This is a genomic window from Nostoc sp., from assembly GCF_036919575.1.
Taxonomy (GTDB): Bacteria; Cyanobacteriota; Cyanobacteriia; order Cyanobacteriales; family Nostocaceae; genus Nostoc.
Genome location: NZ_JBALBY010000017.1, coordinates 57,672 through 145,461 on the forward strand (window position 1 = coordinate 57,672; position 87,790 = coordinate 145,461).

General features: G+C 41.2%; 72 protein-coding genes, 4 tRNA genes and 1 pseudogene. 34 read left to right on the top strand and 43 right to left on the bottom strand.

The annotated features are described in order from the left end of the window. The first annotated feature begins 86 nt into the window (after positions 1-86). Positions 87-401, top strand: a complete 315-nt coding sequence (locus V7K27_RS05990) for a DUF433 domain-containing protein (protein ID WP_334945253.1) — start codon at positions 87-89, stop codon at positions 399-401. Continuing rightward, the gene (locus V7K27_RS05995) at positions 394-729 is read left to right on the top strand and encodes a DUF5615 family PIN-like protein (RefSeq protein ID WP_334945255.1); all 336 of its coding nucleotides are present in this window, start codon (positions 394-396) and stop codon (positions 727-729) included. The genes V7K27_RS05990 and V7K27_RS05995 overlap by 8 nt, the downstream gene beginning before the upstream one ends. Positions 730-797: 68 nt before the next feature. Here V7K27_RS05995 and V7K27_RS06000 read toward each other — a convergent pair whose 3' ends face one another. Next, on the bottom strand, positions 798-1,037 hold the full coding sequence (locus tag V7K27_RS06000; protein WP_334945257.1) for a hypothetical protein: 240 nt from the start codon (positions 1,035-1,037) through the stop codon (positions 798-800). Between the two features lie 10 nt (positions 1,038-1,047). Here V7K27_RS06000 and V7K27_RS36415 point away from each other — a divergent pair, with 10 nt between their 5' ends. Beyond that, entirely contained in the window at positions 1,048-1,248 is a 201-nt protein-coding gene (locus tag V7K27_RS36415) for a DUF6883 domain-containing protein (RefSeq protein WP_442947595.1), read from the top strand. Further along, complete coding sequence (locus V7K27_RS06005; RefSeq protein ID WP_334945259.1) at positions 1,245-1,586, top strand: DUF4926 domain-containing protein; 342 nt, start codon at positions 1,245-1,247, stop codon at positions 1,584-1,586. The genes V7K27_RS36415 and V7K27_RS06005 overlap by 4 nt, the downstream gene beginning before the upstream one ends. 177 nt (positions 1,587-1,763) lie before the next feature. Here V7K27_RS06005 and V7K27_RS06010 read toward each other — a convergent pair whose 3' ends face one another. After that, complete coding sequence (locus V7K27_RS06010) at positions 1,764-1,991, bottom strand: hypothetical protein (RefSeq protein WP_334945261.1); 228 nt, start codon at positions 1,989-1,991, stop codon at positions 1,764-1,766. A gap of 224 nt (positions 1,992-2,215) precedes the next feature. Here V7K27_RS06010 and V7K27_RS06015 point away from each other — a divergent pair, with 224 nt between their 5' ends. The 3 genes from V7K27_RS06015 to V7K27_RS06025 all read left to right on the top strand — a co-directional run bounded on the left by V7K27_RS06015 (position 2,216) and on the right by V7K27_RS06025 (position 3,327). Beyond that, positions 2,216-2,560: a hypothetical protein gene (locus V7K27_RS06015; RefSeq protein WP_334945263.1), complete on the top strand. Its 345-nt coding sequence runs from the start codon at positions 2,216-2,218 to the stop codon at positions 2,558-2,560. Between the two features lie 132 nt (positions 2,561-2,692). Beyond that, positions 2,693-2,986 (top strand): DUF433 domain-containing protein, encoded by a 294-nt coding sequence (locus tag V7K27_RS06020; protein WP_334945264.1) that lies wholly within the window; start codon positions 2,693-2,695, stop codon positions 2,984-2,986. Then, positions 2,983-3,327 (top strand): DUF5615 family PIN-like protein, encoded by a 345-nt coding sequence (locus V7K27_RS06025; protein ID WP_334945265.1) that lies wholly within the window; start codon positions 2,983-2,985, stop codon positions 3,325-3,327. The genes V7K27_RS06020 and V7K27_RS06025 overlap by 4 nt, the downstream gene beginning before the upstream one ends. Positions 3,328-3,402: 75 nt before the next feature. Here the strand turns inward: V7K27_RS06025 and V7K27_RS06030 are convergent, their stop codons facing one another. Beyond that, the gene (locus V7K27_RS06030) at positions 3,403-4,845 is read right to left on the bottom strand and encodes a RecQ family ATP-dependent DNA helicase (protein ID WP_334945266.1); all 1,443 of its coding nucleotides are present in this window, start codon (positions 4,843-4,845) and stop codon (positions 3,403-3,405) included. A gap of 325 nt (positions 4,846-5,170) precedes the next feature. Here V7K27_RS06030 and V7K27_RS06035 point away from each other — a divergent pair, with 325 nt between their 5' ends. Then, positions 5,171-5,470, top strand: a complete 300-nt coding sequence (locus V7K27_RS06035; RefSeq protein WP_334945267.1) for a GNAT family N-acetyltransferase — start codon at positions 5,171-5,173, stop codon at positions 5,468-5,470. Positions 5,471-5,529: 59 nt separating this feature from the next. Further along, the gene (locus tag V7K27_RS06040) at positions 5,530-5,709 is read left to right on the top strand and encodes a hypothetical protein (RefSeq protein ID WP_334945268.1); all 180 of its coding nucleotides are present in this window, start codon (positions 5,530-5,532) and stop codon (positions 5,707-5,709) included. 340 nt (positions 5,710-6,049) lie between these two features. On the opposite strand, the gene V7K27_RS06045 is transcribed toward V7K27_RS06040, so the two are convergent. Together V7K27_RS06045 and V7K27_RS06050 are read right to left on the bottom strand one after the other, a co-directional pair. Then, positions 6,050-7,654, bottom strand: coding sequence for a 2-isopropylmalate synthase (locus V7K27_RS06045; RefSeq protein ID WP_334945269.1), 1,605 nt, complete (start codon positions 7,652-7,654; stop codon positions 6,050-6,052). 95 nt (positions 7,655-7,749) lie between these two features. Further along, positions 7,750-8,271, bottom strand: coding sequence for a LabA-like NYN domain-containing protein (locus V7K27_RS06050; RefSeq protein ID WP_196517317.1), 522 nt, complete (start codon positions 8,269-8,271; stop codon positions 7,750-7,752). 740 nt (positions 8,272-9,011) lie between these two features. Between V7K27_RS06050 and V7K27_RS06055 the strand changes: the two genes are divergently transcribed. After that, positions 9,012-11,381, top strand: a complete 2,370-nt coding sequence (locus V7K27_RS06055; RefSeq protein WP_334945271.1) for a CHASE2 domain-containing serine/threonine-protein kinase — start codon at positions 9,012-9,014, stop codon at positions 11,379-11,381. Positions 11,382-11,447: 66 nt separating this feature from the next. Here V7K27_RS06055 and gorA read toward each other — a convergent pair whose 3' ends face one another. Next, complete coding sequence (gene gorA / locus V7K27_RS06060; protein WP_334945273.1) at positions 11,448-12,794, bottom strand: glutathione-disulfide reductase; 1,347 nt, start codon at positions 12,792-12,794, stop codon at positions 11,448-11,450. 239 nt (positions 12,795-13,033) lie between these two features. On the opposite strand from gorA, the gene V7K27_RS06065 reads away from it, so the two are divergent. Continuing rightward, positions 13,034-13,168 (top strand): hypothetical protein, encoded by a 135-nt coding sequence (locus V7K27_RS06065; protein ID WP_334945275.1) that lies wholly within the window; start codon positions 13,034-13,036, stop codon positions 13,166-13,168. A gap of 58 nt (positions 13,169-13,226) precedes the next feature. Here the strand turns inward: V7K27_RS06065 and V7K27_RS06070 are convergent, their stop codons facing one another. The 3 genes from V7K27_RS06070 to V7K27_RS06080 all read right to left on the bottom strand — a co-directional run bounded on the left by V7K27_RS06070 (position 13,227) and on the right by V7K27_RS06080 (position 14,756). Beyond that, positions 13,227-13,610, bottom strand: a complete 384-nt coding sequence (locus V7K27_RS06070) for an aspartyl protease (RefSeq protein WP_334884770.1) — start codon at positions 13,608-13,610, stop codon at positions 13,227-13,229. Next, a complete protein-coding gene (locus V7K27_RS06075; RefSeq protein WP_334945276.1) occupies positions 13,607-13,921 on the bottom strand; it encodes a hypothetical protein in 315 nt (104 codons plus the stop codon). Before V7K27_RS06075 ends, V7K27_RS06070 begins: the two co-directional genes overlap by 4 nt. Positions 13,922-14,096: 175 nt before the next feature. Then, complete coding sequence (locus tag V7K27_RS06080) at positions 14,097-14,756, bottom strand: exonuclease (protein WP_334945278.1); 660 nt, start codon at positions 14,754-14,756, stop codon at positions 14,097-14,099. A gap of 152 nt (positions 14,757-14,908) precedes the next feature. Between V7K27_RS06080 and V7K27_RS06085 the strand changes: the two genes are divergently transcribed. Next, positions 14,909-17,770, top strand: coding sequence for an NACHT domain-containing NTPase (locus tag V7K27_RS06085; protein ID WP_334945280.1), 2,862 nt, complete (start codon positions 14,909-14,911; stop codon positions 17,768-17,770). Positions 17,771-17,974: 204 nt separating this feature from the next. Here the strand turns inward: V7K27_RS06085 and V7K27_RS06090 are convergent, their stop codons facing one another. The 4 genes from V7K27_RS06090 to V7K27_RS06105 form a co-directional block, all read right to left on the bottom strand. Next, entirely contained in the window at positions 17,975-19,576 is a 1,602-nt protein-coding gene (locus V7K27_RS06090) for a TROVE domain-containing protein (protein WP_334945281.1), read from the bottom strand. Between the two features lie 36 nt (positions 19,577-19,612). Further along, positions 19,613-19,739 (bottom strand) — tRNA-OTHER (locus V7K27_RS06095). 60 nt (positions 19,740-19,799) lie between these two features. Beyond that, positions 19,800-19,926, bottom strand: a tRNA-OTHER gene (locus V7K27_RS06100). Positions 19,927-19,991: 65 nt separating this feature from the next. After that, positions 19,992-20,117: transfer RNA gene (locus tag V7K27_RS06105), tRNA-OTHER, on the bottom strand. 581 nt (positions 20,118-20,698) lie between these two features. Here V7K27_RS06105 and V7K27_RS06110 point away from each other — a divergent pair. After that, entirely contained in the window at positions 20,699-21,421 is a 723-nt protein-coding gene (locus V7K27_RS06110; RefSeq protein ID WP_334945283.1) for a hypothetical protein, read from the top strand. A 176-nt stretch (positions 21,422-21,597) separates the two neighbouring features. On the opposite strand, the gene V7K27_RS06115 is transcribed toward V7K27_RS06110, so the two are convergent. Next, positions 21,598-22,743: a quinone-dependent dihydroorotate dehydrogenase gene (locus V7K27_RS06115; RefSeq protein ID WP_334945285.1), complete on the bottom strand. Its 1,146-nt coding sequence runs from the start codon at positions 22,741-22,743 to the stop codon at positions 21,598-21,600. 14 nt (positions 22,744-22,757) lie between these two features. Here V7K27_RS06115 and V7K27_RS06120 point away from each other — a divergent pair, with 14 nt between their 5' ends. Then, complete coding sequence (locus V7K27_RS06120) at positions 22,758-23,177, top strand: GNAT family N-acetyltransferase (RefSeq protein WP_334945287.1); 420 nt, start codon at positions 22,758-22,760, stop codon at positions 23,175-23,177. A gap of 122 nt (positions 23,178-23,299) precedes the next feature. On the opposite strand, the gene V7K27_RS06125 is transcribed toward V7K27_RS06120, so the two are convergent. Further along, the gene (locus V7K27_RS06125) at positions 23,300-23,626 is read right to left on the bottom strand and encodes a hypothetical protein (protein WP_334945289.1); all 327 of its coding nucleotides are present in this window, start codon (positions 23,624-23,626) and stop codon (positions 23,300-23,302) included. Positions 23,627-23,877: 251 nt separating this feature from the next. Between V7K27_RS06125 and V7K27_RS06130 the strand changes: the two genes are divergently transcribed. Then, positions 23,878-26,802, top strand: coding sequence for a sensor histidine kinase (locus V7K27_RS06130; protein WP_334945291.1), 2,925 nt, complete (start codon positions 23,878-23,880; stop codon positions 26,800-26,802). Between the two features lie 130 nt (positions 26,803-26,932). Here the strand turns inward: V7K27_RS06130 and V7K27_RS06135 are convergent, their stop codons facing one another. Further along, positions 26,933-27,073 carry a hypothetical protein gene (locus V7K27_RS06135; protein WP_334945293.1) on the bottom strand — a complete coding sequence of 47 codons (141 nt, stop codon included), beginning with the start codon at positions 27,071-27,073 and terminating at the stop codon, positions 26,933-26,935. Between the two features lie 5 nt (positions 27,074-27,078). Between V7K27_RS06135 and V7K27_RS06140 the strand changes: the two genes are divergently transcribed. The 4 genes from V7K27_RS06140 (at position 27,079) to V7K27_RS06155 (ending at position 35,994) form a co-directional block, all read left to right on the top strand. Beyond that, positions 27,079-27,393 carry a hypothetical protein gene (locus V7K27_RS06140; protein ID WP_334945295.1) on the top strand — a complete coding sequence of 105 codons (315 nt, stop codon included), beginning with the start codon at positions 27,079-27,081 and terminating at the stop codon, positions 27,391-27,393. Between the two features lie 748 nt (positions 27,394-28,141). Next, positions 28,142-29,974: a vWA domain-containing protein gene (locus V7K27_RS06145; RefSeq protein ID WP_334945296.1), complete on the top strand. Its 1,833-nt coding sequence runs from the start codon at positions 28,142-28,144 to the stop codon at positions 29,972-29,974. Positions 29,975-29,994: 20 nt separating this feature from the next. Next, complete coding sequence (locus V7K27_RS06150; RefSeq protein ID WP_334945298.1) at positions 29,995-32,742, top strand: tubulin-like doman-containing protein; 2,748 nt, start codon at positions 29,995-29,997, stop codon at positions 32,740-32,742. Positions 32,743-32,937: 195 nt separating this feature from the next. After that, positions 32,938-35,994, top strand: coding sequence for a hypothetical protein (locus V7K27_RS06155; protein WP_334945300.1), 3,057 nt, complete (start codon positions 32,938-32,940; stop codon positions 35,992-35,994). A 721-nt stretch (positions 35,995-36,715) separates the two neighbouring features. On the opposite strand, the gene V7K27_RS06160 is transcribed toward V7K27_RS06155, so the two are convergent. The 3 genes from V7K27_RS06160 to V7K27_RS06170 all read right to left on the bottom strand — a co-directional run bounded on the left by V7K27_RS06160 (position 36,716) and on the right by V7K27_RS06170 (position 41,420). Continuing rightward, a complete protein-coding gene (locus V7K27_RS06160; RefSeq protein ID WP_334945302.1) occupies positions 36,716-38,203 on the bottom strand; it encodes a nickel/cobalt transporter in 1,488 nt (495 codons plus the stop codon). Between the two features lie 398 nt (positions 38,204-38,601). Then, positions 38,602-39,972 (bottom strand): hypothetical protein, encoded by a 1,371-nt coding sequence (locus V7K27_RS06165; RefSeq protein WP_334945304.1) that lies wholly within the window; start codon positions 39,970-39,972, stop codon positions 38,602-38,604. A 170-nt stretch (positions 39,973-40,142) separates the two neighbouring features. Next, complete coding sequence (locus V7K27_RS06170; RefSeq protein ID WP_334945306.1) at positions 40,143-41,420, bottom strand: DUF4331 domain-containing protein; 1,278 nt, start codon at positions 41,418-41,420, stop codon at positions 40,143-40,145. Positions 41,421-42,033: 613 nt separating this feature from the next. Here V7K27_RS06170 and V7K27_RS06175 point away from each other — a divergent pair. Further along, positions 42,034-42,228 (top strand): DUF2256 domain-containing protein, encoded by a 195-nt coding sequence (locus V7K27_RS06175; protein WP_094350216.1) that lies wholly within the window; start codon positions 42,034-42,036, stop codon positions 42,226-42,228. Continuing rightward, on the top strand, positions 42,228-43,181 hold the full coding sequence (locus V7K27_RS06180) for an isoaspartyl peptidase/L-asparaginase (protein ID WP_334945308.1): 954 nt from the start codon (positions 42,228-42,230) through the stop codon (positions 43,179-43,181). Before V7K27_RS06175 ends, V7K27_RS06180 begins: the two co-directional genes overlap by 1 nt. Before the next feature lie 110 nt (positions 43,182-43,291). Here V7K27_RS06180 and V7K27_RS06185 read toward each other — a convergent pair whose 3' ends face one another. Beyond that, a complete protein-coding gene (locus tag V7K27_RS06185; protein ID WP_334783780.1) occupies positions 43,292-43,669 on the bottom strand; it encodes a DUF4258 domain-containing protein in 378 nt (125 codons plus the stop codon). Between the two features lie 473 nt (positions 43,670-44,142). On the opposite strand from V7K27_RS06185, the pseudogene V7K27_RS06190 reads away from it, so the two are divergent. Then, positions 44,143-48,537: pseudogene (locus V7K27_RS06190) on the top strand (NACHT C-terminal alpha/beta 1 domain-containing protein). Between the two features lie 700 nt (positions 48,538-49,237). Here V7K27_RS06190 and V7K27_RS06195 read toward each other — a convergent pair. The 7 genes from V7K27_RS06195 to V7K27_RS06225 all read right to left on the bottom strand — a co-directional run bounded on the left by V7K27_RS06195 (position 49,238) and on the right by V7K27_RS06225 (position 55,564). Continuing rightward, a complete protein-coding gene (locus tag V7K27_RS06195; protein WP_334945312.1) occupies positions 49,238-49,483 on the bottom strand; it encodes an ABC transporter permease subunit in 246 nt (81 codons plus the stop codon). 8 nt (positions 49,484-49,491) lie between these two features. Further along, positions 49,492-50,025, bottom strand: coding sequence for an ABC transporter permease (locus V7K27_RS06200; RefSeq protein ID WP_334945314.1), 534 nt, complete (start codon positions 50,023-50,025; stop codon positions 49,492-49,494). Between the two features lie 572 nt (positions 50,026-50,597). Further along, a complete protein-coding gene (locus V7K27_RS06205) occupies positions 50,598-51,020 on the bottom strand; it encodes a DUF29 family protein (RefSeq protein ID WP_334945316.1) in 423 nt (140 codons plus the stop codon). Positions 51,021-51,168: 148 nt separating this feature from the next. Then, complete coding sequence (locus tag V7K27_RS06210) at positions 51,169-51,399, bottom strand: type II toxin-antitoxin system HicB family antitoxin (RefSeq protein WP_334945318.1); 231 nt, start codon at positions 51,397-51,399, stop codon at positions 51,169-51,171. Positions 51,400-51,446: 47 nt separating this feature from the next. After that, positions 51,447-52,799, bottom strand: a complete 1,353-nt coding sequence (glmU, locus tag V7K27_RS06215; protein ID WP_334945320.1) for a bifunctional UDP-N-acetylglucosamine diphosphorylase/glucosamine-1-phosphate N-acetyltransferase GlmU — start codon at positions 52,797-52,799, stop codon at positions 51,447-51,449. A 222-nt stretch (positions 52,800-53,021) separates the two neighbouring features. Next, entirely contained in the window at positions 53,022-54,170 is a 1,149-nt protein-coding gene (locus V7K27_RS06220; protein ID WP_334945322.1) for a two-component system response regulator, read from the bottom strand. A 485-nt stretch (positions 54,171-54,655) separates the two neighbouring features. Beyond that, on the bottom strand, positions 54,656-55,564 hold the full coding sequence (locus tag V7K27_RS06225) for a tRNA (5-methylaminomethyl-2-thiouridine)(34)-methyltransferase MnmD (protein WP_334945324.1): 909 nt from the start codon (positions 55,562-55,564) through the stop codon (positions 54,656-54,658). Between the two features lie 70 nt (positions 55,565-55,634). On the opposite strand from V7K27_RS06225, the gene V7K27_RS06230 reads away from it, so the two are divergent. The 3 genes from V7K27_RS06230 (at position 55,635) to V7K27_RS06240 (ending at position 59,563) form a co-directional block, all read left to right on the top strand. Beyond that, on the top strand, positions 55,635-56,501 hold the full coding sequence (locus tag V7K27_RS06230) for a sulfurtransferase (protein ID WP_334945379.1): 867 nt from the start codon (positions 55,635-55,637) through the stop codon (positions 56,499-56,501). An 882-nt stretch (positions 56,502-57,383) separates the two neighbouring features. Beyond that, positions 57,384-57,917 carry a hypothetical protein gene (locus V7K27_RS06235; protein ID WP_334945326.1) on the top strand — a complete coding sequence of 178 codons (534 nt, stop codon included), beginning with the start codon at positions 57,384-57,386 and terminating at the stop codon, positions 57,915-57,917. Positions 57,918-57,940: 23 nt separating this feature from the next. After that, positions 57,941-59,563, top strand: a complete 1,623-nt coding sequence (locus V7K27_RS06240) for a sensor histidine kinase (protein ID WP_334945327.1) — start codon at positions 57,941-57,943, stop codon at positions 59,561-59,563. A gap of 9 nt (positions 59,564-59,572) precedes the next feature. Here V7K27_RS06240 and V7K27_RS06245 read toward each other — a convergent pair whose 3' ends face one another. From V7K27_RS06245 to V7K27_RS06265, 5 genes are read right to left on the bottom strand one after another with little or no spacing between them, the layout of a single operon-like run. Then, entirely contained in the window at positions 59,573-59,854 is a 282-nt protein-coding gene (locus V7K27_RS06245) for a hypothetical protein (protein WP_334691509.1), read from the bottom strand. After that, on the bottom strand, positions 59,830-59,979 hold the full coding sequence (locus V7K27_RS06250) for a hypothetical protein (protein ID WP_334945329.1): 150 nt from the start codon (positions 59,977-59,979) through the stop codon (positions 59,830-59,832). Before V7K27_RS06250 ends, V7K27_RS06245 begins: the two co-directional genes overlap by 25 nt. A 4-nt stretch (positions 59,980-59,983) precedes the next feature. Next, a complete protein-coding gene (locus tag V7K27_RS06255; RefSeq protein WP_334945331.1) occupies positions 59,984-61,030 on the bottom strand; it encodes an ABC transporter permease in 1,047 nt (348 codons plus the stop codon). 53 nt (positions 61,031-61,083) lie between these two features. Further along, entirely contained in the window at positions 61,084-61,602 is a 519-nt protein-coding gene (locus V7K27_RS06260; protein ID WP_334945333.1) for an adenine phosphoribosyltransferase, read from the bottom strand. Further along, the gene (locus V7K27_RS06265) at positions 61,593-61,757 is read right to left on the bottom strand and encodes a hypothetical protein (protein WP_334945335.1); all 165 of its coding nucleotides are present in this window, start codon (positions 61,755-61,757) and stop codon (positions 61,593-61,595) included. Before V7K27_RS06265 ends, V7K27_RS06260 begins: the two co-directional genes overlap by 10 nt. Before the next feature lie 308 nt (positions 61,758-62,065). Between V7K27_RS06265 and V7K27_RS06270 the strand changes: the two genes are divergently transcribed. Both V7K27_RS06270 and V7K27_RS06275 read left to right on the top strand, forming a co-directional pair. Then, positions 62,066-62,692: a DUF3038 domain-containing protein gene (locus tag V7K27_RS06270; RefSeq protein ID WP_334945337.1), complete on the top strand. Its 627-nt coding sequence runs from the start codon at positions 62,066-62,068 to the stop codon at positions 62,690-62,692. After that, positions 62,689-64,134 carry a DUF4335 domain-containing protein gene (locus V7K27_RS06275; RefSeq protein ID WP_334945339.1) on the top strand — a complete coding sequence of 482 codons (1,446 nt, stop codon included), beginning with the start codon at positions 62,689-62,691 and terminating at the stop codon, positions 64,132-64,134. The genes V7K27_RS06270 and V7K27_RS06275 overlap by 4 nt, the downstream gene beginning before the upstream one ends. A 199-nt stretch (positions 64,135-64,333) precedes the next feature. Here V7K27_RS06275 and V7K27_RS06280 read toward each other — a convergent pair whose 3' ends face one another. Beyond that, positions 64,334-64,468: a four helix bundle protein gene (locus tag V7K27_RS06280; RefSeq protein WP_334945381.1), complete on the bottom strand. Its 135-nt coding sequence runs from the start codon at positions 64,466-64,468 to the stop codon at positions 64,334-64,336. A gap of 241 nt (positions 64,469-64,709) precedes the next feature. Between V7K27_RS06280 and V7K27_RS06285 the strand changes: the two genes are divergently transcribed. Then, the gene (locus tag V7K27_RS06285; RefSeq protein WP_334945341.1) at positions 64,710-66,113 is read left to right on the top strand and encodes an aromatic ring-hydroxylating dioxygenase subunit alpha; all 1,404 of its coding nucleotides are present in this window, start codon (positions 64,710-64,712) and stop codon (positions 66,111-66,113) included. Positions 66,114-66,167: 54 nt separating this feature from the next. Here the strand turns inward: V7K27_RS06285 and V7K27_RS06290 are convergent, their stop codons facing one another. The 4 genes from V7K27_RS06290 to V7K27_RS06305 all read right to left on the bottom strand — a co-directional run bounded on the left by V7K27_RS06290 (position 66,168) and on the right by V7K27_RS06305 (position 71,308). Continuing rightward, on the bottom strand, positions 66,168-68,435 hold the full coding sequence (locus V7K27_RS06290; protein WP_334945343.1) for a transglycosylase domain-containing protein: 2,268 nt from the start codon (positions 68,433-68,435) through the stop codon (positions 66,168-66,170). A 504-nt stretch (positions 68,436-68,939) separates the two neighbouring features. Next, positions 68,940-69,587, bottom strand: coding sequence for a hypothetical protein (locus V7K27_RS06295; protein WP_334945345.1), 648 nt, complete (start codon positions 69,585-69,587; stop codon positions 68,940-68,942). Positions 69,588-70,149: 562 nt separating this feature from the next. Then, positions 70,150-70,626: a signal peptidase II gene (gene lspA, locus V7K27_RS06300; protein WP_334945347.1), complete on the bottom strand. Its 477-nt coding sequence runs from the start codon at positions 70,624-70,626 to the stop codon at positions 70,150-70,152. 94 nt (positions 70,627-70,720) lie between these two features. Further along, positions 70,721-71,308 (bottom strand): biotin transporter BioY, encoded by a 588-nt coding sequence (locus tag V7K27_RS06305; protein WP_334945349.1) that lies wholly within the window; start codon positions 71,306-71,308, stop codon positions 70,721-70,723. Positions 71,309-72,520: 1,212 nt separating this feature from the next. Between V7K27_RS06305 and pstS the strand changes: the two genes are divergently transcribed. The 4 genes from pstS (at position 72,521) to pstB (ending at position 76,588) form a co-directional block, all read left to right on the top strand. Continuing rightward, positions 72,521-73,702 (top strand): phosphate ABC transporter substrate-binding protein PstS, encoded by a 1,182-nt coding sequence (pstS, locus tag V7K27_RS06310; protein ID WP_334945351.1) that lies wholly within the window; start codon positions 72,521-72,523, stop codon positions 73,700-73,702. A gap of 170 nt (positions 73,703-73,872) precedes the next feature. Then, positions 73,873-74,823 (top strand): phosphate ABC transporter permease subunit PstC, encoded by a 951-nt coding sequence (gene pstC / locus V7K27_RS06315; RefSeq protein WP_334945353.1) that lies wholly within the window; start codon positions 73,873-73,875, stop codon positions 74,821-74,823. 19 nt (positions 74,824-74,842) lie between these two features. Then, positions 74,843-75,724: a phosphate ABC transporter permease PstA gene (gene pstA / locus V7K27_RS06320; RefSeq protein WP_334945355.1), complete on the top strand. Its 882-nt coding sequence runs from the start codon at positions 74,843-74,845 to the stop codon at positions 75,722-75,724. 57 nt (positions 75,725-75,781) lie between these two features. After that, positions 75,782-76,588: a phosphate ABC transporter ATP-binding protein PstB gene (pstB, locus tag V7K27_RS06325; RefSeq protein WP_334945357.1), complete on the top strand. Its 807-nt coding sequence runs from the start codon at positions 75,782-75,784 to the stop codon at positions 76,586-76,588. Here pstB and V7K27_RS06330 read toward each other — a convergent pair. The 4 genes from V7K27_RS06330 to V7K27_RS06345 form a co-directional block, all read right to left on the bottom strand. Continuing rightward, positions 76,542-76,769 (bottom strand): hypothetical protein, encoded by a 228-nt coding sequence (locus V7K27_RS06330; protein WP_334945358.1) that lies wholly within the window; start codon positions 76,767-76,769, stop codon positions 76,542-76,544. The two genes, pstB and V7K27_RS06330, sit on opposite strands and share 47 nt — an antisense overlap. Positions 76,770-77,297: 528 nt before the next feature. Further along, a tRNA-Gly gene (locus V7K27_RS06335) sits at positions 77,298-77,368 on the bottom strand. A 50-nt stretch (positions 77,369-77,418) separates the two neighbouring features. Continuing rightward, on the bottom strand, positions 77,419-78,807 hold the full coding sequence (locus tag V7K27_RS06340) for a hypothetical protein (protein WP_334945360.1): 1,389 nt from the start codon (positions 78,805-78,807) through the stop codon (positions 77,419-77,421). Between the two features lie 68 nt (positions 78,808-78,875). Continuing rightward, a complete protein-coding gene (locus tag V7K27_RS06345; RefSeq protein ID WP_334945362.1) occupies positions 78,876-82,469 on the bottom strand; it encodes a response regulator in 3,594 nt (1,197 codons plus the stop codon). Between the two features lie 1,157 nt (positions 82,470-83,626). Between V7K27_RS06345 and V7K27_RS06350 the strand changes: the two genes are divergently transcribed. Together V7K27_RS06350 and V7K27_RS06355 are read left to right on the top strand one after the other, a co-directional pair. Next, positions 83,627-84,259, top strand: coding sequence for a GNAT family N-acetyltransferase (locus tag V7K27_RS06350; RefSeq protein WP_334945364.1), 633 nt, complete (start codon positions 83,627-83,629; stop codon positions 84,257-84,259). Between the two features lie 712 nt (positions 84,260-84,971). Continuing rightward, entirely contained in the window at positions 84,972-85,526 is a 555-nt protein-coding gene (locus V7K27_RS06355) for a hypothetical protein (RefSeq protein ID WP_334945366.1), read from the top strand. 8 nt (positions 85,527-85,534) lie between these two features. Here V7K27_RS06355 and V7K27_RS06360 read toward each other — a convergent pair whose 3' ends face one another. Both V7K27_RS06360 and V7K27_RS06365 read right to left on the bottom strand, forming a co-directional pair. After that, a complete protein-coding gene (locus tag V7K27_RS06360) occupies positions 85,535-86,680 on the bottom strand; it encodes a histidinol-phosphate transaminase (protein WP_334945383.1) in 1,146 nt (381 codons plus the stop codon). Between the two features lie 104 nt (positions 86,681-86,784). After that, positions 86,785-87,420 carry a YqiA/YcfP family alpha/beta fold hydrolase gene (locus V7K27_RS06365; RefSeq protein WP_334945367.1) on the bottom strand — a complete coding sequence of 212 codons (636 nt, stop codon included), beginning with the start codon at positions 87,418-87,420 and terminating at the stop codon, positions 86,785-86,787. Between the last annotated feature and the right edge of the window lie 370 nt (positions 87,421-87,790).

The following is an 87,790-nucleotide window of genomic DNA, read 5'->3' on the forward strand; positions in this document are numbered from 1 at the left end:
TTTTGCAAGCTGTATAGTTTTTACAGTAAAGACTAGACTCAGCTATAACTTAGAATCAAAATGAGATCGTTGGGCAAAAGTGAATTATGGAAATCGTCTTAAATCAGCATATTGAAATTACTCCAGGAGTGCGGAGCGGTAAACCGCGTATTGCAGGAACGAGAATTACGGTAGCAGATGTGGCTATTATGTATCTCAGAATGGGACAGTCTTTGGAAGAAATTGCTGGAAAATATCAGTTGTCGTTGGCCTCGGTTCATGCAGCGATCGCATTTTACTACGACAATCGCCAAGAAATTGACCAGCGCATTGCCCAAGCAGAAGCCTTTGTCGAAGCCGATCGCCTTAACACTCCTTCGCTGTTGAAGGAAAAGCTTGATGCGATGAGAAACTATGCCTGAACGGATTCGGTTTCACCTGGACGAGAATGTTGATCCTGATATTGCTTTAGCTTTGAGACGATCTGGCATTGACGTGACAACTTCACAGGAGGCGAATCTATTGGCAGTAAGCGATACGATTCAGTTGGACTTCGCTAGAACACAGTCTTGCATACTCGTGACACAGGATGATGATTTTCTGATTCTCAACAGTCAAGGAATCGACCACATCGGCATTGTTTACTGCCAAAAAGATGCAAAGCCAATTGGCTACATCATTCGGATGCTCATTCTGCTCTATGAAGTTGCTGCACCTGAAGAATTGAGAGGCAGAGTGGAATACCTATAAAAAAAGAAGAAGAAACTTTATTTGCAGGAAACACTGCGATCGCTTCTACTATTTTCCCAGATTTACAGCTAACTGTAGAACAAGTACTTAACGCTGGAGAAAACAATATCTCGAACAGGTAGACGACCAGCGTCCCAGAGTAAAATGTAGTCAATAATTCCTACCCAAAATTCATGCCATGAGCCGATGGCCTTTTTACCACAGGATGCAATAATTGCAGAAGAAAAGCTAACCAAGTATCTGCTTGTGCCGTTGCCAAAAAACGATAAATCTAAATTTCTGGCTAGGGCTGGGTACACACTAGACAACTAGCAACAACTGGAACGGGATCTACGCGCTCAAGTTTTAACGCAATCTGCCGAGGCGATCGAAACAACTCGCTATGGTGAAAAGTATGTCATTCGTGCGTGTCTGCGAGGGATTAATGGCGTTGAACTCAATATCTTAAGCATTTGGATGGTTGCAAACGATACAACCAAATTTGTCACCTTAGTGCCAGTTCAAGGAGTAAACTCATGAAGGTACAGCATCCCCTATTCTCCCAAGTTGCCTTAGCACAAGACTTACCAGAATACAACCTGAAGCGAGGGAATGTTGCAACAATTGTGGAACATTACCCCATGCCTGAAGGGGAAGAGGACGGGTATAGTTTGGAAGGGTTTGATCTGCCCCATGTAACGATCGAAGTACCAGCATCTCAAATTATCCCCATTGCCCAGTGGCAGCAAGAAGAAATGATTTTAGCCAAGTTACGCCAGCTATCTGGAGCGAGGCTGTTGCAATTACAAGACTATCTCGATTTTCTCTTGCAAAAAGAAGAGTCTGAGCATCAGAGTAGGTTCAAATCTCCCACCTAAGTATTTGGAGAGAAAGTTTTTTGCGATCGCTTCAACTATCTCTTGACAGAATCTTGGGGTAAGAATTGACGGGAGGGTTTGAAGGAAATTGAGGGGAGAATTGGGAAGAGAATTATGGGGGAGTAAAAAAACCAGGATAAATCCTGGTACATTGATATTTTAGATTTTTATTAAAAGTTATACCATGTTCTCAAGTAATGAAATGTTTATTTCTGTATTTTTGAGGACTAACTCAAGTATACATCTTTCTGCCTCATCACTTGGCAACAGTCTGTTTATTTCATCAGATGCCGCTTTTTTAACTTTTAATAATTTTTGAAAAGTTTTTTTCATAATAGTTAATACAATAAATTGTAAATAATTGGCTACTATGAAAAAGGCTAAACCTTTCAAAACTAATTTCACATAAATTTAAAAATTAAACACCATGATTATTACTGAAGTTTTATACAAAAATATCAAGAGAGTTCAGTAAAAATACTAGCAACCTACGGGGTGGGGAATTAAACATGACGTTTATAAACCACAGAGGAACTCTTTAGTTTCAGTTGTTGTATCTATGAATCGTTCCAAAAGCCAAATTTTATTATTTATGTTATAAATGTAATAATTCAATTGACTATATACTTATGAACGCCATTGAAATAATAAATTTTATTCTAGCAAAATATAAATTAGATCCTAGTAATGAACATTATTTAGTCATAGTAGATGCAATGCAAAAGTATCAGGCTAATCCTCCTAATGACTTGATTAATGATATGAAGGATGCAAACTACATATCAAAGTATGAAAATTTAACAATATATAAACAGTTTTATTTTGAGAAAGATAGATCAATTTTAGATGATTTCTTTTCGAAATTTCTTATGTGTCCTAACGGTGTAACTTCTGACAATTTTAAACAAGCATTAAGAGAATATGAAATTGAATTTGTAAAAAATCCTACAATCATAGATCCATTTGATATTTAGCGATTTTCTAATCTGGCAAAACCGTGTCCTTTATCTCTGTAAAGTACATATTGCACTAGCAAACCAGCCTGCTGCTGACCAAAACTATTGGTAAACTAGAGGTAACGCCAGTTATGCTGAGTGATTCGTTATATGTTTGCTGAAACCTCCTCGCGCTACGTTACCCGTAACCCGGAAATTTTGAGTGGAGAGCCAATTATTATAGGTACTCGCACATCTGTTCGTGCCATTGTCAGTTTGTGGCGGTTGGGGATTATGCCAGAAGAAATCCTGAACCATTTGCCACATTTGACGCTGGCACAAGTGTTTGATGCCTTGAGTTTTTATCTCGATCATCAGGCAGAGATTAATGAATACATTGAGCGAAACCGAGTACCCGATGAATTAATACATCCATCTGTAAAAGCTATATTGGGCACATCGTGACGGTTTTTGCTGCACTTTACAACGATGAGGATATGTCGGCGTTGGTTGCTAGATTGTTGCGATCGCGTGGTCTGAATATCACAACTGTTTCAGAACAAGAAACTCTCGGCAAAACCGACCGTGAACAACTTGAATTCGCAACTTCTGTCGGCAGATGTATTCTGACACATAACCGTGTTGATTTTGAGCGGTTACATCTCCAATATATAGAGGAGAATAGAGAACATTTTGGGATTATTGTTGTGCCTCAGAAAAACGCTTATGAAGTCGCGCAACGGATTGGTATTCTGGTAAGCACACTAACGGCTGATGAAATTAGGAATCAGTTATTGTATGCATGAATCGTTCCAAATTAAAAATATTAAGGTGGTCGTTGAATGACACTAACCACCATTTTGAATTCCCGGCGTGACTTATTAACGGCAATTATCGCAATGTCCGCAACGCCAGTTAGCAGCTTCTTTGTCAAAACCAAAGGCGTTTAATAAAAACTGCCAACGACACTGCTTTGTAGTCAAATATTGATGCATTTGTTTGGCGGCGTGTAATTGCGTTGGTGGCTGATTTGCCGCTTTTTGCCCAATGGTGTAATGGAAAGGGTCAAGCCAGTTTAACTGACCATTGCTGTGGAGTAAAGCTAAAGCGATCGCACCATCAGGAAATTGTCGCATCACTGCATTCACTTCTCCCTGTTTCGGTAATTTTTTCACAAGTTGCTGCGCTATTTGTTGTTGCGATCGCATTTGTTCTTGAAAAAACTCCTGTCTTTGCTTATCCTCTCGATCTAACCACCCCGTAGGTTCACTCACTAATGTCAGCGCCTCGGCTGGTTTCCCATCCCTTCCAGCGCGGCCAATTTCTTGCACATATTCAGATAACAAATGTGGCGCGTGAAAGTGAATTACCCAGCGCACATTCGATTTATTAATCCCCATACCAAAGGCGCAGGTACAAACCACAAATGGTATTTTACCACTTAACCAACTTGCTTCTACTTCACGGCGTTCTGTTGCACCCAATCCCGCATGATAACTAGCTGTGGCATAACCCATGTCTGCTAACCATTCAGCTAAATCTTCACTATCTCGCCTAGTGCGAACATAAACTAATCCCGATTGTTGCGGTCTATTTTGAATAAACTTTAATAATTGTTGTTTCCTCCCTCGTGGTGTCCAAGCAATGCGAATGCTGAGATGCAAGTTAGGACGGTAAGGATTCAAACGGAAAATCTCTGGTTGCTGTAATTGTAAAACTGTTTGAATAATTTTTTGGGCTAAGGGGTCAGCAGTAGCGGTAAAAGCGGCAATGCTGATTTTTGTTCCTGGTGGTTTTGATTTTAGCAATGCAGGACGCACCGCCCCTAATCTGCGATAAGCTGGGCGAAAACTATCACCCCACTGCACTAAACAATGGGCTTCATCTAAAATTAAGGCATTAATTTGCAATTGCGGCTGACATAATCTTTCCCAGACTGGCGCACTTAGCAAAGTTTCTGGCGATAAATAAAGTAATCTTAGCTGTTGACGTTCTAAAGCTTGCAGAGTTGCACGGCGTTGAGATGAAGACAATTCACTATGTAAAAGCGCTGCTTTCTGATGGCTTTGTAGTAGTTCCTGTACTTGATTTTCCATCAACGCCACCAAGGGCGAAACTACCAAAGTTAATCCTGTTTGTAGGAGTGCGGGAAGTTGAAAACAAATCGACTTTCCGCCACCTGTGGGCATAATAATCAGCGCATCTTTTTGCGCCAATAAACTGCTGACAATTTCTCCTTGTGGCGCACGAAAATCCTCATAACCCCAGATTTTTTGAAAAGCTGCACGAACTTCTTGCCAAGATTTTGTTGTAGGCTGATTCATAATCAATAGTAGATGCATTTATATCCTTGAACACTGAATATAGCCTCTGCTATCCGGCTAATGGTTCAGTAATTTCATCATCTTAGGTTGCAACGCACTGACTGCAAGAAGGGAGCATCTCAGTGAAAGCAAATGCACCATAAATCGACTCCCCCTTAATCCTTCCTTGCTAAAGCAGGAAACAAGATTTTTGCTCCCTCTCCTTAGTAAGGAGAGGGTTGGGGTGAGGTTTAAAGAGCTTTCTACGAAAGTGAAATACTCCCCTGCAAGAATGAATTAGAATTAATTATTACGCATCAACCTATTAAATAGAAGATTCAGCCAGATGAACGAAGAATTAAAACATAAATTTTACATCAGCAGCGATAAATCTAAATTAGATATTCAAATGATTCATGATTTTTTACAAACTTCCTATTGGGCTAAAAATATACCATTAGCCGTTGTGGAAAAGTCAATAGAAAATTCTTTATGTTTTGGACTTTATGAAGGCGATCAACAAGTTGGCTTTGCGAGAGTCATCACTGATTATGCAACTTCTGCGTTGTTAAAAGATGTTTTTATTTTGGAGCCTTATCGAGGACAGGGTTTAGGAAAATGGTTTGTAGAATATATTTTAGAATAAGTTGATGTGCAGCTAAATTGTATAACACGAAAACCCAAAAATATTGTAGTGCGGGCAACATGAGCGCGTCCAATATACAAATTAAATACGCAACAGCTTATCCAGAATTGCAAGATGTTCAAAGGTGGATGTTAGGCACAAAAGATGCTCATGGACTTTATGGCCGTTATGGGTTTAAAAATTTGACCGAGCCAGAAAAAATCATGATGCGTCTAAATTCTAATGCTGATCAAGCATAAGGCAATACATTTCAGTTAAGCATTTTTTTCTTCTCTCAGTTTCCTCTGCGTCTGGAGTGGTTCGTTAAAAAAATTGACTTTGACAAAGAGTTTGAGCCTTATAGCGTTTCCTAATCAGATGAGGTACATCATAGCCCCCTCTCGAAGAGCGGGGAGGGGGTTGGGGGTGGGGTTGTTGTACCTCACTCAACCGAGAAGAGCCTTATACCAATTCTGTATGAAGATGCGCTAAAGCATATTAGGACTGAAATACAAGAAATAAAAACGAACCGCAAAGGACGCAAAGGACACAAAGGAAGAAAGAAAGAAAGTTCAACTGCGAATCAAAACAGAGATGTTTTTACACTTTCTGTGCAGATACTTCTTCTTGCTTTTCTTGAGTTTGCAATGCAGAATACAACCTATTCAACGCATTTACATAAGCTTGCGCGGATGCCACAATGATATCTGTGTTCGCCGCATGACCAGAAAATACTCTAGATTCATAACGTAAACGAATCGTCACTTCTCCAAGGGCATCAATACCACCTGTTACTGACTGCACAGAAAACTCAATCAACTCGTTGGGCACATTCACCACACGGTTGATGGCTTTGTAAACTGCATCCACTGGCCCAGTACCGATCGCAGCATCGGTTAATTCTTCACCGTCTGGGGTACGCAGGGTAACTGTAGCAGTAGGACGGGCGTTGCTACCACAGGAAACTTGCACCAACTCTACCCGGAACAAATCGGGTGCTTGTTGGATTTCATCGTTAACGATCGCTTCCAAATCCCAATCAGAAATCTCTTTCTTTTTATCTGCTACATCTTTGAATCTGACGAATGCTTTATTTAATTCCGTATCTGACAGTTCAAAGCCCAATTCTTTCAACCGAGTGCGGAAAGCATTTCTCCCGGAATGTTTACCCAAAACTATTTGATTGTCTGTCAAGCCAATCAATTGGGCATCCATAATTTCGTAGGTGAGCCTGTTTTTTAACACACCATCTTGGTGAATCCCAGACTCATGGGCAAAGGCATTCGCCCCAACGATCGCTTTATTTGCTTGTACTAACATTCCCGTCAAATTAGAAACTAAGCGTGAAGTTTTGTAAATTTGGCGGGTGTCGATATTTGTTAAGGATTCTTGAGAATCTGCTGGTCTTCCCAAGTAGGGGTTAAAATATTGCCGTCGCACATGCAGCGCCATCACCAATTCTTCTAGTGAGGCATTTCCGGCACGTTCGCCAATCCCATTGATTGTACATTCTAGTTGCCGTGCGCCATTTTTGACGGCTTCTAAAAAGTTAGCAACTGCCAAGCCTAAATCATTATGACCGTGAACGGAAATAATCGCTTGGTCGATGTTGGGGACATTTTCGATAATTCCCTTAATGATCGCTCCAAATTCGCTAGGGGTGGTGTAACCCACAGTATCGGGAATGTTAACTGTTGTTGCACCAGCTGCGATCGCTCCCTCTAAAACTTGGTAAAGAAATTCTGGATCGGTACGCGCCGCATCCATCGGCGAAAATTCTACATCTGTCATGAAGGACTTGGCATAAGCTACCATTTCTTTAGCGATCGCTAGCACTTCTGCCCGTGACTTTCGCAGCTGATACTCTAAATGAATATCAGAAGTGGAAATAAATGTGTGAATTCTGGCGTTAACTGCTGGTTTTAAGGCTTCGGCGGCGGCTTCAATATCTGCTTTAATCGCTCTTGCCAAACTGCAAATTACCGGGCCATTTTCTGTGCCGACAATTTGGGAAATCTTCTTAACTGCTTCAAAATCTCCCGGACTAGCAAAGGCAAAGCCTGCTTCAATTACATCTACACCCAGACGCGCCAGTTGCTTGGCAATAACTAGCTTTTCGTCTATATTCAGAGTTGCTCCTGGACATTGCTCTCCATCTCGCAATGTCGTATCAAAAATGATAATTCGATCTGTTTTGTTTGTCATTTGCCGTTTGTTGTTTAGTTTCTACTTGTGGCTTAATATATCTTCAACCTTAGTTTTTCTTTTACTCTTACCTTTGTAAATAATTGCTAAGACTACTAACCTTCGGTTTTTTCTATTTGTTCTCTGATATCATTTAAATCTATATATCTATCAGTAGCATTCCGTAGCTCTCTAGCGATCATCCCTTCTGTTGATACTACCGTGATATGTGTATTTTTGGATCGTAATAGTTCGATTGCTCTTTCAAAATCTCCATCGCCACTGAATAATACTACTCGGTCATACTGATCAACTGTATTAAACATATCTACAACAATTTCAATATCTAAATTCGCTTTTTGCGAGTAACGACCGGACGTATCATCATAATATTCTTTAAGAATTTTAGTTCTGACTGTATATCCCAGACTAATTAGAGCATCTCTAAAACCTCGCTGATCTTGTGGGTCTTTTAAGCCAGTGTACCAGAATGCATTAATTAATGTTGTTTCTGATTGCTCATGTTTGAAGTATTCTAAGACTCGCCGAGGGTCAAAAAACCAGCCATTTTTTTGTTGAGCATAGAACATATTGTTTCCGTCTACAAAAATAGACAGACGATTCATTGGAGAACCCATACAAATTTACACCTAATAATATAAATGAATTTAGACGGAACAATAGATTATAGCAATTCTCAAATGACAAGTTTGCTAATATCTATAAAGTAGCTCTTTATCTATAGCTTTTATCCTACCTCTTTCAAAGCATAAAAACGGCTGCAATATTGGAGTTGAGATATTGGGTGCTAAACCTGATTCACCTCCGGCACTGCAAGAGCCACTCTCTGATCAAAATCTACCAATAAAATTGACTCAGTGGCAGCATTCATCGCTGCATAACACTAAATTTTACTCCTAAAGAGGTATAGCATAGGCTTAGGGTGTGGATATAAGTTAATGCCTATCTAGAGGTAAAGCTTTCAGTATCAGGACACGCTTTGTCAAAAGTACGAATATTGCGCCAGAGACAGAAGACAACTTGGGACAGCTTCTGGTAGACCATCGACTTCAGAGCCTACCTGTTGGTTGGGTTGGGGTAAAATCTCACCGCAACCAAATACACAGGGGGAGTATATCCGGCTCTGATCTGTGGGACAATTACTCTTTTGTAACTCACTCAACAGAAAAAGAATAAGTTAGCCAATGACTGAGTAGGAATCTCTTGGGGCTAGCTCTGGTAATAAAAGTTTGTTGATGAATAGAAGATACTTTACAAATGTATAAGATTGTCATTTAAGTCTGATTTCAATGAGCTTGTACTAAAACGTGGTCTGAATAAATAAAAGTGTTGGACTTAAATCAATCAGTAACACGATATGGCAGAAGAACCTACATCTACCTTAACTAAAAACTATGTCTCTGCTGCCAATAGACTGTCAAGTAAACCGACAAAAGTAACTTTGACAGCATCGGCTCGCCAGTCCAAGTGGATGGTTCGCTTAGGTCATCTCCTCGCTGGTGCTTGGGTAATCGGCGCAGCACTGCTGAGTGCTTCTGGTTGGGAGTTGGTTGAATTGAGCGAAAATCAGGCGCAATCTGATTTTTTTCAACTGCGTGGGCCGATTGTACCTCCTGAAGACATCGTAATTTTAGCAATAGACGATCAATCAATATCAGTTCCCGAACAGTACTATAAAACAGATCCAAAACAATATGCCTACCTAGAAATACTGAAATCTTATCCTTATCAACGTGCTGCTTATGCCCAAGTAATCACAAAGTTAATCAAAGCAGGTGCCCGCTCTGTAGCGGTAGATGTCGTTTTTGACACGCCAAGTAGTTATGGAGTTACTGACGATCGCCAACTCCAGGCAGCATTGCAAAAATATGGCAGCAAAGTTACTTTAGCAGCCGTCTACGAAAATTCCCAGACGCGCCAAGGATCTTTTATGCAACTGATAGATCCTCAACAGATGTTTCGTACCGGATCAGTGTCCATTGGCTCAGTGAATTTCCCCGTGGAGGCGGATGGTAAAGTTCATCGATTGGGGAGTGAGTTTTCTAAGTTGTTACCTGAAGATAATTTGATCGAGAAGCTACCCTCTTTTGATCAAGCAGCGCTCAGGACAGCACAATTAAATTATCCCCGACCAAAGGGCGATCGCATTAATTTTTCGGGGTCTGCGGGGACATTTGAGCAAATACCCTTTTGGCATGTACTCGACCCGCAAAACTGGAACACCTATTTGCAGCAGGGAAAGGTCTTCAAAAACAAGATCGTGCTGATTGGGGCAACAGATAAGTTAAACAATGATTATTATCCGGTCGCTGCTAGCAACAGCGATAAACCCATGTCAGGCGTGGAAATTCACGCCAATGCGATCGCCACTTTGATGCAAGGTAAAGCGATCGCTCCAGGAATTAACAGCCTACCATTGCGGGGTTTGTTTGTGCTAATTCTAGTTGGTAGTACAGCCTTGATGATTAGCCGACGCAAGCGTAGTATCAATAGATTTCTATCTAGCCTCGCCCTCTCTGGCACTTGGGTAGGAATTAGCTATGGGTTATTTGTCTATGGTCAGTTAATTTTTCCCACTACAGTACCAATGATTGCGATCGCAATGATCGGACTTAGCTACCTGGGAACCTCATTAGTCAGAGAAAGCATCAAAAAACGCCAATTAGTAGACATTTTTCAGAAGTATAAAACTTCCACCGTTGTCCAAGAGATTATCAGCCAACAAGATGACTTCCAAGGACTAATCCAGGAACGAGATTTAGCCTTAACAGGGAAAGTACTGGCTCGACGCTACAAAATTGTCAAAGTTCTCGGTTCCGGTGGATTCAGCGAAACCTATATTGCCGAAGATACCCAACGTCCTGGTAATCCGCGATGTGTTGTCAAGCAACTAAAACCAGCCAACACCAAACCCGAAGGATTGCAAATTGCCAGACGTTTTTTTAACTCAGAAGCGCAAACACTAGAAAAATTGGGAACGCACGCTCAAATCCCCCAACTTTTGGCGTATTTTGAAGAAGATGAAGAATTTTATTTAGTACAAGAACAGATAATTGGTCATCCTTTAAATCAGGAACTCTCAGCAGGTAGAGCAATTGATGAAATTGCAGTGATCAAAATTGTCAGGGATTTATTGCAAACATTAACATTTATCCATAAAAACAACGTGATTCATCGGGATATTAAGCCCAGCAATATCATCCGGCGACATTCAGACGGTAAACTGGTACTGATTGACTTTGGAGCAGTCAAAGAAGTTAGCACAAAACAGCTTGATAGTCAAGAGCAAATGCCCTTCACCGTTGGCATTGGTACTCAGGGTTACGCACCAAGCGAGCAATGTTTTGGGCGTCCACACTACAGTAGTGATATCTATGCAGTCGGCATGGTTGGGATTAAAGCCTTGACTGGGATAGCGCCCCGTGACCTAGATAGAGATGCTGATGGAGAGATTAAATGGAGCGATGCCTACGGCGGTAAACTACGCACACAAGTTAGCCACGCCCTAGCGAAGATTCTCAGTAAAATGGTGCTGGATGACTTCAAACAGCGATATCAGTCTGCATCAGAGGCTCTTGAGGCTCTTGAGGAACTTGAAGCTTTTGACGATGTTATAAATTCCCAAAGCATATACCCCATACCACACGATGACTCATTAATGAATACTTTAGACGATTTAGACGCTCCCACAAAATCTTGCTCAGAAAGACAAGGAGGACAAGATTAAGAATTAAGAATTCAAAATTCACGCATTCAAAATTGAAATTACGAATTACGAATTACGAATTACGAATTATTTTAACGACAGGAATTCTTCTCCTACCGTGGGATGAATGCCTATGGTTTCATCCAGGTCTTCCTTAGTAATGCCCTTGCGAATTGCCACGCCGAGACTTTGAATGATATCTGCTGCGTGTTCACCCACCATATGAGCACCCAAAACTTGCCCAGAATCACCATTTAACACTAACTTGATAGTGGTTGGCTCATTCTGTTCGATTAACTGATACAACAGTGGTTGGAACTGGGTGCAGTAGCATTGTACAGATTCACCAAATTTTTCCCGTGCTTTTGCCTCCGTCATCCCCACACTAGCCGCTTCTGGACGGCAAAAAACAGCAGTGGGCACATAATCATAATTCGGTTTTTGCGGCTTGTTGCCAAAAACTGTATCGGCAAAGGCAATACCTTCTGCTTGAGCGACTGGAGACAATTGCACGCGGCTGGTGCAGTCACCCACAGCAAAAATGTTTTCTTGGCTAGTGCGGCTGTATTCATCTACTTTAATTGCACCATGTTCGCCAAGTTCAACATGGGCATTTTCCAAACTAAGATTCTTGGTATTGGGAGCGTAACCTGTGGCAACTAAGATGGTATCTGCTGTAATTATTTCTTGGCTCTCACCAGTAATAGTTAACAACAAACACTCATCTGAGAATTTGATTTCACCAACAGTGCTATTGGTGAATAACTTAATTCCGCGTTTAATCAAACCCTGTTGTACAGCAGAGCGAATGTCATCATCAAACCCCGATAAAATCATCTCGTCTTTTTCAATTACCGTCACCTCGCAACCGAAAGCGTGCATCATGCTGGAAAATTCGACACCAATGTAGCCGCCGCCAATAATTGCTAAACGTTTCGGCAAATAAGGTAGCTGAAACATCTCGCGGGATGTGATGGCATATTCTATACCTGGGATGTTGGGCTTGAGGGGTTGCCCTCCCACAGCAATTAAAATTTTGTCTGCTGTAACTTTGCGCCCATGAATATTGATAGTATGGGCATCGATGAAACTGGCATATTCAGAAATTAGTTCAATTCCAGCTTTTTGCAATTGCTGAAAATAGGATTGGTTAATGCTGCCAATATGCTGATGTACTGACTTAATAAATAATGTCCAGTCAAAGTATGTTTGACAGTCACTCCACCCATAACTGTGTGCTACTTGATTTTGCAGGGCGAAGTCAGCAGCGTAAACAATCAGTTTTTTGGGAACGCAACCGCGATTTACACAAGTTCCACCGACGGATTCTTGTTCAGCAATGGCCACACGTACACCGTAACTAGCTGCTTTTTTAGCTGCTGCCAATCCCCCAGGCCCAGCACCAATGACAAACAAATCGTAATCAAATGTCATAAAAATCTGTTCCTTTTTTACTGTTTGGAAAGCAGAGCTATTTCATCCCTTATACTTATTCACACAAAACTTCATCTACTGTCTTTGGGTGGACAATTTGGGATGAAACCAGGTTGATATGTAGCACATTGCCGCATTAATCGCAATTAGATCCAAAAAGAACAGCGTAGGCGCAGCCCGCCGTAGGCATCGCTCGATTATTGCTAAGTTATATTACATTATGTTGTCAAACAAGCATTTTGTCTATTCTACAAGAGGTAGATGTTTGCGTAGGCGTAGCCCGTCGTAGACATCGCTTGGGGCGGGTATGCGATCGCACTTTTGATCCAAAGCATATAAATAACAGCCTAATCTTCAGTTACAATCTCACCTAATGACTAAAATAGTTATGGAAAAACACTTGATAATTGAGTTAGTAGCTACGAATTACTACTAATCTGCTTCCACTACTTCTAATGTCAAAATCCCTTTTGGTTTATTCACAACCAACTGCATAATATCCAACCACAGTGAACCAAGCAAAATATCAGGTAGTTCTTCTCCTACATGAACAGGAATGATAAATTCTTTGCCAGCAACAATGACTTTTCCTTCATATAAATCAAAATACTCTAATCCTCTGGCAGTTTGCATCTCAATCTTAGGTATAACTATCGGCCAGTCAATAGCTTCCAAGTCTTGAGAATTAATCGCCAGCCACCCAGATGTAAAACCTGTATCAAGTATTGCTTCAACTTCAAATTGCTCACCATTAGCTACAACCAATTGTATTTCAAAGAACAATTCTCCATTGTTACCAAACTTGCCCGCAATCATATCGTGCCGCAGGCTCCAATTTCGTTAAGGCGAAAGATAGTAAGTTTCGCATCTGGATTAGTATATCGCGCGCAAATTTGCTGTAGCAAACCTTCTAGTTTCGCGTCAATCAGGTAGTTTTCGCTTTCTGCATCAATAGCGATAAACCAGTTGTAATGGTTGTCGATGAGTTGGGGACGAAGAGACTCAAAAATAGTACGACACCGCGCACCTAGTTCATGACGTTGTGCTTGACGGAGATTTATTTCTTCAGGCGTGACGTTAGATTTTCTCCATCCCCGATTTCGGCTTGTTTTTGATAATTGAGTCATATTGAATAAAAATAGATTAGAAGCACTATATATATAATACATTCGTGCGATCGCAGCGAAAACAATAGTTCCATTTCTGACCAATTTCTTAACTACGTTATTCTGTATCCAATATTGGTGTTGTACTGCTCAAAAAGTGCGATCGCATACCCGCGCACCGTAAGCGATCGCACTTCTAGGCAGCAACTTCACTGAAGAAAAAATTCAGCCGATTAAGCCATTGATGCCAGACATGAATTAGCCTTGCACGGTCAAATTCAAAAATCTCTGCTTCTTCACCTGGCAAGGCTACGACAATGAGAGCATGGTTAATTTTGCAGTTAAAGAGGCGATCGCTATAATACCGATTTATCGCACCACCATAAGCAGCTACTTGTAAAGGCTTGTCATAAAGCTTATCAAATCTCAGTTTTGGTTCCTCGGCTGTAGTCCATTCAATTAAATGCGGAACACCTTGATAACGAGCAACTAAATCAACTTTCCCGGCGTAAAGTTCCTGATAGTTAGGCACAACTTGCTCAACCAGTTGAACATCGCTAAGTTCGTTTAGCACAGATTGAACGCTATCCCAGTAAGGCTGAATCAGGCTGTTGTCAGGTTTGGGCGAGTAACCTTGCAGGTGTTCTTTAATCAACTGGTGCAAGGCATTTCCTCGGCGACGGCTGTTAGCAGCGATTCGATTTGCTTCTGCATCGCCAACTTTATTACGCCAATAGGAAAGGGCGGCTAGAGACTTTGGTGGCTGTGTCGCTTTTAAAACTGTGGTGACAGCAGGAAGAAGAACGCCACCATTACCTTGATAGTAGCATCGTCCGTTGATGTAAGTAGATTTCATAAGTGTTGTGAATGACTACATCAACTAGCTTCGAGGGTTGGTGTCTGAGATAGCGTCTGAGTCAGCTATCCAGAGTGTCTGACTTGTTGCATGAGTGTGTATGACTTTTAATTAGCTTTAGTTAAGATGATTAAAAGTTGCGTAGTTGAAATATGGCAGAGCGTGGGCTTAAAGCATCTACAGAAGGTATCGCAAAAGCAAATCAAGCTTTGATCCGTAATAGTTTAAATAAGACTGCTTTAGCAAGAGATTTAGGACTATCTCGTGCAACAGTTACCAATTTCTTTCGTGTAATACCAATTGAACGCCTCAATTTTGAAGAGATTTGTAAAAGGCTCGGTCTAAATTGGCAAGAGATAGTTGATATTCCAGTTTGCAAATCTCATATAGAAGAACATCAAAATACAACATCAAAAAATTTTGATTGTTTGGGGCGTGAGGATGCGATCGCAGGCGTTAAGCTACAACATGAAGTCTTTACTATACTGCAACAGGCAACACTATTGCAGATCGCACCGCTTCCAGAAAGTATCAAACAACTAGAAGAAGCTCTTGAAAATATTCCATCCTTAATAAATGAAAAACGAATTCGTAAAGCTGAATTATTAGAATTGAACAAAAAGCAAAAAAAAGAAAAACTCAATGCTAAAGATGACGAGAGATTAAGATTTATTCAAAAAGATATTACTTTACAATACAAACAAGAATTCTTAGCAAGAGATACAAATTTGAGTGTTTTTTACATTAAGCAATTTTTTGATAAAATACCAATAGAAAAGTCAAAGTTTATCAAAATCTGCTTCGTATTAAATATTGATTGGAAAATTTTCACAGATATATATTTTGTAAGAACACTAGTTTTGTTAGTACCGCAGATACGCTTACAATACTCTCAAAGAATTAGATATTTTTGTGGTAGACTCCATGTATTATATCTCTCAAAGTCTCTTGAAATTGATGACCTTTATGTAGATGTGAATATACTAGATAATCCGCCCAGTTACCAATGGTTGGACTTTACGGATATACCTCAAGTTTATAACGCACAGACACATGAATTTGATCGTTTGGGCTTAGGGAAAGTTAGTCAAGCAAGAGTTGCAGGAGTTTTGGCTGTAGAAAAATATCAGAATCTGATGGTACTAGGTAAACCAGGCGCAGGTAAAAGTACTTTTTTGAAACATATAGCAGTTCAATGTAATCAAGGTACATTAGAAGCTGAGAGAGTTCCTATTTTTATTGGAATAAAACAATTTGCTGATGATTCCAGGAAAATAGGAGAATACGATTTATTAAACTATATCCGTAAAGAATTTGAGATTTGTGGTATTACCGAAGCCGCATTAATAGATAACCTCTTAGAATATGGCAGATTGCTCATTCTACTTGATGGATTAGATGAGGTATCACAAGAAAGTAGTGTTCAGACAATACAATGTATTAATAGTTTTTGTAATATTTTTTTTAAGAACAAATTTATTATTACTTGTAGAATTGCTGCTAAAAAATATAAATTTTTTAGCTTTAAAGATATTGAAGTAGCAGATTTTACATTAGAGCAAATTAAGGCTTTTGCTAAAAATTGGTTTATGGCAGTTGACAATAAATCTGAAGAAGATGGAATTTTTAAAGCCTATCAGTTTATAGAACAGCTAAATTATCCAGAAAATCAACAATTACAAGATATAGCCGTAACACCAATTTTGCTAACTTTGCTATGTTTAGCTTTTCAACAAAAAACACAATTTCCTTCTAATAGAGCAACTTTATATAAACGGGGAATAGAAGCTCTGTTAATAAAATGGGATGAAGCGCGAGGAATTAAACGCGATGATGTTTACCGGCAACTATCTCTAGAACATAAAATAGAACTTTTGACTCAAGTAGCAACTAATACTTTTGAAAACAATCGTTATTTTTTTACAAAAGACGAAATCCAGGATGAAATTTATAAATATATTTCTACTTTAAATTTTATCTCAAATGATACAGCTACATTAAAAAATAATAGTAGAGCAGTTCTAGAATCTATTGAGGCTCAACATGGGTTGGTGGTAGAAAGAGCGCAAGAACTGTATTCTTTCTCTCATTTAACATTTCAAGAGTATTTTACAGCGACAAAGTTTAAAGCATTGATTGATAATTCTGATAATAAAGTGCATACTTTACTATTAAATATTTCAGATGAACGCTGGCGTGAAGTATTTTCAATAGCTACTAATATGACCTGGACTTCTGAACAAATAATATTTCTCAAAAGTGTAATTGATAACTTTATTAGCAGCGATGTAGAAGATGAGTTACAAGAATTGTTATTATGGGTAAAGCAAAAATCAAATTCAGTCATAGTAAAATACAAGTTAGCAACTGCTCGATGTTTTTATTTTTCTCTGGCTTTAGATATAATTTACAACTCTAAAAATAGTCTAACTAGTAATATAGATTTTACCTTAGTCTTTGACATAGATGAACAATTTGCAATTGATATTGCGGGAGCTTCTAATTATGTTGATTCTCTTACTCTTGCTAATGCTACAGAATTTGCACTTGACTTGAATCTTATCAATAAAATTAGAGTTACCTCTGCTGCTGCTCCTATAGATACTATTGCTATTTCTCAAAACTGTACCTCTGACTCCCAATTGAAGAAATCACTAATACAACTTGAACATAGATTACCTCAGTGGGATATTACAGGCAATTATCCAGATGATAATAATGAAATTAATGAAATAACAGAGTATGATAACTGGTGGAAAGAAAATGGTGAAGATTTTGTAGAGAAATTAAGAAATATAATAATTACGCATCGCAACATAGGTCATAATTGGGAGTTTATTAATTCTCAAAATTATAAATTATTAAAGCAGTATTACTATGCTAATAAACTTTTGGTTAATTGCCTAAATAATGCTGATAAAGCTAAAACTATTACTTCCAAACTCCGATCGCACATCGAAGACACCATACTCTTACCCATCGCTGAAATAGAAAAACGACCATTCAAAAATTAAATCGCCTTCTTCTTTGCGCCTTCGCGTAAGGTATAAATCAAAAACAAAGGCGGGTGCGGGGGTTGAACCCGCTAATCCCCACAATGGTGGAGACATAACCGATAATCCTAAATTCTGCGTCCCCGAAAGGCAAGTTGCGAACAAGGATAACCCGCCATGAAGTAGGAAGGATAAAGTGTTTCATCCTTTACCCTTCAGCAATATCTACAATTCACCCATAGCCAGCATCTGGATGATCCGAGGCGTACCTGGGTCGAACCCTGCCAAATCCCAAGACAGCGAATCTTCAGGATCTACCAAAGTAATTTGGTAAGGTGTCAAGGTGACATACACCGCCTTGACGTTGGGATTTACCTTTTTGCGGTACTCCTTCAACGCTTGACTTGGATGCTTATTTCCAGACCAGCTTTCCGAGTCAGTCCAAAAGCAAACTACATCAGCTTTGAACTTATTCTTAATCATCCAGTCGTAAGCCACAGATGCATCCGTTCCACCAAAGTTTTGGTTGCTAGCTTTGCGAACCGCAGAACTAAAACTATCTTTAGCAGTGATACCTAATTCCCGGAATTCGGTAGCAAAGCCGCGAATCATGTAGTTTTTCTCTGCTTTTGCTGTCACCAGTGCCATTGTAGTGGCAATTTCACAACAAGTTAGTCCCATATCTGCAACCAAACTACCCATAGAACCAGAAACATCCACGGCGTGCATGAACACTTTACCTGTGGGTTGCACAACATCAAAAGACAGTTCAACCGCCTTTTCTAAGATGTCCACAATCCGAGGAACTGGGTTCCAAGTTTTCTTACTGCGTCCTAATGTTCCACCAGATTCATAAGTCTTGAGTGCTTTCAAAACATCAATCGGATGGATGCGACCTTTCCGCAGATGTTCTCTGCGATTAAGAACTGCTTCCACTTGCAGCAAATTAGCGTTTTCATCAGCTCGTAACACACCTAGTTCAGTTAAAGAACCCAAGTTACGTAACATTGCACCTATTGGCATTTCCTGAAATAGCAGTTGCCAAGCAAGCTTGTCCATTTTGCCCACAGGTGCAGCCATTTCGTGGGTTAAGCGTCCTTGGGAAATAGCTTCATGGGTTTGGGTGGGATTCCGCTTCAGCCACTCATACCACCAAATCTGCGCCAACGCCTCTGAGGGGATATCTGCTGGCAATTCTTCCCAGCCTCTAACTACCCACTCAAATAGTTGACGGTGATTTTCTGTAGGCGGTTTTACATGGAACAACCGCAACGCATCTCGGTGGGAGAAGCCTTGACGCTGTTGATATTTCAACAGTTGATAAGCTAAACCCTTGACATCTTCCCTTGAGAGCCAAGTTTTACCAGCTTCCCGCACTACTTTGCCAAATCCCCGCAGAGATTTGGTGTAGTTCAACCATTCGTAGAAGTGGCTACCAGTGCGGACAACTTGCGGGAAGATTTCACCAAACGCCTGTTTTGCTTCCGGTGCTTCACCCATCGATAGCAACACCAAAGCCAAGATAGGCGCACTGTTATTGATGGCGCGTCCATCGCTAGCATACAAAATTTCTTCCGCTACACGGCTGGGATTTTCGGCAACAGCTTGTCTGACAACTGTCACAAAATCCTCAGTTAATTCCTGTTTCCCAGCGTAGTAAGTGCTTTTTGCTGTGCCAACCAAAAGACAACGGCGCAGCATCTTCCAAATACCAGCGTTGAACATCCAACCGCCGGAACGCCCCTGAACCATTTCTGCTTCTCGTCCGGGGATAGGTTGATTTTGGGGTGTAGTTGTTTTCTTTTTAGTGAAGAAGTTGTAATTCATCGCTTCATCTCCCGTCCCTTGCGGGCAAAATCAAAGGTGGCAGAGCGGGATTTGAACCCGCGACTTCCGGCTTAACAGGCGATAACCCTAATTCGTCGGCCTTTTCAGGCAAGGTGTGAATAAGGATGTTTTTCGGCGCTCTACCAAACTGAGCTACCTGCCACATGGAAATTTTGGATTTTGGATTTTAGATTTTAAATTTAATCTAAAATCTAAAATTATTTGGTGTAGCGGAGCGGGATTTGAACCCGCGACCTCTCGAACCCGATTCGATAACCCTAATTCGTCGGCCTTTTCAGGCAAGGGGTGAACAAGGATGTTTAGCGCTCTACCTCTGAGCTACCCGCCACATGAAATTTGGGATTTGAGATTTTAAATTCAATCCAAAATCTAAAATCTAAAATCTAAAATTAATTGGTGTAGTGGAGCGGGAATCGAACCCGCGAATGCTCGTTTTTAACGATAACCCTCAATTCATCGGCCTTTGCAGGCAAGGGGTGAATAAGGATATTAAGCGCCTTACCACTTGGCTACCCACTACATGAAAATTTAAAACTCAGCACTCAATTTGCTCTAGCGAAGTAGGATTTTTACCTACACTTCCAGAAGTTCGATCAAGGGTGTTTAAGTTATATGCGATAACCCTCAATATGTCGCCCCTTCCTGGCAAGGTGAGCGCTCTGCAATTTGAGCTATTCGCTACTGGTGAAAGCTAACTTCCTAGTGAAAGTTGACTTGTATTATTAATGTAGTATATGTAATATATGTTGTCAAGGGTCTGGCAAGCAAATTTAGAATTATTGCTTTGGAAAGAAAAGTTTAAGCGGCATAAGTAAGCCTCTGATCAGAATTTCGGGGGGATATTATCTGAAGGGTATTACGATCGCTCTCGTTAAAACCCTTTTATTTTCTCTGATAAAAAACTTATGCGCGTAGTTTATCGCCGTAGGCATCGCACACTAATGTCACAGAAGTAGAAGGGTGATCAGGGTATAACACCTACCAAGTAAAGGTTTTGCCGGGAAATTTGCCGGAAATTTGCCAAAAGATACAAAAAAGTACCCAAATTTTTGCCAATATAATAATATATTATTTCCTAAAATTCACTTGGCAAAAATCGGTATGAGTGAAAAACCGATAGAAGGTAACGGTAAAGCTTTTCTCGTTCTACTTTTGCCCATCTCGTTTTTGATTATTTTCCTGGTTGCCACCTGGAGACTTTTACTAGCGCTAATCGTGCTGGGAATTGGCTTCAAGATTTGGCAAGAATATCAATGGCAACAGTGGACTCAGCAAGTTAACCCAATTTTTCATCAGTTGGTTCGGGAAAATCAGGGCAGACTTACGCCAATGGACTTGGCAATCAAGGGCAATTTTCCTGGAACAACGGCAAAACGCTACTTGGATGGTAAAGCTTCGGAGTTTGGTGCAAGTGTACTTAATTCTGAAGATGCAGGGCAGTCTTATTACTTTATAACTGCCAGCATTCTCGGCAATATCCTTGACAGTAGTGAGCCTGTTAAAGAGCTTCCTGCTCAACCAGTTACTAAAATTGCGCGATCGCTCCTAGCACCACCACCAACCCTACAGGAGGAAGAACTAGAAACTGAATCACTCCCACAACCAACCCATGAGTCAGCTAAACGATCGCTGGAAAAACAGTTAATTTTTGGCTCTCTCATTCAATCTGAACTTGCCAAACGGTTAAATGTCTATTCCAGTACGGTTTATAAACGGCGAAATGATCCAGAGTTTCCTGAGTGGAGTCGCAGCAAAGACCCTGATGGTATTGCCTGGTCATACGTGGAAAAAACTAAGGAATTTTTTCCATTGGAAGAAGGTTAAACCAATTCAAAATTCAAAATTCAAAATTCAAAATTAACGCGATGTGCGACTTATTTTTAAAACCCCGCTTCCATTCCTCTCCTCGAAGGGTGGAGAGGCTTTGATTCTTGCTCCCCTTCCCTTGTAGGGAAGGGGTTGGGGGTTAGGTTTGAGAGTACAGTTGCACACGGCGTAAATTAGAATGATTGAATTTTTGTTTGTAACCCAACAGCTTCGCTGATGGTAGCTAATTTGTTTTCTTCTAGTTTGTCTAGCAAACCTTGAAGAATTCGGCGTACCATCAGTGGGCCTTCGTAAATCCAGCCTGTATAAACCTGGATCAGGCTAGCACCAGCAGTAATTTTTTCCCAAGCATCTTCAGGAGAAAAGATGCCACCAACGCCAATAATCGGGATTTGTCCTTGGGTTTGCTGCCAAATAAAACGAATTACCTCAGTGGAGCGATCGCGCAATGGTTCACCGCTAATTCCGCCAGCTTCATCCTGGGGTGATTTGCCAGTTTGGTCAATTACCTGGGTTTTTAGTCCATCACGGCGGATGGTGGTGTTAGTGGCGATAATTCCCGCCAGTTGGTAAGTTTTAGCAAGAGTTATAATATCAGCGATCGCTGACCATTCTAAATCTGGCGCTATCTTGACAAAAATTGGTTTTTGTGTAGTATTTTCTTGTTGCAATAATTCTAAGATGGCACTGAGCATTGAAGCATCTTGGAGCGATCGCAATCCCGGTGTATTGGGAGAAGAGACATTAACAACAAAATAGTCTCCCAAATCCTTGAGTAAACGAAAACTATCAAGATAATCCTGTGCGGCTGCTTCTAGGGGAGTTACCTTAGATTTACCCAAATTTATCCCTATCGGTATTGACTGGCTTAACTCCTGTTTTTCCTGTTCCAAACGTGTCGCCATTGCTGCTGCACCACGATTATTAAAGCCCATCCGATTCAGAGCAGCTTTATCCAACGGCAAGCGAAACAAACGGGGACGCGGATTTCCTGGCTGTGGGTGAAAAGTTACAGTTCCCAATTCTGCAAAGCCAAAACCCAGATTAGACCAAATGCCAGCAGCGACTCCATCCTTATCGAAGCCAGCTGCTAACCCTACAGGATTTGGGAAGTTTAGCCCAAACAAATTTTGTTCTAGGCGGGAATCGTACACACATAAGGACTGCTTTAGGCGTTGGTTTACCCAACTAGCTCTTTGGCGATTGGCTGTTTGCGATAGCCAACTAAAACTGCGAATCGTCTGCTGGTGTAACCACTCGGAATCGGTTTTTACCACATTAAACAAAAGCGGACGAATGGCAAATTTATAAATATCCATTAGCTTTTATCAGAATGATTACAGTTAAGTTAGAACCGGAAGTAACTCAGCAGGATCGGATGACACTCATCCAAATGATTCGCCAGTTCAATCAACATTTTTTTCCGTTGTCGGAGTGGCAACCTATAGCAGTTTTTGCACGAGATGAATCAGGCTTGATTGTTGGTGGAGTTCTGGGTGAAATCGGTTGCGATTGGCTTTATATCAGAGTCTTAGTTGTTCAAGAAGACTTACGCCGCAAAGGGATTGGAAGCAACATCCTTAAAATTGCCGAAAAAGAAGGTCAAAAGCAAAACTGTGTAGGGGTTCATCTTGAAACATTAGAGTTTCAAGCTAAGGAATTTTATGAATCCCAAGGCTACACTGTATTTGCTTTTCAAGAAAATTACCCACTTGGACATAAAAGATACTTCATGCAAAAGTTATTTAACTAATTCTGTGAGTTTAAATCACCGTTACAAAATTTAATTACAAAACTTAATTACGAACGCGAGTGCGTGCCGGAGGCTCTATTACGAATTACGAATTACGAATTATTTGAAGTAGACTGCCGCGCTTACTCTTTAGCTTGTCGGAGTTCTTCTCTAGCTTGTCGGAGTTCATCTTTAGCTTGTCGGAGTTCATCTTTAGCTTGTCGGAGTTCTTCTTTAATTAGCCGCACTTCTTCGGCAGATTTTCTCATTTCTTCAGCAAGCTGCCGGGTTTTTTCGGCAGAATTTCTCATTTCTTCAGCCAGCTGTCGCTGCTCCTCTTGTGAGAGCCTAGTGTCTTCCGCAGACTCTCGCTCGTTTTCTTGTGAGAGCCTGGTATCTTCAGCAGACTCTCGCTTTTCTTCTGAGACTTGTCTCTGCTCCTCTAGAGCATCAGACGAAGTTTCGCCCATTTCCCTAGCACTCCATAATCTAACTTTAACGAACCCGTTAGCTAGAATTTTCAGCAAACACCCGTAGCAATATTACTCAGGATGCTTTTCTGAGCATCTTATATACTACATTAATTATCTGACTTTTCACGGTGTCTAGAAAACCTCACTTCGATTCCTCTCTCCTGCAAGGAAGGTTAGGTTTTGCGTTGACTTTTCCATATAACGTGAAAAGTCAGATATATTACAAGCTATGTTAACCAATAAATCAGATGGGGCAGCCGCAAAAACCTATAGTCGGCGAACAGCACATCATCTCCTTGGGACGTATCCTGCAACGCCTCAGAGACGAAGATAATGTTGACGTTCTGATTGAAACTACTATTTCTTATCTCAAAGAGCAGTTTGACTACAAACTGATTTGGATTGCTCTTTACGATCGCCTGAATCACATATTGTTCGGCAAAGGAGGTATGACACCTGATAATGATACGGTCTTTTTACGGCAAAGAGTTGTTCTCAATCCTGGGGATTTATTAGAGCAAGTAGTGATTCAACAAAATCCCTTGGGTGTAGCTGATTTACAAACTGAAATCCGCGCCGCCGAATGGCGAAAAGTTGCTCAAAAGTTCCACATCAAGGGAACGATTATTTTACCAATTCGCTATAAAGACCGTTGCTTAGGCTTGCTGTTACTAGGTTCAGAACGCTGGGGCTACCTACTCACAGGGGAAGCAAAAGCACGTTTGATGATGGTTCTAGGCGAATTGGGGGCAGTGCTTTATCAAAATGAGATGGATTTGCAGTACAAGCAAACCAAGAGAAGCGACGAGCCATTATTAGAATTGCTGGAAAATTTACGCACCCTCAGTAACCTTAATCAAAGACTTGAAGCAGCAGTCCAAGCAACTCATAAATTTGTCTCCCCCAGCCGGACAAATATTTACTGGTTTGAGCGGGAAGGGCGCTATTTTTGGTGTCGGATGAGCAATCAGCTTGTCAAACTCGATCGCAATTCCAGCAGTCAGCAAGCAGCAGGAATGACTGTACAGGACTTGAGCGACTTTTATTATGCTTTAACAGTTAATCAAATTGTCTCGATTGGTGATGCCCGCAGTTCTTTAAAGAGCCATTTTACGGCAAAATTGCTGCAACGGCTGAAGGTGCGATCGCTCTTGGCAGCTCCAATCATCTGGCAAAAGGACTTAGTAGGTTTTCTGGCGGTAGAAAGCAATGAACCTCGGATATGGATGGAGACAGAAAAAAATTTCGTCCAAGGTGTTGCTGGCTTAATCTCTCTGGTTGCATCTACCGAAAGCATGGAAAGCACTATCAAACAGATTCAAGAAGATGCTCAACTGACTAGCCAAGTTGCCCAAGGTATTTATAGTGAACATGACCTTCAGGAAACTTTACACAGTTGTGCTAAAAGAGTTTTAGCCAGGCTTGGTGCTACACGATTTTTGCTGTTGCAGTATGACCCTGAACAGAATAATTATCAATTCATTTACCAAAATCAACCCCATAATCGCCGACCGTTGACATTTACCCTTGATACTCTCAAAGAATTAGATGGGCAGCTTTTGCAACGTTCAACTCAAGCGGTGGAAATTCAGAACTTAAATGAAGATTTACGCTTTTTTAACTGGCGTCCCCTTTTATTAGAAAATGGTGTGCGATCGCTACTTATTTGTAAATGCACTCACGAGCATATACCAGTAGCGCTTTTGGCGATCACTCACGAAAGTCATCATTCTTGGACAACTCTGGAAAAGGAATTGCTGTGGGCTGTCAGTCAACAGATTGGTGTGATTGTTCGTCAATGGCAATTACATAACCGTACCACCCAACAGCAAAAAATTTCCCAGGCATTTGAGCAATGCCTACGCATCCTGACAGAATCCCAGAACAGCAAAATCGAGGTCAAAAAAAAGCATTTAGAACATACAGCACTCCAACAAATAGCATCAATTTTGGGATGTCCTCTAGCGGTACTGCTATCTTGGTCGCCTAATGAAAGTTGGGCAGAAATTATCTCTGAAGTGGTTGACAATAGTCAATTTGGAGTTTTTTCCGATGCATCTATTCCTATCCAGTCTGAAGCCTTAATTCAGTGGGCACTTCTGACGGAGAGTTACCTGACTTTGAAGGTACATGATTTACCACCAGAAACCCGGAAATGGTTGAATGTTCCAAACAAAGGTCAAATTTTAGTGATGGCATTACGTACCAATGCTGACTATGAAAACACAGGTGTAGTGTTGTTGGCAGACTATCAAGAGCGTCCCTGGTCAGAACAAAGCCTCAGTGCAACAGTAACTCTGATTTCTCAATTAGCTTGGTGGCGTCGTGAAAAGCAAATTACCCGACTTCTAGAATCGACAACAGAGGAATTACGACAACTCAACTGGTACAAACATCGTCGCTTAGAGGAAATCCAAAGAATAACGGCGCTGTCCCTGAAACAAATACATGATTTGGGCATTCCTGCTAATGAACTTACTCAGATGCGCTACCAGCTATTGCTGCGGCAGTTAGACCACACAGCCACCTCTATGAGTGGAATGCTCAAACTAGAGCAGTGGCAGCTACATATTAGTTGGGAAACTATGCCCATAGCTAGTTTATTGAAGCGATCGCTCGAACGCATCGAAAATTTACTTAAACAACAAAAGCTGTGGCTTGGTGTACATGGTTTGGGACAACAAATTGAGGCCCAAGAGTCGCCAAAGAATTCTTCATTAGCCAAAGGTGTTCCTACCTTAAACGCTCAATCTGCAATGGCGATCGCTGGTGATATTGTCAAAATTGAATTAGTGATCCATGAATTATTAGTTACTGCCTGTAACCGTTCTCAAATCGGCGGCAGAATTGATATTTGGTGTCGCCGTTTAGATACTTCTAAAATCCTAGATGCAAATCCTTCTTCTTCAACCGTAGAAGCCGATCATCAGACATCGCTAGAACTATCGATTACATACAACGGTGCGATCGAACCACAGTTACTCACAGAGTTACATGATAATACACCCAAGGATGTGCTTGCTCACTCCAACCTCGACCAACCACCAGGTTTACATCTGGTCATCTGCCAAAACCTCATGCAGGAGTTGGGAGGAGAGTTAAATTTCTATCAATTACCAGATAATCGGGTAGTTAGTCGCTTGCTGTTGCCGTTAATTGGTAATGATTCTTAGAGGATGTTTGAAAAGTATTGGGCCAATAGAATAGAGCCTCCGGCACGCTGACGCGAACGCTACTACACAAACGAAGTCCAGCGACCTGGACTAAGAGAAAATAAAAGGGTTTTAACCGAATGGCACTAAGTTAAGATACAGCCCCTGCCCTGACTGGTTCCCAGCCTCCAGGCTGGGAACCAGTCAGGGAGGCTCCGCCTCCAGTGGCTTGACCAGAGGCAGAGCCTCTCGGAATTCGTTCCCAGCCTGGAGGCTGGGAACGAGGCGACACAAGCCTTGGCGATCGCGTTTGTTATATCGGCGACTCCATTTGCTACATTGGCGATCGCCTTTGCTACATTGGCGATCGCATTTGTTATATCGGCGACTCCATTTGCTATATGGGCGATGGCCTTTGTTACATTGGCGACTCCATTTGTTATATCGGCGACTCCATTTGCTATATGGGCGATGGCCTTTGTTACATTGGCGATCGCCTTTGTTATATTGGCGATCGCCTTTGTTATATTGGCGATGCTTACGGTTGGCTACGCCCAATACGGTTCGGTTAAGATCCCCCCGCCTGCGGCGACCCCCTTAAAAAGTGGGTAAAAGAGGGTTATGAGCAAGCCTTTTTAAGGGGGGTTGGGGGGATCTTCCTGGGCAAAATATCACTAACCGAACGGTATTGTGGCTACGCCTACGCATTTGTTACAAAAACCATCACTTGATATTTATCCAAAAGACTTGCCTGCTCTAACTCCTGCCATTTTTTAACTCGTCGAACTCACCTCATATCAACTACAAGCGTTAACAATTTATCCTTGTCACTGTCAACGCTAATTAAACGCAAATATAAAATTATCTTGACTTGAATATTTACAATAAAACGTGACATTTTTTAAAATAGTAGTTAATATGTAACTTGATAAAACACTGATCAACATCATTCGTTTTTGAATATTAAAATATCTTAGCTAAATATCACCAAGATATTTATGATTTAGCATGAATAATATAGCGCTTATCGGTTGAGTGAAATACAGACCTAACCCCCAACCCCTTCCCTACTAGCGTTGGGGAGTAAGGTTCAAAGCCTCTCTCCTAAAAGGAAAGAGGTTTGGAGAGAGGTCAAAGGGTATTGCATACAAACGAAAAGCGCTATAAAACAAAAATTGATTGTTATAAATACATATCGTATTTACAGATTTAGATAGTTAATTAAATGTTTATATCTATTTTGGTATGAGAATAGCGGCTTAAATCTGCATTTATTAGGTAATAAGATGAAATCAAAACTCTTAAGCCATCGCTTTGAGCAAGACCAATATAAAATTTATCTGCCTGGAGGAATCTATTAATGAGATTTAGATACTTCAAGCATTTGTTGAGATTTAGTTCAATCCAAAGCATTATTGTTTTGGCTCTCATATCAATTCCTAACTTGTGTGGTGCATCTGCTCAGACTACTCCTAAAGGGGGAATTGACTGGATTTTAGTAGTAGATACTTCTGCTTCCATGCGTGGTGTCGGTGGAACGAAAAATATTTTTGAACCAGTAAAGAATTCTGTTAATGAATTTATTAACACGGCCAGATTAGGCGATACCGTTACTATTTATACTTTCGATCAAGATGTCACCTTAAATGCCAATGATGTCAGTATTAATAGTAATGCAGATAGAGGAAAACTCAAGCAAATAATTAGCTCACTTCAAGCTCAGGGTATGCGTACTCATACAGGTAAGGCTGTACAAAAGGCTTTGGAACATTCTGCCCTGTTAAACAAACGTGCTGATGCTCTTGGTCGTACTGTCAGCATAGTTTTTTTGACAGATGGATTAGAAGATGTGCGTGGTATTCCTAATCCTATTTCTATTCCTAGCAATACCCAACTTTTACCCGATCAACAATGCAAGCCCTATATATTTTTTGTGTCTTTAGGATTAAAAGAACACGAAAAGCAGCTGAATGACTTTGCTAGCAATCCAGCGCTTTGTGGGAAGGGGCAAGTATTGCGAGATCCTGGAGGAGTTCAACTCAATAAGCTGGCTGAAAATATCCGACCAGCAATAATTCAACCTAAGCTTGATGTCAATTTACCCACGGCGAATTTGCAGCCAGTATTACCTGGAACAACTACTGAACCGCTTAATATTAATGGTGTTAGTAATGTCAATGGTAAGGTAAGTTTGCAACTAGAAGACCCTCAGCAAAGTGGCATTCGCTTAATTCCACCCGATCGCACCATCGAGTTAGTTGCTAATCAAGCAACAGTCATTCCCGTGCGTTTGCAGATACCAGCAGAGGCAAAAGGGGGCGTTAGTAGCTTGCGCTTGGTGTTGGCGATCGCAGACCAAGGCATTGCACCGATTACAATTGACCTACCTATAACCATTAAGTCAAAACTCCAAATACAACCGACAAAGATAGATTTTGGCTCAATAGAAGCAGGTAAAACCACTGAAAGCCAAAGTTTCCTAGTTAACACCAATATATCTGGAACAGCTAGCTTACAACTGCAAGGCAATTCCAAAGACGTTTCGATAGCAGAACCTTCAGCAGCTATATCCTTACAACCAGGAGAAACTAAAATTCCCGTGCAGTTGCAGGTTACTGATAGCAATTTTGCAGGCGATCGCACTTTCACCTTAGTCCTAACCCCAGATAATTCGGTTGTTAGTCCTGTGAGTGCGGGAGTTCATCTGTATATTTTGATGCCACTGGGACGAAAAATAATCATTTGGTTGCTCTTAGGGCTGTTGGTGTTGTTAATTGCCCTGATTGTAGTTTGTCTGATTCAACGCAAAACCCCCTTGGAATTAGTCGAACATTTCCGCAATCGTAAGTACTTAGAAGGAGCCCTGGTAGTGCTGGAACCACGACCACAATCATCGGAAGACCAAGAGATTAGTCTCACTCACCAGCACAAAAACAAAGTCTGCTTAAGTGAATTAATACCAGTAATAGCTGGTACAAATTCTGATGCCGAGTTAGTCACAGTTTGGCGGGCAGGCAAAAAGAATATAGATTTACATTGTTTGAAAGGTGTAATTTTTGTGAATACTAAAAATATAAATACTGATGAACTCTACGACGAGGACATTATCGAGATTGGCAACGTTAGGCTGCAATTTAACTGGATTGAACACCAAAGACCCTCTGAGTTAAGCAGTGGGCAGACAAACTCTTGAATAATATCACAGGAAAATGAATGTTAAGTCCCACGGTTGTGCGTCCCACGGTTGTTTTTCGTCCTACCGTTGTTATCGGGTTAGGAGGAACGGGTTATGAAGTTGTACTCAAACTCAAAAAGCGATTTATAGATGTTTACGGCTCAGTACCAGAAGTTATTCGTTTTATTTCAATTGATACTACCGAAAATATTCAAGAACGAGAAAAATCACCTGATGGTACCAAGGTGATCTTAGAACCTAATGAACTTTATGCCATCTCTGTAGCAAATCCCCTACCGCTAACACGTAACGACCACATCGCTGAATGGTGGCCTAGGGACATTTCAGCAGCTAGCCTAATCAGTGGTGCCGGACAGATTCGCGCACGGGGACGGCTGGCCTTATTTGCTAAAGTAGCCGATATTGACGCTTTAATTGCTCAAGCAATCAATGCTGTACGGGAAATTCGCACTAGTAAACAAGCATTTTCAGATAACTTTCAAGTTTCCAGTCGGGATGGTGTCGAAGTTTTTATTGTTGGCAGTTTGGCTGGTGGGACGGGCAGTGGTACATTCTTAGATGTGGCATTTTTAACACGAGAACATCTCAATAATTTTTCTAATATTACGGGAGTATTTGTTTTACCGAGAGTGTTTGCCAATATTCCCCAAACTCATTTGGTGAAATCTAATGCTTATGGCGCTCTCAAGGAAATCGAACACTTTTGGGGATTGTCACCATCTAATAGCATTGAGATTGATTATGGGATCAGAAAAGTCAAAGCCGATCGCCCTCCCTTTGATGCGGTATTTTTAATTGACGGGGTTAACAAAAATGGAACTGTAATCAGTCGTCCAGATGATTTGCAAAATTTAGTTGCAGATGGTTTGTATATCCAGATTGGTTCTCAAATCGGTCTAGATGCTGCTAACGTTGCTGATAACATTCGGGCTTATCTGGCAACTGGTGAAAAAATTCGCGGACGCAATATAAATTACTGTAGTTTTGGCTTTGCTACTTTGACTCTGCCAGTACAACAATACGAGCGAATGAAGTTAGAGGACGCTCAAAACTTGTTAAAGAATGAGTTAATGGCATCTACCCCAATAATCGATTTAGAAAACGAAATCACCCGATTTTTAGAAGATTCCAACTTAGCAGAAGCGACTACTGTCCTGAATGCCTTAACTGAAAGCGATCGCGGCGGACAAATGAAACCCGAATTCCGAATTGGCGAAATGCGTTACGATCGCACAGCTTTGCCGACGATCAAAGAACTCTACAAACGGCAGTTAGATCAATTTGAACAACGGACGGCTCAAGAATTGGGATTGAGTTTTTATCGCTTACAGCAGACTACAACTGCTGCGATCGCAACTTTCTGGGAGCGCAGTATCAACCGTCCCAATGGACTAGCTTATGTCTTGCAATTTTTAACCAGACTTTCCCAAAAACTTGATGAATTGCAACAGAGTGTACAACGCAAATCGCAAGAGGCAAAATCTAGCTTCAATGCTTTGAAATTAGAACCACAAGAAGAAAAGATTAAAGAAGCCGCAGAAACTTGGTTTTCCAATAAAAATACGATTCAAATAGCTTGCCAGAAGTACAAAGAACGGGCTGACCAAAAGTGGAAAACTTATTTACATTTAAAGCGGTGTGATAAAGCGGCTGAACTCTATGGTGGGTTGCGGGTCAAGGTAGAGGAAATCCAGGAAAAGTGCCAGTATCTACACAGCAACTTAGATAAAGTTTATCGAGATTTAGAACAGAGTTATCACGATGTCAGCCGTCAAGGAAATAACGATAATCCTTTTATTCACACTATTCAGCGCATCAATCTGCAATCGAAACGCCCCAAAGTCACTGGCGAAGATTTTATCCGTTGGTATCGAGAACAGTCTGAAAGTTTAACGAATTGGTCTGAGAAAAAAGCTGAAGATGTTAAGAACGAAATTCTAAAATTTGTCGATGAAGCTTACTATCCTCTTACCAGTATGACTGTTGAGCAAGTTTTAGCAGATAGTAATCCAGAAGATGCCGGACAAGATTTGCAACAACTTGGCAAACTTGCAGTTCCTCTCTGGCAGTATGAACTAGCGGAAATTCCCATTCAACAGCAACACTTAATCACAGAATTTTATTACTACGGAGTAGAGAGTAACAATACAATTTTTAGCAATCCGCCTCTTTCTAGTCGCTTGCCGAGAGGAAATAATAATCCTTCTTTCGTACCGACAGGTGAACCCCATAAGGTAATGCTGTTTCGAGTGGAAGTCGGTGTCCCCTTATTTGCCTTCAACGGAATGAAGGATCTAGAGTCAGCTTATCTAGATCCGAATAAAGTCTTCAAGCATTTACATCGCAATTGGACAAACTTACCCAATTTAATTCCACAGGAAGATGATGGTGGGGCGTTGCGTTGGTTTGCCTTAGCGTTGGCACCCGATCCGTATAAATTGATTGTCAATCAGAGACGGCAATATTCTGTTTATACAGACCAAGCGAAAAAATTAGAAGATCAAGTTTTGCCATTGGGAGGCGATCGCAAGTCAGCATTTAAAGCTTTCAAAAGTAACTTGCGTTTAATTAAAGAAATTACTGAAAAAATTGAGCGGATTACCCACCAAGACAAAGACAAAGCGAAAGTTGTTCTGGAGAACTACACCAATCACCTCAATCAGGTTTTAAACGGAGGTAAGGTTGATGCCCAGATTAAAGAACAGGTAGAAATGGAAATCCAGGAAATTGAAGCTTACCTCGAAGATTTAGATGTGATTATTTAGCCCTGTATTCTAGGCTCTAAGAGGATGTTTGAAAAGTCCTCTTCACGGTAGCAAAAGGTTTTAGATCCCCCTAAATCCCCCGATAAATTGGGGGACTTTGATTCCGGTTCCCCCCTTTTTAAGGGGGGTTAGGGGGGATCAATAAGTGCAAAGATACAGCAAATCACTTTTCAAACAACCTCTAAGAGTGTTTTTATGCCCAAACCAACTATTTTACTTGCACTCGATCCTCACAGTGCCGCTTTTTGTGCAGCCATTAAACGGCAACTGCAAGAATTTCCAGCCGACCAAAGCTGTTTAATTCAAACTTATACCTTAACTTGGGATGGTCAAACTTTTGGTTTTAGTGCTGAGTTAGATCAGTTTGCTGACACGAGTTTTGATCTCGCTCAAACTCATAGTAAACAAGCTTATGTCTCCAAAATTCGGACTCAGTTCACCGAAGCGACTGGCGAACTGCAAACTGCACTGATCGAATTATTGAAAACGGCTGATCAATCCAAAGAAGCGATCGCAGCTAAACGCCAAGGAGTGGAAATCAGCAGCAGCCATCGAATATATCTCATGTTGTCAGTTAGCAATCAATTTACTAGGGCTGTCGTTTTTGAAATAGTACGCTTGATTCGTTGGCTATTTTCTAAATACTTCACAGATATTCCTTACAGCTTAGAAGCTTTATTGTTACTACCAGGGTTATTTACCCAAGCCACAACTACTGATTACGGTGCTGCTTACGCGCTTGTGAAAGAGTTAGATTACAAAATGACTACTGGAGTTGCGATTACAGGTACTCAAAAAGCACCACCTTTTGATAACTGCTGGCTGATGGATGAGCAAATTGGGGGACTGAGGGATAATTTGCCCAGCTATGCTGATGCTTTGGCAGGTTTTCTCACCGTGGAACCGGAAACCAACGGCTTATTAATTGGCACACAAAAAGTGCGGGGTAAAATACCCGCCTATAGTGCATTTGGCTATGGAGAGCTATTTTTTGCAGGGGAAACAACAATTAACCGTTTGAGTTCCGCCTTAGCTGCCGATATTTTGATGGAGCAGTTTTTACCGAAGCCAGAATTCACTCCAGAGGCAATTCGCAAATGCCTGTTAGATGCCAAAGGATTTGTACTCAGCGAAGATTTCAGCAATGCTTTTCTCGGATTAGAACGAGATAACGGCAAACCCGTTTGGCAAGATTTTAATCCGCGCATTGAGATGCATGCTGGCCAGGCTCAAGAATATGGAATGGAATTGCAGCGTGCTTATCGGCAATTTGAAAATAAAGAGCTACTTTCTTATAAGCGATCGCTGGAAACTTGTTGTAAACAATTACAGGTAACATTAACTACCTTTTTAGACCGCACTATTAATAACTATGCTGATGCTACACCTAGAGGTTTGCATGAAGTAGCTAGGCTATTAAACATATTGACCTTTTTGTATTTGGAACTGCAAACGGATGCCATTGGCGATCAATCTCAGAATCTGGTTACAGAACTGCGTGTGGCTGAAGCATTTCTCGACTCAAGATTGCAGGTAACAATTAATCAAGAAATCACTCAAAAGCTGCTCAACCAAATTCTGTCCTTAAAATCGCGGCAGCAACAATTACAAGATATTTTAGCTGAAAGAAATTCTGAAGAACAACTGCAAGAGCTTCAAACAACTCAGAAACAGCTAGATACGGCAATTGCTGACTATCGCCAAGAGTTAAATGCAGAAATCGAACAAACTCGACAAATTCGTTTTCTAGCGATCGCAGGCGCTCGTGAACAAGCCACAGCTGCGATCGTTGTCGCTCAAAATCACTTAACTGCCATTGAAACTCAACTTGAAACAGCCACAGATCAACTAAATGAACTGTTAACAGAAGAAAACCAATTTCGCTCTCAATATCTGGTCATTTATCCTATTTTGGTTGCGACTGCTTTATTCGGCTTGCTGATTGCGATCGGAATTTTCAATCAATCAACACTATTGCTATTATTGCAAAAGTTTTGGGCTAACTTAGTTAGTTACCTGCTTTGGACTGCGGTAACAATTCTGGCTTACTTGGGTATCCTTTGGCTGAAGTACAGTACTAACATTCGCGGTCGAATTCAAAAGGTTCAGAAACAAATTAAACGACTAGAAAGCACTGTTAAAGCAACCATTGTCGAATTACGTCGCAGTTATAACGAACAATTAAAGTTAGAGTATGATTTATACGCCCAAAATCTCCGCGTCGAGGCATTGAATTATCTGATTAAAACAGTTAAACAAAGGGCTGAGACTTTACGCCAAACTCTGAGCAACTTGTCTGAGATATACAATGATTTGGTTGCTCAACGCGATCGAGCTACGACGAACTTCTCAGAAGTTAGACTCACAGTTCTCACCGATGCAGATATTGATGCTTATTACCAAACTTTCCTGACCACACTAACAACTGAGACATTCACTCAGGAACGAATTAGCCGCTCTCAATCGTGGAAAATTTCTGCTGAAGAATTTCAGAAGCAACTTATCCCCTTTGTTCGCCAGCAGTTTGAGCAATTGGGCAATTTGTCTATTGGGGAAGTATTAAAAAAATCAGATTTAATTGCACAAAACACTGCAAATTTACGTTTGAATCAACTTTATAATAGCGCTAACTTGTTGCTGCGAATTCAGGATATTGACACTAATTTAAACCCAACTTCTCAACGGGAAATTACCCTCTGGGTGGGAGCAAAAGATAAAGAACAAATTTTTGCGCTTTACAGTCGATTTAGTCGCACTTTAACCGCCTTAGTAGCTGAAGATGAGCAGAGGTTGTGTATTTTGACCCGTTCGTTGGGCTTTCCGGCTTATTTTCTCAGTCAAATTGAGTTTTATCGAGACTGCTATGAACGGACTCAGAGTGAACAAATCGACGAAGACGAAAACATTCCCGATTTAATCCCAGAGGAAATTGGCTCTAGTCGGGAATTAAAACTAGCTTATCAAACTTTGCTTTTAGCGATCGCTCTTGGGCTACTATCCCAGAATTCTCAAGGTGATTATCAATTCAACGGTCGGTCACTTGGTAAAGACCGAGAACAAATTGCCTTAGCTTTAGCAACTGAGTTCAATTTTCAGGAACTCTATGGAAACTTAGATGAACGTATCGAAACATTTGAACGTGATTTTATTTACCATAAATTACAGGAATTAGGAACATCTGCGTCATATTTAAATCATTATGAGGTTAAGCTTTTAGATCATCTACTCTCAGAGTATAATCCTCTGAATTAGGCGTTAAAGCGCCCTCTTTATGGTAGAATACGCTTCAGTTAAGACTTAGAGGATGTTTTAAAAGTCCTCTGATCGATATAAAAACGTTTTAGATCCCCCTAAATCCCCCTTAAAAAGGGGGACTTTGATTCTGGTTCCCCCCTTTTTAAGGGGGGTTAGGGGGGATCAACAAGTGCCTAAAATTACAGCCAACCACTTTTAAAACATCCTCTTAACTGTTTACCAAAGTCAATTTTTTTAACGAACCGCAAAGGACGCAAAGAAGAGGCAGCGCGGTCTTGGGGGTTTCCCCCATGAGCGACTGCCGTCGCAAAGGAAGAGAAGGAAGAGAAGGAAGAGAAGGAAGAAATGCTTAACTGAACTGTATTGCTTTATGGTATGGCGAGAAACGCGAACCATCCATTTTGCAGAACTTAAATTAAAAAAATATCCCATCGTCGGGGCATATTGCAATACGCCCCGACGAATGTACTAATCAGCAAAAATTCTGAGTGCAGAGTGCAAAATAATTTAGTGAGCAGGATTTCAAAGACTCAAATTGAGCCAAAAAAGTTTTTCCGCCTGTGACAAGCTAATTTCAAAGTAGCCGATTATGCACAAAGCAGTTATTAAAGAGATGAAGATAAATCGTTTCATATTTTCCTCGAAATAAGATTTTCTGACATCTAGTTGTTCAGGGTTATTTGACAAAACTAAGTGCTTTTATCTTTTGCACTTTCATCTAGTTCCAGGGATGAGCTAGCAAAGCCTGGGAAGTAATACCTAAGCCAATTAGGGTAATACATAAGGCGCTTGCCATTGGTAACATTTTTATCCTGGGTATCTGGAATGGGAAATGCTCAAACCGATCCTTGGCATAGACTAGCATTAACCCGATTCCAGTTAATACTGCTGCTAGACCTAAGCTAAAGGCAGATACCAGCGCTAATCCAAAGCCAATTCGTCCCAGCGCGATCGCACTCAGCAACACTACTAAGGCTGAAGGACAAGGTAACAAGCCACCCGATATTCCCAGCGCTAGTAGGCTAGACCACTTCATGGAACTTACATCACCGTCAGGCGGTAGATGCGAATGCTCATGGTGTACATGGTTGTGGTGATGATGCGAGTCATGGCTGTGTTGATGACTATGTACATGGTTGTATGAATGAGAAACCTGAGTCCCTTGCAATCGACTGATAAACAAATTCAGACCAATTACAGTTACCAGTACCCCAGAGAGTACACTTAACCAAGGGTACAATTGCTCTGTCAAAATAAATTGGGATGTGCCAAGAGTAACCAGCCCTAGAGCAAATATGCCAGCAGTATGGGTAATCGTTATAATCAGCCCCAAAAATAGGGCTTGTTGGGCATTACTACGGGAACCCACCAAATAAGCACCGACTATCGTTTTCCCATGACCAGGGGACAAAGCGTGTAAACCACCCCAGAAAAAGGCGATCGCTAGAGCTATTATAATACTCAAGAAATTATGATTTTCCTGGGTAATCAGGCTAGTAAAGATATCGTTGCTTCTTCCTGTCAAAGCATTATCTAAGCGACTGGATGATTTAACAGACGCTGAAGGCGCTTGTTCAGTCGATGTCACAGACGGATTGAGTTTAAAAGAAATCCGACGCTGGTCGAGAGGACTGCTAAGTAACTCAGTAGGGTAATCTCTCAAACGGTTGGTAATACTCAAAGAGGTGAAATCACCTTGAATAGGAACGCCATTTGCAGCCACAGTAATTTCACGCCAGCCTAAACGCTGGGGATAAAACTGATCTTCAAATATTAACTCATTCGCGCCTACTAACTCCGTTGGCGCCTGAAAGTTACAACTCAGCCGCAGTGTAGATAATCCTCCTACACCTGGAGGAAATTCGACTGTTGATTTGATCAAAGACAGTGCTAAAGGCTGTTTATTGATCAACAGTTCCAGGTGTGAGTTGACTTCCTGGCATTTTTGGTTAGGGTATTGAACCGTCTCTATAGGTTCAGCTTTGCGATCGCGATTAGTATCTAAGTGATTAATTTCCTGAAAAGCAGGAATCTCTGCCATGTCTAGAACATAATCAATCGCCACACCATCGGTTGCTACCTGCACTCCTGCGTAGTGATTGATGGTGAAATTGCCTAAAGGATGGGCATTCGCCCTCGGCATCCAAAAAAAACATATTGCGATGATTGCAGTACTCCAAGCGAAGTAATGTAGTAGCTTTTTCATCTAAACCTCCAGGAGACCTTAGTCTGGCATAAACCTAAAATCCAATACGCTTGGGTTAACGTGAGTTCGACAAGTCTTATTTGACCTCTCAAGAGCAGCCCCTCTCCGACGCACAGAGGGGAGCAAAAAGCTTAATTTTTCGTTGCTCCTCCCTTTCCGTTTCGGAGAGGGAGGCTGTCCGGGAGAGGTTTATCGAACTCACGTTGGGTTAAGGCTTAACTCTTTGTCAAAGTCAATTTTTTTAACGAACCGCGTTCGCGTTAGCGTCTCCCCTTGGGAGAAGGACGCGTTCACGAAGTGTCTCGAAGAGAAGGACGCAAAGGAAGAGAAGAAAGAGAAGGAAGAAATCCTTAACTGAACTGTATTGACCTAAAATCGGCTTTTCTTCAATCTAAAATCTAAAATCCAAAATCCAAAATTGCTTGACGAGCTTCATCAGCATACTTGTGATGAAATTGAGGATTGAGGCTAACAGCTTGAGTTAGTCGCTTTATTGCTTCTTCACGGTTATTGAAGTGAAGTGCAATCATGCCAGCATGGAATTGCAGCAAAGCATCCTCTGTCCCGAAGCGAGTCGCCCGTTGTGCTGCCCTCTGCGCTTCTTGCCATTGCCCATTAGCCGCAGCAGCCCAAGCTAACGTATCCTCTGCATATACATCGTCTCTCACTGCTACTTCACTACGGGCAATCTGTAGAGCCTCTGTTAAATGAATTCGGTGTTCGGTGTAGTAGACTGCTAAAGCGCGATCGTAGATTCCTTTAACTTTGCTCAGGTAAGCTACTACGCCGATCAAATCTTCAGTTTCAGTTGCACCTTTTTGATCTCCCAGAGCTACTTGAGCATCAGCCTTATACCCCAGCGTTTCTACCTGTGGCATCAATTCTATACCCTGGTTTGCGATATTTAGAACATGTTGCCATCGATGCTGTGCCGCATAGAGGCGAGCTAATCCTGTAAACGCAGCTATATGCCGGGGGAAGAGGTCAAAAGCTTCCCGATATCGCTGCTCAGACAGGGCAAAATCCCCGGCTGCAAAAGCCAGATCCCCAGTCCGCACATGAAACCAAGCACGAGTTTCGGCGCTCGTCGTGTAGAAAGAGTCCATCTCCTCCATAGCTTCATCTAGTAGTTGCCGTGCCGAGGCGAGATTGCCAGTTAACTCTAAGTAACGGGCGACAACTGCTTTATGACCAGAGTTCGATTCTTCTTCAGCAAGGTTCTGCAATAGTTGATGAGTTGCTTCATAGTTACCCAACTCCATCTGAATCGATGCCCTCAGTGAGACAATATTGGGATTATCAAGAGATGAATTATTTAACACATCTAAAGCTGCTCGAAACTGATGTTGAGATAGTAAAGCTGATGCTAGGAGCATGGAAGAAACCTGATTATGGCGCGGCTGTAGTGCCAGGGATCTACGTGCCGCTTGTTCTGCTCGTAACACATCTTCCACATCTGCCACTTCTCGAAAGCGCCTCAAATATTGATCGGCCAACAGCCGTAAAAATATTGAGGAATTAGGAGATTGGGCAACTTTCTCCTCATAGACGCTGATAATATGCGATCGCTGTAAATAATCGGGGAAGACTAAATCTGACTGCTGAACTGGTAATATCTGCCTGGAATTAACAGTCAGCAGTTGCACGGTAGAGGAATATATACCTGACTTACCATTGGTGTAGCCTAAACTTAGCGCTTCTGTATCAGAGGGTCTTAGTAAAACCAGTAGGCTAGTCAGCGCTAACACCCATAGTATTTGTAGATGCATAAACCTTATCGAAGAAGAATTCAGAAGTCAAGAGCCAGAATTCAGAATAATTCTGAACGAAAAAGTGAATGAATCGTGGTTTAGAGCAAGCGATTTTAATCGTGGAGATCAGGAAAATTTTTCCTTGCTTGAAACCCACAACGTAGGGCATGGGGTATTCTGACTCCTTTTCATAAAGGATTACCTAAATAAGGGAAGTCAGAAAGAAAGTTAGCATTATTAGGCCCAACATTATCGGTAGTCAGCCCCGGAATTTGGCCTGTAGTAATCCCTGTAACTGCATTACCAAAGACAACAGATGCTGTTACATCAATTACATCATCTTTTGGTCTTCTACCACCAAAGTTGTTGCCTAATTGAGTACCAAAATAACTACCGCTAGGTTTGGAAAGGTCAGCTTGAATAACATCAGGAATCGCCACTGAGATCACTGCATTGGCTATGCCTTGAGGTCTACCGATGGCGTTGACAAAGGTTTGAATGAATTGGGATTGATTGCTAGCGTCTTGCGTTGGTGTCTGAAGATTACTATTATTATGAGCTTTAAAGTCCATAAAAAGTTCATTCAGGGCTGGAACTGCTAACCGCTCAATCTGAGCTAAATTCCGATTTCTGAGTCTAGGAGTATTAACACTAGTTGTGATCCAAACACCAATCTTGCCACTACCAAGCAGTTTCCTGGGTAGCTCGACAATAATTGAGTGAACATTGAATGGGGCTAGGGTGTCTTGTGCTTGTCCAGGTGGTCTAAAGGAAAGAACTTGGAAGGGAGGACTGGGATTAGGCTGAACGCTATAGTTCCGATCCGGGATGATTTTAAAGAACTGTTCTAGATCGAAAAAGAACGGGTCTTTGCGTGTGCCAACAAAGAACTTTATGCCGTTAGATGTGGAGAATGTTTGATTGACTAGCCCTGTCGAACTTACTGGAAGCAAAGCTGAGTCTGTTCCTCCGATGATTGGACGACCTGGGCCGCGGACTGTAACAATTTGTTGGAAGCGTGTGCGATTTATATTGAATTGGAGTACGACATCTTCAATACTGTCGCCAGTGTTATCAATCTTGAACTGATAAAGAACATTTGGATCGAATGGTCTTTGTTCACCAGAAACGATCAGAGGGTCGAAATCCATTATCAGGACAGCATTGTTGGAGTTTGTCGGACTCTCAAATACATACAAATCTGTGAGATCCGCAGCAGTGAGCTTAGTGGCAAGAAAAGTTGTGTCCTGGTGGTCTGAAGCCAAAGCTTTAGGGGTTGGATAAATTAGGACTACGAGCAAAACAGCAACAATTGCCACTAGGGTACGAAAAAAACGAGTAGCTCTAGTCCAATATAGCGATCGCTTGAGCGGAAAAAATGCCGCCATATTTTGCACTAGTTTATCTATAAGTACCCAGACTTCACTTGGTATAAAAGAGGTGATACTCCGAGCATTTATTCTCATAGTTGCCCTCCTTGAGGTATTTTGTCTCTACTATTGTATGTGTGTACGTGGAAATAGCAAGTTTATTTAAATTTCAAAAAAAGACTGCGGTTATTACTGAAGTGCCTCACGGCTGATTGGCTCCTACTACTCACTTACCAGAACAAAACTTGCTCCTTTTTGCTCACTTTTCTAGTTTCAGGTTTTAAGACTTATAAAATACACGTATACTACATAGAATTTGGGTATTTCAGCCGTGTTGCCCACCAATTGCTATTTAGTAGTCCGCATACTACTTTTCTATTACTTACAAGCGAGTGAAACTTACTCCTACCGAGAAACAAGCTTCGCGTCGCATCTGGTAGAGTTGCGATCGCAATGATTTCAGTGAGTTTACATTTCGTTTCATAGTTAGGTTTATCCGTACCTACTTACTTACAAATTTACAGACTTACTTAAGAGTTTAACCATCTGCCCATAGTTTTGTATTCCCAACCAAATAGCGAAAAAGTAAGTCTAAAGATAGATTGACATTACATTTATTCGCCGAAAGTATCCTCCCTTGGTGGCAAACTGGATTATAATTGTGTTCCATCTCTCTCAGAAATAAAATTCTCCTATAGACAGTAATTATATGGGACGTGTTCGTTCTAAATCTGACCTACCGACAAAAATCTGTCCGGTATGTCAACGTCCTTTTACATGGCGTAAAAAGTGGCAAGATTGCTGGGACGATGTGAAATACTGCTCAGAACGTTGTCGTCGTCGCCGTTCTGAAGCTCAAAATGAAACTAACCGCAACACAGACGCAAATAGCGCAAGGGATTAATGGAGTTACAGGTGCAACCTAAATTAATTATTCATGGCGGGGCTGGTAGTTCTCTCCACGGTAAAGGAGGATTGGAATCGGTGCGCCGATCGCTCCATGAAGTAATAGAATTCGTCTATTCTCTGCTATTGTCAGGAGCAACTGCTTCTGAGGCGGTGGTGCAGGGTTGCCAAATGCTCGAAGATAACCCCCGCTTTAATGCTGGTACTGGTTCAGTATTGCAATCTGATGGGCAAATCCGCATGAGTGCTTCCCTGATGGATGGTGCATCAGGGCGGTTTAGTGGTGTGATTAATATCTCGCGGGTGAAAAATCCCATTGATTTAGCGCAATTTTTACAAAGCTCGCCAGATCGAGTGCTATCAGATTTCGGCTCGGCTGAGTTGGCGAGGGAAATGCAACTTCCCAGCTATAACGCTTTAACTGATTTGCGGTTACAAGAGTGGATACAAGAGCGCCAGGATAATTTTAAAAGCACAATGGCTGGCGTGGTCGCAGAACCTGAACTGATAGAAACCAGCAATGCCGGACGCGGCACCATCGGCGTGGTAGCTTTAGATGCCTACGGGAGCCTAGCTGCTGGCACTTCCACTGGTGGGAAGGGATTTGAGCGGATTGGGCGGGTAAGTGATTCGGCAATGCCAGCAGGTAATTATGCGACTAGTAATGCTGGTGTTAGCTGTACTGGGATTGGTGAAGATATCATTGATGAGTGTTTAGCAGCAAAGATTGTAGTGCGTGTTACTGATGGGATGTCGCTGAAAGATGCCATGCAGCGATCGCTTGGGGAAGCGCACCAGAACAAGCGGGATTTGGGAGCGATCGCCTTAGATGTCAGTGGAGCGATCGCTTGGGGGAAAACCAGCGAAATCTTACTCGCCGCCTACCACGACGGCGAAAAAATTGGCGACACCTTGGAATGGAATGATAGTGAATTGATTGGCTATTGTTGATAGGACTTACGCATCAAGTACAAAATGTAGGGGCAATTCATGAATTGCCTCTACGGTAAATCAAGGCTTTCACTGGCTTTTTGCGTAAGTCCTGACGTTGATTTCTTATCCTAAATATTCAAAAATTGATGTGCTGATCTGCGAACTTTTCGTTTTGTTTTGTTGTGCCAGTAAACTGTAATAATTTCTGGGGTAGGAAGTCCTATTTTACATATAACTCGTAAGCCGCGAAGTTCATCTATAAATGGGGCATAAACAGTATTATGCAAATTTTTATCGAGTAGGGTAAACCTAATATCTCGACAATGAAAGTCTTTTTCACCATATAACAGAGCGATGTTCATCATCGTTTCATTAATTGCTCGTTGTTGTTTACGTCTTTCTGTATGGTTATGGTCTTTAGGATTGATTTTGACTTTGAGTGTGCCAAGTTTGTTTTTATTTTCATCACTCTGGAATATCTGATTTAGTTTTTTGTGAGTATTCATAATGCTTTGTCTTTAGGTTGATGATTTTAGGACTTACACTCTCAACTTTCATGCTGGGTGTAAGTGCTAGATTTAAGAATATCGACCTAAAACAGCACCGTACAGGGATAGTTAATGCGGTTAGTTACGTCACTTAACAGCATTTATTTACACTTCCATATAGTCTTACCAATTGGGTAAAGTATAGATGTAACAAACAAAAGATTAGGCTCTTTCGTCCCTTTTGTAGTGATTGAGAATTGGTTATAACAAAACCCTTATGGGGTAAGGGTTATAAAGAATCATCACCTTGTTTTAAATGAAATGGTTACAGGATATAGCGTTTCCTAATCACATAAGGTACATCATAGCCCCCTCCTCGCTTGCGGGGAGGGGTTCTTGTACCTCACTCAACCGAGAACCGCTATAAGGCTTTCAATGATTTTGAACCAAGTTTTCCATAAAAATAACCGAAGAACCAAAGATTAAAAGCCATGACTACAAAAAGCAGCAGAAGACGGGGATTTCTAGCCACTAAGGAAGGTGTAAAGAAACTTGACGAGAGAATGCGTGAAAAAGGTTTAACTCAAGCGAAACTTGCAGAAGCGGCAAAACTCAACTCTGTTGATCAAGTTAAGCGTCTTCTTAATCCACACTGGAACATACGTATTCAAAAGGATGCTATTGAGAAAATTGCTAAAGTTCTGGAGTTAAATCTTACAGATATTGTAGATCCTGAAGAATTGTATCCAACATCTGAAACCAATGTTCACGAAAAAACAAAGGTTAACTGGCCGCAAGTTTGCCACATGATGCTAGAAAATCAGCTAGAACAGCAACGCATCAGACGCAAAGCCTCTGCAATGGGATTTGAAGTAAATGTTCATGTGCCACTGGGTTTATTAGAACGTAAATACCAACAACGACGAAAACAAAATAAGAATGTTGAGAGAGAACAGGTTTATCAGCTAGAAGAGGAATTCATTACCAAAACATACGAACATAATGATTTTCTGGAAGAGGTAATAAGTCAAAGTCCCACGAGGAAAAACAAGCACGTTGCTATAGTTGGGGAACCGGGAGCAGGGAAGACTACTTTACTGAGTGCGATCGCTTCACACATCAAAGACAAAACGCAACACCTACCCATCTTTATATCTCTCGGTAGCTTGCAAGGCATGACCTTAGAGGATTATTTACTCAAAAAATGGCTTCCAGATGCAATGAGATTGGTTAATCCTCAATTTATTCCTAGTCCAGAAATAGAAAATCAGTTAATCACACGCTTTTATCAAAGTGGTGTTTGGTTATTGTTAGATGGTGTAGATGAAATGGGGGAATTTTCACCTGTAGAAGCATTAAATAAAATTTCTAGAGAATTGACAAACTGCTTAGGACAAGCACGGGTGGTTTTGACTTGTCGGTTAAATGTTTGGGATGCCAGTCTAAATAATAATATATTGCCTAGTTTTGATACCTATAAAACCCAGGAATTTCAACCAGAACAAGTTAATGAATTTATTGATAAATGGTTTAAATGCGCTGAGAGTATACAGCAAGGTGAAGAACTAAAAGCAAAATTAATAGAACCTGGAAAAGAGCGGATTCCTGAATTAGTTACCAATCCTTTGAGATTATCTTTATTATGTCAAATTTTTTATCAAAATGAAGAGGGAGAATTACCAGGAACTAAAGCTGAATTTTATGAAATATTCACTCGTTATTTTTATGAATGGAAACCAGAATTAGTGCCTGATGTTATTAATTCATATCAATTAAAGAAGGAATTGCACCAAGCTTTAGGTAAATTAGCTTTAGCTGGAATTAATAGCGATTTAAAATTTAGATTAAAGCGAAGTTTAGCGGTTGAGGAAATGGGTGAGAAGTTATTCAAGTTAGCCTATGATTTAGGTTGGTTGAATCAAGTAGACAGAGATGCTGTAAATGATGAAGATGTTTATGCTTTTTTTCATCCTAACTTTCAGGAATATTTTGCAGCTTTGATAATTGATGATTGGCATTATTTTTTGAATCATGTTCAAAATAATCCAGAAGAGGGTATTTATCGTATTTTTGAACCGCAGTGGAAGGAAGTAATGTTACTGTGGATTGGACGTAAAGATATTAAAATAGAGCAAAAAGAATCTTTTCTCAACACATTGATAGATTTATCGGATAATTGTGATTATTTATACTATAAAAAACCTGATTTTTTTGGAGCTTTACTAATAGTTGAATTTCCTGATTTTAGCCGCAGTTATGAAATAGTTTATAACATAGTTGAATACAGTTTCGGATATTTTGATGCCAACAATCAAAGATGGAAAAAATCGCCTTACTTTATAGTAAAACGTGCAAAAGAGATTCTTAAACTAACTAGTAGTTCTCATGTAGGTAATGCTCTTTTTAATAAAATACGAGTATTGCTAGATGCTAGACAATATATGGATGTGGATGACAACATGTTTGGAGAATTATTTTATGATATATTTTGGACTTTAAATAAATTTGATCCTAACCATAATTTTGTAATTAATGTGCTGATTGGCCGGATAGAAAAAGGTGACTATTGGTATAATCAGGACGATGAGAATTCTAAAATGTTGCCCTATGATGAAATTATGACAAGCAACCCAGATATAATTAATAAATTGTCAGAGATGGTTGTTAAAAGTTACAACTCTATTGTTGATAAACGGAAAAAAGAACAGATTAAAAAACAAATAAAGAAAAATCAAGTTAACCAGCATAATACTGATCATCATAATAAAAATTTTGATGGCCGTTTGACACCCGATAATATAGATGCCATGCTGGAAACATTAGATGCAGAAAACGCAGAAGAAGACAGATTAAATGAGTTAGTTGGATTAGATCAAAATACGTTCCAATTAGCAGGAATATTTAATATATTCACAAGAACATTGACAAGAATTTCTCCTAGTAATCAAAATATACTCAATTTGTTTATCAATATACTCAAACAAGAATGGGATGATATTAATTTTGATCATGATTTTTGTTTGGAATTAGTAACAAGTATAGATAAAATTGAAGCTAATAAACAAAAATTAATCGATTTTTTGAATGAAAAATTGCTTGATAATAATTTTATTGATGATTATCGTCGCTGCTATGTCGCAGAATATTTACTAAAAATTGAATCAGAGAATCATATTGCTATCAATATCTTAAATGAATCGCTACCAAAGATCAAGGATGATAAAATGAGCTTGCGAATAGCCTCAGCATTAGTTGAAACTAACACTGATAATCATGAAATTATAAATACTCTTGTACGGTTAATTGACGATAGGAAAATAAACGAGCCTCAACAAAATATTCGCCTAAATATCGGGAAATCATTTTTCAGCTTACTTCGTAAAGATATTCGTGAAAAAGCAATAAGGTGCTTGGCTAAAATGGCGTATCAATATAATAATGATGCACGTATTGTTTTAGATGATGTTTTTCAAAATAGTCAATATGTTTTTTTACGTGAAAATGTAGCTTGGCGTATTTTAGAACTTGAACCTACTAATGAAGAAGCACTTATTTTTTTACTTGACTGGTATAAACAGCAAGATAATTCAGCCCAATATTTTGCAGAAGAGGCATTCATTGCTTTTCTGCGAAAATACCCAGAAAGCATTAACAATTTTATTAATGTATTGCGTAACTGCCAAGATGTTAATACAAGTAAACTAATAATTCGGCTATTACGAGAAGTAAGCAATGAAAACTATCAATTAGAAATAGTTAAAATATTGAAGGAGATATTAAAGACTACTAATAATGAAGAAATTATCTATGAGGCTGCTATAACTTTAGGTGAAATTAATACGCTTAATATAGTAGACAACGAAAATTATCAATTAGAAATAGTTGAAATATTGAAGGAAATATTAAACACTACTAATAATGAAAAAATTATCTGTGCAGCTGCAACAAGTTTAGGTAAAATAGATCCTGGTAATATAGATGTTATTAATACCCTTCTGAAGTTTGTCAATACTAATCAATCTCATACTATCACTTATTGGTTAGGAGAAAGACTAGGAACAATTGCTTATCAAAATGTAAATGCTATTAATACCTTAATTAATATCATCAATAATACTAATAACATTAATTTTGTAGCTATTGATACTTTAAGCGAAATCGGTGTTGGAAATTTGGATGTTGTAAACACTTTAATTAATCTGATGAATAATCCTAACGAAAGGGAGCATTATTGGTTAATTAGTAAGAGTTTGGTACAAGTTATGCAAGGCAGACTATTTGCAGTAGTAGTAACAGGATTAAAAGACAACTTTATCGGCGAAGATGAAGATGATGAAGATAATGATGATTACTCATATCTTCTTTGGCACTGCGCCCAAAATATGAGTTATCCTGAATTTTATCGCGCTAGGCATGGTGAATCATCCCCACTTCAAAACTTAGAAACCCAATTTATAGATATTCATTCCATCGCTTCTAAACTCCAACCCACAGATAAAACACATCCGCTTGTCATCAACTTAAAATCATTGCAAGATGAAACCGATACAAGCGCAATATGTCAAGAAATTTGTAACCAAATTTATCTCACAGCTTTTACCGAAAATCCAGAAATTCCCGAAGTTAACAACGCACCTCAACTAAAACGAATTATCCCCCAAATTAAAAAGCAACTGCAAACACAAAACATAGCTTGAATTATCAATAACTGCAAACCAAATCAAATAATTATTACCTTCTGCGGTAAATTAATAGATGTTTTACATATTGCCTTTATCACTGACCAACCATTAGACGCACCATTGAGAGGTTTTCCACCTAACCAGCCAAATTTACTCAATGCTATTCAAAGCTGGATTAATGAGACAGCGTTCTTGCGTAAGTAAGTGGGTCAAATTAAATATAAAACCTCACTCTGCCTCCGGCTTCCCTCTCCTTACCAAGGAGAGGGATTGAGGGTGAGGTTTTATCTTATATTTAATTGTGCCTTCCTACTTATTGTTTTTTTTGAATATTCAGTGTTAGCGCAAACAACAAACATGGAAACCCGCAGTTTTCCTATCTTAGGTTTATCCCAAATATCAAACCTGACTTTTCACGTTATGTGGAAAAGCCACGAAAAACCTAACCCCCTAACCCCCAACCCTGCCAGGGTTGGGGGAAAATTCAAAGTCTCTCTCCTTTTAGGAGAGAGATTTAGAGAGAGGTTTTCCAGATACCGTGAAAAGTCAGCGCTCTTTTCAGTGCCACTTGCATTATTGCAGAATATCCATTAATTCTGCCTGATTTAAGTAAAAATCACCGGATTTGCGGCGCTTGTTTATTTTGTTTATTTCACGCACCATAATTTCTATATAAACAAACTACTATTTTTCTATTGATTTATCGTAGTATAAACTTCATTATCTAAAAAAAGCTTTTCTTGACGGTTACAAGCCGTTGAAGGCTGTTTTTGAGCAATCAGTAGTGCATTACAGTTCATTACGAGTAACAACGAGGAAATCCATAGTTTTTCCTTCATTTTGAATTTTGGGGAAAGTCTGAGGGTCTATCAGAACTTTCCAAGACGAATTTTGAATTGTTTAGCTACTTTGTGTACTTGACGCGAGGATCTAATAAACCATAAAGAATATCTGCAACGAGATTAAAAATCACAATCAAAATTGCATATATAAAAGTAATTGCCATGACAACTGGTGTGTCATTCTTATAGATAGAGTCAATTAATAGAGCGCCAATACCCGGAACACGAAAAACTTTTTCTGTAACTAAAGCACCTGTAAAGACACTTGGAATATCCAAGGCTACCAATGTAACTAAGTAGGTAGGCACAAATTAACCTAACTATGTAACAAAATGTAAAACCGCCAAAGTCCTTGTGATTGCTTCGTTACACTCCGTTTCACTCGCAATGACATACTTATAAATTTTCCCACCCACCTACTTACAGGAATTAACGCATTCCGTAAAACATGACGATTGATAACTACAAACTTGGGTAATCCTTTAGCATAAGCAGTACGCACATAGTCTTGATGAATATTTTCTAAAATTTCTGAACGCACAAAGCGCATCAGCATTGCTGTGTGCCAGAGTCCTAATACGCAAATAGGCATAATAGATTGTTTAATTTGAGTGATAAAACTCTGCCAATCTGTCACCTGTAATGTGCTGTTATAGATAAAAGGTAGCCATTTCAGTTGGATACTGAAGATAATAATAAACAGTAAGCCAGTAAAAAATGTTGGTAGAGAAAGCCCAAAAAAAACTAAAGTAGTCAAAATCCTATCGATCAGGGAATGACGTTTGAGAGCCGAAATTACTCCCAAAGGAATAGCCAGCAGTATGCCAAAAAGGTAGGCAGAACCAACCACCCATAGCGTTGTCGGTAAGCGTTGGAGAATTAAACCAATTACTGGACTGCGGCTAGTAAAAACGGGGATTTCAATTAGGCTTCAATTCGTGCTGCCTGTAGAGGCAGGGGAATTAAACTGAACATACTTTGTTAAACACAGGTTTATTTTTCAGTTTAGTAGATCAAAAACTTGGTAGATAGCATCACGGATACAAAAAGGTTTATCGAACAGCAATATTGGCACCAGTCGTCAGAATTCAGAATGAATTTTGACCGAAAAAGCGGATGAATAACCTCTTTTTAGACCTGAAAGGGTCTTCAGCTATTATCTGCAAAATCGAATTACAGTTATCATAAAACGTGAGTTCGATGAACCTCTCCCGGACAGCCTCCCTCTCCGAAACGGAAAGGGAGGAGCAACGAAAAATTAAGCTTTTTACTCCCCTCTCCGCTTCGGAGAGGGGCTGCTCTTGAGAGGTCAAAGAAGATTTGTCGAACTCACGTCATAAACAATCCAGCGATCGCACAATGGCAAGTATAATTAATTACACATTATTCTCCCAGAAAATCATCCAGAGATGGAACTCAGGGTTATTTTTGAATCAATTCTAGCGCCTGAGTTAAGATTTCTTGCTCGTCAACCATTGCGGCTAATTCTTGGGCTTCATAACGCCCCTCAAAAGCTTCTAACGCCGCTCTTTTCAGTGACACTTGATATCCTTGTTGCAGAATATCGATTAATTCTGCTTGATTCAAGTAAAAACCACCGGATTTGCGGCGCTTGTTTATTTTGTTGATTTCACGCACCGTATTTTCTATCGAAACATCCCAAGAGCGAGTAGAACGTTTTTCAGCCTTTTGTTTAATTAAATGGATGAGAAGAATCACACCATAACTATCAATTTTATTGATTTTGTCACTAAGGCTCATTTCTTCTAACTCATCCACCAACAGTAGCGCCTCATGGAGTTTACCTTGTTCTAGAAGTTGCCTAATTTCTAACAGTTCTTCCATACTCAATTTTGTTTGTCTTGCTCTGATGTCAGGGCTATTTCGTTCTAGACATAAACATAGCTAAAGTCCGTTAAAACGGACTATAACCTTTTCTCAGTCGTCTTTAGACGACTTTCGCTATTAGACTCAGAATTCATTCTGAGGCGGGCTAGATGAGAATGAAATAGCCGTACTCTGATGTAAAGACTTCTGTAATTAGCCGATCTTGGACTTCAGAGGGGTCAGCTGTCTCAAAAAATAATTCCAATGCCTCAACCAAATTACTGCGTGCTTCTTCGATGGTGTCACCTTGGCTAGCAATATCTAATTCTGGACAAAGCGACACATAGCCCTTTTCCTCACGCTCAATAATCGCGGTAAATTGTTTTGTTTTCCTCATGTTTTACCTCTAGTTAAATCAGCTAATCTGATGATTTAATTATTGCTTTATTGGCTCTTTCTCCGCCAAGCTGGTTTCACCACTTGACGACTACGGGCAATTACCAAAGAATCATCAGGAACATCTTCTGTAACAGTCGAACCAGCTGCGATGTAGACATCATCACCCAAGGTAATTGGAGCCACTAAAACGCTATTGGCGCCAGTCTTAGTCCGATCGCCTATTTTGGTACGATGTTTCTTCACGCCGTCATAATTGGCAGTAATTGTACCGGCACCAATATTCACCTGATTGCCGACAACGCTATCACCTATATACGACAAATGTGCTGCATTGGTGCGATCGCCTAATTGAGTATTTTTCAATTCCACAAAATTTCCCACACGGCAACCAGCACCCACCTGTACCTGACCGCGTAAATGAGCATAGGGGCCAATTCGGCTGCCAGCTTGCACAGTGCTATTTATTACTACTGAATATTGCACCGTGACATTTTCACTCAACTGGCTATTTTCAATTAAACTTCCCGGGCCAATGTGACTTCCGGTTTTAATCACCGTATTTCCCCGCAGGTGAGTTTGGGGTTCAATAATTACATCCGGCTGTAATTCTACTGTTTCATCAATGGTGATGCTTGTGGGGTCGATGAGGGTGACACCCGCCAACATCCATTTTTCCTTGACTCGTTTTTGCAAAATTTCGGATGCTGTTGCCAGTTGCAGGCGATCGTTAATGCCGAGAATTTCTTGATAATCTTCCACGTCCACTGCCATCACTTGTCCCACCTGAGTCACGGCATCAGTGAGATAGTATTCTTTTTGGGCATTGTTTGCTTGTAAATGGGGCAACACCTTTGCCAAATCTGGCCAGCGAAAGCAGTAAACTCCAGCGTTAATCCGGTGATTTTGTCTTTGAGCAGCAGTACAATCCTTATGTTCGACCATTTGCTGCACAATATTTTCATCGTTACAAAAAACGCGCCCGTAGCCCGTGGGGTCGGGTAAGTGCGAGGTGAGAATAGTGGCGGCGTTTTGATTTTGGGCGTGAGTTTGTAACATCTGCTTAAGGGTTTCGCTGCGTATCAACGGTAAATCGCCGTTAAGTATCAGTAAATTCCCAGTGTAATCTTCCAAGTGAGGAAGTAATTGCTGGATGGCATGACCTGTCCCCAATTGCACAGGCTGTTCGACAAACTCCAAACTGGGAATTAAATGCATGGCGGCTTGCACTTCCTCGGATTGATACCCCACAATCACGATTCGCCGTGAGGGTAAAAGTGGTTCAACACTTTCGAGAACTCTCTCTACTAGCGATCGCCCACCCAAAGAATGTAAAACCTTGGGTAAGTGTGATTTCATCCGTGTGCCGCGTCCCGCCGCGAGAATTGCTACAACTACCATAATTAGCTATCAGCTATCAGTGAAATTGTGATTAATGCTGTTGGTACTTTAAAATCTAGGCTCAAATCATACCAGCTAATCATAGAAGACTGAAAATAAAAGGAGTCAGAATTCAGGAGTCGGGAGAACTTCACTCATCAAAGGCAGAGATTATAATAATACCAATTAGCGTTGATTACAGCAGCTACAAATCATTACTCCCCACTCCCCACTCCCCACTCCCTACTCCCTCTCTTTTTCCTGATAAGAGCGAATAAACTCTGCAAACTGCTGCATTAGTTTAGGATTACGCCAACCGGAATCAGTTTCTTCTTGCATCAGTGAAAGTGCTTCTGCTGAAGTAAAAGCTTCTTTGTAAGGTCGTTCGCTAGTCAGAGCATCGTAAATATCAATTAACTGAAATACTTGCGCCAGGTAGGGAATATCATCCCCCTTAAGTCCATCAGGGTAGCCTGAGCCATCCCAGCGTTCATGGTGATGGCGAATAATCGGAATTACACCCCGCATACTGCGTAGTGGCTGGCAGATTTTTTCGCCAATCAAAACGTGCTGTCGCATGATTTGCCAATCTTCAGGGCTGAGTTTGCCTTTTTTCAGCAGCACTGCATCGGGAATACCCACCTTACCGATATCGTGGAGATAACCACCCCACCTCAAATCTCGAATTTGGTAGCGTGAGAGGTTGAGGTATTCACCAAAAACTTGTCCCCATTTTACCAGGCGTTCACAATGATTACCTGTGTTGGGATCGCGACTTTCAATGGACATGGCAATAGAAAATAGTACTTGTTCGGCATGGTCTAAATCTTCGTTCAGACGCTTCTGCCGCACTAAGGACTTTACACGCGCCGCCAGTTCTACACGATCAAAGGGTTTGGTGAGAAAATCATCAGCTCCAACTTCAATTCCCCGAATGCGCGATCGCCTGTCATTTAACGCCGTCAGAAAAATCACTGGAATTAGCCTAGTCTGCTCATCCTGTTTGAGCAATTGGCACACTTCAAATCCATCCATTCCTGGCATCATCACATCCAGCAAAATCAAATCTGGTTGTTTTTGAGTTACCAATCTAATAACAATGGAACCACTATCCGCCTCAATCACTTCGTATCCTTCTATCCCCAAGAGGGAAACAGCAGTCATGCGACTGGTGGCATGATCGTCAACTACTAAAACCTTTGGCCGATCTAAATCAAACCCATTCACTTTAGAACCTTTGGCTTGTAGTGTTCCAGATAGCAATGAATTATCACCACAATTAACATCAGCTTTTATCCAAGAAGACACTGCTTGGCTATCTTCAAGCATAAGCTCTTTTAAAGAATAACCCTCCGTATTTTCCGATCCTACGGCATGATTTGAACCTTGCATAAGTTAACAGTGTCAGATTTCCAAAAAAATTTAATATTCGACTGTATCTGAGCCAGAGCTTCCATAGGGATTATGCATGATGTCAAGCTGCCTATCTGAGTTTTTCGCAGCATGTATTGTTTATGTGACGAACAAGGTGTATCTTGTTGTCAAACTTTTTGCTTCTAATTCCAGTATGATCAATTGACACAAATATTCAATCAGGTTTTTTACGGAGATTTTTTAACCTAGCGCCCCTAGAAAGCGTTAGCGAGTCTTGTCTACGACACGCTGTTCGCGTCCCTTGCGTCGTAGACATCACAACTGAACTACAAACTAGTGGTCTGTCGCAAAAGTTTTGATAGGTGAATCAGTTTTAAATTTATCTTCTTTACCTCTTAACTTCTCTGCGAGACGCTGCGCGAACGCGCTCTTTGCGTCCTTTGCGGTTCGTTCTCTTATCCATCAAAACTAATGACATAGACTACTAGTTCCCAGAAAATCTGTTAATTAACCCTGCCTTGTGTTCCCAATAGCCACCTTTTTCGCCAACCGGAGGTAGGTTCCAGCCAAGAGGTTTGTTGCTCTTGTTGTCGCCGCATCACTATGATTTCGGTTGGATCGCTCAATTGAGGATCGCGATAAGGAATAGCAGCACGGGTTAGCAAGTGTTCTTTTTCAGCTTGCGAGAGAGAAGGAAGTGCTGAGTAGTTTTTCAACTCAGCACTTGGAGAATGTGCCGCCACAGTACCAGGCGATCGCCTTCCTACAGGTGGGGTAGAACCGATGATCAAGCCAGCAGACAAAAGTGCTGTGCGTACAGCAGCAGAACAAGAATAGGTGGCTAATAAACCATCTGGATGTAAACACAATGATAGTTGTTTAATAAATTCAACAGTCCATAATTGAGGACATTGAGGTGGTGAAAAAGGATCGAGGAAAATTGCATCTGCCCAGAAACCTGACTGATGTACCGGCGTTATCCTAGTTCTAGCATCGCCAATTAGTAGCTTCGCTTTCAGACAAGGTGTTTGCACTTGATGCTCAAAAGCTAGCTCTTTCAAAATTTCAATATAGTTACAGTTCCAATTGTCGAATAAATGATGAGCGATCGCAGCTTGTGGCACAGATGGATTCAGTTCTAAACCGATTACTTCAACACAACAACTAGGATTCACTGCCCAAATTGTTTGCAAAGCAGCAGCTGTGTTATATCCTAGACCATAACAAACATCCAACAGCCGCAAAACTGGTTTTTGCGCGGCTGTCGCCAGTTGAGTCGGTTCTACAAACTTGAAAAAACTCTCCTGTTTAGCTCCAGAATGGCTGTGAAAGGATTCACCAAACTCTTGAGAGACAAAGGTGAAAGAGCCATCTGCCGTTAGCTGAGGTGTAAAATTCTCTAAGTCTGACATTTAAAATAAAACTAAATAATCACCAATGCCCAATACTTCGACAACGCTCAGTACAAGTGCCCCATCCCCCATGCCCAATACTTCGGCTTCTCTACGAGACGCTACGCGAACGCTCAGTACAAGTCCTCAATTTGTTGTTTCCCCAACTTGGCTGTTTGAACATCTAGAAGATCCGCAAGTCGTGATTGTGGATTGTCGCTTTTCTCTAGCCGATCCACAACTAGGACAACAACAGTACCAGACAAGTCATATAGAAGGGTCATATTACCTAGATTTGAATCAGGATCTTTCCAGTCCAGTGGGTAAGCATGGCGGGAGACATCCTTTACCTAACCCTAATGATATAGCTAACAAATTTGCAGCGATTGGGGTAAATTACCAAAAAACTTTAGTTGTAGCTTATGATGATTCGCGCTTTGCCTTTGCAGCTCGTCTATGGTGGCTGTTGCGCTATCTCGGACATGAGCAAGTAGCAGTACTGGATGGAGGCTTTGCTGGATGGCAAAAAGCTGGGTATTCTGTTACAAATGTTATTCCTCACCCCCGATTAGCTAAGTTTGTAGCTCAAGTACAAACAGAAAAGGTGGTAGATATTACAGAGGTGAAAAGCCGGAAAGACAGCCACGAGGTAGTATTGGTAGATTCAAGAGAGAGCGATCGCTACCGAGGTGAACGAGAGCCAATTGATAAAATTGCTGGTCATATTCCCGGTGCAGTCAACTATCCCTGGCAAGAAGTTACAGACTCTTCCGGCTACTTAATCTCTCAAGAGGAACAACGCCGTCACTGGGAAAAGCTAGAAACAGCCGAGGAAATCTTGGTATATTGCGGTTCTGGCGTTACTGCTTGTGTGAATTTACTTTCTTTAGAATTAGCTGGCATTAGCAAGGGTAAACTTTATGCTGGTAGCTGGAGTGATTGGATTTCATATTTATAGTTAGGAGTGAAGAGTTAAGAATTAAAACTTCAAACTCTGCCAATTTTAGATTTGGAATTTTAGATTTGCAATTTTAGAGTATGTTTTAAAAGTATTGGGCAATTAACAACTTGGCGGATTAAATATTCCGTAACTCGTGCGTAAGTAGTAATATCTACATAATAAATGAAGATATTACTACTTACGCACTGTACAAATTCATCGTGATGTGAGTTAACAAAAATAGCTTGTTTCAGGCTTTTCTTAATTATCCTTTGATCGTAAATAGACCATGCTGTAGGGGTTTAGCAATGCGCTTTACCCTTACGGCAATGCGCTTTACCCCTAAGAAAGATGTGGTTTTTCACGTCACACATATTTGGTATTTCTTGTCAATGCGTAAGTCCTAATTACTTTAATTTTAAAAAAAATCTTACTAGATTGAAGTACTAATGCTATATTTGCAAACATTTAATATTTAAACTTTCATTGTTTTTAACGTAATTATAAATTTAAAGAAAGTTAATTGGTGATAATACTGAGACTTTACGATAACTAATTTTTAGCATTCTTTTTATAAAAATAAGAATATTTTTTCAGATAAATATAGCCAAATTAAGAAAAAATAAATATTAATTGATCTATCTATGTTTTCTGTTTTATGAAATTTAACAGTAGCTGCTCATTGCCATGCTTTTGTTATTTACACAATAAAAGCAAATTAATATAGCAATCCGAATTGAATCGTGAGAATATACGGAGATTAAAAGTACCCATTTCTCAGCTTTTCAGCCTTTCAATCTCTCACAAATTATTTAGGATTGTTATCTAAATAGCAAACTCATCAAGGCTAATAATAAAATTTATAAAATTTGGTTTTAAAGAACTTTAGGGAGTAGATAAATGGACTTTGATTTAGATAACACTTTTCAAATAGACGTAGTTAATATTAAGTTAAAAGAAGCATATTCAACAATATTTAGTTTACATAATCCGAAGATTCCCTTTATCATTTGGTTACTAGAGAATCCGAATAGTCCCTTGGCATTACCTGGTAAAATTAGTCTTCATGACCATGATTATATTCACATACTTTTAGGTAGAGGGATTTCTCCTCAAGATGAAGCTTTTGTAATTGGATTTACTATGGGAAACGACTTAAATACTAATAGAATACATTTATTCATCTTTAAGTTTTTTGCTCAATTTATATATCCATATCCATATAAATTTTCTAAATTAGATTTCATAAATTTTGACTTAGGTTTTATTTATGGCAAAAAAATGAAAATAAAACAAATCAATGAGATAAATTTTGAAAAATATCACAATGAGACTATAAATTATCTCAGAAATTATTTTGGTATTAGTGCTGATGAGATCCAACTAATACGACGTATTGAAATTTGGTTGATGCCCGATTCTAATTATATCTAAAACAAGACTATCAAACTATCAAAATGCACTTACCTTATAAACTGAGATTTGTTCCCTCTCAAATAGTAACTATAACAGTACTGCTAACGTTACTTTTATTTATTCCTCAAATTTGGCTTAATTGGCAAGCATATTATCATTTCAATAGTATTACTAAAAATGAATTTCAACTCCAAAAACTGAGTGATAAAATTATCTATTTTGATGAAGTATTAACTATGTCAGCCCGCATGAATGCTGCTACAGGTAACTTTACTTGGGAACAACGGTATCGGCAATTTGAACCTGAACTCGATATGATCATTAAAGAACTTATTAAACTGGCTCCTAAAACATATGAAAATGAGGATGCCAAAAAAATTGATGCTGCTAATCAGCAGTTGGTCAGAATGGAATATCAATCTTTTGATTTAGTCAAGAAGAATCAAAAACAAGCAGCCCAACTACTATTGTTTAGTAACGAATATGAAACTAATAAACACATTTATGCCGATGGTGTTGCTAAAAGAAACCATAATATCTCACTTCAGTTACAACAGACAGTTGCTGAATATCGCAAAAGAATGTTTTGGGCAATTTTAGAATCTATCATAAGTTTAATAATACTTATTCCGGCATGGCTTTTGGTATTAAATTTATTGCAAGAATATTTAAAAGCGAAAAAAATCGCTCAAGCCGCCTTAGAAGAAGCTAATTATATCTTGGAAATGCAAGTTGCGACGAGAACGGAAAAATTAAAACAGAAAAATATTCAACTACAACAGACACTGCAAGAATTGCAAAACACTCAAGTACAACTGATTCAAACTGAAAAGATGTCCTCACTCGGTCAGCTAGTTGCTGGTGTTGCTCATGAAATTAATAACCCTGTTAATTTCATTTATGGCAACTTAATGTACGTTAGAGAATATACTCAGCAATTACTAACTTTAACTAATCTGTACCAGCAACAATATCCTCATGACAACCCAGAAATAACTATTTTAATTGATCAGATAGATTTGGAGTTTATTATTGATGATCTGCCGAAAATCTTATCTTCAATGGCAGTTGGTGCTGATCGTATTTGTGAGATTGTGCTAACCTTACGGAACTTCTCCCGTCTTGATGAAGCGGAAATGAAACCTGTTGATATTCATGAAGGAATTGATAGCACGCTGTTAATTTTGCAGCATCGTCTCAAAGGAAAATCCGAACAGCAAGAAATTACAATTATCAAAGACTATGATAATTTACCTCTTATCGAATGTTATGCAGGAGGATTAAATCAGGTCTTCATGAATATCCTGAGTAATGCTATTGATGCTTTACATCAAGAGCAAATAGAGCGCTTAAAAGAAGAGATTAAACAATACCCCAGTTTGATTACTATTCATACTGAAGTTAAAAATCAAGAGTGCGTAGTTATCAGCATTAAAGATAATGGTTCAGGAATAACTGAGGAAGTTAAGACTAGATTGTTTGACCCCTTCTTTACTACTAAACCTATAGGCAAAGGTACTGGTTTAGGATTATCTATTAGTTACCAGATTGTAGTAGATAAGCATAAGGGAAAAATTAAGTGTGTTTCTGCACCTAAAAAGGGGACAGAATTTGTGATTGAGATTCCTATCAAACAGAGAGAAGCTGCTTTGAGTCTACACTAATTCATAAATTTAACTGTGTTGCAAAAACTCAACTTTAGGTAATAACGGGTCAGTCACAATACCCACACCGCTAAAACCCCAACGTTTTAGCAGGTTTCCCAACTGTGTACGCGCAATAGATTCTACAGCAAAGCGATTTGCTACTTCTGCGGCATGGGTGTTGAGATAGCTAAGGGCATCAAAGTTTTCCTGAAACAGCAATAAATAACCTGATGTTTCGGCGTCAGGACGAGCGATGAGATAATTACCGTCAGTTTTTGAGCGCACTAAGTAATAGACTTCGGACAGCATGGAGATGGGGGGAGTGGGGGAGATGAGGGAGATGAGGGAGATGGGGGAGATGAGGGAGATGAGGGAGATGAGGGAGATGGGGTTAAACCAATGACTAATGACAAATGATTAATGACTAATGACAAATGATTAATTGAGATTTTCTAGGCGAATGCGTGGATCGGCGGCTTTTAACATTAAATCGGCGATTAAATTACCAATTATCAGCAACACTGCGCCCATTATCAAGCTTGCCATTAACAAATATAAATCTTGAGCTTGTAAAGCCTGTAAAGTCAATCTTCCTAAACCAGGCCAGTTGAAGAAAAATTCGGCAATGAAGGCACCGTTTAATAAACCAGCTAATTCAAAACCCAATAAGGTAATTAAGGGATTTATCGCATTGCGGAGTGCATGAACGTAGATGACGCGGTTTTCTGGCAGACCTTTAGCACGAGCTGTTTGGATATAATCTTGACGTAGCACATCCAATAATTCGCCGCGAGTGATGCGTTGTAAACCAGCAAAACTTGTAATTGAGAGGGCGATCGTAGGTAAAATCATGTGCCAGCCGATATCTAAGATTTTGCCAAACCACGACAGTTCCGAGTGATTGATGCTAGTCATACTACCGACTGGGAACAGCGGCGAGGTTCTTTGGGCAAAAACCAGCAGTGCTAAGACAGTGATGAAAATGGGAAAGCCTTGTCCAGCGTAACTAATTACCTGTAAAATTCGGTCTGCTGGCCTATTTTGTTTAACGGCGGCAAAAATCCCTAGAGGGATGGCGATCGCCCATGTGACAATTAAAGATGCGATCGCTAATAGCAAAGTCGCTGGTACCCGTTCCCACAACAGCGATGCCACTGAACGTTGATAAATAAAACTCGTGCCAAAATCCCCTTTTGTCAAGATTCGCCATAGCCACAGCCAAAATTGCTCTGGCCAAGACTTATCCAAACCAAACTGCCGCTTGATTTCCTCAATTCTTTCTGGAGATATCTTCGGGTTTTGCCGCAGCGTATCGACATAATCACCGGGAGCGAGTTGAATAATGAAAAACGACAATGCTGCCGCCAAAAACAAAGTCAGTAGTGCCTGCAATAGCCGCTTTGCCACATAAACAAAAGTTTCGCTCGTGACTAGCCTGATTAGCCAATCCCGACCTGTCTCCAAGGAAATTCTCGTAGATGTCATTTGTCCTTTGTCCTTTGTCCTTTGTCATTTGTCATTTGTCTAATAACCCATGACTAATATTCAATTAGAGAGATAATCGGCACGTCCGGCAAATATTTACGCCCTTGTAAATCCCGTAGCTCGATAATAAACGCAAACCCCACCAGTTCGCAGCCAATCTTCTGTACTAACTTTGCTGTCGCACTCGCAGTTCCACCCGTGGCAATCAAATCGTCCACAATCAAAACTCGATTACCTTGGTGCAAGGCGTCTTGATGCACTTCCAGACAGTCTGTACCATATTCTAGTTCATACTCAATTGAGTAAACTGCTGCTGGTAACTTACCTTTTTTGCGGACGGGAATAAAACCAACTCCTAGTTTATAAGCCAGAGGTGAGCCAAAAATGAATCCCCTCGACTCTATACCGATGACATAATCTGCCGTTATTCCAGCTTCGTTGCATTTTTGTGTTAAAAAGTCAATAGTGTAGCGCAGTCCTTCTGGATCGCGCAGCAGCGTAGTAATATCCCGAAATAAAATTCCGGGTTTGGGGAAATCTGGGATGTCACGAACGAGAGACTTCAAATCCATAAAAAAGGGAGTGGGGAGTGGGGAGTGGGGAATGGGGGAGATGGGGGAGATGGGGGAGATGGGGGAGATGAGGGAGATGAATTAATAACCAATGCCCAATGCCCCATGCCCCATGCCCAATGCCCAATGCCCCATGCCCCATGCCCAATGCCCAATTTCAGATACCTGAAAAATCGTACACTATAATGTCATACGCTGGGAGTCGAGGCTGAAGTTTCGCCCTTGATTGACGATAATTAGAATCTAAACCAAGCTAGAAAAGGTATTGCACTAATAAATGAGGTGAATTAACTGATGTTTTAAAACTTTGATTTCAATATAGGGAAATCTTTGAGTAGAAAGAGTTAACTAATGTATATATCAGGTAGTCATGCTACTGCTACAAGTTTAATGTTCAAGTCTTGGCTACCGATCTTAAATTTGTTTTATCTAGTCTGTTGGAACCGCACAAGGTATTTGTAGAATGAATGTCTCAGCAAGTTTAACGCCGTTCAACAGTCCAACCCAAGACTCACTGCCGACGGTTCTGGACACTTTACCAGATCCTGCGATCGCTTCCAAGACCTGTCCTCGAAGAACGCGGTTGCAAATTGACCTGATTTTACTGGCAATTGAAGCTTTAGAGCTTGGTGGTTCGGAAGCAATCCTGTCTTTTGCTCAAGAGTTGGATCTTAAAGGAATTGTTAAAGACAGGGTGAATTTATGGCGGATGCGTAGCTCTAACCCGCTACGAAGAGCGCACATGCGCCGTCCCTTAACTATTATGGAAGCAAAAGCTCTGGTGGTCATTGCTTGCTACATGGCGCGGCGTTTAACTGTTGTGATCCGCCAGTTACTAATGATATGTCAACAAATGGAAGAAAAACAGATTCCATTAGAACAGAATTTGCGCCTATCTAATTACCTAGAGCGGTTTAGAGCGCATTTTAAGAGCCGGATGAATGCTCGCCGTTCTGGTTTACTAGCATTAAGTTCTGATGAGAAATTAGATGAGCTAGCGATAAATTTGTTAGGACAATTACTATTTTGTACGGGTACAGCTGGAATGCAGAGGTTCTGGATTAGTTTGTTTGATGGTGAAGTGGAATGAATATTCAACGTAAGTACAGTCTACCTAATTGTACACTGCTTTTAGAAGGGTTAAGTGATGTCACTAGGGCTGCACAGTTCCAGGAAATGCGCCCGGAATTATCAATATTGGTAAATGCAGAATGCTATTTATCTGGTTACAATCAACCCCTAACGGGAGGGCGAGAATTTTTTGAAAGTTTGGTGAGGGCTGTTAGTGGTTACGCGCAAGAATTTTTAAGTAGTGTACCCAATCCGCAAGCACACAACCAGGAATCGGAGCTAGTAGAGTTTCAGAAAGTTAACAGCAACCGACACAGGTTAATCATACACTCAGAAGGTGTTCCAGAGGGGTTCGAGTCTCACTCTAAAAATTCCAAACGTCCGCCGATTGAAATAGATTTGAATACGGTACAGTTGTTTGATTTAGTGGAAGCAGTGGATCAGTTTTTTGCTGATAGCCAAACTTTACCAGAATTATCCCTAGAACTACAACCAGTTACCAGACGCTATGGCGGTGCTAGTCAGGCTTTGGTCAGACAGGCTGTTCCTGCTGCTGTGGGAGTATCAACTTTAGCAATAGCAGCGATCGCTTTTAACTTGATTCCACCTCCCCAAATACGTCCACCGCAGCCTCAACCAGATGAGCAAAGTAGCTCTACAACAAAAAGCATCACTCCTCTAGCATCAGCTGCTGCAACTCCCATCGCTGCTGTAACGCCCACACCAACGCCCACACCAACACCCACAGCTAATACAAAACCAGTAGTTAAAGATTTAGAAGCACTTTTAAATACAGTTTCGGAAATTACTGATCCATCGCAGTTACGTGCATTGAATCGCCAAGTGTACAACCAAATTCATCCAGCTTGGACTAATCGCTCAGGATTGAACGACGATTTAATTTATCGTCTGGGTGTAGCTGCGGATGGAGCGATCGTTGGTTATAAAGCGTTGAATAAAGAGGCGAATCTAGCAGTGGGGAAAACTCCTCTACCTAACCTACTTTACAATCCTGCTAACCGCACTCCCATTGCTAATGAACCGATCGCCCAATTTCGAGTAGTGTTTAATACAAAAGGTGTACTAGAAGTTAGCCCTTGGCGGGGATATGCTACTACACCACAGGTACTGGGTGCAAAAATTACTGACTCTAATATAGTCAAAGGTTTAAACCAAAAGCTTTATAATGCAGTTCGCAAAACTTGGAGTGGCACCCCCACCTTTACGCGAGATTTAAAATATCGGGTAGCGGTTAACAAAGATGGTGTAATTGCTGACTATGAACCACTCAACCAAGTTGCCTTTGACTATTTTCGGGAAACACCCCTTCCGAAAATGTTCAACGCTATCTACGGTTCCAATGTAGCAGCTCCCAACAATAAAGAACCTCTCGCCCACTTCCAAGTGATATTCAAGCCTAGCGGTACGCTGGAAATCACTCCTTGGCAGGGATATCAATAATTGGGCATGGGGCATGGGGCATGGGGCATGGGGCATGGGGCATGGGGCATGGGGAAGAGAATTAAGTTGCTATTCCCTATTCCCTATTCCCTATGGATTTAAGATAAGCATTGAGCTTGGGTAACAGTTCATCAAGAATTGGTTTAAATCTGCTTACCTGTTTATTTGTCAATAACTGTCTGGCGTAGGCTAACCTCAACTAGCTGATTGTTTCATACAAAGACCCTCTCGCAATCTTGACAAAACGTCGATTGTCTTGGTCGTTGTACCTACCTCTACCTTCTGCGATGTTCGCACAAACACTATCAGCAGACCGAACAATTTGCTTGCCCAGTGTATCTTTAGTGAAATGATCCCATCAGCAATATGCCAAATTTGATTAGCTAGCTTCTTAGCAAGTTGATAAACTTCTAAGTACAGCTTTGCGTAAAATCGTAGCGTTTTAATGCAAGGGGACGCATTGGCATTGGCTATTCATCAAATCAATAATGAAACTGCGATCGCCATACAGCCAATGTTCCATACTAGCTAAAATAAATCTGAGAGTAGGCAATAAAAATTAATAAACATCAAAAATGCTTGAGAAAGAAGTTAATGTCAGAGATAGTTTTCACTCAAAACAGCCTGGAGGCGGCAGCGATCCAAATAGTTTTGATTGTAAAGAAACATGGTATCCCATCCATTATCTGGAGGACTTAGACAAATCAAAACCAACGCCTTTTACAGTGCTGGGAAGAGATATTGTAATTTGGTGGGATAGACTTGCCCAATCTTGGAGAAGCTTTGAAGACCAGTGTCCTCATCGTTTAGCACCGTTGTCTGAAGGCAGGATTAGTGACGAAGGGCTGTTGGAATGTCCCTATCACGGTTGGGCTTTTTCTGGAGATGGAAATTGTCAAAGGATTCCTCAACAAGTCAAAGGTGGAACAGCAGAGACATCAAAACGAGCTTGTGTGCCATCATTACCAACTATTGAAAAGCAAGGACTACTGTTTGTATACGTTGGTGAATATGAAAATGCTGCCAAAACCGAAGTGCCAATAATTGAACCATTAGAAGAATCTCCTGAAGGATGGGTTGTAATTAATACATTTAGAGATGTGCCTTATGATGCATTAACACTGTTAGAAAATATACTTGATCCTAGCCACATATCCTTTACACACCATAAAACGGTAGGAAATAGGGCAAATGCAGCACCTTTGGAACTTGAAGTGATTGAATCTGGTAAACATGGATTCAAAGGGATTTGGAAACAAGGTTTGAAACCAGGGCAATCAGGAGAGTTATCAACAACCTTCGTCGCTCCAAGTTTAATGTGGCATGACATCAACTCCCAGCGTGGCAGAATTCTAACAGTTGTTTATGCTACACCCATACGTAAAGGAGAATGTCGTGTATTTGCACGTTTTCCTTTTAAGTTTCCTGATAAACTTCCAGGTTGGTTTATTAAGCTCAGACCGCGTTGGTATTACCACATTGGACAAAATGGTGTTTTAGAAGACGATCAAATTTTTCTCCACTATCAAGAAAGGTATCTTGAAGCTAAAGGAGGTAGCCCTAACTTTACTAAAGCCTTTTACCTTCCAACCAAAGCAGATAGTTTTGTATTTGAATTGCGTCAGTGGGTAAACCAATATAACGCTGAACCATTTGGCAAAGAGACTTTTTCTCCCCCATTGGCAAAGTCCGTGCTTCTGGAGAGGTATCATTCTCATACGGAAAAATGTGCCAGTTGTAGCTCGGCGCTTTCGATTATTGAGCGATTGAGATTTGGGAGTGGAGTTGCAACAGTACTTACTTTGGCTTGGACTCCAATGCTTTTTTTATTTTTTCAGACAACATCAGTTGTAGCAGTTGTGATTGAAACTCTAGCTCCCTTAATCTTTGCATTCGCATGGATGGGACTTAGTAAGTTGGTTATTCAGTTTTATGATGGACGAACCGTACCTCCACGAAACCGACCGGAAAAAAACTGAATTTTACCTGTGATTTTGTTCCCAATGCCCAATGCCCAATACCCAATGCCCAATTTATCTTGTAATCCGCCGCATATAATTTCCCCACAACTGAGCTGCTTGAGCGCTGCTACCAGATGTCGGGGAATTATTGTCGTTTCCCAACCAAACACCAGTTACAAGCCGCCGACTGGGAATAAAACCGATGAACCATAAGTCAACGTTTTTATCAGTCGTGCCAGTTTTACCAGCTTCGCCCAGTCCAATGGCAGCACTACGACCAGTACCTCTTGTGATTACGCCACGCATTAAACTAGTCATCTCATCGGCTACACCATTTGGCAGCACTCGTTTGTTAGCATCTGGATCTTGGTCGAAGGAGTAGATTACACGGCAGGTTTTGATATCATTGCGATCGCGGCAATCACTACTGTCTAAAATTCGGTTAATGGCATGGGGAGGATTCAACACACCGCGATTGCTAATAGCGCCAAAAGCACCAGTCATTTCTAAAACATTGACCACGCTTTGACCCAGTACCAATCCCGGAACTGGATCGAGGGGTGATTTTATCCCCAAACGCTGCGCCATCGCCACCACTTTATCTAGCCCAATTTCTTTGGCAACTCCCAAGGCGATGGGATTTTCTGAAAGAGCCAGCCCCGTAGCAATATCTAAACTGCCAGCACTTGAACGGCAGGGTTTATAAGTAAAGCCTTGCCAAGTTAAAGGAGCGCAGGAATAACTATTGGATGGTGAAATTCCCTGTTGAATAGCGGCGGTGTAAGTAAAGATTTTGAAGGTGGAACCTGGTTGTCTTTTGGCTTGGACAGCACGATTGAATTGACTTCTTTTGTAATCAGTGCCGCCCACCATTGCCAAGATGCTGCCAGTACTGGAGTCAAGAGTTACCACCGCCCCTTGAGAATAATTAAAATTTGCGCCACCGTTATTGACTGAATTCCGCAACGCTGCTTCTGCTTGGGTCTGGTACGCTGGATCAAGCTGGGTTTCAATGATATAGTTTCCTTCTCTTGCGGCTCCCTGCCCCAAGATTGATTCCAACTCAGAGAAGACGTAACTGTAAAAATAAGGAGCGATCGTTTTAGCTTGCTGTTCGCAGACTTTAGGACTAACTTGGACGGTAGAGCGTCTGGCTCGGTTTGCATCCTCAGGTTTAATTTTGCCCATCTCTAGCAACCGCTTAATCACGCGATTGCGGTATTCAGCAGCTTCTAGCTTATTGTGACTATCCCCACAAAAATCGAAGCCGTTGGGGGCTGGTAGAATTCCTACCAAAGTTGCTGCTTCTGCCAAAGTTAATTCTTTAGCCGACTTCTCAAAGTAATATCGGGATGCATCCTCAAAGCCAGAGGTATCTCCACCCAAAAAAACCCGATTTAAGTACATCAGCAAAATATCATCTTTGCTGTAAAAGGTTTCGAGTTTCAGGGCAACAATTGCCTCCCGCAATTTGCGTCCAAGGCTATCTTGTCTACCTACATACTCGCGGAACAAACTGCGGGCAACTTGCTGGGTAACAGTACTGGCTCCTTGTTGGACATCTCCACTGCGGCTATTGATCAACACGGCTCGTAAAATCCCCAGAGGGTCAACCCCAAAGTGCCAGTAATAACGACTATCCTCGGAAGCCACCACCGCAGCAGGCAAATAAGGGCCGAATTGCTCTAAACGCTTCATGTCTACATGAGAGATAGTTCGAGGCTCTCTCAGGGGAGTGGCTCCATCACGGGCGTAAACAACCACTGGAGCGCGTGTAGCTGTAGGTAGAGGTCTTACTGTAAATTTCAGCCATTCAACGCCAATCACTAACGCTAACAGGGCACTGACACCACCGACACCATAAGCTGTCAAACTTGCAGCTTTGACATACCAAGCTGGTGGATCTACGTATTGTAACCGCACAGAAGCGGCGAGTTCTGGGGGACCCAGGGTGAGAATATCGCCGTGACGCAGTTCCAGGGAACTAACACGACGCTTACCACGATAAATGCCATTGGTGGAGTTTTCGTCTTTGATCACGAAAACTGGTGTGCTATGAGTAGAATTCCGCGATAGCGACAGGTGAATTTGGCTGACAACAGGGTTACGGATGACGATATCGCTGGATTTGGAGCTACGACCGAGAATATAGCGATCGCCCAACAGTGGATATACTTCTGCCTTATCCGCCCCCGCATCCTGCACCCAAAGTTCCGGTACCTTGGCATTAGGCTTGAGCGCCAATTTAGAAAAATCGACCCTAGCTTGAATCGTATGTACTGCTTGAGTCAGTTGACCTAGTAACGTTTGTGGCTTGTGAGGGGGTTGGGGAGAACTCATCGGCTATTCACATCACAGTTTTTAGTGAAGAATCGGGCGAATTACAATCAATTTAGATGTTAGTCTTTCATCATTTTACTCATAAGCCAAAGCATAAATTGGCTATACGGAACTTTTTGATTTAATTTATACTTGAACTTAGCTTGCAATTAGAATTAGTTTGTAATTTTCGTCACTTATTTATAGAAGCAGAAATTTTTTATCTATTCTCAAAGGCTGATTTTATCTACTATTACTAGTTCAATAACTACAAGCATAATTTTTGTATTTGTATTTTTAAACACTAATTATCAAGAAACAAGAGATTTAATTTTTACCAATTTTACATATCCACATATTCTGAAACAAACCTAAATATCTTCATTTAGGAAGATTTTCTAAATCTAATTGTCTGTTTTAATAGTGCGAGTGTTCCGTTAAGGTTAATTTCAGAATGATGGGAAAATCTCTGACCATGATTGGTACAGCTCTATCTTTGGCGCTCACCGCTAACGTTGCTGTAGGTCAATCCAGTAAATCCCCCATAGCCCAATCTAATAGCGACTCCACTACTGCACCAACGGAAATCAAGATGTCGCCAGAAGGGATGAAAATTCTGTGCGAGTATTTTCCGCTCAACTCGCGCTGTCCCGGCGGCACAGCATCCACACCTAGCGCTCCTAGTAGCACTACAGTACCAGCAGATACCACACCCAGCACCACCACTCCAGATAGCACAACTGCACCAGGAACCACAACGCCATCTGGATCTAGCACTCCCGAAAGCACAACTGCACCAGGTAGCCCAACCCCACCTGAACCTGGTACTCCCCGCAACTTAACTCCAAAACCAGGTAGCCCAACCCCACCTGAACCTGGTACTCCTGGCAGCACTACCGAACCAGGTAGCCCAACCCCACCTGAACCTGGCACTCCTGGCAGCTCTACCGAACCAGGTAGCCCAACCCCACCTGAGCCTGGCACTCCTAACAACTTAACTCCAGGATCAGGAAGTGTTACCCCACCTGAACCTAGTCCTCCTGGCAGCACTACCGAACCAGGTAGCTCAACCCCACCTGAACAACCTGGCACTCCTGGCACTCCTGGCAGCAGTATCCAACCAGGTAGCTCTCCCACTACTCCAGACTCTAGTTCGCCAAAAGCTCCTGGCACAGGTAATTAAATTAAAAGCTGAGGCATAATCTAAATTCTAGTTTGCCATCAGCGATCGCTGGTGCATCTTCACCTCTTAGACCAGTTATGCGAACTGGTGTTACATAAAAAAATCACAATTGCTCGAACCTATAGATCAAGTCTTCGCATATACGACTAAGCAAGGGTTTTAGTAATCAATAGCCTGGGATTAACCATCCCAGGCTTTATAGTTTCACAATCAGGAGTCAGGAGTCAGGAGTCAGAATTCAGGAGTCAGAATTCAGGAGTCAGAATTCAGGAGTCAGGAGTCAGGAGTCAGGAGTCAGGAGTCAGAATTCAGGAGTCAGGAGTCAGGAGTCAGGAGTCAGGAGTCAGGAGTCAGAATTCAGGAGTCAGGAGTCAGAATTCAGGCGTCTGAATAAACGGGTTTAAGTCCCCCATAAAACAATAAAATTTGGTGGTAACAGAGCAGCGCCGAAGTGTGGTCTACAATTAGTGGGGGATTCAGACCCGCCACTAATTGATTCTGAATTCTGAATTCTGTATTCTGAATTCTGAATTCTGAATTCTGTATTCTTCTTCAATGCGACCTGCCAGTTGAAGTCGGTGTTTTTTGCAAGGAAGCAATTAACAGGCAAACAATACCGATACTAATAAATGAATCTGCCACATTAAATACAGCAAAGTTAATCAGGCGAAAGTCAAGAAAATCAACGACGTAGCCTAAAACAAACCGATCAATACCGTTGCCCATAGCTCCACCTAAAATCAAGCCATAGCCCAACTGATCCCACAAATTTAAGGTTGGGCCAAACAAGGCCAACACTACCAATACCAAACTCACTCCTAAAGATAGCCAGCGTAACCACTCTACTTTCCCACTTAACAGACTAAAAGCGGCACCAGTGTTAGTGACATAGGTGAAGTGAAATATCCCAGGTAAGAGTGGTAGGGTCTGCCCCAAGCTAAAGCTTTGCACTACCCAGTATTTTGTTATTTGGTCTAAGAAGAAAGCTATGAAGGCAGCAATCCAGAAAAGGCGATTTTTTAAACGCATGGCGAATTAGTCATTGGTCATTGGTTATTGGTCATTGGTCATTGGTCATTGGTCATTGGTCATGAGCTTTTGACAAATGACGAAGGACAATGAACTAATAAAACATTAAGTGACGCAATACATATGCTATTACAGTAACGGCACACACTACAGTTAGTTGCCCTGGTAGTGCAAACCACGAGTATCTCAGGATTGCTTGCATCAAGGGTAGATTTTCTGCGCCTTTCCACTGAAAAATATAGCTAATAACCAAATAAGTAATACCGCATAGGTGGAGAGTTAACAAGCCACAGATGCAACTGAAGGCGAGAGTTTCTAGTCGAGGTCTAGCTTTAAAAGCAAACAAGCCACAAATCCAAGCTCCAGGAATAAAGCCTAGTAGATAGCCAAACTGAGATAGCTTAAGATAACCAATTCCGCCACCATCGGCAAATACAGGTAATAAAGTTAACCCCATCACTAAATAGGCAATTTGCGACAGCGCACCGGCATTTTTGCCTCCTAAACAACCCACCAGCAGCACTGCACCAATTTGAAAACTGACTCCTAAAGAAAAAGTCTGAATTCCGTGCTGACTCCAACTCCAAGGTAAGGTGATGCCATAAGCTTCTAGGAAAGTGCCACCCATTGTTAGGAGTAAGCCAATCATAGACCATAGTAATTGATTGGAAGCAGCAAACATTTATAAGACAACCAAGGAAAGGCAAAAGGGATAACCAATAGCAAGCAGTATATTCATAGGACTTACGCATTGACAGACAGAACCAAATGTGCATCAACTCTCTTTACAAGGCTCTGCCTTGTAATGCTCTTGTGGGAGGGCTGCTGCCTCCCAGTTTGACAGGAGGCAGCAGCCCTCCCAGCGATCGCATTCCCAGGCAGAGGCTGGGAACGAGGCAGGGCAAGACTTTTATCTTAATAAGCTTGATATCCACATGATGCTCAATTTGTAAAGTGCGTAAGTCCTAATTCATTAATATTGAAATTAAATTTGTGCTGACATCTTAAGAACTAGCATATTTTCTTTTGCCTTTTTGGTATGTAATTTTTCAGTTATGCGAATTGCGGCTTAGGTGTCTATTGTCTGATTTTATTGACTGAGGCGTGTTCTAATTCTGAGATTTGACCTAAAATATGGTAAAATTACTTAGCCCAATATTTCTACTAATTTTTTCAGAGCATTGCCTAAATTGGCTACTAAGTGCTTAAGATATTTTATTTCCTTAATGCACTTTTTTTAGGCGATCGCTCCGCGCATCTGGCTGCACTCTACTCGATACAATTCTTCTTTTTAAACTCGATTTTATACCAATAACTATGCTTCCTGAGCTTGCGTTGCCCGTAGCTCTGCCGTACCCCTACGGGGAAGCAAGCTACGCGCAGTGTCTCTAAGAGTTGGGTCGAAGGAAAGTTTTCATTCCTAATCCTTTCCTCCAGCAAGAACTGCCCCCTGTTATAAGCTTTTTGTTTTACCACGCTTTAAGTAAGTTGGTGGGAATAAACCAAATTATGTTACGGAACGTAAATAGGCTTAAAACCCTTACCAATGACAAAGGACAAAGGACAAAGGACAAATGACAGCCCACGTCAGTTAACTTTAATTGCGCCCACCTACTTATCATCTATTGACACACTTTTTTGATGACTTGACCAATGAGGGTACACTAATAATAAACTTTTGTAAATACGTATAATTTATTTTGTGCTAGTAGTATTTAAAGCTTGATTCTAGCTAAGTATAAAATTTATCAATCAAAACTAGAAATAAGGGTTTGCTCTTCATCAAAAAAATGCTTGTTTTTTTGCTTTATTAACCTATTGTTAATCTTAATTGTTGTCCTTTAGGGGTATCTTAGAGACGCTCACCTGGAAATATAATAAAAAATTGATAGCGATGCTCTCACGTCTTAGTGTAATAAAAACTCATCGCCTCCCAGGTTCAATTTCAGTGTTAGCACTGACAATCAGCCTAGCAGCTTGTGGCGGACAGCAAACCCCAGATAGCACAGCCACTAAGGATACGCCTTCTGGCACTGCTACAGATACTACTGCATCTAGCCCAACAAAATTAGACCTTGGCGGAACCGTAAAGCTAACCGGGGCTGGTGCGTCTTTTCCGGCACCACTGTACGACACCTGGTTCACGGATTTGAACAAAAAGTATCCAAATCTGCAAGTTGACTATGCATCAGTTGGTAGCGGTGCTGGAGTTGAGCAATTTATCAAAGGTACTGTAGACTTTGGTGCCAGCGATGTTGCCATGAAAGATGAAGAAATTCAGAAAGTGCCACCGGATAAGGGCGTTATTTTATTGCCTGTAACTGCTGGTAGCATCGTGCTGGCTTACAACTTGCCAGATGTTCCAGAACTTAAGCTACCACGCGTAGTTTACGCCGATATTCTACTAGGTAAAATCAAGTCTTGGGATGATCCCCAAATTGCCAAGGCTAACCCAGGTGCAAAGCTTCCTAAAGATGCGATCACAGTTGTTTATCGTTCCGATGGTAGCGGCACCACGGGTGTATTTACAAAACACCTCAGTGCTATTAGCCCAGAGTGGAAGACTAAAGTTGGTGAAGGCAAAACTGTCAACTGGCCTACGGGAGTCGGTGCTAAGGGTAACGAGGGTGTTACCGCCCAAATCCAACAAACTCAAGGTTCTATTGGTTATGTCGAGTACGGCTATGCCAAACAAAATAGTCTCAAGTTTGCTGCTTTGGAAAACAAAGCCGGTAAGTTTATTGTAGCTAGTGAAGAGTCTGCCTCTAAAACTCTGGAATCAGTAGCTCTACCGCCTGATCTCCGCCTCTTTATTTCCGATCCACAAGGGGCTGATTCCTATCCCATAGTCACTTACACCTGGATTTTGGCTTACAAGAAATATTCCAATCCGGCAAAAGCTAAGGCAATTGAAGCCGCGATCGAATACGCTTTAACTGAGGGTCAGAAGCAAGCCAGTACACTAGGGTATGTTCCTCTACCCCAAAACGTCATCACCAAGGTAGCTGCTGCTGCTGATCAAATCAGTCCAGAGTATAAAATCTCTGTTGGTAGTGGTAGTAGCGCTAGCAAGTAAGCATCAAACATCCCTAATCAATAATTGATGAAGTGGTCGTTTTATGGGCATTAGTAACTGGGAACACGGAGTTACTAATGTATCAGTTTAAAAAGATGATCAAACGACAATTTGACTAATCTGGTTGCCTCACACATTCTTCTCTGATTTAATAGTTAAAGTCGGTATTCATGACTACAAATTCTCAAAATCTGTCATCAGCGATAAAAAGTCGCTCTGAGGCAGAAAAGTCCCTAGATCGGGGTTTTATTTGGCTGACTAAAATTTTCGCCTTTGGGGTTGCTGCCACTTTATTATGGATCGGGTCACAGGTTGCAATTGGCGCTTGGCCTGCTATTCAAAAGTTTGGCGTTAGCTTTTTAGCCAACACCACTTGGAACCCAGTTAATGATAGCTACGGGGTGCTACCTCAAATTTATGGAACTCTCTTGAGTTCTTTTATTGGTCTACTGATAGCAGTACCAATTGGGGTTGGTACTGCTGTTGTACTGAGTGAGGATTTTTTGCCCGCTAAAGTGAAGCTGGTACTGGTTTTCGCAGTAGAACTGCTGGCAGCTATTCCCAGCGTTGTCTACGGCGTGTGGGGTATTTTTGTTTTGGTGCCAATCTTAACCGGCTTGGGAAAATGGCTGAATAGTTACTTTGGCTGGCTGCCATTTTTTAGCACTTCTCCTACAGGGCCAGGAATGTTGCCGGCGGGAGTCATATTAGCGATTATGACTTTGCCCATCATCACAGCCTTATCCCGCGATGCCTTGATTTCTGTACCCCCCAGTTTGCGCCAAGCCTCTGTAGGACTAGGAGCAACGCGCTGGGAAACGATTTTGCAAATTCTCATCCCAGCAGCCTTTTCGGGCATAGTTAGTGCTGTGATGCTGGGACTTGGCCGGGCAATGGGAGAAACAATGGCTGTAACGATGTTAATTGGCAACTCCAACAACATCAGTCTCTCTCTTTTAGCACCAGCCAATACGATTTCTTCTTTACTGGCAAATCAATTCTCAGAAGCTAGTGGTTTACAAGTTGCGGCTTTAATGTACGCGGCTTTAGTTCTATTTTTCTTGACGCTGGTAGTGAATATTCTGGCAGAGTTGATCGTTCTGAGAGTCAAGCGAATATAGCTTAGTTTTGGGTTAAATTATGACTTCTAGTTTTCCAGAGCGCAGTTTAACTCGCTCCGCCACGTCTCAGAGAACACTGTTTAATACAGTGATGACCGTAATCGCATTTACCTGCGGAGTATTAGCACTTTTACCTTTGCTAGCAGTGCTATCTTACGTGATTATTAAAGGCTTTAGCAGTCTGAATCTCGCCGTGTTTGTTGAACTGCCACCGAAAGCTCTACAAAAGGGAGGAGGCTTTGGTAATGCAATTTTAGGCACGCTGCTAATGGTAGGAATTGCTGCCTTGATTAGCATCCCCTTTGGAGTTTTGGGGGCGATTTACATCACAGAATTTAGTTCGGCGAAAGTAGCCAGATGGGTACGTTTTGCGGCTAATGTCCTTAGTGGAGTCCCTTCAATTATTGCTGGGGTATTTGCCTATGGCATTGTAGTTTTAACACTGGTAAAGTTGAACTTAGGATCATATTCCGCTCTCGGTGGAGGGTTTGCACTGGCAATTTTGATGTTGCCAATTATTTTGCGAACTACTGATGAAGCCTTGCAGTTAGTATCGCAAGATTTGCGACAAGCATCTGTAGGGTTAGGAGCGACGAACTTTCAAACAGTCAGTCAAGTAGTCTTACCAGCAGCTTTACCAGCAATTGTAACCGGGGCAACGCTTGCGATCGCCAGAGCATCTGGAGAAACCGCACCTTTACTATTTACCGCTTTATTTTCCAACTTTTGGCCAGATAGCTTATTCCAACCAACAGCTTCCCTTGCTGTTTTGGTTTACAAATATGCCATTTCTCCCTTTAAAAATTGGCAATCACTAGCTTGGGCAGCATCTTTGATCTTGGTATTGATGGTTTTAATCACTAGTATCATTGCTCGCTGGGCAACTCGTCAAAAAGTTTAGTAAACACACCATCTACAGTCCAGATCCCCATCGCTCAAACTAACACTAGAGTTATTTATGGCTAGTAACATTAAAACAGTGAATGACACTGAAACCGTTTTACGCACCGAAAATCTTAACGTTTACTACGGCAAGTTTTTAGCCTTACAGAATATTTGGCTAGATATACCGAAAAATCAGGTGACAGCCTTTATCGGCCCTTCTGGTTGTGGTAAAAGTACATTGTTGCGATGCTATAACCGTCTCAATGACCTGATTGAGTCTTTTCACGCAGAAGGTAAAATACTTTTTTACGATAAAAACTTGTATGCATCCGACATCGACCCTGTAGAAGTGCGTCGTCGGATTGGGATGGTGTTTCAAAGACCAAACCCATTTCCAAAATCAATTTATGACAATATTGCTTTTGGAGCCAAAATCAACGGCTACAAAGGTAATTTTGATGAATTGGTAGAAAGCAGTCTCAGAAAAGCAGCTTTGTGGGATGAAGTCAAAGATAAACTGCGACAAAGTGGCTCGTCTTTATCTGGTGGACAACAACAACGGTTATGTATTGCTCGTGCGATCGCAGTCCAACCTGAAGTTATATTGATGGATGAACCTTGCTCCGCCCTCGACCCTATTTCCACCTTGCGGGTTGAAGAACTAATTCACCAACTTAAAGAGCAATATACCATCGTTATCGTCACCCATAATATGCAGCAAGCCGCGCGGGTTTCTGATAAGACAGCCTTTTTTAATGTTCGGACTACAGAAACAGGTGGTCGTAACGGTTTCATGGTAGAATACGACGCCACAGAAGTAATTTTCAACAATCCTAAGCAAGAAGACACCAGAGATTACGTGAGCGGCAGATTTGGATAAATATTACATATTCTTTATGTTGTAGCGATGAGGGATACTCGGAAATTAATGCTGTGCGATATTCCTCTAGTTTTTTTATTTGTTCGTCAACTTTGGCGTAGGCGTAGCCCGCCGCAGGCATCGCTTGATTAAGTATGACTATTTGTTGGTCAAAAAAAGCAATAATTAAGCTGTTTAACATTAGACTTGCATTGACTGGGCAGTGTCCGACACATAGCGCAGTAGCAGTAATAGTGTTGCCTTGTCTTCCTATTTATTCCATACTTGCAGGTTTTGTAATAACTACATATATAGGAATCATATTTGATTTCTGAAAAAATATCGGTAGTCTTGTAGTGGACCCTCTAGCCTAAAATGTTGCAAAAAAATTGTAGGTTGGGTGCAGGCTTTGCGTAACCCAACATCCTGATATATATGTTGGGTTGCGCTCCGCTCCACCCAACCTACGTCTACCTCTAATCCACTATTTTAGCCTTGACAGTCCAAAATAGTGCATTTCACTAATCTTATACTAGTCCTATAGCAATCCTATCTGAGTTGTGAAAATTACTGTTTTAACGAACCACAGAGGCGCAGAGAACGCAGAGAGAGGAATCAACTGAAATTTTCACAAATGAATTAGGACTGTTATTTTTAACTGGTTTTAACTGGTTATTTTAGCAAGCCCAGACTTGCTTCTTGCACGAGTACATTTCAAAGTTTTTTTCTAAGCGGGCGGCGGGAATCGAACCCGCATTAATAGCTTGGAAGGCTATAGTTTTACCACTAAACTACGCCCGCGTGTTTCCAATCCTATAAATGTAGCACAGTTTTTGCGAAAATTCAAGCATCTACTTGGAATTAGTAGGTTGGATTTTGATCCTGACATACAGATTGCTCAAACCTGGTTTTGTGCCATCGTTGTTGTGAGCAGCAATAAAGTTTTCTGTTTTAAAAACTTCGCTGAGGACTTGCTCGTATGTGCTTTTTTCGCTTTGGAGTCTTGCTGGTTCTATTTCTAGAACTACAGCCTGTTGAAAGTTGCCATTCCGATCAATTATTAAGCTAGCCAATAGCTGTGCTGGTTCAAGTCCAGAATTGTGGAGAAGAAAACTTGAGTCTAACTGTTTTGTGTCGCTTCCCTTGTATAAAGCGATAACGTCGGGTAAAGCATCTTGTCGCAATCTTCCTACTTGTATCAAGTTACTCACTTCATCTTTAGCTAAAGGAGCTACTATTGCTACCGATGCTCCCTCAGTAGGAGTTGCTGGAGTTTCTCTAGTTCGAGTTGGTGAAGTTTCTCTGGTGGGAGTTGGTTGAGTTTCCCTAGTCGGAGTTGTTGGAGTTTCTCTGGTGGGAGTTGGTTGAGTTTCTCTGGTGGGAGTTGGTTGAGTTTCTCTAGTCGGAGTTGTTGGAGTTTCTCTAGTCGGAGTTGTTGGAGTTTCTCTAGTTCGATTTCCTGGAGTTTCTCTGGTGGAAGTTGTTGGAGTTTCTCTAGTTCGATTTCCTGGAGTTTCTCTGGTGGGAGTTGCTGGAGTTTCTCTAGTCGGAGTTGTTGGAGTTTCTCTAGTTCGATTTCCTGGAGTTTCTCTGGTGGGAGTTGCTGGAGTTTTTCTGTTTTCAGCTTCCGAAACTGGTGGATTTGATGGAATACCTGATGGTAGTGGCGTTCCTTTTCCCAGTTTAATTTCTTGACGGCGGTTCCAAGGTAAATTACCGACTGGAACTGTAGGTTTTGGTGTGGCTATAGGTTTCGGCGTGGCTATAGGTTTTGGTGTGGCTATAGGTTTTCGTGTGGCTGTAGGTGTCGGCGTAGGAACTCTCTCTTCCCTAAAGGGTTTGCTATTAGGTTGAGAGGCGTAAGTTCGGCTCTTTTTCTGGAGATTATCCGCAGAACTTATTGCCCCAAAATCTTGATTTCTGGGCGTAGTTCGTCCTGTTTGTAGTGAAGGTGCTGTTACAGACTTTTGAGTTGACGATCGTGGCTTTGGCGAAACTGTTTTGACTGTTAATTTTGATTTTGTTTTGGGAGTAATATCTATCAATTCAATGGGAACAGCAGATTGACTTTGCTGGGGAAACCACAGACTAAATGCATTAGATGAGCGCATCAGCCAGAACGCCAGCAAGTGCAGAGAGACTGAAGCTATAACGACAGAAATCCACAAACCGGGTGGATCGGTGTGTCGTCTCCAGACCTTGGCTGGAATTGGAGTTTTGTCTGCAACCGATGGTGTCATATTATCGAAACTGGATATGATTAGGCACTCTTCCTCATTGCTAATGCTTTAAAATACCAGTTTAAATTTTAGCGATTAAAGATTATCTCTGGTTTAACAACAAAAGTCAAAACTGTTTCATCTACTCCTTTAAGTTCTAGCGGACTACCTTTAGTAATTTCTTCTTCCTGCAAATAATCTGCCACGGCAGCAGAAACCAGAATAGTACCGGGAAGAGCGGCAACTTGCAACCTTGCAGCAATATTCACACTTGGGCCGATGGCAGTATAATCGGCACGTTCAGCGCTACCAAACATCCCCACAACAGCAGTACCTTGGTGGATACCGCACCGGAACTGTACGCCAGTAAGTTTGTCGCCATCGAATACACCTTGATCTCGCCAGCGCTGGTTCAACTCAGCCAGTGAGTGGTGCATTGCTCTAGCTGTATTGATGGCACGACGCACCTGTTCATTAGGGGTTAGTTCTTCTGGCGCTCCGTATAAAGCTAAGATAGCATCTCCCATAAATTTATCTACAGTGCCGCCATTGCTAAATACAACCTTGGTCATGGCTGCTAAATATTCATTTAGCAACTCTGCTACTCGCCGGGATCTGAGAGTATTTGCTAGCTGTGTAAAACCGACGATATCACTAAACAAAACTGTAATTAAGCGTGGTTCTGGGCGCAAATCTAAGGTTAAATCTCCGGTTGCGGCTTTTTGCACCAATGCAGTCGGCAAAAAGCGCTTTAGCACCGATTCTGTTAGATAAGTATTTAACTCCACGATTCGCCGTTCATTTTCCTTCAATCCTAAAAGATTCCGAACTTCCGCCAAAAGTTCCCGGTCATTGAATGGTTTTGCTAAATAAGCATCCGCCCCATGTTCTGTACCTTCGATGCGGGTTTCCTCGTCTACTTTCGCTGTCAACAGAATGATTGGTGTTCCTCTCAACTTGTCCTCATTGCGGATCATCTGGATCATCTCAAGTCCGCTCACCAAGGGCATCATTAAGTCAGTCACAATCAAGTTGGGTATAATTTCCTTAGCGATCGCATACCCTTCAGAACCGTTACGAGCTGTATGCACGCGATAACCGTTGCGGCGGAAAATCTCAGATACATAGTTTCGCAGATCCGGGTTGTCATCTACAACTAAAATTGAGGAGCCAGCCGTGTGCAGGGGTTCCCCCTGTTGAGCGGTCTGGCGTTGCTGAGTCTTAAGTGTTAAGTCTTGAGTATCAATACTGGGGGAGAAGTTTCTTGTAATATCTTCAATATTGTCTGTTGTTGACTCTACCAGTTCTAAATCAGCCAATTCTACGCTAGCGCGGCTGGTGTTCAGTTCGATAGACGTTTCTAGTATTTGCTGTGTGGGTAAATGAGCATTTCCAGTCACAAGCCATAAACTAAAGCTAGTGCCTTGGCCGTAAACTGATTCCACAGTGACTTCACCGCCATGTAATTCTACCAATTCTTTAACTAAAGCTAAACCCAAACCACTGCCTTCATAGGAGCGGTTTGCTGAACCTTCAGCTTGGCGGAAGCGTTCAAATAGATAGGGAATTTGTTCTTTAACAATGCCAATTCCAGTATCTTGTACTTGCAATATGCAACGATCGCCCTCAGATTTTAGTCTGACGGCGATCGTCCCACCTTCAGGAGTAAATTTCATCGCATTTGACAGAAGGTTATAAACCACCTTGTCAAATTTTTCCATATCCAAGTACACCGTAGGACATTCATCTAACTGGGTAGTGAGATGCAGTCCTTTTTTCTCACAGTAGGGGCGAAAAGACTCGACAATTTGGCTGACAAATTCGACTAAATCGCAGGGATGGAAACTAGGCTGCATTCTCCCCGCATCCAGACGTTGTAAATCCAGGAGTTGATTTACCAGTCGCAGCAGGCGGCGGGAGTTACGCAGAGCGATCGCACTTTGGGAGTAAGATAATCCCTCACCAGCCGCCACCGCCGACTCTAAAGGCCCTTGAATCAAGGTGATCGGTGTGCGAAACTCATGGGAGATATTTTGGAAAAATTCGGTTTTTTGTTTATCTAATTCCAGTAAGCGTTCAGCTTGTTGGCGAGTTTTTTGATACAAGTGTGACTGCTGGACAGCGATCGCGGCTTGAGCTGCTACTGCTTTCGCCAAATCAATATCAGATAACAGCCATCGGCGGACTTTGTTACCTTCATGTAGGGTAATACTACCGATACATTTACCATCAGCCAATAATGGCACAAACATTAGCGATCGCCCTGGCATTTTTAAAGGCAAATTAAAACTCTGCACTCCTGAAAGAGAATGACTCACATTACCAATTACCACTGGTTCATGTGTCTGTAGCATTTGTTGGAGGATTGGATTCTCCTGTATAGATGCTTGAGAGTAGGGTATTCTCTGAGTTAATAGGTTCTTATTGCTACTTAAATTTTTGTCTAGGACTGGCGATGCCTGGGTTGGGCTGTGCCTACGCAAATTTTCCGGTTGTTGAAAACTATCATACAAGCCCACACACTCGGCAAACTCATCTTCCTCTGTCCACAAAGACAGGACACAGCCATCGACTTGTAAGGCTTGTCCCAATTGCTGGGTAATCGCCGCAAAGATATCTTGGGGATCTAAGCTAGAGCGAATCGCGCTAGTAATCGTATTAATTAAGGCTTCTCGCTTGGCAAGTCCGCGTACTTGTTCGTAAGCATAAGCTTGAGACAAAGCTAAAGCTGCCTGATCCGCTACCATCAACACTAACTGCACCTCATCATCCCCCCAGAAGCGAGGCACAGAACACTGATGCAGTGCCAGCACTGCCATTAGTTCTTGTTGGCAGATCAATGGCACAACTAAACTAGAACAAATGTTAGCGGCTGCAAAAGCTGCCTCACGTTGGAGCAGTTCGGGAGTATTCCCGTGAATGCGCTCATCATCGATCGCATCGTGAATCACCTGGACTTCGCGGGTTTCCCACACCGTCTGAGCCAAAAGAGGCAAAGGGCTGGGCATTGTGGGACTCAGATCCCCCTTTGGAGAGAGAGGGGAAAGACTTACTGCAACTTCCCCTGCTTCTTCAGAAAGAGCTTTCTGATAAATGAATCCCTTATCTGCCAACTGCTCATCTTGGAAGGGACGCAACAGACAGACATCCACCTCCAACATATGACCCACTGTATCTACAATTGCCTGCAAAATTTGGCGATAGTCTAAAGCACTGCGAATCGTATTTGTAACGGTATTCAGCAGCGATTCTTGTCGGAGTGTGCGGGTAAGCTCGCGGGTGCGGGCTTTGAGGACATTGTGAGTATCCAAAGCTTGCCGTACCAATGCTTTGAGTTCCTCAGCTTCCCACGGTTTAGTGACATATTTGAATACCTTACCAGCGTTGATTGCTTCCACCAAGTCTTCGACATCGGTGTAGCCAGTTAAAATAATCCGGATAATATCTGGATATTGAGTTGCTGTCAGACTCAAAAATTCTGTACCGCTCATCATCGGCATCCGCTGATCGGAGATGATCACCGCGACCTCTCCCTCTTGAGCCAGCAGTTCGAGTGCCGCAGGCCCAGAGTTTGCCCTTAGCACCTTATAGTCACGATAGAAAGTGCGGTAAAGCAAGTCAAGGTTGTCTGGTTCATCATCGACAACCAAAATTTTCGGCTTACTGTTTGCTGGGGATTTCATGCACCGCCTTCCTGCTGCAACGGCAGTCGGATAAAGAATAATCTGATCAGGTAAGGATTTTTCTGAGTCAGGTAAGAGCAGAGCATTTTGACCAATAAGGCTGTTTGGCTACATGACTGCTGAGTGTAGGAGTGTTTACTCACAGTAATTCGTCTCAATGGCTTATGCCCATTACCGTTTGCTTTGGTGCAGTGTAATTGCTTTCATAGTCAGTTTTAGGGTTACATAGTCGATGCTTGCTTGCCAAATCCTCTTTCACCTCCTGTGAGCAATGTCTGATATTACATACAGCGCTCATAGCTAGCTGAAAAATCCAGATGATAGCTGCATACTAAGTTTTCCCTCCGCAGCCGTTTTACTAACACTTCCAGGTAAATTTTATTTTTGGGAGTCATGGTAGAGTCAGCAATATTAAAACAATAAGATTTAAAGCCAAAGTATACTATTAGACAAATACCTCTTTCTAATTTAGCAATCAGAACTATCATTAAGACAAGTCATAGTGGTTAATAAGTTAGGAATTAGGAACCTTGTAGATTCTTCCCCAGTAGCTGTACAGCCTGTTCCCATAGCCTAGTAGCAAAGTCCTGTTAGTGTAGTGGCAATTGCATAAACAAGTTCAGTATTGCAACCAAAGTTTGTCGGTGGTGTACTTACTTAACAATTTTGTAAGTTATGCCTACGGACAGGTTATGCTATTTATCTACCCATTTACCTAAACCTGTACGGTACGACTTTACAAATGTTTTTGTGGTGAACACACTGATATCCTCCTTACCTAAAGCAAGGGAAAGATTATAGATTTATGAAGCTTTGAAGAATAATTCAGAATTCAGGAGTCAGAATTCAGAATTCAGGAGTCAGAATCAATCAGTGGGGGATTCAGACCCGCCACTGATTGAAGATCCCCTGATTCATCCGCTTTTTCGTTTAAAATTAATTCTGAATTCTGGCGACTGGCGCCAATATTTGTGTTTCGGTAACTTCTAAGACTCTTTCAAAAATCCAGGCTATAAAGCCCCAAACTCAAGTCTAAAACTTTGTATGCTCCACAGGCAAAAGCACATTAGCAATCTTAGTTCAGTTCAATCTCCTGGGTAGATATGAAGTTTTTATTCAGTTTAAATGGTGTTTGAGGATATTTGAGAAAATTTTCGTTGAATAAAATCAATACTAAACTCGCCTTGAAATATCGGTTTTTTCATCCATACCAGCAACAGCCAATCGATCCAGCTTGCTGCCAATTTCAAATTCGTACAGCTACACCTGCTGATTTAATCGGCGTTGCCCAAATTATTGCTGAAAGCTTTCACTCCCAAAAAGGTATGTGGGGATGGGCTTTTCCATTGCTACGCTTGGGTATTTACGAAGACTTAAGGCATCGCATGGCATCACCTCCACCGCGTCATATTTGTTTAGTCGCTTTTGAAGCTACTACTGGCGCAGCTCATAATTTAGTAGGAAGTGTGGAACTAGGTGTACGTTATAGTGATTCGTGGAGCCAGGTTGGTATGGGTTTTCCTTACTTATCTAATTTAGCTGTTCACCCAAAATACCGTAGACATGGTGTGGCTTCCGGGTTACTGACTAGCTGTGAAAAAGTCTCTCATGAGTGGGGATTTCAAGACTTATATCTCCACGTTTTAGAAAATAATCATCAGGCAAGGCAACTTTATTTCAAGGCGGGATATCGGGTCCATAAAGTCGAATCCAATTGGAATACATTTTTACTAGGACGCTCAAGCCAGATGTTCTTGCACAAGCACCTGAGTGCTGATTCTACTATCTGAATTTTATAAGAAGAATTCAGAACTCAGGAGCGGAGCCGGAGACGCTCCTCGGCTTGGCGTCAGAATTCAGAATTGAATTGGAGTCCGACTGGGTAATGAATATTGGTTTAAAACCAAGCCGAATTGCGATGCCCGTAGCTCTGTCGTTCGCGTAGCGTCTCCAAGAGTTGGGTGGGGGAAAAAAATTAAAATATTCTCGCCTTAAAACTCTATCCCTTTATGGGTAGTGTATTCTGAATTCTGTATTCTGACTCCTGTTTTATGACTCTTCCTATTCATCAATATTCATAAAAGTATAACTTTGGAAAACTTAATTTAAATGATCAAACGTTATATTATGTCTTTTTTTATTTGTCATTAAATAATAACTATCTTAGTTGAGAGTATTTTATCTGAGAAATAAATAAATTATAATGGAAATAGCTTTACAATTAATTTAGAAAATCAGCAATCCCTCATAATAACTTTGTAATTAAGATATTCATCTTTATAAAAACTTTAAGAAAACACTCTCCGAATTTGGAGACAAATCTAGTTATATCTCATAAAATATGATCACTAAATTACTAAACAAAGCCTGTTTATTAGTATCTTAGTTAAATTGACCAAAAGACTCTTGATAATAAAAGAATTCAAAAAGCTGATTTGACATAACAACTAGTTACGTTTTGAAGTGCATACTACTACCAAATTCGTTGAAAGTTTAAAAAACATGGATAGCGAACAGCATCGACGCTATCAGACCTCTATGATATCAACTTATTACCCTGAAACTAGTTTCCTTGACTCTGTTGTCATGGCAGATGGAACTGAGCAATCGCAAGGCTCGGATATCCTTACACGTTTACACAGTGGAAAAGTTTTCATTGTCAATAGTCGTAGACGAAATGGATTAATACTTTTTAAGCGCTACCATGCAGAGTTTGCTGGGCCTGGGGCTGCTGTGGGTGGGGATTACGATTGTGATTGCCAAAGGGCATTGCCCATAGGTAATCTGTCTTTATTAACTCCCGAATGTAATGAAGAACGTCAGAAGGCTTACTTGATTAGGCGACAGTGGATTCGATTGATCAAACAAATTACAGAAAACCCAGTGCCTGGGCAGCGAGTCCAAAAGATTCTCGATCAGTTTGAACAATACTTCCCACCAGAAATAGTGGCTCTTCTGCCAGATGTTGCTTTTGCTTTTTTAGTAGGTGTGCTGCCACAAACAGTGGGAATAGTACGCCGTTTGGGTAGTGAGGTGGACAACCGATTTCATTACTGAGTCAATTGCTAAAATTCCAAATTTGCCAAAGCAGCTTGGACTCGATTAACGGTGCGGGCGTTTTCCTCTATTGTCCCAACAGTAATTCGCAATCCTCCACTAATGTGTCGCACAAGGGTGCCGAGTGTTCTAAGTTTCTGGTGGAAAGTTTTTAATGCAACATCTTGTGAATTAAAGCCATTTGGTTTCAGACGTAGGTAAATAAAGTTAGCAGCGCTGGCGGTAATTTGTAGTTCTGGTTGCTGGGATAAAATTTCGATGAGTTTGGCTCGTTCACTCAGGGTTTGGGGAATTGACTCTAGCAAGAGTGTGCGGTTTTGTAAAGCAACTAATGCTGCTGCTATGGAAAAGCTGGGGAGATTGTAAGGTAAGCGAACTTTTTCTAAGATGGCGATCGCTTCGGGATGAGCAACGCAATAGCCAACACGGAGAGCTGCCAATCGAAAGGCTTTAGAAAAAGTGCGTAATATTACCCAATTAGAGCGTTGTGCTAATTCACCCACTAGGCTAGTTTGGCTGAATTCAAAGTAAGCTTCATCAATTACTACCAAAATATGTTCTGGTATACTTCTTAACCATGCTAACTCTGTCGTAGTTAAGCTATTGGCTGTCGGCGAATTGGGATGCACTACGAAAACTACGCGAATGGGGGGATTTTGAGTTTGTTCAATGGCAGACTGTGCTGCTTTTAAGTCAATTTCAAAATTTGTTTCATTTCTACCCACCGTCACTACAGGAATACCCAAAGTTTGTGCCAAAATTCCGTACATCGAAAAAGTCGGATTGGCAACGAGAATTGAACCTTCTCCTCCTAGACAGGTGGCGATTAATAATGAGCGGATTAGTTCATCTGAACCATTGCCAACAGAAATATTGGCAGCAGTATTGGATAACGAGAGGCTGGCTGACTCATTGACATACTGGGCGATCGCATCCTTAAGTGTTTCATGTCCGCCATCGGGATAACGATTTGTTTCAATTACTTGCTGATACGTCCAGGCTAGCTTCTGTTTTAACTCAGGTGGTAAATCGTAGGGGCTTTCATTTGTATCCAGCCGATCGAACTGCGCGGGAACAGATGCGGCTGTATCGCTACTGGGGTGGGGTTTATAAGCGGTAAATTGTGCTAAATCTGACCGGATGAAGGGAAGCATAATTTTAGTCATTAGTCATTGGTCATTAGTCATTGGTCATTAGTAACTAAACAAAGCGCAAATGACTAAGAACATTAGTTATGTGTGAGTTTTATTTTACAGCTTTAAGGTAACTGGCAAAAGAGGCGAATTGCCTGCCAAGTTTCTTCCATAACATTACCCAAAGCGTGGTCACTGTCGAGTTCGACTAATTCCACCCAAGGACGCGAACGCCCAAAGTCACGACTGGCTTCGATGGGGATGACTTCATCCTTTTTTCCATGCAAAATCAGTGTGGGGATAGGACGTTGCAAAAGCTTTTGTTGATATTGAGCAGCATCTGTAAGGAAATCGTAACTTAAAGGAAGCGATCGCTCTTCTCCATAGTGATAGACCATGATATATTTTTCTTGCTGCCAACGCTGTACTTCTTCATCCCCTAGCTTAGGTAGCCAATGGGATAAAAACCCAAAAGCTGGTGCTAGCAAAACTAAGCGTTGCACTTGTAAATATTGCTGTCCCAAGTGAGCAGCAGTCAAACCGCCCAAGCTTGAGCCAATGAGTGTTACTGGCGTAGAATCATTATTGAATTGGGCGGCAACTTGAGTTAGCTGACGAGTGATTGTCAACTGGGAAAAATCACCAGCATTCAAGTCGGGAATTTTTAGCTTTGTCTGAATTTGGGTAAAGCGATCGCTTATATCCCGCGCTTTGGCAGAATTAGGACTGGAAGCAAAGCCGTGAAGATATATGTAGTGCAAGGCTGTAGATAGTTAGGAGTTTGGAGTAGCTCTTTCAAGGTGATATGTCAGAGGTTGTTTGAAAAGTGTTTCGCTGTGACTTTAGGCACTTATTGATCCCCCCTAGCCCCCCTTAAAAAGGGGGGGAAACTTCTTAAAGTCCCCCAATTTATCGGGGGATTTAGGGGGATCTAAAACGTTTTGCTACCGAGAAGAGGACTTTTCAAACAACCTCTTAGGTTGAATTTCATATTCGTTTAAACAAAATCTTCACTTGTTTATGAGAATTTTGAAAGTTCCGAGTTCAAAGGCTGAAGTTCCGAGTTCAAAGGCTGAAGTTCCGAGTTCAAAGGCTGAAGTTCCGAGTTCAAAGGCTGAAGTTCCGAGTTCA

Coding starts and splice junctions, on each gene's coding strand:
- V7K27_RS05990 (WP_334945253.1), top strand. CDS start 87: ATGGAAATCGTCTTAAATCAGCATATTGAAATTACTCCAGGAGTGCGG.
- V7K27_RS05995 (WP_334945255.1), top strand. CDS start 394: ATGCCTGAACGGATTCGGTTTCACCTGGACGAGAATGTTGATCCTGAT.
- V7K27_RS06005 (WP_334945259.1), top strand. CDS start 1,245: ATGAAGGTACAGCATCCCCTATTCTCCCAAGTTGCCTTAGCACAAGAC.
- V7K27_RS06015 (WP_334945263.1), top strand. CDS start 2,216: ATGAACGCCATTGAAATAATAAATTTTATTCTAGCAAAATATAAATTA.
- V7K27_RS06020 (WP_334945264.1), top strand. CDS start 2,693: ATGTTTGCTGAAACCTCCTCGCGCTACGTTACCCGTAACCCGGAAATT.
- V7K27_RS06030 (WP_334945266.1), bottom strand. CDS start 4,845: ATGAATCAGCCTACAACAAAATCTTGGCAAGAAGTTCGTGCAGCTTTT.
- V7K27_RS06035 (WP_334945267.1), top strand. CDS start 5,171: ATGAACGAAGAATTAAAACATAAATTTTACATCAGCAGCGATAAATCT.
- V7K27_RS06040 (WP_334945268.1), top strand. CDS start 5,530: ATGAGCGCGTCCAATATACAAATTAAATACGCAACAGCTTATCCAGAA.
- V7K27_RS06045 (WP_334945269.1), bottom strand. CDS start 7,654: ATGACAAACAAAACAGATCGAATTATCATTTTTGATACGACATTGCGA.
- V7K27_RS06050 (WP_196517317.1), bottom strand. CDS start 8,271: ATGGGTTCTCCAATGAATCGTCTGTCTATTTTTGTAGACGGAAACAAT.
- V7K27_RS06055 (WP_334945271.1), top strand. CDS start 9,012: ATGGCAGAAGAACCTACATCTACCTTAACTAAAAACTATGTCTCTGCT.
- gorA (WP_334945273.1), bottom strand. CDS start 12,794: ATGACATTTGATTACGATTTGTTTGTCATTGGTGCTGGGCCTGGGGGA.
- V7K27_RS06070 (WP_334884770.1), bottom strand. CDS start 13,610: ATGATTGCGGGCAAGTTTGGTAACAATGGAGAATTGTTCTTTGAAATA.
- V7K27_RS06075 (WP_334945276.1), bottom strand. CDS start 13,921: ATGACTCAATTATCAAAAACAAGCCGAAATCGGGGATGGAGAAAATCT.
- V7K27_RS06080 (WP_334945278.1), bottom strand. CDS start 14,756: ATGAAATCTACTTACATCAACGGACGATGCTACTATCAAGGTAATGGT.
- V7K27_RS06085 (WP_334945280.1), top strand. CDS start 14,909: ATGGCAGAGCGTGGGCTTAAAGCATCTACAGAAGGTATCGCAAAAGCA.
- V7K27_RS06090 (WP_334945281.1), bottom strand. CDS start 19,576: ATGAATTACAACTTCTTCACTAAAAAGAAAACAACTACACCCCAAAAT.
- V7K27_RS06110 (WP_334945283.1), top strand. CDS start 20,699: ATGAGTGAAAAACCGATAGAAGGTAACGGTAAAGCTTTTCTCGTTCTA.
- V7K27_RS06115 (WP_334945285.1), bottom strand. CDS start 22,743: ATGGATATTTATAAATTTGCCATTCGTCCGCTTTTGTTTAATGTGGTA.
- V7K27_RS06120 (WP_334945287.1), top strand. CDS start 22,758: ATGATTACAGTTAAGTTAGAACCGGAAGTAACTCAGCAGGATCGGATG.
- V7K27_RS06125 (WP_334945289.1), bottom strand. CDS start 23,626: ATGGGCGAAACTTCGTCTGATGCTCTAGAGGAGCAGAGACAAGTCTCA.
- V7K27_RS06130 (WP_334945291.1), top strand. CDS start 23,878: ATGGGGCAGCCGCAAAAACCTATAGTCGGCGAACAGCACATCATCTCC.
- V7K27_RS06145 (WP_334945296.1), top strand. CDS start 28,142: ATGAGATTTAGATACTTCAAGCATTTGTTGAGATTTAGTTCAATCCAA.
- V7K27_RS06150 (WP_334945298.1), top strand. CDS start 29,995: ATGTTAAGTCCCACGGTTGTGCGTCCCACGGTTGTTTTTCGTCCTACC.
- V7K27_RS06155 (WP_334945300.1), top strand. CDS start 32,938: ATGCCCAAACCAACTATTTTACTTGCACTCGATCCTCACAGTGCCGCT.
- V7K27_RS06160 (WP_334945302.1), bottom strand. CDS start 38,203: ATGAAAAAGCTACTACATTACTTCGCTTGGAGTACTGCAATCATCGCA.
- V7K27_RS06165 (WP_334945304.1), bottom strand. CDS start 39,972: ATGCATCTACAAATACTATGGGTGTTAGCGCTGACTAGCCTACTGGTT.
- V7K27_RS06170 (WP_334945306.1), bottom strand. CDS start 41,420: ATGAGAATAAATGCTCGGAGTATCACCTCTTTTATACCAAGTGAAGTC.
- V7K27_RS06175 (WP_094350216.1), top strand. CDS start 42,034: ATGGGACGTGTTCGTTCTAAATCTGACCTACCGACAAAAATCTGTCCG.
- V7K27_RS06180 (WP_334945308.1), top strand. CDS start 42,228: ATGGAGTTACAGGTGCAACCTAAATTAATTATTCATGGCGGGGCTGGT.
- V7K27_RS06185 (WP_334783780.1), bottom strand. CDS start 43,669: ATGAATACTCACAAAAAACTAAATCAGATATTCCAGAGTGATGAAAAT.
- V7K27_RS06205 (WP_334945316.1), bottom strand. CDS start 51,020: ATGGAAGAACTGTTAGAAATTAGGCAACTTCTAGAACAAGGTAAACTC.
- V7K27_RS06210 (WP_334945318.1), bottom strand. CDS start 51,399: ATGAGGAAAACAAAACAATTTACCGCGATTATTGAGCGTGAGGAAAAG.
- glmU (WP_334945320.1), bottom strand. CDS start 52,799: ATGGTAGTTGTAGCAATTCTCGCGGCGGGACGCGGCACACGGATGAAA.
- V7K27_RS06220 (WP_334945322.1), bottom strand. CDS start 54,170: ATGCAAGGTTCAAATCATGCCGTAGGATCGGAAAATACGGAGGGTTAT.
- V7K27_RS06225 (WP_334945324.1), bottom strand. CDS start 55,564: ATGTCAGACTTAGAGAATTTTACACCTCAGCTAACGGCAGATGGCTCT.
- V7K27_RS06230 (WP_334945379.1), top strand. CDS start 55,635: ATGCCCAATACTTCGGCTTCTCTACGAGACGCTACGCGAACGCTCAGT.
- V7K27_RS06235 (WP_334945326.1), top strand. CDS start 57,384: ATGGACTTTGATTTAGATAACACTTTTCAAATAGACGTAGTTAATATT.
- V7K27_RS06240 (WP_334945327.1), top strand. CDS start 57,941: ATGCACTTACCTTATAAACTGAGATTTGTTCCCTCTCAAATAGTAACT.
- V7K27_RS06245 (WP_334691509.1), bottom strand. CDS start 59,854: ATGCTGTCCGAAGTCTATTACTTAGTGCGCTCAAAAACTGACGGTAAT.
- V7K27_RS06255 (WP_334945331.1), bottom strand. CDS start 61,030: ATGACATCTACGAGAATTTCCTTGGAGACAGGTCGGGATTGGCTAATC.
- V7K27_RS06260 (WP_334945333.1), bottom strand. CDS start 61,602: ATGGATTTGAAGTCTCTCGTTCGTGACATCCCAGATTTCCCCAAACCC.
- V7K27_RS06270 (WP_334945337.1), top strand. CDS start 62,066: ATGAATGTCTCAGCAAGTTTAACGCCGTTCAACAGTCCAACCCAAGAC.
- V7K27_RS06275 (WP_334945339.1), top strand. CDS start 62,689: ATGAATATTCAACGTAAGTACAGTCTACCTAATTGTACACTGCTTTTA.
- V7K27_RS06285 (WP_334945341.1), top strand. CDS start 64,710: ATGCTTGAGAAAGAAGTTAATGTCAGAGATAGTTTTCACTCAAAACAG.
- V7K27_RS06290 (WP_334945343.1), bottom strand. CDS start 68,435: ATGAGTTCTCCCCAACCCCCTCACAAGCCACAAACGTTACTAGGTCAA.
- lspA (WP_334945347.1), bottom strand. CDS start 70,626: ATGCGTTTAAAAAATCGCCTTTTCTGGATTGCTGCCTTCATAGCTTTC.
- V7K27_RS06305 (WP_334945349.1), bottom strand. CDS start 71,308: ATGTTTGCTGCTTCCAATCAATTACTATGGTCTATGATTGGCTTACTC.
- pstS (WP_334945351.1), top strand. CDS start 72,521: ATGCTCTCACGTCTTAGTGTAATAAAAACTCATCGCCTCCCAGGTTCA.
- pstC (WP_334945353.1), top strand. CDS start 73,873: ATGACTACAAATTCTCAAAATCTGTCATCAGCGATAAAAAGTCGCTCT.
- pstA (WP_334945355.1), top strand. CDS start 74,843: ATGACTTCTAGTTTTCCAGAGCGCAGTTTAACTCGCTCCGCCACGTCT.
- pstB (WP_334945357.1), top strand. CDS start 75,782: ATGGCTAGTAACATTAAAACAGTGAATGACACTGAAACCGTTTTACGC.
- V7K27_RS06330 (WP_334945358.1), bottom strand. CDS start 76,769: ATGTTAAACAGCTTAATTATTGCTTTTTTTGACCAACAAATAGTCATA.
- V7K27_RS06340 (WP_334945360.1), bottom strand. CDS start 78,807: ATGACACCATCGGTTGCAGACAAAACTCCAATTCCAGCCAAGGTCTGG.
- V7K27_RS06345 (WP_334945362.1), bottom strand. CDS start 82,469: ATGAAATCCCCAGCAAACAGTAAGCCGAAAATTTTGGTTGTCGATGAT.
- V7K27_RS06355 (WP_334945366.1), top strand. CDS start 84,972: ATGGATAGCGAACAGCATCGACGCTATCAGACCTCTATGATATCAACT.
- V7K27_RS06360 (WP_334945383.1), bottom strand. CDS start 86,680: ATGCTTCCCTTCATCCGGTCAGATTTAGCACAATTTACCGCTTATAAA.